The organism is Gottfriedia sp. NPDC056225 (assembly GCF_042267765.1).
Classification (GTDB): Bacteria; Bacillota; Bacilli; order Bacillales; family Bacillaceae_G; genus Gottfriedia.
Genome location: NZ_JBHJTJ010000002.1, coordinates 57,672 through 173,014, shown reverse-complemented (window position 1 = coordinate 173,014; position 115,343 = coordinate 57,672). Strand labels below are relative to the sequence as shown.

Annotated in this window: 87 protein-coding genes and 1 pseudogene (2 of these 88 cut by a window edge); 66 read left to right on the top strand and 22 right to left on the bottom strand. The window is 34.2% G+C overall.

All coding sequences use genetic code 11. The annotated features are described in order from the left end of the window. Positions 1-711: the end of a DNA internalization-related competence protein ComEC/Rec2 gene (locus ACFCYN_RS02955; RefSeq protein WP_375947423.1), read on the top strand. The gene continues 1,617 nt to the left of window position 1, outside the view; the window shows 711 of its 2,328 coding nt (coding positions 1,618-2,328); its start codon lies off the left edge, out of view; its stop codon occupies positions 709-711. Between the two features lie 50 nt (positions 712-761). Here the strand turns inward: ACFCYN_RS02955 and ACFCYN_RS02950 are convergent, their stop codons facing one another. Further along, positions 762-896 carry a YqzM family protein gene (locus ACFCYN_RS02950; RefSeq protein ID WP_172447447.1) on the bottom strand — a complete coding sequence of 45 codons (135 nt, stop codon included), beginning with the start codon at positions 894-896 and terminating at the stop codon, positions 762-764. A gap of 211 nt (positions 897-1,107) precedes the next feature. Between ACFCYN_RS02950 and holA the strand changes: the two genes are divergently transcribed. Further along, on the top strand, positions 1,108-2,112 hold the full coding sequence (gene holA / locus ACFCYN_RS02945; protein ID WP_172447448.1) for a DNA polymerase III subunit delta: 1,005 nt from the start codon (positions 1,108-1,110) through the stop codon (positions 2,110-2,112). A gap of 323 nt (positions 2,113-2,435) precedes the next feature. Further along, a complete protein-coding gene (locus tag ACFCYN_RS02940; protein WP_375947420.1) occupies positions 2,436-3,056 on the top strand; it encodes an aminoglycoside adenylyltransferase domain-containing protein in 621 nt (206 codons plus the stop codon). Between the two features lie 52 nt (positions 3,057-3,108). Here ACFCYN_RS02940 and rpsT read toward each other — a convergent pair whose 3' ends face one another. Further along, positions 3,109-3,375 (bottom strand): 30S ribosomal protein S20, encoded by a 267-nt coding sequence (gene rpsT / locus ACFCYN_RS02935; RefSeq protein ID WP_375947418.1) that lies wholly within the window; start codon positions 3,373-3,375, stop codon positions 3,109-3,111. Positions 3,376-3,596: 221 nt separating this feature from the next. On the opposite strand from rpsT, the gene gpr reads away from it, so the two are divergent. From gpr to ACFCYN_RS02875, 12 genes are all read left to right on the top strand, one after another. Further along, on the top strand, positions 3,597-4,697 hold the full coding sequence (gene gpr, locus ACFCYN_RS02930; RefSeq protein WP_098120455.1) for a GPR endopeptidase: 1,101 nt from the start codon (positions 3,597-3,599) through the stop codon (positions 4,695-4,697). A 24-nt stretch (positions 4,698-4,721) separates the two neighbouring features. Continuing rightward, positions 4,722-5,072 (top strand): DUF3679 domain-containing protein, encoded by a 351-nt coding sequence (locus ACFCYN_RS02925; RefSeq protein ID WP_172447449.1) that lies wholly within the window; start codon positions 4,722-4,724, stop codon positions 5,070-5,072. Between the two features lie 109 nt (positions 5,073-5,181). Next, complete coding sequence (gene lepA, locus ACFCYN_RS02920) at positions 5,182-7,002, top strand: translation elongation factor 4 (protein WP_375947416.1); 1,821 nt, start codon at positions 5,182-5,184, stop codon at positions 7,000-7,002. Between the two features lie 398 nt (positions 7,003-7,400). Then, positions 7,401-8,537 (top strand): radical SAM family heme chaperone HemW, encoded by a 1,137-nt coding sequence (gene hemW, locus ACFCYN_RS02915; protein ID WP_375947414.1) that lies wholly within the window; start codon positions 7,401-7,403, stop codon positions 8,535-8,537. Between the two features lie 145 nt (positions 8,538-8,682). After that, entirely contained in the window at positions 8,683-9,711 is a 1,029-nt protein-coding gene (gene hrcA, locus ACFCYN_RS02910; RefSeq protein WP_172447452.1) for a heat-inducible transcriptional repressor HrcA, read from the top strand. Positions 9,712-9,768: 57 nt separating this feature from the next. Further along, a complete protein-coding gene (grpE, locus tag ACFCYN_RS02905) occupies positions 9,769-10,356 on the top strand; it encodes a nucleotide exchange factor GrpE (protein WP_375947411.1) in 588 nt (195 codons plus the stop codon). A gap of 87 nt (positions 10,357-10,443) precedes the next feature. Next, on the top strand, positions 10,444-12,267 hold the full coding sequence (dnaK, locus tag ACFCYN_RS02900) for a molecular chaperone DnaK (RefSeq protein ID WP_172447454.1): 1,824 nt from the start codon (positions 10,444-10,446) through the stop codon (positions 12,265-12,267). 264 nt (positions 12,268-12,531) lie between these two features. After that, the gene (gene dnaJ / locus ACFCYN_RS02895) at positions 12,532-13,668 is read left to right on the top strand and encodes a molecular chaperone DnaJ (RefSeq protein WP_375947409.1); all 1,137 of its coding nucleotides are present in this window, start codon (positions 12,532-12,534) and stop codon (positions 13,666-13,668) included. 145 nt (positions 13,669-13,813) lie between these two features. Continuing rightward, positions 13,814-14,764: a 50S ribosomal protein L11 methyltransferase gene (gene prmA, locus ACFCYN_RS02890; protein WP_172447456.1), complete on the top strand. Its 951-nt coding sequence runs from the start codon at positions 13,814-13,816 to the stop codon at positions 14,762-14,764. Position 14,765: 1 nt separating this feature from the next. Beyond that, entirely contained in the window at positions 14,766-15,518 is a 753-nt protein-coding gene (locus tag ACFCYN_RS02885) for a 16S rRNA (uracil(1498)-N(3))-methyltransferase (protein WP_172447457.1), read from the top strand. A 4-nt stretch (positions 15,519-15,522) separates the two neighbouring features. Beyond that, the gene (mtaB, locus tag ACFCYN_RS02880; protein ID WP_375947406.1) at positions 15,523-16,857 is read left to right on the top strand and encodes a tRNA (N(6)-L-threonylcarbamoyladenosine(37)-C(2))-methylthiotransferase MtaB; all 1,335 of its coding nucleotides are present in this window, start codon (positions 15,523-15,525) and stop codon (positions 16,855-16,857) included. Positions 16,858-16,998: 141 nt separating this feature from the next. Further along, the gene (locus ACFCYN_RS02875) at positions 16,999-17,193 is read left to right on the top strand and encodes a hypothetical protein (protein ID WP_172447459.1); all 195 of its coding nucleotides are present in this window, start codon (positions 16,999-17,001) and stop codon (positions 17,191-17,193) included. A gap of 90 nt (positions 17,194-17,283) precedes the next feature. Here ACFCYN_RS02875 and ACFCYN_RS02870 read toward each other — a convergent pair whose 3' ends face one another. Continuing rightward, the gene (locus ACFCYN_RS02870; protein WP_375947403.1) at positions 17,284-17,952 is read right to left on the bottom strand and encodes a Rossmann-fold NAD(P)-binding domain-containing protein; all 669 of its coding nucleotides are present in this window, start codon (positions 17,950-17,952) and stop codon (positions 17,284-17,286) included. A 62-nt stretch (positions 17,953-18,014) separates the two neighbouring features. Continuing rightward, positions 18,015-18,587 (bottom strand): TetR/AcrR family transcriptional regulator, encoded by a 573-nt coding sequence (locus ACFCYN_RS02865; RefSeq protein WP_375947401.1) that lies wholly within the window; start codon positions 18,585-18,587, stop codon positions 18,015-18,017. Between the two features lie 198 nt (positions 18,588-18,785). On the opposite strand from ACFCYN_RS02865, the gene ACFCYN_RS02860 reads away from it, so the two are divergent. After that, the gene (locus ACFCYN_RS02860) at positions 18,786-19,652 is read left to right on the top strand and encodes a peptidoglycan-binding protein (protein ID WP_375947399.1); all 867 of its coding nucleotides are present in this window, start codon (positions 18,786-18,788) and stop codon (positions 19,650-19,652) included. Positions 19,653-19,942: 290 nt separating this feature from the next. On the opposite strand, the gene ACFCYN_RS02855 is transcribed toward ACFCYN_RS02860, so the two are convergent. From ACFCYN_RS02855 to ACFCYN_RS02825, 7 genes are all read right to left on the bottom strand, one after another. Further along, positions 19,943-21,268: a transporter gene (locus ACFCYN_RS02855; protein ID WP_375947397.1), complete on the bottom strand. Its 1,326-nt coding sequence runs from the start codon at positions 21,266-21,268 to the stop codon at positions 19,943-19,945. Positions 21,269-21,271: 3 nt separating this feature from the next. Continuing rightward, complete coding sequence (locus tag ACFCYN_RS02850; RefSeq protein WP_172447463.1) at positions 21,272-21,970, bottom strand: response regulator transcription factor; 699 nt, start codon at positions 21,968-21,970, stop codon at positions 21,272-21,274. Continuing rightward, a complete protein-coding gene (locus tag ACFCYN_RS02845) occupies positions 21,967-22,734 on the bottom strand; it encodes a sensor histidine kinase (protein ID WP_172447464.1) in 768 nt (255 codons plus the stop codon). The genes ACFCYN_RS02850 and ACFCYN_RS02845 overlap by 4 nt, the downstream gene beginning before the upstream one ends. A gap of 98 nt (positions 22,735-22,832) precedes the next feature. Continuing rightward, positions 22,833-23,819 (bottom strand): ABC transporter ATP-binding protein, encoded by a 987-nt coding sequence (locus tag ACFCYN_RS02840; RefSeq protein ID WP_375947394.1) that lies wholly within the window; start codon positions 23,817-23,819, stop codon positions 22,833-22,835. Continuing rightward, entirely contained in the window at positions 23,819-24,844 is a 1,026-nt protein-coding gene (locus ACFCYN_RS02835) for an ABC transporter ATP-binding protein (protein ID WP_172447466.1), read from the bottom strand. The genes ACFCYN_RS02840 and ACFCYN_RS02835 overlap by 1 nt, the downstream gene beginning before the upstream one ends. Before the next feature lie 12 nt (positions 24,845-24,856). Continuing rightward, entirely contained in the window at positions 24,857-25,777 is a 921-nt protein-coding gene (locus ACFCYN_RS02830) for an ABC transporter permease (RefSeq protein ID WP_098120476.1), read from the bottom strand. 12 nt (positions 25,778-25,789) lie between these two features. Next, positions 25,790-26,692 carry an ABC transporter permease gene (locus ACFCYN_RS02825; protein WP_375947391.1) on the bottom strand — a complete coding sequence of 301 codons (903 nt, stop codon included), beginning with the start codon at positions 26,690-26,692 and terminating at the stop codon, positions 25,790-25,792. A 211-nt stretch (positions 26,693-26,903) separates the two neighbouring features. Between ACFCYN_RS02825 and ACFCYN_RS02820 the strand changes: the two genes are divergently transcribed. The 9 genes from ACFCYN_RS02820 (at position 26,904) to ACFCYN_RS02780 (ending at position 40,209) form a co-directional block, all read left to right on the top strand. Next, positions 26,904-28,460: a glutathione ABC transporter substrate-binding protein gene (locus tag ACFCYN_RS02820; RefSeq protein ID WP_172447467.1), complete on the top strand. Its 1,557-nt coding sequence runs from the start codon at positions 26,904-26,906 to the stop codon at positions 28,458-28,460. A 77-nt stretch (positions 28,461-28,537) separates the two neighbouring features. Then, complete coding sequence (locus ACFCYN_RS02815; RefSeq protein WP_172447468.1) at positions 28,538-30,016, top strand: amidohydrolase family protein; 1,479 nt, start codon at positions 28,538-28,540, stop codon at positions 30,014-30,016. A gap of 28 nt (positions 30,017-30,044) precedes the next feature. Then, positions 30,045-31,517, top strand: a complete 1,473-nt coding sequence (locus ACFCYN_RS02810; protein WP_172447469.1) for an amidohydrolase family protein — start codon at positions 30,045-30,047, stop codon at positions 31,515-31,517. A gap of 134 nt (positions 31,518-31,651) precedes the next feature. Next, positions 31,652-33,217, top strand: a complete 1,566-nt coding sequence (locus ACFCYN_RS02805; protein ID WP_375947388.1) for a glutathione ABC transporter substrate-binding protein — start codon at positions 31,652-31,654, stop codon at positions 33,215-33,217. A 638-nt stretch (positions 33,218-33,855) separates the two neighbouring features. Beyond that, on the top strand, positions 33,856-35,103 hold the full coding sequence (locus ACFCYN_RS02800) for an amidohydrolase family protein (protein ID WP_098120482.1): 1,248 nt from the start codon (positions 33,856-33,858) through the stop codon (positions 35,101-35,103). Between the two features lie 23 nt (positions 35,104-35,126). After that, the gene (locus ACFCYN_RS02795) at positions 35,127-36,368 is read left to right on the top strand and encodes an amidohydrolase (RefSeq protein ID WP_375947385.1); all 1,242 of its coding nucleotides are present in this window, start codon (positions 35,127-35,129) and stop codon (positions 36,366-36,368) included. A 30-nt stretch (positions 36,369-36,398) separates the two neighbouring features. Continuing rightward, positions 36,399-37,643 carry an amidohydrolase gene (locus tag ACFCYN_RS02790; RefSeq protein WP_375947383.1) on the top strand — a complete coding sequence of 415 codons (1,245 nt, stop codon included), beginning with the start codon at positions 36,399-36,401 and terminating at the stop codon, positions 37,641-37,643. Positions 37,644-37,987: 344 nt separating this feature from the next. Then, a complete protein-coding gene (locus ACFCYN_RS02785) occupies positions 37,988-38,893 on the top strand; it encodes a DMT family transporter (protein ID WP_172447473.1) in 906 nt (301 codons plus the stop codon). A gap of 20 nt (positions 38,894-38,913) precedes the next feature. Beyond that, the gene (locus ACFCYN_RS02780) at positions 38,914-40,209 is read left to right on the top strand and encodes a uracil/xanthine transporter (RefSeq protein ID WP_375947381.1); all 1,296 of its coding nucleotides are present in this window, start codon (positions 38,914-38,916) and stop codon (positions 40,207-40,209) included. 36 nt (positions 40,210-40,245) lie between these two features. Here the strand turns inward: ACFCYN_RS02780 and ACFCYN_RS02775 are convergent, their stop codons facing one another. Further along, positions 40,246-41,298, bottom strand: coding sequence for a GIY-YIG nuclease family protein (locus ACFCYN_RS02775; protein WP_375947519.1), 1,053 nt, complete (start codon positions 41,296-41,298; stop codon positions 40,246-40,248). Positions 41,299-41,519: 221 nt separating this feature from the next. On the opposite strand from ACFCYN_RS02775, the gene ACFCYN_RS02770 reads away from it, so the two are divergent. Together ACFCYN_RS02770 and ACFCYN_RS02765 are read left to right on the top strand one after the other, a co-directional pair. Next, positions 41,520-41,858, top strand: a complete 339-nt coding sequence (locus ACFCYN_RS02770; protein ID WP_172447475.1) for a hypothetical protein — start codon at positions 41,520-41,522, stop codon at positions 41,856-41,858. Between the two features lie 320 nt (positions 41,859-42,178). Then, entirely contained in the window at positions 42,179-42,922 is a 744-nt protein-coding gene (locus tag ACFCYN_RS02765) for an AAA family ATPase (RefSeq protein ID WP_375947378.1), read from the top strand. A gap of 55 nt (positions 42,923-42,977) precedes the next feature. Here ACFCYN_RS02765 and ACFCYN_RS02760 read toward each other — a convergent pair whose 3' ends face one another. Further along, entirely contained in the window at positions 42,978-43,325 is a 348-nt protein-coding gene (locus ACFCYN_RS02760; RefSeq protein WP_375947376.1) for a DUF952 domain-containing protein, read from the bottom strand. A 4-nt stretch (positions 43,326-43,329) separates the two neighbouring features. Further along, positions 43,330-44,076 (bottom strand): hypothetical protein, encoded by a 747-nt coding sequence (locus ACFCYN_RS02755; protein WP_172447479.1) that lies wholly within the window; start codon positions 44,074-44,076, stop codon positions 43,330-43,332. Positions 44,077-44,237: 161 nt separating this feature from the next. On the opposite strand from ACFCYN_RS02755, the gene ACFCYN_RS02750 reads away from it, so the two are divergent. Genes ACFCYN_RS02750 through ACFCYN_RS02740 form a run of 3 tightly spaced genes read left to right on the top strand, consistent with a single transcriptional unit; the run spans position 44,238 to position 47,934 of the window. Beyond that, the gene (locus tag ACFCYN_RS02750; RefSeq protein ID WP_172447480.1) at positions 44,238-45,698 is read left to right on the top strand and encodes a spore germination protein; all 1,461 of its coding nucleotides are present in this window, start codon (positions 44,238-44,240) and stop codon (positions 45,696-45,698) included. A gap of 20 nt (positions 45,699-45,718) precedes the next feature. Beyond that, positions 45,719-46,816, top strand: a complete 1,098-nt coding sequence (locus tag ACFCYN_RS02745) for a GerAB/ArcD/ProY family transporter (RefSeq protein WP_172447481.1) — start codon at positions 45,719-45,721, stop codon at positions 46,814-46,816. Next, entirely contained in the window at positions 46,813-47,934 is a 1,122-nt protein-coding gene (locus ACFCYN_RS02740) for a Ger(x)C family spore germination protein (protein WP_375947373.1), read from the top strand. Before ACFCYN_RS02745 ends, ACFCYN_RS02740 begins: the two co-directional genes overlap by 4 nt. A gap of 44 nt (positions 47,935-47,978) precedes the next feature. Here ACFCYN_RS02740 and ACFCYN_RS02735 read toward each other — a convergent pair whose 3' ends face one another. Both ACFCYN_RS02735 and ACFCYN_RS02730 read right to left on the bottom strand, forming a co-directional pair. After that, entirely contained in the window at positions 47,979-49,163 is a 1,185-nt protein-coding gene (locus ACFCYN_RS02735; protein WP_172447483.1) for an MFS transporter, read from the bottom strand. A gap of 2 nt (positions 49,164-49,165) precedes the next feature. Next, the gene (locus tag ACFCYN_RS02730; protein ID WP_172447484.1) at positions 49,166-49,609 is read right to left on the bottom strand and encodes a MarR family winged helix-turn-helix transcriptional regulator; all 444 of its coding nucleotides are present in this window, start codon (positions 49,607-49,609) and stop codon (positions 49,166-49,168) included. A 172-nt stretch (positions 49,610-49,781) separates the two neighbouring features. Between ACFCYN_RS02730 and ACFCYN_RS02725 the strand changes: the two genes are divergently transcribed. From ACFCYN_RS02725 to ACFCYN_RS02695, 7 genes are all read left to right on the top strand, one after another. Beyond that, on the top strand, positions 49,782-50,660 hold the full coding sequence (locus ACFCYN_RS02725) for a YitT family protein (protein ID WP_172447485.1): 879 nt from the start codon (positions 49,782-49,784) through the stop codon (positions 50,658-50,660). Positions 50,661-50,832: 172 nt separating this feature from the next. After that, positions 50,833-52,488: an FAD-binding dehydrogenase gene (locus ACFCYN_RS02720; protein ID WP_375947370.1), complete on the top strand. Its 1,656-nt coding sequence runs from the start codon at positions 50,833-50,835 to the stop codon at positions 52,486-52,488. Between the two features lie 246 nt (positions 52,489-52,734). Next, complete coding sequence (locus tag ACFCYN_RS02715; RefSeq protein ID WP_098120499.1) at positions 52,735-53,430, top strand: response regulator transcription factor; 696 nt, start codon at positions 52,735-52,737, stop codon at positions 53,428-53,430. Beyond that, positions 53,423-54,517 carry a HAMP domain-containing sensor histidine kinase gene (locus ACFCYN_RS02710; protein ID WP_375947368.1) on the top strand — a complete coding sequence of 365 codons (1,095 nt, stop codon included), beginning with the start codon at positions 53,423-53,425 and terminating at the stop codon, positions 54,515-54,517. The genes ACFCYN_RS02715 and ACFCYN_RS02710 overlap by 8 nt, the downstream gene beginning before the upstream one ends. An 84-nt stretch (positions 54,518-54,601) precedes the next feature. Further along, entirely contained in the window at positions 54,602-55,444 is an 843-nt protein-coding gene (locus ACFCYN_RS02705) for a M15 family metallopeptidase (protein ID WP_172447488.1), read from the top strand. A 152-nt stretch (positions 55,445-55,596) separates the two neighbouring features. Further along, complete coding sequence (locus ACFCYN_RS02700; protein WP_375947365.1) at positions 55,597-56,601, top strand: alpha/beta hydrolase; 1,005 nt, start codon at positions 55,597-55,599, stop codon at positions 56,599-56,601. Positions 56,602-56,821: 220 nt separating this feature from the next. Beyond that, entirely contained in the window at positions 56,822-60,916 is a 4,095-nt protein-coding gene (locus ACFCYN_RS02695) for a S8 family serine peptidase (protein WP_375947363.1), read from the top strand. Between the two features lie 442 nt (positions 60,917-61,358). Here the strand turns inward: ACFCYN_RS02695 and ACFCYN_RS02690 are convergent, their stop codons facing one another. The 4 genes from ACFCYN_RS02690 to ACFCYN_RS02675 all read right to left on the bottom strand — a co-directional run bounded on the left by ACFCYN_RS02690 (position 61,359) and on the right by ACFCYN_RS02675 (position 67,173). Beyond that, positions 61,359-63,035: a M4 family metallopeptidase gene (locus ACFCYN_RS02690; protein ID WP_375947361.1), complete on the bottom strand. Its 1,677-nt coding sequence runs from the start codon at positions 63,033-63,035 to the stop codon at positions 61,359-61,361. A 502-nt stretch (positions 63,036-63,537) separates the two neighbouring features. Beyond that, complete coding sequence (locus tag ACFCYN_RS02685; RefSeq protein ID WP_375947359.1) at positions 63,538-64,662, bottom strand: Ger(x)C family spore germination protein; 1,125 nt, start codon at positions 64,660-64,662, stop codon at positions 63,538-63,540. After that, positions 64,659-65,741, bottom strand: a complete 1,083-nt coding sequence (locus ACFCYN_RS02680) for a GerAB/ArcD/ProY family transporter (RefSeq protein ID WP_172447493.1) — start codon at positions 65,739-65,741, stop codon at positions 64,659-64,661. The genes ACFCYN_RS02685 and ACFCYN_RS02680 overlap by 4 nt, the downstream gene beginning before the upstream one ends. Position 65,742: 1 nt before the next feature. Beyond that, a complete protein-coding gene (locus tag ACFCYN_RS02675) occupies positions 65,743-67,173 on the bottom strand; it encodes a spore germination protein (protein WP_375947357.1) in 1,431 nt (476 codons plus the stop codon). Positions 67,174-67,586: 413 nt separating this feature from the next. On the opposite strand from ACFCYN_RS02675, the gene ACFCYN_RS02670 reads away from it, so the two are divergent. The 24 genes from ACFCYN_RS02670 (at position 67,587) to ACFCYN_RS02555 (ending at position 102,023) form a co-directional block, all read left to right on the top strand. Continuing rightward, a complete protein-coding gene (locus tag ACFCYN_RS02670; protein WP_172447495.1) occupies positions 67,587-67,799 on the top strand; it encodes a hypothetical protein in 213 nt (70 codons plus the stop codon). Between the two features lie 561 nt (positions 67,800-68,360). Then, entirely contained in the window at positions 68,361-68,543 is a 183-nt protein-coding gene (locus tag ACFCYN_RS02665; protein ID WP_375947355.1) for a hypothetical protein, read from the top strand. A 407-nt stretch (positions 68,544-68,950) separates the two neighbouring features. After that, complete coding sequence (locus tag ACFCYN_RS02660; RefSeq protein WP_375947353.1) at positions 68,951-73,072, top strand: S8 family serine peptidase; 4,122 nt, start codon at positions 68,951-68,953, stop codon at positions 73,070-73,072. Between the two features lie 203 nt (positions 73,073-73,275). Beyond that, a complete protein-coding gene (locus ACFCYN_RS02655; RefSeq protein ID WP_098120371.1) occupies positions 73,276-73,503 on the top strand; it encodes a hypothetical protein in 228 nt (75 codons plus the stop codon). Positions 73,504-73,608: 105 nt separating this feature from the next. Further along, positions 73,609-74,115, top strand: coding sequence for a protease inhibitor I9 family protein (locus ACFCYN_RS02650; protein WP_375947351.1), 507 nt, complete (start codon positions 73,609-73,611; stop codon positions 74,113-74,115). 17 nt (positions 74,116-74,132) lie between these two features. Next, positions 74,133-75,128 carry an aldo/keto reductase gene (locus tag ACFCYN_RS02645; RefSeq protein ID WP_375947517.1) on the top strand — a complete coding sequence of 332 codons (996 nt, stop codon included), beginning with the start codon at positions 74,133-74,135 and terminating at the stop codon, positions 75,126-75,128. Between the two features lie 255 nt (positions 75,129-75,383). Beyond that, positions 75,384-76,853 (top strand): response regulator transcription factor, encoded by a 1,470-nt coding sequence (locus ACFCYN_RS02640; protein WP_375947349.1) that lies wholly within the window; start codon positions 75,384-75,386, stop codon positions 76,851-76,853. Between the two features lie 120 nt (positions 76,854-76,973). After that, entirely contained in the window at positions 76,974-77,390 is a 417-nt protein-coding gene (locus ACFCYN_RS02635; protein ID WP_375947347.1) for a tetratricopeptide repeat protein, read from the top strand. Positions 77,391-77,476: 86 nt separating this feature from the next. Beyond that, a complete protein-coding gene (locus ACFCYN_RS02630; protein WP_216854025.1) occupies positions 77,477-78,004 on the top strand; it encodes a DinB family protein in 528 nt (175 codons plus the stop codon). Between the two features lie 198 nt (positions 78,005-78,202). Then, positions 78,203-78,697 carry a GNAT family N-acetyltransferase gene (locus ACFCYN_RS02625; protein ID WP_172447501.1) on the top strand — a complete coding sequence of 165 codons (495 nt, stop codon included), beginning with the start codon at positions 78,203-78,205 and terminating at the stop codon, positions 78,695-78,697. 275 nt (positions 78,698-78,972) lie between these two features. Further along, positions 78,973-80,649 (top strand): urocanate hydratase, encoded by a 1,677-nt coding sequence (gene hutU / locus ACFCYN_RS02620; protein ID WP_172447818.1) that lies wholly within the window; start codon positions 78,973-78,975, stop codon positions 80,647-80,649. Beyond that, complete coding sequence (gene hutI, locus ACFCYN_RS02615; protein WP_375947344.1) at positions 80,649-81,905, top strand: imidazolonepropionase; 1,257 nt, start codon at positions 80,649-80,651, stop codon at positions 81,903-81,905. Before hutU ends, hutI begins: the two co-directional genes overlap by 1 nt. 202 nt (positions 81,906-82,107) lie before the next feature. Then, positions 82,108-82,368 (top strand): YiaA/YiaB family inner membrane protein, encoded by a 261-nt coding sequence (locus tag ACFCYN_RS02610; protein WP_172447503.1) that lies wholly within the window; start codon positions 82,108-82,110, stop codon positions 82,366-82,368. Positions 82,369-82,844: 476 nt separating this feature from the next. Beyond that, complete coding sequence (locus ACFCYN_RS02605) at positions 82,845-87,020, top strand: S8 family serine peptidase (RefSeq protein ID WP_375947342.1); 4,176 nt, start codon at positions 82,845-82,847, stop codon at positions 87,018-87,020. 227 nt (positions 87,021-87,247) lie between these two features. Continuing rightward, positions 87,248-87,574 carry an ArsR/SmtB family transcription factor gene (locus ACFCYN_RS02600; RefSeq protein ID WP_375947340.1) on the top strand — a complete coding sequence of 109 codons (327 nt, stop codon included), beginning with the start codon at positions 87,248-87,250 and terminating at the stop codon, positions 87,572-87,574. Beyond that, a complete protein-coding gene (locus ACFCYN_RS02595; protein ID WP_375947338.1) occupies positions 87,571-88,026 on the top strand; it encodes an SRPBCC family protein in 456 nt (151 codons plus the stop codon). Before ACFCYN_RS02600 ends, ACFCYN_RS02595 begins: the two co-directional genes overlap by 4 nt. Positions 88,027-88,503: 477 nt before the next feature. Continuing rightward, positions 88,504-88,929 carry a MarR family winged helix-turn-helix transcriptional regulator gene (locus ACFCYN_RS02590; protein ID WP_172447506.1) on the top strand — a complete coding sequence of 142 codons (426 nt, stop codon included), beginning with the start codon at positions 88,504-88,506 and terminating at the stop codon, positions 88,927-88,929. Next, a complete protein-coding gene (locus ACFCYN_RS02585; RefSeq protein WP_375947336.1) occupies positions 88,913-89,251 on the top strand; it encodes a DUF3147 family protein in 339 nt (112 codons plus the stop codon). Before ACFCYN_RS02590 ends, ACFCYN_RS02585 begins: the two co-directional genes overlap by 17 nt. Positions 89,252-89,507: 256 nt before the next feature. Continuing rightward, a complete protein-coding gene (locus tag ACFCYN_RS02580; RefSeq protein ID WP_375947334.1) occupies positions 89,508-90,749 on the top strand; it encodes a hypothetical protein in 1,242 nt (413 codons plus the stop codon). A 156-nt stretch (positions 90,750-90,905) separates the two neighbouring features. Continuing rightward, entirely contained in the window at positions 90,906-95,006 is a 4,101-nt protein-coding gene (locus ACFCYN_RS02575) for a S8 family serine peptidase (RefSeq protein ID WP_375947332.1), read from the top strand. 69 nt (positions 95,007-95,075) lie between these two features. Next, complete coding sequence (locus ACFCYN_RS02570; RefSeq protein ID WP_375947330.1) at positions 95,076-99,200, top strand: S8 family serine peptidase; 4,125 nt, start codon at positions 95,076-95,078, stop codon at positions 99,198-99,200. Positions 99,201-99,620: 420 nt separating this feature from the next. Continuing rightward, on the top strand, positions 99,621-100,088 hold the full coding sequence (locus ACFCYN_RS02565) for a DUF3291 domain-containing protein (protein WP_375947328.1): 468 nt from the start codon (positions 99,621-99,623) through the stop codon (positions 100,086-100,088). Positions 100,089-100,229: 141 nt separating this feature from the next. Beyond that, positions 100,230-101,612, top strand: a complete 1,383-nt coding sequence (locus ACFCYN_RS02560; RefSeq protein ID WP_172447512.1) for an L-cystine transporter — start codon at positions 100,230-100,232, stop codon at positions 101,610-101,612. Positions 101,613-101,795: 183 nt separating this feature from the next. Then, positions 101,796-102,023, top strand: a complete 228-nt coding sequence (locus ACFCYN_RS02555) for a hypothetical protein (RefSeq protein ID WP_172447513.1) — start codon at positions 101,796-101,798, stop codon at positions 102,021-102,023. A 227-nt stretch (positions 102,024-102,250) separates the two neighbouring features. On the opposite strand, the gene ACFCYN_RS02550 is transcribed toward ACFCYN_RS02555, so the two are convergent. After that, positions 102,251-104,323, bottom strand: coding sequence for a helix-turn-helix domain-containing protein (locus ACFCYN_RS02550; RefSeq protein WP_375947326.1), 2,073 nt, complete (start codon positions 104,321-104,323; stop codon positions 102,251-102,253). 179 nt (positions 104,324-104,502) lie between these two features. Between ACFCYN_RS02550 and ACFCYN_RS02545 the strand changes: the two genes are divergently transcribed. The 4 genes from ACFCYN_RS02545 (at position 104,503) to pbp4b (ending at position 113,476) form a co-directional block, all read left to right on the top strand. Further along, a complete protein-coding gene (locus ACFCYN_RS02545) occupies positions 104,503-105,729 on the top strand; it encodes an MFS transporter (protein ID WP_375947324.1) in 1,227 nt (408 codons plus the stop codon). Positions 105,730-105,772: 43 nt separating this feature from the next. Continuing rightward, positions 105,773-107,212, top strand: a complete 1,440-nt coding sequence (locus ACFCYN_RS02540) for an amidohydrolase (RefSeq protein WP_375947322.1) — start codon at positions 105,773-105,775, stop codon at positions 107,210-107,212. Positions 107,213-107,596: 384 nt separating this feature from the next. Further along, complete coding sequence (locus ACFCYN_RS02535) at positions 107,597-111,652, top strand: S8 family serine peptidase (protein ID WP_375947320.1); 4,056 nt, start codon at positions 107,597-107,599, stop codon at positions 111,650-111,652. 555 nt (positions 111,653-112,207) lie between these two features. Next, on the top strand, positions 112,208-113,476 hold the full coding sequence (pbp4b, locus tag ACFCYN_RS02530) for a penicillin binding protein PBP4B (RefSeq protein ID WP_375947515.1): 1,269 nt from the start codon (positions 112,208-112,210) through the stop codon (positions 113,474-113,476). A 76-nt stretch (positions 113,477-113,552) separates the two neighbouring features. Here the strand turns inward: pbp4b and ACFCYN_RS02525 are convergent. Then, a pseudogene (locus ACFCYN_RS02525) lies at positions 113,553-114,289 on the bottom strand (MerR family transcriptional regulator). A gap of 634 nt (positions 114,290-114,923) precedes the next feature. Between ACFCYN_RS02525 and ACFCYN_RS02520 the strand changes: the two are divergent. Next, positions 114,924-115,343, top strand: the 5' portion of a protein-coding gene (locus ACFCYN_RS02520) for a cation diffusion facilitator family transporter (RefSeq protein ID WP_172447519.1). The gene runs 564 nt beyond the window's last position; only the first 420 of its 984 coding nucleotides appear in the window; its start codon is at positions 114,924-114,926; its stop codon lies off the right edge, out of view.

The window sequence follows — 115,343 nt, the reverse complement described above, 5'->3', positions numbered from 1 at the left end:
ATGAAGCGTAAAAAGCCTTTTTCTACTGGTAGTGATATTTTAATACCAATATTAAAAGGAGAGGGAATAAGTAAAATAGATAGATTAATCTTCACACATGGTGATATTGATCATGTTGGTGGAGGGCTAGAGGTATTACAATCTTTCCATGTAAATCAATTAATCGTCGGTGACAAACATACATTTACAGAAGCAGAAAAAGAAAGAATTACTTTAGCAATGAATAAAGGGATTGAGGTGAAGAAAATAAGTGAAGGAAATAAGTGGAAAGTAGGTAGTAATTATTTTGAGATTATTTCTCCAATTAAAAACTATAAAGGAGAGGAAAACCATGGATCAATTGTTATTAAATCAAACATAGGTGGGAAGAGTTGGTTGTTTACGGGTGATTTAGATGAAAGTGGTGAAATTGAGCTTATCTCTAAATACAAAAATGTAAAGGCAGATGTTTTAAAAATAGGGCATCATGGCAGTAATACATCGACTTCTAACGAGCTTTTAAAGGCAGTTTCGCCTAAAGTTGGTATTATCTCAGTTGGTACAAAAAATCGTTATGGTCATCCAAAGCAAGAAGTACTGAGTCGATTACAGAAATATAATGTTAAAATCCTTCGAACTGATGAAAATGGTGCAATAACTTATGAATTTAAAAGTGGTCAAGGTACCTTTTATGTGTTTAAAGCATACCGTAAAGCAAAGAACAGAAATTAACAAAAAAATAAAAAGACTGCCAAGGCAGTCTCATCATTTGATTCTATGTATTATCGTGCAACATACTCCACAATTGTTGCAATGATAAAGAGAATAGCGAAGAAACCAAATGAAACAGCAAAGCCAACGCCTGAATCTGTAGAATCATTACGCTTACTTTGAACGTTTTTTTCAAATGTATTCACAAATAACCCCTCCTAATTCACAATTTTAGTATAAATCAATATAACTAAAAAATCCATAGTATGTTTGTTTTAGTTATACCGTTTTAAATAAAGAAACCGGATCTTTATTTAAAACGTTAATATAAATTAGAGATTAGTATTTACTAATCTCTTCCTTCTCATGTAGGACATGTTATACTGTATAAAGAAAATTAGTGTAGGGGAGCAAAACATGATTAATGATTTACATAAAAAATTGAAAAAAGATGTGTCCCCAATGTATTTGTTGGTTGGTACTGAAGATTTTTTACTTCAAGAAGCAGAAAACTTAATCGTGAAAGCGGCTTTACAAGGTGAGATTGATGACTTTAACTATCAAACATATGATTTAAAAGAGGCTTATTTAAATGAGGCTCTAGAGGACGCTCAAACACCGTCATTTTTTGGTGGGAATAAAGTCATTGTTATAAAATCATGTGTTTTTTTAACAGCTCAAAAAGAAAAAATTGTACAAGATATCGAGCCGTTATTTAATTATATTGATAATCCATCTCCCTTTACAACTGTTGTTTTTATTGCTCCTTATGAAAAGTTGGACGAGCGAAAAAAGGTCACAAAAGCATTTAAAAAACAAGTTGAGTTAGTTGAATGCCACCCGGTTGAAGTAAACAATTTAGATGGTTGGATTAAAGAACAATTCATTGGAAATGTAACAATTACTAAAGAGGCTATTGAAAAATTAAAGCTACTAGTTGGAAATAATTTATCAATTTTAAAACTTGAATGTGAGAAGCTTCAATTATTTATAGGAAACGAAGGCGAAGTTACCGAAGACCTTGTAGAAATGATGGTTGCAAAAACGATTGAGCAAAATGTTTTTTCACTTATAGAAAAAACAGCAGTTAGACAGACGACTGATGCACTAAAAATCCTTCATGAATTATTGTATATAGGTGAAGAGCCAATAAAAATTGTAGCATTATTAGCTAGTCAATTTAGATTGTTGTACGGAATAAAACAATTATCAAGTAGCGGATATTCTAATAATCAAATTGCTTCATCAGTTGGCGTATCACCTGGAAGAGTATTTTATGGACAAAAGCAAGCAAATAACTTTCAAGTTAGTGAGTTGAAAGAAGCAATTAGATTAATTGCTGAAGTTGATTATAAAATGAAGACTGGTCAAGGTGATAAAATTATGATCCTTGAAATGTTGATTCTTCAGTTAAATAAATAAATTCGGAATAAAAATTGTTAATCATTTATAAAAATATATAGCAAAATCTGGCAGACCATTTTTAAATAAATTTGGACTGCCTTTTTATATAGTGAACAAATACTTAAAAATAATTAAGATCTATGGAGGGTAGTGTGAATGAAGGGAATTCCTAATGATATAAATAAAGTATTAAATACATACTTAGATACCGTTGGATTGAAATTACCTAATTTTCTTCATTCTTATTATCTTCATGGTCGTCTGCATTAGGTGCATTTAAGAATGGGATTAGCGATATCGATTTTATTGCTGTTGTAAATCGTTAAGTAACTGAAAATGATTTGAAAATCCTAAAAAAAATTCATCGGGATATGCAAAGAAAGTACTCTAAAACCATTCTGGGTGGATGGTATATAAGTACAAAAGATTTTCTTTCCTTAAATGAAGATAGAGTTTTATGTATTCGATTCAATGATGGGAAGTGTCATGGGTTTAAAAAGTTTGAAAAGAACTCCATAGATGTTTTTCAATTAAAAAAATACGGCATTACAGTAAAAGGAATAAATGTTGAAGATTTAGATCTTTCGATAAACTGGGAAATCTTACAATCTGATATGAGAGATAATCTTAATTCTTATTGGCTTAACTGGGTAAAAAACAGTAAGAAGTTCTTTAATTTAAACTATTTAAGTTTGTTTGTTAGCGTTAGAAGTATTGAATGGGGCGTTTTAGGAGTGTCTCGTCTTTATTATACATTTAAAGAAAAAGATATCACCTCGAAAGTCGGAGCGGGTGAATATGCTTTGAAGACTGTGCCACATAGATGGCATAAGATTATTAAAGAGGCAATGAGATTACGAAATGACAATAAAAAATCTTTTTACAAATCGATTTTAAAAAGAAGAAAAGATGCAATAGGTTATATGGAGTTTATGATTGAAGAATGTAACAAGCTATTTTAAATTAAAAATTGTACGAAAAAATGGTGTCTCAAATGAGACACCATTTAATTCATTACGCGTTCATAGCGTTAACTTTTTTAGCTAAACGAGACTTTTGACGTGAAGCAGCGTTTTTATGGATTAGATTGCTGTTAGCAGCTTTGTCTAATTTTTTAGAAGCAGTTAATAAAGCTTCTTGCGCTTTTTCAGTTTCGTTATTAGTAACTAAAGCTTCAACAGATTTCACAGCAGTACGCATTTCTGATTTAAGAGATGCGTTGTGAGCACGATGAGCCTCAGCTGTTTTTACACGTTTAATAGCTGATTTAATATTTGGCATACCTTTCACCTCCCGAATGCAGTCGAGAAATTTGCCCTCGAATACAAATAGAACAAAACTTATTTTATCAAAACAAGTCCCATTTGGCAATAGAAATTCATAAAGCTATTTTCGCCTTTTTAAAAGAAAATTAAACTACTCGTTTAGAAATGGTAACATCTAGCTAAACTAGTTAAGAAAAGACTTGTTAAATTTCGATGAGTATTGTGGAGGCTGGATAGATGAGCGAGTTAGATTTAAGTCAATATAGTGTTCGAACAGATTTAGCAGTAGAAGCAAAAGAGATGCTAGAGGAGCGTGAACAGACAAAGGAAGAAATTACCGGCTTAATCGTTAAAGAACGAGAAGTTGATGGTGTGAGTATTTCTCATGTTCATATTAAAGAATCTGCATCTGAAAGAATCGGTAAGAAGCCAGGGAATTATTTAACATTACAAGTTCAAGGTATTCGTGAGCAAGATACTGATCTTCAAGACAAGGTTGAAAAAGTTTTTGCAAACGAGTTTTCGGCTTTTATTAAAAATTTAGGTATTACAGAAGATCAAACATGTTTAGTTGTTGGGTTAGGAAACTGGAATGTAACACCTGATGCACTCGGGCCAATGGTTGTAGAAAATTTAGTTGTTACAAAACATCTTTTTGAGTTGCAGCCAGAAAGTGTTCAAGATGGATATCGTCCAGTTTGTGCCTTATCTCCGGGTGTAATGGGGATCACAGGTATTGAAACGAGCGATATCATATCAGGAGTCATTGATAAAGTTAAGCCAGATTTTGTAATCGCAATTGATGCACTTGCAGCAAGATCTATTGAACGAGTTAATACAACGATTCAAATAACAGATAATGGTATTCATCCAGGATCTGGAATAGGGAATAAACGCAAGGAATTGAGTAAGGAAACATTAGGTATTCCCGTAATTGCTATAGGTGTTCCGACGGTTGTTGATGCTGTTGCGATTACAAGTGACACAATTGACTTCATTTTAAAACATTTTGGACGAGAGATAAAAGAAGGAGACAAGCCAGCGAAAGCGCTAATCCCTTCAGGAATGGCATTTGGTGAAAAGAAAAAGTATACCGAGGAAGATATGCCTAATGAAAAAGAACGAATGGCATTTATGGGGATTGTTGGAACACTTGAAGAAAATGAAAAACGTAAATTAATTCATGAAGTACTATCACCACTTGGTCATAACTTAATGGTTACACCAAAAGAAGTGGATACATTTATAGAGGATATGGCAAATATAATTGCTGGCGGTATGAATGCAGCACTACATTCTAAAATTAATCAAGACAATATTGGCTCATATACTCATTAATATTTCATAAGTGAGGAGAAGCAAATGAGATATGCGGTTAGGTATTTTTCATTAATCATTATTTTTTCAATTTTGATTATAACTTGTATGCAAATTGCAAAAGACGGAATTAGTAAAGTAACTTCGACTGATTACTATCATGTCAATGATGTGGTAAAAATTTCAAAAGAAGATGGGAAGGCTGGTCCAGTACTGTTTGGAAAAGATTATACAAAAGATGGACTAGCAGTTAGAGAAGATCATTTAGAAAGATTAGGAGCATTTAATTACTTTACAGTTGTTGGTAAAGGACTTTCCCGTTTTGTTACGTATGTAACTGAAAAAGGTGTAATGATTGTTGAAAAAATTCCTTCAATTATTGATAGCTTTAATTAGACCTTCTAAACTTCATTCGACATATACTGCTAATAGAGATTGAATATTGCCCTGTTTTTTTGATATAATCAAAACTATCTATGCTGTCGAGAAATTTAGGAGTGATGAAATGAATAAAGAGTCAAGGTCAGAAAGACAAAAGAGAATTAGAAACTTTTCAATCATCGCACACATTGACCATGGAAAATCTACATTAGCAGATAGAATTCTTGAGAAAACAAATGCATTAACTCAGCGTGAGATGAAGTCTCAGCTATTAGACTCAATGGATTTAGAGCGTGAACGTGGAATTACCATAAAATTAAATGCTGTGCAGTTACAATATAAAGCGAAAAATGGTGAAGAGTATATTCTTCATTTAATCGATACACCAGGACATGTAGACTTTACTTATGAGGTTTCTCGTAGTTTAGCAGCATGTGAAGGGGCAGTCTTAGTAGTAGATGCTGCACAAGGTATAGAAGCTCAAACATTAGCAAACGTATATTTAGCATTAGATAATGATTTAGAAATCTTACCAGTTATTAATAAAATTGACTTACCAAGTGCTGATCCAGAACGAGTACGCCAAGAAGTTGAAGAAGTAATTGGTTTAGATGCTTCTGAAGCGGTATTAGCTTCTGCAAAAGCTGGAATCGGTATTGAAGAAATTTTAGAGCAAGTAGTTGCAAAAGTACCAGCTCCTACTGGTGATCCAGATGCACCGTTAAAAGCACTAATTTTTGATTCATTATTCGATCCATACCGTGGAGTTGTAGCGTATATTCGTATCATCGATGGAACGGTTAAGGTTGGTCAAAAAATTAAGATGATGGCTACTGGAAAAGAGTTTGAAGTTGTTGAAGCTGGTGTGTTCACTCCACGTACAACTCAAAGAGAAGAACTAACAGTTGGGGATGTAGGTTTCCTTACTGCTTCAATTAAAAATGTTGGAGATACACGTGTAGGTGATACGATTACATTAGCAGATAATCCTGCAACAGAACCACTTGCTGGTTACCGTAAAATGAACCCGATGGTATTCTGTGGTTTATATCCAATTGATACTTCTAAATACAATGACTTACGTGATGCTTTAGAAAAACTTCAATTAAATGATGCAGCACTTCAATTTGAAGCAGAAACTTCTCAAGCTTTAGGTTTTGGTTTCCGTTGTGGATTCTTAGGATTATTACACATGGAAATCATTCAAGAGCGTATTGAACGTGAATTTAAAATTGACCTAATTACAACAGCACCAAGTGTTATCTATAGTGTGTACACGACAAAAGGCGATATGATTACGGTTGATAACCCTGCGCATATGCCAGATCCTCAATCGATTGAACGTGTTGAAGAGCCTTATGTTAAAGCAAAAATCATGGTGCCAAATGATTATGTTGGGGCAATCATGGAGCTTTGCCAAAAGAAACGTGGTAACTTTATCGATATGCAGTATTTAGATGCAAATCGTGTTTCAATCACTTATGAAATTCCATTATCTGAAATTGTTTATGATTTCTTTGACCAATTAAAATCAAGTACAAAAGGCTATGCGTCATTTGACTATGAATTAATTGGCTACAAAGCGTCTAAACTTGTGAAAATGGATATTTTATTAAATGGTGAGCAAGTAGATGCTTTATCATTTATCGTTCACAGAGATTCTGCTTACGATCGTGGTAAAATTATCGTTGAAAAACTAAAAGAGCTTATCCCAAGACAACAGTTCGAAGTACCAGTTCAAGCGGCAATCGGACAAAAAATTGTTGCTCGTTCAACAATTAAATCAATGGGTAAAAACGTATTAGCTAAATGTTACGGTGGGGATATTTCTCGTAAACGTAAGCTATTAGATAAGCAAAAAGAAGGTAAAAAGCGAATGAAAGCTGTTGGATCTGTTGAAGTTCCACAAGAAGCGTTTATGGCTGTTTTACGTATGGATGACTAAGGAAACAATTTGTCATTGATTTCTTGAAAAAAGCCCAATAACCAAATTTGGTTATTGGGCTTTTTATAGAGTTATTTTGAGAGGATTTAACATATTATCTTCTACAAAACAATAGGTAACATCTTTTAGTCGATTGAAGAATTGAAAATATGGTTGATTAATTGACAAATTCTTTTTTTAACAGCTTGTAATAAAATTTAATTTTTTAACAGAACGTAAGAAGTGAATAAAAACAAAAAAACAATTAATACTGTTTAATGATACTAAAGCTATTAATTAGACAAATATTTTAAGAAGATATACAATCAAAAAAGTTGAAAGTAGAAAAAGTCCCTGAATCTGCACCTAAGTTGGTATCGGATCAGGGGCTTTTCGTTACATAGAAAAGAGGAGAAGGTATGGCATCTTCCGTTTATATTCATATACCCTTTTGTCAGCAGATTTGTTATTACTGCGACTTTAATAAATTTATGATGGACCGCCAGCCGGTTGATCAATATTTAGAATATCTAGAGAAAGAAATTATTGAAAGTTTAAATAGAAATCCGATAACTGATTTGAAAACAGTTTTCGTAGGCGGAGGTACGCCAACTGCATTAACTTTAGATCAAACTCAAGTGTTAGTTGATATGATTAACAACCATATTATAAAAGGAAAAAAGGGAATAGAGATGACTTTTGAAAGTAATCCTAATGAAATTTCAAAAGAGAAGCTACAAATTTTAAAAGATGGTGGAGTGAATCGAATTAGCTTTGGGGCACAAACATTCGATGAAGGTCTACTTAAAAAAATTGGACGAACTCATTCACCTAATGAAATAGAAGAAGCAATTCAAACAGCGAAAGCGGTTGGAATTGATAATATTAATCTTGATTTAATGTATGCCCTGCCAGGTCAAACGATGGAACAATTCGTTGATTCATTGGATAAAGCGATGGCGTTACCGATTCAGCATATTTCAGCGTATTCATTAATTATTGAACCGAAAACAGTTTTTTACATAGAAATGAATAGGGGCAAGCTTAAGCCTGCTCCTGAAGAAGATGAAGCAGCTATGTATGACTTTTTAATGAAGTATCTAGAAGAAAAAGGTTTTCATCAATATGAAATCAGCAATTTTGAAAAGAATGGCCTAGAAAGTAAGCATAATCTTGTTTACTGGAATAATGATGAGTATTTTGGATTTGGTGCTGGCGCACACGGATATATAAATGGAATTCGATATTCGAATGCTGGTCCGTTAAAGAAATATTTTCAATTGATTGATGAGACTGGTGTGCCGATTGTTCATGAACATACAGTAACTCAGCAAGAAAAAATGGAAGAAGAAATGTTTTTAGGTTTGCGAAAAATGCAAGGAGTATCGGAAAGAAAATTCCAAGAAAAATTTGGTTCAAACTTTAATGAAGTATTTCCGAATGTAATAGAAAAACTAAACAAAGATGGATTAGTTGAAATGAATGGGGAATTCCTTAGACTAACTCATAAAGGAAAACTTCTAGGAAATGAAGTATTTCAAGCATTTTTAATTTAGGTGGATGGTGGGAAAGGCAGGAAATTAACTTTCCCTCAGTTCCTTTTTAATCCTTTACACTTCTCTTGACATAGTAAAAAGGATTTGTTAAGTTAATAATATATTTAGCACTCACTAGACAAGAGTGCTAATAGAGGTGATAAACATGTTGACTGAAAGACAGTTATTGATACTACAAATTATTATCGATGACTTTATTCGCATGGCACAACCTGTAGGTTCAAGGAGTTTATCTAAAAAAGAAGGTATTTCATTTAGTTCAGCAACGATACGAAATGAGATGGCTGATTTGGAGGAACTTGGATATATTGAAAAGCCTCATAGCTCTGCGGGTCGAATCCCTTCTGAAAAAGGGTATCGTTTTTATGTAGACCATTTGTTATCACCACAGCTTGTTAATGACGATGATGTTCGTTCGATAAAAGGTATTTTTGCCGAGCGTATTTTTGAAATAGAAAAGCTAGTTAAAAATTCGGCTGATATATTATCTGATTTAACAAATTACACAACAATTGCACTCGGTCCAAAGGTTACTGAAAATAGGGTTAAAAATATTCAGTTAATTCCAATAGGACCTAATACAGCCGTATCAATTATTGTAACTGACACAGGGATTGTTAAAAATCGAACAGTTACAATACCACCTGGTGTATCGATGAGTGATATTGAAAAAATGGTAAATATTTTAAATGAGCGACTAGTAAATGTTCCAATTCATCAAATAAATGACAAGCTTTATAAGGAAATTGCGATGATCTTGCGTTCGCATATTTCAAATTATGAAAGTGTTATTAAGATGTTTGGTGGCACTATTGACGTACCGATTGAACAAAAACTGTTTTTAAGTGGAAAAACAAATATTTTAGCACAGCCTGAATTTCATAATGTTGAGACGATGAAAATATTGTTAAACATGATCGAAAAGCAAGATGAACTAAAAAGTATTATTCCGTTTGAACAGATGGGTTTAAGTGTCAAGATTGGTAAAGAAAATGAAAAGTCTGGATTAGAAAATGTAAGTATCATTAGCGCAACCTACTCTTTAGGTGAAGATCAAATTGGTACAATTGCAGTATTAGGCCCAACTCGAATGGAGTATTCTCGAGTAATTTCATTAATGCATTTAATCACAGGACAATTGAATTTATTATTTTCATCTAAGGATGTTGAATAAATCCATTGTGAAAAGAAACAATGGATTACATATAAAAAATTAGGAGGTGAAGGTGACATGACAGAACGTCAGGAAGAACTTTTAAATGATGAAGCTGTAAATGATGAAGTAGTGAATGAAGAAACTACTGTTGAAGAGCCTTCAATCTTTACAGAAGAAAAAACAGAAGACCAATCTGAAGTAGTTGATTCGACTGAGGATGAACTTCAAAAGCTTCGTGCTGAAGTAGATGAGAAGGAAAATAAATACTTACGTCTACATGCTGACTTCGAAAATTATAAGCGTCGTGCACTTTTAGACCAACAAGCTTTAATGACTTATCGTGCTCAAAGCTTAGTATCTGATTTATTACCAGTACTAGATAATTTCGAACGCGCATTACAAGTTGAAGCAACAGAAGAGCAAACTGCTTCTTTAAAACAAGGTATGGAAATGGTGTACCGTTTGTTAGTAGAAGCTGTGAAAAAAGAAGGAGTAGAAGAAATCCCAGCACTTGGTGAACAATTCGATCCGAATTTCCATCAAGCTGTTATGCAAGAAAGTGATGCTTCTAAACCATCTAATGAAGTTCTACAAGAATTTCAAAAAGGCTATAAACTAAAGGATCGAGTAATCCGTGCATCAATGGTTAAAGTAAACGAGTAATCATACTTGCGTCTATTTAGACGCTAATATAAATATAAAATTAAAATACTAAAAGATAACTTTTGTAGATTTTAGGAGGAACATGCAATGAGTAAAATTATTGGTATTGACTTAGGTACAACGAACTCTTGTGTAGCAGTATTAGAAGGTGGAGAGCCAAAAGTAATTCCGAACCCAGAGGGTGGACGTACAACTCCGTCAGTTGTTGCGTTTAAAAATGGTGAGCGCCAAGTTGGGGAAGTAGCAAAACGTCAAGCTATTACAAACCCTAACACAATCATGTCAATCAAACGTCATATGGGTACTACTCATAAAGAAAACATTGAAGGTAAAGATTTCTCTCCACAAGAAATCTCTGCAATCATTCTTCAAAACTTAAAAGCATCTGCTGAAGCTTATTTAGGTGAAGCAGTAACGAAAGCAGTTATTACAGTACCTGCATATTTCAATGATGCTGAGCGTCAAGCAACTAAAGATGCTGGTAAAATCGCAGGTTTAGAAGTAGAGCGTATCATCAACGAACCAACTGCTGCTGCATTAGCATACGGTTTAGATAAAATGGATGAAGACCAAACAATCTTAGTTTATGACTTAGGTGGCGGTACATTCGACGTTTCAATCCTTGAATTAGGAGATGGAATTTTTGAAGTTAAAGCTACAGCTGGTGACAACCGTTTAGGTGGAGATGATTTTGACCAAGTAATCATCGACCATTTAGTAGCTGAGTTCAAAAAAGAAAATGGTGTAGACTTAAGCCAAGACAAAATGGCTCTACAACGTTTAAAAGATGCTGCTGAAAAAGCGAAAAAAGACTTATCAGGTATTACTGCAACTCAAATTTCATTACCATTCATCAGCATGGGTGCAGCTGGTCCATTACACTTAGAGTTAAACTTAACTCGTGCAAAATTCGAAGAGCTTTCTCACAACCTAGTAGAAAGAACTTTAGGCCCAACTCGTCAAGCAATGAAGGATTCAGGCTTATCTGCTAGCCAAATTGATAAAGTAATCTTAGTTGGTGGATCAACTCGTATTCCAGCTGTTCAAGAAGCAATTAAGAAAGAAACTGGAAAAGAACCACATAAAGGTGTTAACCCTGATGAAGTAGTAGCATTAGGTGCTGCAATTCAAGGTGGAGTTTTAACTGGTGATGTGAAAGACGTAGTATTATTAGACGTAACTCCATTATCATTAGGTATTGAAACAATGGGTGGTGTGTTCACGAAATTAATCGATCGTAACACGACAATCCCAACTAGTAAATCTCAAGTATTCTCAACTGCTGCTGACAATCAACCTGCTGTAGACATTCATGTTCTACAAGGTGAGCGTCCAATGGCTAATGACAATAAAACATTAGGTCGTTTCCAATTATCGGATATCCCACCAGCACCACGTGGAATTCCACAAATTGAAGTATCGTTTGATATCGACAAAAATGGTATCGTAACTGTACGTGCAAAAGACTTAGGTACTCAAAAAGAACAAAATATCGTAATTCAATCTTCTTCAGGTTTAAGTGACGAAGAAGTAGAACGCATGGTAAAAGAAGCAGAATTAAATGCTGATGCTGATGCAAAACGTAAAGAAGAAGTAGATCTTAAAAACGAAGCGGATCAACTAGTATTCCAAGTAGAGAAAACTTTAAAAGATCTTGAAGGTAAAGTTGAAGAAGCAGAAGTTACAAAAGCTAACGAAGCTAAAGACGCATTAAAAGCTGCTTTAGAAGCTGGTAACTTAGATGATATCCGTACGAAGAAAGATGCTCTTTCTGAAATCGTTCAAGCTTTAACAGTGAAGCTTTATGAGCAAGCTGCTGCTGCACAGCAAGCTGCAGGTGGCGCTGAAGGCCAAGCGAAACAAGACGATGTAGTAGACGCTGAGTTTACTGAAGTTAAAGAAGATAAGTAAATTAGAATATAAATATCTAAAAAATGAGGAAGTCAAAGTCAGGGTAGCCTTGGCTTTGACTTTTTCTCATGTTAAGAAAGTATAAAATGGTAGCGAAATGAGCTCTCGATCTAGTTGCCAATTTTAGGAATAAAGGATAAGTGAAGCTAAGCCTCTGACTTCTCCTAAAAGATAAGTTAGTCGACAAGTTTTCTTTATTTTCTTTAAGAAAAGCATAGGATATGTTAAAATATTCTTTATGTGAAAGGAGCGGATTGAAACACTATGAGTAAACGTGATTACTATGATGTGCTTGGCGTGAGTAAAAGTGCATCACAAGATGAAATAAAAAAATCGTTTCGTAAATTAGCAAAAACATATCATCCGGATGTTAATAAGGATCCTGATGCCCCTGAAAAGTTTAAAGAGGTACAAGAAGCATACGAAAACTTATCAGACGATCAAAAACGCGCTCATTATGATCAGTTTGGTCATACAGATCCTAACCAAGGATTCGGTGGTGGCGGATTTGGCGGCGGCGGATTCGGTGGCTTTGAAGATATTTTCAGTCAGTTTTTTGGTGGTGGTGGCGGTGGACGACGTCGTGATCCGAACGCACCAAGAGCTGGAGCTGATTTACAATATACAATGACAATTCAGTTTGAAGAAGCGGCATTTGGAATGGAAAGAGAAATTGAAATTCCAACTGAAGAAACTTGTCATACATGTAGCGGTTCAGGTGCGAAGCCTGGTACGTCAAAAGAAACATGTAATCATTGTCATGGTTCAGGTCAAATGAGTGTTGAACAAAATACGCCATTTGGACGTATTGTAAACCGTACGACATGTTCACACTGTCAAGGTACTGGACAGATGATTAAAGATAAATGTAATACTTGTCATGGCGCTGGTCGAGTGAAAACTCGTAAGAAAATCATGGTAAAAGTACCAGCTGGTATTGATGACGGACAACAAATTCGTCTTTCAGGTCAAGGAGAACCAGGTAAAAATGGTGGTCCTGCTGGAGACTTGTATATTGCATTCCACGTTCGTGAGCATGAATTCTTTGAAAGAGATGGAAATGATGTTTACTGTGAACTTCCATTAACTTTTGCACAAGCTGCATTAGGTGATGAAGTTGAGGTTCCAACATTACATGGTAAAGTTAAAACAAAAATTCCTGCTGGAACGCAAACTGGTACAAGAATGCGTTTAAAAGGTAAAGGAATTAAAGATGTACGTGGATATGGTCAAGGGGATCAACACGTTATCATAAAAGTTATCACACCAACAAAACTAACAAGCCGTCAAAAAGAATTGCTTGAAGAGTTTTATAATATTGGAAAAGGTCAAAAAGACGATAAACATGATTCTTTCTTTACAAAGTTAAAACGTGCAGTAAAGAATTTTGGCGAACAGTAAAATAAGTTATTAATTCAGTACGTTAGTATAGGTAAAAAGTGGAAACACTAAATAGAAGAAGTTATAAAATGGCACCCTCTAAATCTGATTATGATTAGAGGGTATTGCCAAGTATAGAAGAGAGTATGAATGGAGTTGGTAGTTAATGAAATGGTCAGAGTTAAGTATTCACACTACACAGGATGCGGTTGAACCGATTTCTAATATTTTACACGAAGCTGGTGCAAGTGGTGTTGTCATTGAGGATGTGTTTGATTTGACGAAGGAGCGAGCACAGGTTTACGGTGAAATCTACCAGCTTAACCCAAAAGATTATCCAGAGGAAGGTGTAATTGTTAAAGCATACCTTCCTGTGAATAGTTTTTTAAACGATACGATCGATGGAATTAAAGAAGCTATTAATAATTTAATAGCGTTTGATATTGATTTAGGTAAAAATACATTTGCTGTTCACGAAGTAAACGAAGAAGATTGGGCCACTGCTTGGAAAAAGTATTATCATCCAATCGCAATTTCAGATCGTTTTACAATTGTACCATCTTGGGAAGAGTATGAACCAAAATCATCTGACGAGTTAATTATCGAGTTAGACCCTGGTATGGCATTTGGTACTGGTACACATCCGACAACAGTTATGTGTATACGTGCCCTTGAGAAAGTCGTAAAATCAACAGACAGAGTAATCGATGTTGGGACAGGTTCAGGAGTACTAAGTATTGCAGCGGCTAAACTTGGTTCTTCAAATATTGAAGCTTATGACTTAGACGATGTGGCAGTTCGAAGTGCTAGGGAAAATGTTGAATTAAACAAAGTAGATGATGTAGTAAAAGTTGGACAAGGTAACTTACTACAAGGTATTGAAGGACCGTTCCAAGTTGTAGTTGCTAATTTACTTGCTGAGATTATCCTTCGTTTTGTTGACGATGTATATAATGTTTTAGAACCAGGTGGAACATTTATTTCTTCAGGCATAATTGGGGCTAAGCAACAAGATATTGAAGATGAATTGAAACGTGTTGGTTTTGTAGTGTTGGAAGTATTACATTTAGATGACTGGGTTGCAATTATTGCAAAAAAACCAGCTCAAGGAATGTAATATGCAAAGATATTTTATAGAAGAAACGCAACTTCAGAATGATACTGTTACAATAACTGGTGATGATGCACATCATATCGCAAATGTTATGCGAATGAAACCAGAACAAGAAATTATTTGTATAGTACAAGGATCTTCAACTGTTCGTTGTTCACTTACAAATATTTCTAGTGAACAAATAACTGCTGCTGTTGTAGAATATGTTGAGAATACTAATGAACTACCAATATCAATTACGATTGCTAGTGGTCTACCAAAAGGTGATAAACTAGAATTGATCATACAAAAAAGTACAGAACTTGGAGCAAGTAGTTTTTTACCATTTGCTGCAGCTAGATCAATTGTTAAACTAGACGATAAAAAAGCTGGTAAAAAAGTTGAAAGATGGCAAAAGATTGCAAAGGAAGCGGCTGAACAATCTTACCGATTTATAGTGCCAACTGTTGAACAACCAGTTTCTTTTCAACAATTACTTAACTCAATACAGCATTATGATGCGTGTATTGTTGCATATGAAGAAAGTGCAAAAATAGGAGAATCAGCAGGGCTTGTTCAAACATTCCAGTCATTAAAAGAAGGCTCGCGATTATTAGTCGTGTTTGGCCCAGAGGGTGGTCTGTCTGATAAAGAAGTTGATCAGCTAGAAGCAAAAGGTGCTATGTTATGTGGGCTTGGGCCTCGAATTTTACGTACTGAAACTGCACCATTTTATGTTTTAGCTGCTGCCTCCTTTCATTTTGAATTAATGAGGTGAAGAAATGCCAGAAGTAGCTTTTCATACATTAGGCTGTAAAGTTAACCATTACGAAACAGAAGCAATTTGGCAGCTGTTTAAAGCAGCGGGCTATGATCGTACTGAATATGAAAGTAAAGCTGATGTTTATGTAATTAATACGTGTACAGTTACAAATACAGGTGACAAAAAAAGTAGACAAGTAATCCGACGTGCTGTGCGTAAAAACCCAGATGCAGTAATTTGTGTAACTGGATGTTATGCACAAACATCTCCAGCGGAAATCATGGCGATTCCTGGGGTGGATATTGTTGTTGGTACACAGGATCGTACTAAAATGCTTGATTATATTGAACAATTTCGCGTAGAACGTCAACCAATTAATGGCGTAGGAAATATTATGAAAGCTCGAGTTTATGAAGAGTTAGACGTACCTGCTTTTACAGATCGTACGCGTGCTTCTTTAAAAATTCAAGAGGGCTGTAATAACTTCTGTACGTTCTGTATTATTCCTTGGGCTCGTGGTTTAATGCGCTCACGTGATCCAAAGGAAGTTGTTAAACAAGCAACTCAATTAGTTGAATCAGGCTATAAAGAAATCGTTTTAACTGGTATTCATACAGGTGGATACGGTCAAGACATGAAGGATTACAACTTATCAATGCTATTAAAAGATTTACAAACAGTTGAAGGCTTAAAGCGTGTTCGTATTTCTTCAATCGAAGCTAGTCAAATTACAGATGAAGTAATCGAAGTACTTCGTCATTCAAATATTGTAGTACGTCATTTACACGTACCTTTACAATCAGGATCTGATACTGTCTTAAAACGTATGCGTCGTAAATATACTATGGCAGAATTTGCTGAAAGAATTGAAAAATTACGTGAAGTATTACCAAACTGTTCAATTACATCTGATGTAATCGTAGGATTCCCAGGTGAAACTGAAGAAGAGTTTATGGAAACATACAACTTCATTCTAGACAATAAATTCTCAGAATTACACGTATTCCCATATTCAAAACGTACTGGTACACCAGCTGCACGTATGGAAGATCAAGTTGACGAAGAAATTAAAAATCAACGCGTACACCGTTTAATTGAATTATCAAATCAACTTGCAAAAGAATACGCATCAATGTTTGATGGAGATGTATTAGAAGTTATTCCGGAAGAAAAATATACGGAAAATGGCGCAGTTGGACAATTAATTGGTTACACAGACAATTATCTAAAAGTCGTGTTCGAAGGAACAGAAGACATGATCGGTAAAATTGTAAAAGTCAAAATCGCTGAAGCTGGTTATCCAGTAAATAAAGGTGAATTTGTCCGAGTTTTAGAAGACGTTACTGTTAACTAAGAACTATAAATAAAAGGATAGATATTCTAGAAAAAATCTAGGGCATCTATCCTTTTTTATTTTGGCTTGATAAAAAATGGCCGAACTATTTAGTATGTATTCCAAACATCCATACAAAATATAAATACGGAGGTGATTCATATGACAAAGCACAATCGATCAAGAGATACTGACGATAACCATATCCACGTTGCTACCAACTCATACTTAGATACGAGTGAGAATGATTCTAATAAAATTAATTATGACGAAGGTGGTAGCCCGTACTTAGATACAAGTGATGATGCATCATCCGCAGCAAACACAAGACGCGGAGCTCCATATTTGAATACATGATAATAGCAGATTGAGCAATGGGTAGAGGAACTAAAAAAACCAAACATCCCCATCACGGTAAGGTTTGGTTTTTTTCCCTTTCCCTGCTCCCTAATCTAATGCTGCTTTATTAATATCTTCAACCTCAATAAATGGTTTAGGGTACCCATTCTTTGCAATATTGATCATTGCTCGACCAATTTGTTTCGAAGTTGTTATCGAGTTCGGGAAGAGTTTTTTCAGGACAGGATAAATCGGTTTTGTTATGTCATAAATGCTTTGATATAATTTAGTTTTTGATTTTATATCCTTATGTGGAATAATTGCACCAGGACGGAACATATATGCACCCTTAAACGGTAATTTTAATAAGTCATTTTCTGTTTTTCCTTTTACTCTTGCCCACATAGTGCGACCTTTTTCCGTGGTATCAGTACCAGAACCTGTAACGTAAATAAAAGTCATTTGTAGATTCAATTTCGATAATGTGCGTGCGATTGAGATTGTAAGATCATAAGTAATTTTGCGATATTCTTCCTCTGACATCCTAAAGGATGATACGCCAAGACAAAAGAAACAAGCATCAAATCCTGTTAACTGATTTTCAATTTGAGATAAATCAAACAGATTATTGTGTTTAATTTCATGAAATTTATCGTGTTGGATTCCAGTCACACTGCGACCAACTGAGTAAATCGAATTGACAGTTGGATCTTGCAAGCATTCTTTTAAAACACTCTGACCAACCATTCCGGTTGCTCCAAAAAGTATAACTTTCATAACGTAACCTCCTAAATTTTATTAATAAATAAACATTCATTTAAAAATGAAGAAGATGAGGTTTATGCCTTAATAGCATCCCAGCTCATCTGTATAGCTTTATTAAGTGTACTTTCATCAAGGGCGAATTGACCTTTGATATGATTCTTTGCTAATTGTGAGATCGGTAACATCGAATACATAACTAATAAGTTAACGTCCTCTTGTTTAATTAATAATTGTTTTTTTCCGTTTTCAAACATGTCAAAGACTTGTGCAAACAGATTAGAGCTTTCATCAAGGCACCAATTTTGTAGTAAAGGTGAGTTAGATACTTGCTCTATAAAGAGGAAGTAATCACTATTCTTCATTATAAATTCAACGAAGTTTCTTGTATAATTTTCAAATTGTAGTCTAGTAGATTCAGTATTGTCAACGCCTTTAATAACGGAGTCACTCATTAATCGTTTGGATTTTAGATAACTCTCTTTTAACATGTCCTCCTTATTTTCGAAATAAATATAAATGGTTGCAGCAGATACATTTGCTTTTTTAGCGATTTTTGAAATAGATATTTCTGAAAAACCAATTTCATTTACAAGTTGAATCGTAGCGTTAAAAATTGCTTCTGTTTTATTTTCATCTCTAAGTCTCATGAGCAAATAATAAATGATTATTCATTTATAGTCAATGTTAAACCCGAAAAATGAGTATTTAGATTATGTAAAAAAACATTAAAAAATACTAATAAAACAAGTAGTTAGTATCTAATTGAGATGAATTATCGAATGTAATTAGGGAATAGTAAAATTTGTAGTTTCAAAAGTCTTATTATTTAGAAGGATGGTGTCATTATGAATGAATTCGAGTGGGACAAGTCTTATTCTGCTAAGAATAAGGAATTTAAAATTATCAAATACGGTAAAAAAAGTTTAGGGACGATTGTGCTTTCATCAATGCTTGCGTTAGGTATGTCATCTACTAGTTATGCATTTGGTAAAGGTTCAGAAGGTCCAGATGTATATGTTGTACAAGGTATGTTGAAATCGATAGGTAGTTACTCAGGTAAGATTACTGGACATTATAATTATTTAACGATTAAAGGTGTAAAATATTATCAAAAGACACATGGATTACCAGTTACTGGTGCAGTAGATCCGAATACTTTTTCATCAATCATGCACTCATATGAATCAGTAAAAGCTGGCGGAGGAACTGGCGGCGCAGGTGAAGGCGGCGGTGCTGGCGGAGGAGCTGGTGGCGGCGCAGGTGAAGGCGGAGGAGCTGGCGGAGGAGCTGGTGGTGGCGCAGGTGAAGGTGGCGGTGCTGGCGGAGGAGCTGGTGGTGGCGCAGGTGCTGGCGGAGGAGCTGGTGGTGGCGCAGGTGAAGGCGGCGGTGCTGGCGGAGGAGCTGGTGGTGGCGCAGGTGAAGGCGGCGGTGCTGGCGGAGGAGCTGGTGGCGGCGCAGGTGAAGGCGGTGGCCAAGGTGGAGGAACTGGTGGTGGCACAGGTGAAGGCGGTGGCCAAGGTGGAGGAACAGAGCAACCTCAACCAGGTAAAGGCGGAACAGAACAACCTCAACCAGGTAAAGGCGGAACAGAACAACCTCAACCAGGTAAAGGTGGAACAGAACAGCCTCAACCAGGTAAAGGCGGAAATGAACAACCTGAGCCAGAAAAAGGTGGCAATGAAAATCCTCCACCAAGTAAAGGTGGAAATTAAGAAGCTTATAGTTGATACAATGATCGTATAATCGATTAGAAGAGGGTGAACCAAAAGTCTAACTTTTAGGTGCATCCTCATTTTTAATTTGATAGGAAATAATTAATATAAGAGTAGTCGAAATAACGGGTGGAATGCAATTAAGAAGCCAAAAACTTAAAATAAAAGCCCGCGCACAAATAAAATTCAGAATCAGCTAATATTAGTAAAAATGCAATTATAATTAACAAGAATCTAAATGGAAAAAGGGACCTCCTATTCGCCAGTTATGCTGACTTTTAGGACTGCCCCTATTTTTCCGAGATCGTAAAGTTTTTTTTATGAGTAAATAAGCTGATTGAAAAACAAATCATTATAATAATTATAGAAAATAATGAACTTAACCAAATACTTTGAAATTCGCCTACATACGGTTGAACAACATAAGATAGTATAATACTTATTATGATACTTAAAGGTACGTAGTTAGCTGTCTTTCCTTTACTAAAGACAATAACCAAAATTGGAAACAACAATGCTGAATAGACATTTCCTGAGTAAAATAATAGTTCGATAATATTTTTTGATTGAATAACTGTTGAGAAAAATATAATAACTCCGATAACGACCGACAAAAGATAGGCCATTCTTATTTTTTGTTGATCACTTTTTGTTTTTTTTAATGGCTCAATTATATTAAGAACGATTAAGCTAGTAAGTGAGTGAAGTACTGCACCGAATGTCGAGGTAATCGCATTAAATGCACATAAAACAAAAAGAATGAAGAAGAATGGTGTTGTAATTTTATTTGCTAAACCAACTAATATTGATTGAATATCTGTAAATCCACCTGTAAAAATGACAATGATAAAAAGACACGAAAATGAAAGAGGGAAAATTCCCCATATTAGCCCAGATAACGAGAATGTTAGCGGAATTTTCTTAGCTTCAATCATAAATAATCGATGCCATGAAGTAATGTCGAAGAAAAACTGACCAAATCCTACTAACAGACCTGAAAATAGAAATCCCCATAAATCGTAATGATCAATGACTAACATGTATGGATGATATAATTTAATTCCATCATATACAGGTTGAACGCCTTCTTTTACGAAAAAATATAAAGGGATTAAGATTGCAGCTGCAAACATTGTAATCACTTGAAATCCTGCTAATCCATGTATCATCTTTAATCCACCAAAGCCAGCAAAAAGGACACAAAAACAAATAAAAATGAAAATTTCAGTATACAATGGTAAATTAAATAAAAAATGAAATAAAGTAGATGCTGACATAGATTGAATATATAATATGTGCAGGCTAGTTAAGATTAATATACCAATCATAATCCAATAACCAAATGGATGGAGCTTTTTCTTCAAATAATCTCCTATTGTTAAACAATCAGGAAATTCTCCACGAACTTTTTTCCCAATAAAACTAAATACAAACAAAGCAATAGCTCCTAAAAATGCATAACCAATTCCACCAAATACGCCATATTTAATCATAGATTCTGGCGAAGATAAAATTGTAGTACCTGTTACCCAACGTGCCAAGAGAGAAATAATTCCCATTCCCATTCCAATTTGAATAGAGCCTTGCACGTATTCTCTAAATGAACGTGAATTCACTGTTTATTTTCCTTTCTCACGATACTCTTTTGGAGTAATGCCCTCAATTTTACGGAACAAAGTGCTAAAATAATGTTGACTATTAAAGCCTGAGTTTTCTGCAACATCAGATATATTCCAGTTTGAGTTATTTTTTAAGAATCGCTTAGCTGCTTGGATTCTAAAATCTATTAAATATTCTGAAAATGAAACGCCAACTTCTTCATGAAATTTCCTACTTAAATAAGTATGATTTGTGTGTACTTCGCGAGCAACGTCTGAAAGTGATAGTTTTTCAGCGAAATGATCATGAATATATAAAAGCGTTTGATGGATTAAACTAGAATACTGATTTGATGTGTCGGTTTCACTATATTTTGAGAGAACTTTATACAATTCACTTTCAATAACAGGTTTTGTTAAATAATCTAAAACTCCGATTCGGATTGACTGTTGGGCATAATCAAAACTTTGATATGCTGTGACCATAATAATATCGACATCTTTATTTTGTGCTCTTAGCTCTTCTCCAAACTCAAGACCAGAACGTCCTGGAAGATTAATGTCTAGAAATGCGATGTTAATTTTATGATTTTGATTAATTGTAATTGCTTGGCAAGCATCAGCAGCTTTATAGAATTTCCAAAGTGGAAATATATTTTTAATCAAATATTCCATTTGTTCAAGCTCTAGGGGTTCATCATCTACTAATAAGACATTCATTTTATAGCTCCCTCCTTTACATTTGAGTCATATATTAGTGGCCAAACGACCTTAACGTTTGTACCTAATTCATTTGAGGCAATTAATACATGTCCATTGCTACCAAAATATAGTTTTAGCCTCTTTTTTATATTGTCTAGCCCGTGACCTTCATTATTTGAAAATGAGTTTGTCATACCCATTAAGCCATTATCGATTACTTCTAAGCAAACTAGTTCAGAATCTTGATAAAAACGAATATGAAGTAAAGCCTCACCAATTTTTTTTTCTAAACCATGTTTAAAAGAATTTTCTACTAAGGTTTGCAAAATAAATGGAGGAACTAAAGCATCATATAATTCATTTGGACAATCTAACTGAGTTTTAAGTCGCTCGCCAAACCGTAGAGTTTGTATATCTAAATAATATTGAGTATATTGTATTTCTTGCGCTAGCGGAATTAAGGGCTCTGAAGACTTATATTTAAATTTTAAAAATTGAGAGAATGTTTCAAGTGCCCTGATTAATTCCGATGTTCGATTTAAACGAGCTAAGCTAAGTATGACATTTAGTGTATTAAACAAAAAGTGTGGTTGAATTTGCTGATTCAACTTGTTATATTGAGCTTCTTGGAGTGCGTGCTCTAAACGAATTTCTCTATTCTTATTTTCAAGTAAGTCGATCCTTTTTTCAAAAATAAATAAAAATAATAAAGCAATAGCTCCCATAATAGGAGCTAAAATAAATAGCATAATTAGTAAAGTAAATCCCTCGTAGCTAAGCATGAAAACCTCCAATAGGGCAGGTATAAGGGAATGAGGCTTCCCGTTTTTTTCTTAAAATCAAAGAACCCCGATGGGGATTCTTTGATTTCATTCCTCAATTATACTACAATGTGGCAAGCAACCTGATGATTTTGCTCGGATAATTTTAATTCAGGTACTCTTGTTTTACAAATATCGATCGCAAAAGGGCATCTTGTGTGGAAACGGCAGCCACTTGGGGGATCAATCGGAGAAGGTACGTCTCCTGTTAATATAATTCTTTCTCTCTGATGCACTGGATTTGGAACTGGAATTGCTGATAATAGTGCACGTGTATATGGGTGTTGCGGATTGTCAAATATTGATTTTTTATCGGCTATCTCGACTACTTTTCCTAAATACATTACCATCACACGATCTGAGATATGTCTTACTACACCTAAATCATGCGAGATGAAAAGAAAGGTAAGAGAGAATTTTTTCTGTAATGATTTAAGTAAGTTTAGTACTTGAGCTTGGATTGAAACGTCTAACGCAGAAACAGCTTCATCACAAATAATTAGTTTTGGATCGACTGCAAGTGCACGAGCAATTCCGACACGTTGGCGCTGTCCTCCACTAAATTCATGAGGATAACGCTCCATCGCTTCAGGTCTTAAACCAACATGTTCAAGTAATTCTTCAATTCTAGCTCTACGTTCTTCTTTTGGAACAACATTTTGAATAGCTAATGCCTCTCCTAAAATTTGTCCAATCGTTTGTCTAGGATTAAGAGAAGCAAATGGATCTTGAAAGATTACTTGTAAATCCTTTCTTATTTTGCGCATTTCTTTTTTTCCTAAGCTTAATAAATCTTTTTCTTTAAAATGAATGCTTCCACTTGTAGGCTCGTCTAATCTTAAGATCGCTCTACCGGTAGTAGATTTACCGCAACCGGATTCTCCTACAATGCTTAATGTTTCGCCCTCATAAATATGGAAACTAATATCGTCTACAGCCTTTACATGATTAATTGTTCTTCCTAAAATGCCACCCTTAATAGGAAAGTATTGTTTTAAATGATCTACATTAAGTAGTATTTTTTTATCCACTAGTTGTAATGCCATTATTCAATCCCTACTTTCTCTTGAAGCGTATCTGTTTCCCATTTTGATGTGTACATCCAACAACTAACTTCCGAATTTTTGTCAATTGTGTTTAAGTCTGGTACTGACGCATGGCAAATTTCTTTAGCATGTGCACAGCGGGGAGCAAAACTACAGCCTTTTGGCATATTGAATGGGCTCGGTACAGTACCAGGTATCGTAGTTAATTCATCTTGATCCATATCCAGACGTGGAAGAGAGTTTAATAAACCGATTGTGTATGGATGTTTAGGGCTATTAAATAGTTCTTTTGCTGAAGTATATTCAACAATTCTTCCGGCGTACATTACAGCCACTCGATCACAAGTCTCATAAACAACACCTAAATCATGCGTGATTAAGATAACGGCTGTACCGAAATCTTTTTGGAGTGATTTAATTAATTCCAGAATCTGAGCTTGAATTGTAACATCAAGAGCTGTAGTCGGTTCATCTGCGATTAGCACTTCTGGGTGACAAGCAAGTGCCATTGCAATCATAACCCTTTGTCGCATTCCACCACTAAGCTCATGTGGTTCTTGTTTTGCACGTTTTTCAGGAGAGGGGATCCCTACAAGTCGCAGCATTTCAACTGCTTTATCCCAAGCTTCCTTTTTGTTTAATTTTTGGTGAAGACGAATCGCTTCTGCAATTTGTTCGCCAGCTGAATAAACAGGGTTTAAAGATGTCATTGGCTCTTGAAAGATCATTGAAATTTCATTACCTCGTATTGAACGCATCTGTTTTTCAGTTTTTGCAAGTAAGTCTTCACCTTTAAAAAGAATACTACCACCAGCAATCTTTCCTGGAGGAGAGGGGATTAATCGTAATAGGGACAAGGAAGTAATACTCTTACCGCTACCAGACTCTCCTACAATTCCAAGTGTCTCACCTTTTTTTAAGTTAAAGCTTATTCCATTAACTGCCTTACTAACACCGTCATCTGTATAAAAGTGGGTTTGTAGATTTTTAACCTCAAGAATTGTTTCATCAAATTGTTTTTTCATAGTAGGACCTCCTTAATTCAAGTCAACTCGTTTATTAAAGTAACGGTAGAGAATATCAACAGCTAGATTCATAAATACGAAGATAATTGAAGCGATTAATACGCCACCTTGAACCATAGGTAAATCTCTTGTTCTAATTGCATCAACAATTAATCTACCAAGTCCATTAATTGCAAAAACTGACTCGGTTAAAACGGTACCACCAAGTAATGCACCAAATTGTAGACCAACAACAGTAATAACTGGAATTAATGCATTTTTTAGACCATGTTTGTAAATAATGACATGTTCCTTTAAACCTTTTGCTCTTGCTGTACGCATATAGTCTTGACGAACAACTTCTAACATACTTGATCTAGTCATTCTAGCTACAATTGCAGCACCACCTGCACCTAAAGTTAAGGCTGGTAGTACCATATGTTTAAACGTTCCCCAGCCAGCAACTGGAAATATATGAAGATTAACTGAAAAGAAGTAAATCAGCATTAAACCAAACCAGAAACTAGGTAAAGAGATTCCTAGTAAAGCAATAATCATAATTGTAATATCAGCTGCAGAATACTGTTTAGTCGCTGATATAATGCCTGCTAGCATACCAAGTACGACTGTAATGAAAATACTAGCCAGTGCAAGTTCAATTGTAATTGGCAAACGAATCATAATCTCATCTAATACTGGACGATTATTTCGAATAGATTCACCAAAATCACCTTGTAGTACATGAGCAATATAATCGAAATACTGAATAATGACCGGTCGATCAAAGCCAAGTTGATGACGAATCATTTCGATTGTTTGTTTCGTAGCACCTTCCCCAGCAAGTAGAGTTGCTGGATCACCAGGGACCATCTGCATAATTAAAAAAACGACTAAACTTACACCAATTAAAACTGGAATAGTTTGTATAATTCTTCTGACAATAAATAGAAACATATACTTTCCTCCTTATTTTTTCATCCTTGGATCAAGTGCATCTCTTAGTCCATCCCCGAAAATATTAAATCCTAATACAAGTGTTGAAATCGCGATACCTGGAAATAAGGCAATATGTGGTGCAGTAAATAAATAATCACGTCCACTACTTAACATCGCTCCCCATTCTGGAGATGGTGGCTGTGCGCCTAGTCCGAGATATGACAAGCCTGCTGCTGATAGAATAGCTGTAGCAAGTTTTAACGTAGCTTGGACAATTATTGGTGAAAGAATATTCGGTAAAATATGTTTGAAAATAATTGTTGCATCAGTTGCACCTAAAGCGCGAATTGCATCGATATATTCAAGTTTTCTGACGGATAACGTAGATCCTCTAACGATTCGTGCAAACATTGGAACTGAAAAGATACCGACAGCAACCATAACATTAATTAGACTAGGACCTAGTGCACTAATAATTGCAAGTGCCAGTAAAATACCTGGGAATGCAAGTAAAACATCAACAACCCTCATAATGATCGTATCCATCCATTTTCCGTAATAACCTGCGATCAACCCAAGAGTGATTCCGAAAACGGCTCCAAATAAGACAGATACAAAACCTACTGAAATTGAAAGACGGCTTCCATATATTATCCTACTTAAAATATCTCTTCCTTTATCATCAGTTCCCATCCAATTTTCCATCGATGGCGTCTGAAGTTTGTGCATTAAATCAATTGCAAAAGGATCCTTTGGTGAAATTAATGGTGCAAAAATGGCTACTAAAATATAAAAAAGTACTATATATCCTCCAACTAGTGCCAATTTATTTTTTTTAAACTTCCTATAGAATACTTTCCATCTTTTAAGTTTTTGAGATTTTCTTTTTTCTAGTTTAATTTCAGTATTACTTAATACTGTCTCTGCTTTCATATTTCTTCCCCCTTTTCTTTGTTTAAATTTATTCAAAATTGGAATTGAAGTAAATATAATGCGGAAAAGCAGTAAAGATAATTAAAAAACGAGTAAAGATTCTGAAAATATAAAATTTTATTTTTTTTTATAATTTGATTAAGCCTAACGTACTCGAATAAATGGTGAACTAGAGAATCATAGGGCAATTAAAAAGAGGGGGAAGAAAACAATGAAGAAAAAAACAGCTGGAGTACTATTTGCATCATTATTTACAATTTCAACTGTTCTAGCAGGATGTACATCTGACACAACAAGCAGTAGTGCAACAGGAACAAAAGCGAAAGCAGGGGGAACTTTAGTTGTCGCTAGATTATCCGATGCAACTACATTAGATCCACAATTTATTACTGATATACCATCAGCAAATGTAGTGTACGAAAAGGTTTATGAAACATTAGTTGAACCAGATAAAAATATGGAGCCCAAGCCTCTTTTAGCAACAGAATGGAAACAAGTAAATAACGTGACTTGGGAATTTAAACTTCGAGAAGGCGTTAAATTCCATGATGGTACACCATTTAATGCAGATGCAGTAAAAACTACTTTTGATCGAGTGCTTGATCCAAAAACTGCATCACCACAAGCGGGTAAGTTTGCAATGATTAAAGAAGTTAAAGTAGTTAACGACACGACTGTACAATTTATTTTGAAATACCCATACGCACCACTTTTATCAATTTTAATGAGTAGTGAAGGAAGTATTATTAGTCCAAAATCAATAAAAGATAATAGTGATAAAATTGGACAAAATCCAGTAGGAACTGGTCCATATGTATTTAAATCTTGGAAATCAGGTGAAGAAATAAAAATTGCAAAAAATAATGACTACTGGGGAAATAAACCTAAGATTGATGGTGTAGTCTTTAAAGTAGTTCCTGAAGATGCTACAAGATTAGCTATGATAGAAACTGGTGAAGCGCAAGTAACTGACCAAGTACCAGTAACAGAAATTGATCGAATTGAAGCATCAGACACAATGGACTTATATCGTACAGATGGACTAGCTGTTGAATACTTAAGCTTCAATGTTAAGAAAAAGCCGTTTAATGATGTGCGTGTTAGAAAAGCAATTGCACATGCAATTGAAGTAGATTCAATCATTAAAGGTGTATATAACGACGTTGGAACAAAAGCGAACTCAACGATGAGTCCGAAAGTATTTGGTTATGATCCTGACATTAAAGGTTATGATTACGATATTAATGAATCTAAAAAGCTATTAAAAGAAGCCGGAGTTAAAGATGGACTAACATTTACGCTAACAACTAGTGATCGTAAAGAAAGAATAAATATGGCTGAAGTAATCCAATCACAATTAAAAGGTATTGGTATCAATGTTAAAATCCAAGTTCTTGAGTACGGAGCTTATATTGATACAATCGCAAAAGGTGAACATCAAGTTGCAATTGGCGGATGGGGTAATGCTACTGGTGATGGGGACTATAATCAATTTAATTTATTTGATAGTCAATCCCAAGGTGCAGCAGGAAATAGTTCTTTCTATAGTAACCCAGAAGTAGATAAATTAATTGAATCAGCAAGACAGGAGCCAGATAGCGAAAAACGTAAACAACTATATGCTGATGCACAAAAAATTGAAAGTGAAGATGTACCATATGTTCCTATTCGTAACTACGAGCATTTAGCAGTTACTAGCTCTTCGGTTAAAGGACTATGGTTAAACCCAGCAAGTTATTTAATGCTTGACGATGTAACAGTGAAATAAGTAATTCCATGAAACAGCATAATTAAATTATGCTGTTTCAGTTTTTAAAGAGAAGTTTGTAGGTAGGAGGAGAAAATATGATTGATTTGTTATTAATAAATGGCACTATAATCACAATGGATACAGAAAGAAGAATTATCCAAAATGGCTCTGTTGCGATTCATAATGGAAGAATTGTGGACATTGATTTGACTGAGAACATGAAAACTAAGTATGAAGCGCATAAAGTAATTGATTGTAGTCATCAATGTATTTTACCAGGGCTAATAGATGTTCATGGTCATGGCGGTCATTCAATGTTTAAAACAATTGCAATGGAAAATATCGATTTTTGGATGCCAATTATGACGAATACGTATAAACATTTCGTGACAGATGATTTTTGGTATTACGAAGGAAAGCTATCAGCTCTTGAACGATTAAAAGCAGGTATTACAACAGGTGTTAGTGTGTTAGGTTCAGTACCAAGATCTGATGATCCAATATTTGCGATCAACCATGCGAAAGCATACAACGAAGTAGGAGTCCGCGAAGTAGTTTGTACAGGTCCATGTAACCCACCTTGGCCACATTCATTTAGTAGATGGGTTGACGGGAAAAGAATTGAAAAAGAAGTAACTTACGAAGAAGTTTTAAAAGGAGCAGAAGCGGTTATTGAAGCTTTGAATCATGCAAATGGAGACAAAACGAGAGCCTTTATAACGCCATTTGTCATTGTAACGTCTGTTGACCCTTCAAATCCAACATCTCCAGATCGACTTTACGGTTTAACTCAACATGATCTTTACCAAGCGAAAAAAATTAGAGAGATAGCTAGAAAATATAATACAAGAATTCATTCAGATGCATTTGGAGGAATGATTCATTTAGCAATTCAAGATAAAGAAAATGCATTATTAGGCCCAGATGTCCATCTTCAGCACTGTCGAGGAATTTCATTCGATGAAGCGAAAATTTTAGCTGAAACTGGAACGAATATTAGTGCTTCTCCAGGTTTTGGCCAAGTAAATGCACGTACTCCAATTACAGAATTAATTGAAATGGGAGCAACAGTTGCAATTTCAACTGATGGTACTTCCCCTTCAACAAGCTTTGATTTATTCCAAGCAATGAGGAAAACTCAGTTTGTCCATCAGGCTGCACTTAGAGACTATTATTATTTACCGCCTGGAAAGCTTTTAGAAATGATTACAATTGATGCAGCAAAATGTATCGGTTGGGACGATGAAATTGGCTCACTTGAAATTGGTAAAAAAGCAGATGTCATCACAGTTAATCTCCACCAACCACATTTGACACCTGAGTTTATGCACGTTCATCGATTGGTTTTTCAAGCAGTCGCAAATGATGTTGATCATGTGATTGTTGATGGAAAGCTAATTATGGAAGGTAGAAATGTACATACAGTTCATGAAAGTACAGTTTTAAATGAAGCAAATGAAGAAGCATTTGAAACAATTAAACGTGCTGGACTAGAAAAGTATATGCAGCCTACAAAGTATTTCTGGGGGCATGCTCGTGCCTATGTTGACGAGATGAGATATGTTGAAAACTAAAATAATCTTTTTTTGAAGGGAGAAAAGAATGAAAACGAAGCTAAAAGGAAGATACGTAATTGGTTTTAATGGAAGTGAACATGTCATATTGGAAGATGCAGAAGTTGTTTATGAAAAGGACACGATTTTATTTGTTGGAAAAAACTATTTAGATGAAGTAGATCAAGTAATTGACGTAGGAAATGCGATCCTTAGTCCTGGTTTTATTGATTTAAACGCTCTAGGTGACATTGATCATGATATTTTGCACTTAGAGGCGAAATCAAATAGACAAAAAAATCTCCTTTGGTCTGAACAATACGTAAAAGAGGGACATCATGAACTAATGAGTGAAGAGGAGGAAGCATTTAAATCTTTATATGCTTATTCTCAACTAATCTTAAATGGAATTACTACGGCCATGCCGATTACATCCGTTTTTTATAAAAATTGGGCTGAAACTTTTGAAGAGTTAGAAGCCGCAGCGAACCATGCGGGAAAACTAGGGTTGAGAATTTATCTTGGACCAAGCTATCAAGCAGGAATTCGAGTAGTCGAGCCAGATGGAAAGATTAAAATGCATTGGGATGAAAAAGCGGGCGAGGAAGGATTAGACAGAGCGATAAGGTTTTTTGAAACCTTCGATGGCGCATTTGACGGGTTAATCCGAGGGATGTTAGCCCCAGAAAGAATTGAAACACAGACTGAAGAAATTTTAATAAAAACAAAATATTACAGTGAAAAATTAAATGTTCCTATCAAGCTTCATGCTGCGCAAGGAAGTTTTGAGTTTAATACAATTCTAAAAGAACACGGAGTTACACCAATTAAATATTTATATAATCTTGGATTTTTAGGTCCAAATACAGGCATTCCACACGCTCATTTTGTATCAGGCTATAGTGGAGCCAATTACAATATTGATAATGATATTTCGCTTCTGAAAGAAACAAATACTACTGTCATCCATTGTCCCCTTATTATAGGAAGACATGGAGAAGGGCTTGAATCATTTGCAAAATATAGAAAAGAAGGAATCAATATTGCATTAGGTACCGACACTTTCCCACCAGACATATTTCAAAATGTACGTACTGGTAGTATGCTTTCAAGATTTGTTGAAAAAGAAGTTGAAGGATCTACATACGCTGATTTCTTTAATTCTATTACCTTAGGAGCAGCGGCTTTTCTTAATCGGGAAGATTTAGGAAGAATTGCTGTTGGTGCAAAAGCGGATATTATTGCGATTGATTTAGATGGATTTCACATGGGCGTTATGGATGATCCAATTCGAACAATGTTTGTAAGTGGTTCAGGCAGAGATGTAAAACTATCAATTATAAATGGAAAAATCGTGATGGAAGATCAAGTGATTCCTAATCTTGATATGGAAGATTTAAAGCAAAAAGCACAATTCTATTTTAATAAGATGAGAAAAGGTTATATGGAAAGAGATTACGAGCAACTTCCTGAAAATGAACTATTTCCATCATCATTTAAATTAGTCAATTCACTAGAGTAGGCAGAAGCAAAAAAATGAAAAACTAGTAAAGATACTGAAAAAACAGGTAAAGATATTCAAAAATAATTATCAGAATATTTTATATAATTAGATAAATATTTGTAAGACAAACTAATACTTGGGAGGCAATGCCATTGAAATTAAAATCGGGATTCGGTAAATTTTGTCTAGTATTATTTTCTGCAGTGACAATTACAGGATGTTCATCTAATCAAGATGTTGGGACAAAAACAAATGGACAAGCACATGATTCAAATGGAGGAAATACGCTAGTAATTGCTCGGCAGTCTGATGCAGAAAATTTAGATCAGCAATTTATGTCTACTATAAATGCTGCGAGTATTACTCATCATAAAATTTATGAAGGTCTTGTACAACGTGATAGTAACAATGAAATTCAACCATTGTTAGCAGAATCTTGGAATCAAATCGACGATACAACATGGGAATTTAAACTAAGGCATGGTGTAAAATTCCACGATGGCACTCCATTTAATGCAGAAGCAGTAAAAAAGACGTTTGATCGCTTATTAGATCCAAAAGTAGCATCGCCAAGAGCGGTTGTATTCAAAATGGTAAAAGAAGTGAAAGTAGTTGATGAATATACAGTTCAATTTATTTTAAGTGAGCCTTTTTCACCACTTCTTTCGATTTTAGCAAACCATGAAGGTGGCATTATAAGTCCTAAAACGATTGATAAATATGGAAAAAATATTATCCAAGAGCCAAACGGAACCGGTCCTTTTAAATTTGAATCATGGTCTCCTGGTCAAGAAATTACATTAGTTAAAAATGAAGATTACTGGGGCACTAAACCGAAAATCGATAAAGTTGAATTCAAAGTAGTTCCAGAAGACTCAACAAGAATTTCCATGATTGAAACAGGAGAAGCTCAAATTGCTGAACCACTCCCAGTAGCAGTAATGGACCAAGTTGAATCATCTTCTGCAATGGAAGTCTATCGAAGTGAAGGATTCGGTACAGAATACATCGGTTTCAATGTAACGAAAAAACCATTTAATGATGTACGTGTTCGTAAAGCAATTGCTCATGCTGTTGAAATGGATTCAATTATTAAAGGGGTATTTAATAACGTCGGTAAACAAGCGAACTCCGCAATGGGATCAAAAGTATTCGGATACGATGATCAATTAAAAGCCTATGATTACAATTTAAAAGAAGCTAAAAAACTATTAACAGAAGCAGGCTACCCAAATGGATTTGAAGCCACAATTCTTACAATGGATAGCAAAGAACGAGTAAATTTAGCAGAAGTACTTCAATCACAATTAAAAGGAATCGGCATTAATTTAAAAGTACAAGTGATGGAATACGGTTCATTCGTTGAAAAAGTAAATAAAGGTCAATCACAAATGTTTATCATTAGCTGGAGAAACGCAACAGGAGATGCTGATTACAATCAGTACAATCTATTCCACTCAGACTCACGCGGAGCGGCTGGAAACACATTCTTCTATAGCAATCCAAAAGTAGATGACCTAATTAATGAAGGTCGAAAAGAAAAAAACGAAACAAAACGCAAAGAAATCTATGCAAAAGCGCAAGAAATCGAAATGGATGACGCTCCATATATTCCAGTAAGAGTAATCGAAAATGTCGCAGCAATCTCAAAAAATGTAAAAGGATTCTCAATTAGTCCTTCAGGTTATTTAGAGATTAATGACGTGACGATTAAGTAATAATTTTTGTTTATATGAAAAGAGGGGATCCCAATAAATTATGGGATTCCCTCTTTTTTTATGGAAACAGTAGTTTTAGGAATATCTGAGAATTCAAATAAGGAAGGAAGAGCTGCAAATAAAAAAGGTGAATCGCAAATAAACAACAGACTGCAAATAAAATTCCAATAATCGCAAATAAGATTGAGTATTACCTATACAAGGTAGGGGATAATGCAATGAAACTTCCATAAATTTATTGATTCTTAAATGAAAAAATAGCAAATCTGTTTCAATCTGTGCCAAAACGAATAAAAAATAGATAGAACAATGTAATTATCTATGGAAAAAGATCAATAAAATCAACTGCAAATAAAAAGACCATCAGATATACCCCACTCCTAATATATTTGAGGAGGAGGCAAGCTCGCTCCCCTGAAAGAGAGTATCCTGTAGTGGAAATCAATCTGAGTTTACTTATTTAATGGAAAATTCTTAGTTCAACTGAGTAATAAGTTCCTACTCTACATTTTAATAAATATAAACCAACTAGTAAAAATAGTTTAAAAATATGTAAACATACTAAAATCAAAATATTCTAAACAGATTTATAATGGAAATAGAATCAAAATTTAAAGTGGGATGGAAGGGTGAGTAGATTGTCAAAAGTATATTGGTTAACGAATGTGAGTCTAGAAAATGGTTTTACTTATAATGACAATGAAGTAATTAACGGAACGGCAACTGGAAAGTACAATGTGAAAATTGAAAATGAAAAAATCGCTGCTATTCAATTAGCTAGTGAAGTAATAACTGATCAATTACCGCAATATGATGTGCAAGGCCTTCTAATGGTTCCTTCATTTAAAGAGATGCATATTCATATTGATAAAACTTACTATGGTGGACCTTGGAAAGCGTGTATGCCTGCAACTAATGGTGTGAGAACACGTATTGAAGAAGAACAAATTTTATTACCTAAACTATTACCAACTGCTAAAGATAGAGCAGAAAAGATGCTTGATTTATTACTAAGTCACGGTGCGACGCATATTCGTACGCATTGTAATATTGACCCGGTTATCGGATTAAAAAACTTAGAAGCTACTTTACAGGCTTTAGAAGGATATAAAGATAAATTAACACACGAAATTGTTGCATTTCCACAGCATGGACTTTTAAGAAGTAACTCTGTTGAACTAGTTAGAGAAGCGATGAAATATGGAGCAAATCTAGTAGGTGGAGTTGACCCCGCTTCAATCGATGAAAATATTGAGCGCTCTCTTGAGACGATTATGGACATAGCAGTTGAATCAAATTCTGATATCGATGTTCATTTACATGACCCAGATCATCTTGGATTATTTACAATGCAAAGATTAGCAACATTAACTGAAAAAGCAGGATGGCAAGGAAGAGTTACAGTGAGTCATGCGAGTGGTTTAGCAGACCTTTCTGTTCCAGATGCTACTGCGATTGCTGAGAGATTTGCTGATTTAGGAATTTCGATTACTTCGACTGTACCAATTTTTAGAACAATTCCAATTCCTTTACTAAGTGAAAAAGGCGTAAAAGTAGAATTAGGAAATGACAGCATTACAGATCATTGGTCTCCATTTGGAATAGGCGATAATCTTGAAAAAGTTGGACGACTTGCTGAACGTTTTAGATTTATTGAAGAAAAATCACTTCATAATAGTCTTGGATTTATTACAGGAGGCGTGACTCCTTTAAATAATGAAGGGGAAAGAGCATGGCCGAATGTTGGTGATGAAGCAAGCATCGTACTTGTAGAAGCTACTTGCAGTGCAGAAGCTGTAGCGAGACGTGCCAAACGTGCTGCTGTTATTTTTAAAGGTAATGTTGTAAGTGGTTCAATTTCTAATCTTGAATCAACAACAGTTTAAGCTTGACTAAAGAGAGTGATGAGATGAATCAATCATATTGGCTTACGAATGTAAAACTTGATAGCGGTTTTGTTATTGAAAATGGAAGAGTCGAAAGTACTGAGACTACACTTTATAATTTACTGATTACTGATGGGAAAATTGAAAGATTACAATTGGCTGATTTTCCATTGCAAACGGATCTTCCTGTGCAGGATGCAAAGAATTTACTTGCTCTACCTGCCTTTAAAGAAATGCATAATCATTTAGATAAAACTTATCTTGGATTACCTTGGAAGGCTTGTATTCCTGCTGCAAATTTAGTTGAGAGATTAAATTTGGAAGCTGCGGAATTAGTTGAATTAGCGGAGACGGGGCAGCATCGTTCTGAACATATGCTTCATCTACTATTAAAAGGTGGAGCAACTCATGTTCGAACACATGTAAACGTTGATCCGTATATCGGCTTGAAAAATTTAGAAGAAATTCAAAAAGCACTTTTTACGTATAAGGATAAAATGACACACGAGATTGTTGCATTTCCTCAACATGGATTACTTCGAACAAATAGTATGTCATTCATGAAAACAGCGATGAGAGAGGGAGCGACCATTGTCGGTGGGCTAGATCCTGGTGGCATTGATCAAAATATTGAGCTTTCATTATTTGAAATGGTTGATCTTGCGGTACAGTTTGATGCTGATATAGATATTCATATACATGACCCAGGTCATCTTGGTTTTTATACAATACAAAAACTAACTTCATTTATCGAACAAGCTGGTTGGCATAATCGCGTAGCCGTAAGTCATGCATTTGCACTTGGTGATGTACCGATAAATGAATCTACTGAAATGGCTAGTAAGCTAGCAAGCTTAGGTGTGTCGATAATGTCGACTGTGCCGATTAACAGAGTAATGCCTCCAGTTGATCTACTTCATTCAAAAGGTGTACATGTAGCTTTAGGTTGTGATGGTTTCTATGATTCTTGGTCACCACATGGAACTGGAGATATGTTAGAAAAAGCTGGCCGTCTAGCTGAGAGATACAATTGGAAAGATGAGTACGGGCTATCTCAAACATTGCAATTTATTACTGGTGGCTTAAAGACTCTTGATGAAAAAGGAAATCAATTGTGGCCAAAGGTTGGAGATGAAGCAAATTTAGTTTTAGTAGATGCATCATGTTCTGCTGAAGCTGTAGCAAGACGAGCAAAACGTGCTGCTGTAATTGCGAATGGAAATATTGTTTACGGTGGACTGAATTATGAATCTGCTTTGAAGTAAATAGAAGAATTACAAGAAGGAGTGAACTTCATGATATCTAGCTATTGGTTAAAGAATGCTCGATTAGAAATTGGCTACGAAAAAGAAAACGATAGAGTAGTAGGTACTGCTACTGAATTATTTCATCTATTAATTGAAAATGGAAAAATTACTAAAATAACAAAAGATGAAGCGTCGATTACAAATGAATTTACAGTTCGTGATGCAGGTGGATTACTTGTTTTACCATCTTTTATTGAAAAGCATGTACATCTTGATAAGACATTAATGGGAGATGTGTGGAGAGCTTGCACTCCAACTTCTAGTGTAATTGAACGATTTGAATATGAAAAAATGGCTTTACCGACGATTGCGTCAAGTACGAAGGAGCGCGCAGAGGCTTTACTTGAAATCCTTTTAGCTTCTGGTTCTACACATGTGAGAACACATGTTGATATTTATCCAGAAGTTGGGATCAGAAATTTAGAACAAGTTGAACAAGCATTAACTAATTATTCTAACCGTCTTAGCTCCGAAGTTGTTGCATTTGCTCAGCATGGTTTATTAAGATCCAATGCTTTCAATTATGTGAGAGAAGCATTAAGAAATGGAGCAGGAATTGTTGGTTCAGTTGACCCTGCAGTTGTAGACCAAAATATTGAAGAGTCGCTATATCAACTTTATAATTTAGCGGTTGAAGCTGATGCGGACATCGATATTCATTTACATGATCCAGGTCATCTAGGTGCATTTACGATGAAACGTATTGTAGAATTTACGAAGCAAGCAGGTTGGGAAGGCAGAGTAGCAATCAGCCATGCATTTGGAATAGGTGATGTTCCAAGACAGGAAGCATACGAACTTGCAAATAGCTTTAGAGACGCAGGAATTTCGATTGTCACAAGTGTACCAATTAATAGACAAATGCCTCCAGTTGATTTATTAAATGAACGAGGTGTGGAAGTAGCAGTTGGTAATGATAATATTTTTGATGTTTGGTCACCACTAGGAACAGGTGATATTCTTGAAAGAGCGGGAAGACTTGCTGAACGATTTAGATGGATTGATGAAGTTTCATTAGGTCAAACATTAAAATATATTACGGGTGGAAAAACTCCGCTAGATACAAACGGAAATCAAGTGTGGCCAAAAATAGGTGATTCTGCAAATCTAGTTTTAGTAGAAGCAAGCTGTTCTGCAGAGGCTGTTGCAAGACGAGCAGAACGTAAAGCAGTAATTTATAGTGGAAATATTGTGAGCGGTTCTTTAAGCGAAGAGAAATTAATTCATAAATAAAAAAGACTGCGTATTGTAAGAGTAATTTGGAGAAGTAAAATAGGTTAGTTTTATCAACGCGAAAAAGGATGCCAAAAGCCTCCCCAAGGAAATAAACATCCAAACATTACACTTAAAGATTATAACCTGTCCGGTAAAAATTGGAACAAATTTAGAAAAATGCCTATCGGGAAAAGGATCTCTAGAATCTTCTAGATTTCCTTTTCCATTTTTACATTAAGAAAGTATACATTTGTAATGGTGAAGAAAAATCGACGTATTTTCCAATTTTACATATAAGTGCAACTACGTCTCTTTTTTCCACCAATCGGATCGTTAATATTATCGAGGAAGCAGGCTGTAAAATGGTTCGTTCTTATCTATTATTACTATTTTGTGTAATTTGTTGGGGGAGTAATTTTATTTTTGGCGCATTGCTAGTAAAAGAATTCTCACCCATTTTATTGTCAGCGTTAAGATTATGCTTTATATTATTTTTTATCGCTTTCTATGCACTAGTGAAGAAAAAGTGGAAAATGGTTCAGAAAAAAGATTTGTTTATGATTATTTTACTAGGGTTAATTGGTACTTGTATTAATCAATGGTCATTTTATTCCGCTTTAGAAACAACCCATCCAACAACTTCTGCATTAATACTTGCTCTTGCTCCTCTTACTACATCTTTTTTAGCTTCAATTTTTTTAAAGGAAAGACTAACTAAAGGTTTTGTAATTGGTTCAATTATAGCTTTTATAGGTGTATTCTTTGTCATTACAAACGGACAAAAGCTTGAAATTACAATTGGTTTGATTTGGATTTTTTTAACTATGCTTACGTTTTCTATTTCAATTATTATGATTAAAAAGCTAACTGAAACCTATGATTCAACAACGATTACACTATATTCAAATTTAATCGGTTTTGGTGGTCTACTACCGATTGCTCTCTTTTCAGGAACAACTCACACTATGAGTAATCAAGCTCTACCTTGGATACTATTAATTGTAACAGCAATTATAATGCATGGAGTTTGTACATTAATTTGGAACCATCAAATACAAATTGTTGGGGCATCAAAAGCAGCTATGTTTCTTAATTTAGAACCATTTATTGCTATGCTAGTTGGGTTGATTGTTTTAAAAAATAATATAACAGGACCTCAATTTTTAGGTGGGGCGCTCATTATTATTGGAGTTTTTCTTTCAACTTCTTTAAAATGGAAAAGGGCGATTAAAGAACCATTTTATATAAAAGAAACAAAGAATTTTTAAAGCAAGAGGAGGAGGAAACTATGAAAAACCTGAGGGTTTCTACTACTCTTTTTTCATCGGTTCAATGGTTATTTTTTATTTTTGCGAATACAATTGTAGTCCCTATTTCGATAGGAGCTGCATTTCATTTGCCTTCAGATGTTATTGAAAGCACAATCAGAAGTTCACTAATCTTCACTGGTATTGCATCTGTCTTACAAGGATGGATTGGTCATAAGTATCCAGTTATGGAAGGGCATTCGGGATTATTATGGGGTGTAATGCTGAATTTAGGATTATCTGCCTCGGCGTTTGGACTAAGTTATACCGAAATTGGGGGAGGCATGGCAACAGGATTTATTGCAGCGGGAATTGTAACATTACTTTTATCTGCATTTAATATGATTTCATTTCTTCAAAAAATCTTTACTCCAATGGTTATGACAGTTTATTTATTCCTACTTTCATTTCAGCTTATATTCGTTTTCTTTAAAGGCATGCTTGGAATCACGAATAAAGGTCAAATCACTTTGTCAGTCAGTTTACTTTCTATATGTATCGTGTTATTTGTTAGTATTCTAAAATTAAAAGGATCACGAATAATCAGCAATTTTTCAATATTAATTGGCATAATAGTAGGATGGTTTTTCTACGCGATTTTATTTGGATCAGATGTAAAAGAAGTAGGTTCAGCAAGTGCTCATTTTTCTTTATTCCCAATAGGAGCACCTAATTTACAAATTGGAATAATCGCTATCTCGTTTTTTGCGGGAATTATGAATTTAAGCAATACATTTGCATCAATAAAAGCTGCATCAGATTTGTTAAAGGAAGAAGCGGGAACAAAACATTATCGCTTTTCATTATTAATAACTGGTAGTTTTACGATTATTGCTGCATTATTTGGAATCGTTCCATATACTCCATTTACATCATCACTTGGATTCTTACAAAGTACGCAAATTTATGAAAGAAAACCATTTATTTATGGAGGAGCATTATTAGCAATAATTGGAGTTGTTCCACCTTTAATTTCATTCTTAGCTACAATGCCTGTAACTGTTGGAAATGCAGTACTATTTGTCGCATATCTTCAATTATTTGGAACAGCCTTTAGTAGTACGAAGGGAAAAGTTTTTACATCAGATACAATCTTTAGGCTTGCAGCACCAGTTTTAGTTGGAGTAAGTTTGATGAATATTGCTCCTGGAACGTTTGGCAATCTTCCAATGATTATTCAACCATTTTTAACAAATGGACTAATTATGGGCGTTATACTTTCAATTTTGTTAGAGAAATCAATCAACTGGAATCAGTTTGAGAAGGTAAAAGCATAAAAAATGGCTCGGGTATAATATGCCCGAGCCTATTTTTTATTTAAAGGAATAAATTAATTTTTGAAGTTCTTTTTGTAATTTAGTACTTTTAGAGCTTAGCCATCTTTTAGGTACAATTAGATATTTGCAATTATTGCTTTTTAAATAACTGTATATAATTTGGGCCTCATCAATTTCGTCACGGCTCACATCTAATGACGAAGGGTCATTAACGCTTTTGAAGTTAGTTAAAGCATTGGAATGTATTTGATCAACGAGCTGATCAAATGAATTGTCGTGAATTTGAACTAATTCACTTTGCAATATTTGAGTACGGTTAATCAGAAAGTATTTGAATTGGTTGTTTTTTAGCTTTTCAATTGTAATAATATGATTATTTTCTTCAGTAAATTCAATCACTTTTTCTTTATTAAGAAGTGATTTAACCGTGTCAATCCAATCTCTATATTTAGCAGCAGCTTCAAAATCAAATTGTTCAGATGCCGCTAACATCATTGCCTCCATCTCTTCAAGGAGATTAATGTCAGTTCGACTAAGGAATCGAATAACCCGATCAATAACCAAATTGTATTCATCAATAGCCGAACCACCTAAACAAACACCATTACATGTTCCCAGTGAATAGTTTAAGCAAGCGCTATTTTTAATGCTCGAATGCCCACAGTTAATTTTAAAACATTCTTTAATGCCAGTAATTGCTCTTTCTACAGTGCCTCTACTTGTAAAAGGACCAAATATTAACTCGTTTTCTTTTTCAATAGGTTCATAGCTAATTTCAAATGAAGGAACTTTTTTATTTAAGTTGATGACTAAGTAAATAAATGATTGAGGACTTTTCATCATTCGATTATACATCGGTTTAATTTCTTTTATTAAATGACATTCAAGCATAAAAGCATCAAATTCTGTATCAGTCAAAATATAGTCAAAATCCTTTAAATGAGTGACAAGCTTTTTCACTTTTGGAGAATGTCCTTTTGAATTTTGAAAATAAGACTGCACGCGCTTTTTTAAACTTTTTGCTTTTCCAACATAAAGTATTTGCCCTTTTGAATCTTTCATTAAATATACGCCAGGAGATAACGGCAGGTTTTTTACCTTTTCTTGTAGATTTATAGTGGTTCATCCTTTTTCTAGTCAGTATATTTTCATTTTAACATGAGTATGGAATTAACAGTCAGTACAATTATGTGAAAAAAACGTAAACAAAACTTTATATAAAAAAAATAATTTAAAGTAATTAATACACGCATAAAACAACGACTACCCGCGTAAAAATTGACTACAGATGATACGAAGGAGAAGTGATCTTGATGAAAACGATCTATACAACATCCTCTTTCTCCAATTGGATTTTTGCCTTTATTGTGAATGGATTAATTATTTGGTTATGTAGCGTATTTGCTAATCTAGTTAACTGGAAGTATTCTGACATGGGATTCTTTCTCTACTTTGTCATTCTAGTTTTCTATATTATTTGCTTAAAATTAAATGAAGGATTCCCAGCACTTTTTCGGAAATTTGTACTGCGTAAGAAATTCGAATTAGTTAATGTATCAGCCTATGAAGTAACTATTATTCTAGTAGCAATTTTTCACGTAGTAAGAGCGATTGTGATTTATAGAGATGCACTTAGTGCGGTATTTTAATAATAATGAAGAAAAATCACAAGGAATCTGCTTTTCCTTGTGACTTTTTCAATTTTAAGAAAGAGTTGGGTGAACACTTAGGTGCAGGGAACTCATTTAATCAGTTTTAGTGATGGAGCATCGGAAAATAGCGTTAAAACAACGAAGTTCAACGCTATTTCAAATAGATTTAGCGATAGATCAAAGAGATTCAGCGATAGATTAACGAAATTTCGGGATTATCAACGAAGTTCGCAGCTTAATAATATTCACTCAGTGTTCGCGTTTTTTACATTTAAATATCATATATTTTCGATGTATAATCTTCTTAGGTGATGAGAATGTTTTTAAAAAAAATTACACTTTTACGCGATGAAATAACGAGCTTTAGTCAATATCCGTTTTCCATTCCTTCCATTAAATCATTTGATGAAATTAATTTGAGAAGCAATGTTACCTTTTTTGTAGGTGAAAATGGTTCTGGAAAGTCTACTTTATTGGAAGCAATTGCTGATAAATGTGATTTTAATACAGCGGGTGGGGGACGTAATAATAATTATGAGGTTTTTGCATCTGAGTCGCAGCTCGGTAATTACATAAGACTTTCGTGGTTGCCAAAAATTTCGAATGGATTTTTCTTGCGAGCGGAGTCATTCTACAATTTTGCTACATATTTGGACCAGATAGATGATCCACTTAAGTATCGCGGATATGGAGGTGAGTCTCTCCATAAGCAATCACACGGGGAATCGTTTTTATCCTTATTTCTAAATCGATTTAATGAAACGGCAATTTACTTACTAGATGAACCAGAGGTAGCGCTCTCGCCAGCTAGACAATTAACATTCTTAAAAATAATTCATGATTTGGTAGAAATAGAAAACTCTCAATTTATCATTGCCACGCATTCTCCAATTCTACTTGGATACCCAGATGCCGATATATTAAGCTTTGATCATGGGGAGATTTCAAGAATTGATTATGAAAGTACAGATCATTATCAAATCACAAAATACTTTTTACAAAACAGGGAGAAGTTTTTAAGTGATTTGTTGAGTGATGATGATGAGGAAGACTATAAATAAAGCTCAGTGCACCTAAGGGGCACTGAGCTTATGTCTACTACGTAATATCTATCAATTATCCCAACTCCACTAATTCACCAGGTAAAACAAATTCCCCATTTTCGTTTGAATTAAAATCAACTACTTTAAAAACAGCATCTAAGTTTAGCACTCCGTATAGGTGAGGAAATAATTGACCGAAGTTTTCAGTATCTTCATAGACAATTTTAGCTTTCGTTTTTTTTTCATCGATGCAAAGTATTTTTAAATCAGTTGCACCTTTAAAGAATAAGTTTGCGATTTCAACGGTTTGTTTTAAAGTCGAACAATGGATAAATCCATCAGTATTTAAACTAGCAGGGGAATATTCTCCCTCTTTAATTGCATTTTGCCACTCTTTGTTTTCAATAATATGTAAGATCATAGTATTACTCCTCAAAATATAATTTGATTTTTCTTTTCATTTCTTCTTTGTTTTCCGCAAACTGCTTATGTCGATGCCCATTTCCGCCAGAAGTGTGAGGAAAGCCGGATAAAATTGAGGCCGAATTTAAATAATCATTTGCTGTCAGATAGGTCAGGACTTTTGAAACATTGACTCCCAACGGAATAATAAGGGGATGATTTAGTCTTACGATTTCCGGTGCAAAGTTTTCAATTATGTACTTTTTAAGTATTTCTGTTTTTAATATATCAGGTGTTGAACCATTATAATTTTTCCCTTTATAGAAAACAGGGTATTTAATAACGGAGGTTGTTTGAACTAAGTGACTAGCTGTACTAAAGAGTTCACTAGTTGAATTCAATCCAAGGTATTTATGTAATTCTAATTCATCTAACATAGTAATTAAATTTTTCCTCATCGGACCTTGAAAGCTTGAATTCTTTTTAACTTCATGTAAAATTTCTTCATCATCAATTTGTTCATCTTTTAAACGAATCACTGTGGAATATGATTGTTTCATTTGATGTAAGCCGGGAGTAATTCCTACAATTATGACTCTTGCATGATCGTTTATATACTCAAAAGGAGCATAATAAATTTCTAAATTTTTCTTCTCATCTTTATCAACTAGAAATTTTTCATTTATTAATGTACTAGTTTCAAGTGAAGGAGGTAACGAAGATATTAACTTTTTATATTGATTAAATTTTGAAGTAGTCAAGATCGCCATCTATTTTCCTCCATTACAACAATTAATAGTTATTTTAACGAATCTTATCTGTTAAATCCACCTATCCTACTTACCAGCTTCTCAAGTATAAAATAGGTTCTTTATGATAAAACTGAATAGCTGATAGTAAGAAGGAAGTTTATGAAAGGCTGGAAGATTAAGTGGATTATTCAAGTGAACAAAAACAGCGTTTAAGAAAATACAATTTACGTTCTTCCGTTATTCATACTGAAGGAAATTTAATAGAAAACATTAATATTATTCAAAAAGTTTTTCCTACCTCTGATCTCGTAAAGAAAAAATTAATAATAAATGATAAATCAGCTATGTTATTTCATTTGTCAGGCTTAGTTGATGAGAAAAAAATAGCTCATTTTATCAATACTATTAGTACGAATTCAAATGTAAATGAAACTGATTTATTTATTACAAATAATACTGAACGGACAAATCAAATATTAGAAATTGAAAAATTCATTCTAGAAGGCAAGAGCATTCTTTTAATTGAAGGCGATCCAATTTCATTTGTGTATTCGACTGAAAATTGGCCACAAAGGTCATATATGCCTCCTAGTATTGATAATTCATTAAAAGGCTCTAAAATATCTTTTGTTGAAACATATCAATCAAATATAGCATTACTTCGTAGACTTATCCAAAATCGCGATTTTCAGATTAAACAAACTGAACTTGGTAAAGAAAATAAAACTCTCGTTGCAATTTCATATATCGATGGTTTAGTTGATGAAGATTTACTTTCAGGTATTAATCAAAAAATATCTTCATTAAATCTTGATAACTTACTAAGTGCTAATCATTTAGCACAATTGATGGAAGGGAATCCATATTCACCATTTCCTCAATTTTTAACTACTGAACGACCGGATGTTGCTGCATTATCATTGCTTGAAGGAAAAGTTGTTATAGTAGTCGATTGTTCATCTGAAGTTATCATTTTACCAATTAATTTTGCAATATTTTTTAAAACGATTGATGATTATACTTCAAGAGCGATTGTTGCTTCATTTAATCGAATGCTTAGAATTGCTGCATTTTTTATTACGATTTTCTTGCCAGGAATATATATTGCAATCATCTCGTTTAATTATGAAATTGTTCCTTTGAAACTACTTTTATCAATTGGTGAATCTAGAGCAAAAGTTCCATTTGATCCTTTATTTGAGGCGATAGTGATGGAGCTTACATTAGAAATGTTAAGAGAAGCGGCTATTAGGTTACCATCCCCAATCAGTACTACAGTTGGCGTTGTAGGAGGAATTGTAATTGGCCAAGCAGCAGTTCAAGCGGGTATTGTTAGTAACATCATGGTAATAGTTGTGGCCATAACAGCAATTTCGTCATTTATTATTCCGAATTATGAAATGGCATCTAGTTTAAGAGTCATTCGATTTCCTGTTATGATTATGGCTTCACTTTTTGGTTTAATTGGTTTGATCGTAAGTACAATGGTTCTTATAATTCATGGGTTAAGCTTATCTAGTTTTAACAAACCGTATACTTTGCCTTTCTCTCCTGTTAATCGTGGGGCATTTATGGACACATTCATAAGAGTACCATTAAGAATTCTTTGGAAAAAACAAAGCAAACGTAATGAAGAATAGGATGTTAGAAGGGATTCTACATGATAATTACGAAATCAAAAATTACACAATTTCAATTTATTTTAATGATTTTTGGTATTCAAGTTGGAATTGGTATGTTGTCTCTTCCAAGAGAACTAGCAGACAAATCAGGGACAAGTAGTTGGATTGCAATTCTTTTTGGGGGCTTAATTTCAACTTTGATTAGCATTTTATTTATTAAATTAAGAATGAAAGCTCCTACTTTAAATTACGTAAGTTTTTTTACTTTTTACTTAGGGAAAGTAATTGGCTCAATTGTAGTTTTTTTACAGGCAATCTATTTCTTATATGCAGGTTATCTCGTATTAATTAGATCGATTTTGTATATACAATCCTATATACTTCAAGAAGAAAAAGTTGATGTTTTATTAGTTTTATTTCTATTTCCAACCTATCAATTGATCAAGGGTGGAATTCACTTAATTGCAAAGTATATCGAAGCGATTTTTCCAATTGCTATTTTTACTTTGTTCATGCTCCTATTCACGCTTAAAGATGCCGATATTAATTTTATTTTACCAATTGTTAAGAATGGCTGGATGCCAATTTTTAAAACAATCCCTTTAACAACGACTTCATTTCTTGGTATAGAATTAATTTTAGTTCTTTATCCATATTTACAGTCGAAGGAGAAAGCGATAAAAGGAGTTATTATTGGAAATGCTTTGACGACTTTTACTTATATTTTTGTAACACTCATTTGCTTCGTTATATACAGCCCTTATGAAATCAAACTGACATTTGAACCGGTAATTGACATTTTAAGTGTTATAGAATTCCAATATGTCGAGAGACTAGATTTCATATTATTCTCTTTATTTTTAATGATTATTTCGAAAACATGGGTAACGTATATTTGGGCAGGAATGAATGGAATATCAGAGTTATTTAAATTTAAACTATTTCCAATTGTAATTCTGATTCTTTTTATCTTAATTATCATACTTACATTTATACAAGTTCCAACATTTACAAATACGACTAATCATTTACATAATATTATGATTTACGGTTTATACATCACAATTGGAATTCCTATACTCTTATTAATCGGCGGTCTAATAAAAAATAGATTAAGCAAGGTGAAAAACAATTGAAATATTTTCAAGTATGTTTACTTAGCATCTTTTTAGTAATTGGCGTTTCTGGTTGTAGAGGAAAAGTTAATATAGAAGACGTCACTTTATCGATGATTTTAGGAATTGATGTAAATGATCAAAATAAAGTCGAAGTATATATGGCGAGCCCAGTCTTTAGTGGACAAACGAAAGTGAAAACAGAACATTTTAATGTGCAAACACTATCCATTAAAGAATCTAGAAATTATTTTGATTCTAAAGCTAGTGGAGTAACTGCAGGTGGAAAAATTCAAGCAATTTTAATAGGATCAAAAGTACTAGAACATAAAAATTGGTTTTCGATTTTAGATATGTTTTTTCGAGATCCCAAATTTAGATTGAATGCAGATATTATTTTTGTAGATGGCCCTCTTTCTAGCGTTTATAATTTAAAAGCACAGGATAAACCAGAGTTACCAATCTATATTCCACAATTACTACAAACAGCTGATTTTCGAAATGTTGCCTTTCGGACGACTGCACGAAAAATTCACCAGATGTATTATGAAAAGGGAATAACTCCTTTTGCACCCGAGTTAGCAGTAGAAGATAATCATTTAGTAGTTCACGGAACGACATTGTTAACGAATAATAATTTGTATAATCGAACTTTATCATTAAAAGAAACTCAGATGTTAAAAATATTAAAAGATCATATAGAAGGGCAATTAGTTGTTGCATTAGATTTAAAGAAATTTAAAAGCGACGATGATGATGTTTTTACTGATGAAGAAGTTAGTTTTTATATTAAAGATGTTAAGCGAAAAATTGAAAAAAAATATTCGAATGGTCGTTATAGCTTTATTGTAAACTTGACTTTACCGATCATGATTACTGAATCGCCAATTGGATTAACGAACCATTCGGAAACAGTATTAAAAAATGAAATAGAAAAGAAGTTACAAAAACAATTGAATAATCTAGTCCACTCTTTTCAAAAAGATAAAGTTGATCCAGTTGGTTTTGGCATACTTGCTCATTCATTTCAATATTCTGATTGGAAAAAAAATGAAAATCATTGGTTTGACACATATCAAAAATCGAATTTAAAAGTAAAAGTTAAAATTATTGTTGTAGATAAAGGAATATCGATGTAAAAGTATTAAACCCACCATGTTTTAATTTGGTGGGTCTAATACTTTTATGCAGCTGCTTTTTCAATATTTATAGTTTTTCTTTGTTTACGATCGTGTAGTAAATAGTAAATTATAATAGTCGATATTACAGCAATTGCGGTTACTACATACATAAGATGGAATGAAGTTTTTGCAGATATAATTCCAAGTACGTAAGAGCCAATACCCATACCTACATCAAAAAACATAAAAAATGTTGCAGTCGCCATTCCTTTTTTTGCAGGGGCAGCTGTGTTAATCGCTAATGTTTGAAAACTAGGTACAATTGAACCGTAGCCTAGACCGATTAAAGCAGCGGAAAATAAAAAGATTGTTGGTACAGTCGAGAAACTCAATACGACTAGACCAATCGTAAATAAAACGATACCAGGATATACGATAATATTTGCACCTTTTTGATCGAATAGTTTCCCTGTAAAAGGTCTAGAACCTAAAATGAATATTGCATAAACAATAAAAAAGAAACTAGCAACATCTACAAAACCTAATTTCTTTGCGTATAATGTGATAAATGAAATGATACCACTGTAACCGAAAGAGATTATTGCTGCGGTAATTGAGATTGGTAATGCTGAGCGCTCAATTAATTGTGATGGTTTAATTCGAGTTTTTGCTTTTAATGTTTGTTTAGGAATTGCAATTAGTAGGCCTAAAATCAACGATATAATTGCAAAAAAGCCACAAACAAAAAACAAAATATGGAAGGTGAATTGATTCATTAAGTTAATACCAAGATAAGGACCAAAAACCATTGCAAGTATCATTGAAGAACTATAATAACTCATCCCTTCGCCCCTGCGGGTAACTGGTACTATTTCAGCAACAATTGTCCCTGTTGCAGTAGTTCCGAGACCAAATGCAATCCCTTGGGCAAATCGTAATAATAGTAATAGTGCAAAATTATTAATAAATGGATAGATAAATGTTGTTAAAGTAAAGAAAACTAATGAAATTATTAATATTTTTCTGCGGCCGATCGTATCAAGCCATATCCCAGCAAAAGGGCGAATTGCGACTGAGGCTATAAGGAAAAATGTGACGACCAGTCCGACTTTACTATCTTCTTGACCTAGATTATCAATAACAAATATCGGCAATGTTGCCATTAACGTATAAAATACTAAAAATACAAAAAAACCGCTTAAGCTAACACTAATAAAATCCTTTGTCCATAAACGTTCGTTTTCCAAACTTATTCCCCCTGTTTAGTTACCTCCGAAGCTTTCATATTGTTCATCATTTTTTGAAAAACTTGAAGTGCAATATCAAGCTCTTCATCAGGTATATCTTTAATTACTTCATCCTCAAAAGAGATGATTTTTTCTTTCCAATCATCAAATTGACTTATAGCTTTTTCAGTTAAATGAATCATTTTTTCTCTTTTGTCAGTTCCTTCTTTTCGTACGATTAAGTTTAATGTTTCCATCCTACGAAGTGTACGTGTAAGTGTTGGTGGCTCAATATTTAAACTGGAACATATAGTTCGTTGCGTACATGGCCCATGCAAATGAATATAATGAATAACTGACCACTGTGCTAAATACAATCCAGTAGGAACAAGATGCTCATTAAATGATTTCGAAAACTGACGAGTAGTTTGATTTAATAAAAAAAAGAAAGGCTGTTTTTTGCGCATAAAAAAGTCTCCCCTAAAAATTAGTTAGCTAGCTAATTAAAATAGTTGTCTAGCTAATTATATTTGAACAAATTGTGAATGTCTAGTAATAAACTTATAAGTATAAATTGGGCTAAAGAGCAAATATTAAAATGTAGAAAAATTTTACATTAAAGTTAGGACGGTATTCGAGATGGCAGAAGCGGTACATACAACAAATGGAAAATCGCATAAAATGAAAATTTTACAAAGAGTAATCGCTATGCTTATAGGATCGTTGCTTGTTGCGACTGGTCTTGAAATTTTTTTAGTTCCGAATGATGTTATAGATGGTGGAATAACGGGTATTTCAATTATGGTTTCCCATCTTACTGGTCTTCCACTTGGAGTATTTCTCTTTGTGCTAAACTTACCATTTTTCTATTTAGGGTATAAACAGATAGGGAAAACTTTTGCAATTTCAACGATTCTAGGTATTACGGTACTTTCATACCTTACAAGTATGTTTCATCATATCCCTGCTTTTACTGAAGATATTCTACTTGCAACAATCTTCGGTGGAATGGTTCTAGGTGTAGGAGTAGGATTAGCGATTCGATTTGGTGGGGCACTAGACGGAATTGAAATTCTTGCGATCATTATTAATAGTAAAATCCCTTTTTCCGTTGGTGAAATCATAATGGTCTTCAACTTATTTATTTTAGGAGCAGCTGGCTTTATCTTCTCCTGGGATCGGGCAATGTACTCAATAATTGCCTATTTAGTCGCATTTAAAACGATTGATATTGTTGTAGAAGGTTTGGAACAATCAAAATCAGCGTGGATTATTAGTGATAAAAGTGATGATATTGGCGAAGCAATTCTTTTTAGAATGGGCCGTGGTGTTACATACATTAATGGTTCTGGTGCTTATTCCGGAGAAACAACAAAAGTAATTTATTGTGTTATTACTCGACTAGAAGAAGCAGAACTTAAAACGATTGTCGATGACATCGACCCAAAAGCATTTTTAGCTATTTCAGATATAGCTGAAGTACGTGGTGGAAGATTTAAAAAGAAAAATGTACATTAGTTCAGGGGATATACAGTAATAGAGTAAGGGGATGGAAGTTCTGTGGAACCGGGCTTTCTGTCCTTTTATTCTTTTTATTTTTGCTGTATTATTTAATTTATAACTGAAAATTTAGAAAATTATTTGTCTTTCATTTGATAGATTAGAAGGTTAAGAAGGAGGGGAATTTATAATGGAGAAATTTGATGTAATCGTTGTTGGCGCAGGATTGGCCGGTTTAGTTGCAACTGCTGAGATTGCTGATGCAGGAAAGAGTGTGTTGTTGTTAGATCAGGAACCAAAAGCATCATTAGGTGGACAGGCTTGGTGGTCATTTGGTGGATTGTTTTTGGTAGATTCTCCTGAGCAACGTCGATTAGGAATTAAAGATTCGAAGGAATTAGCTTGGCAGGATTGGCTCGGAACAGCTGGTTTTGATCGAGAAGATGATGAAGATTATTGGGGAAAGAAATGGGCAGAGGCTTATGTTGAATTTGCAGCAGGTGAGAAAAGGCAGTGGCTATATGATATGGGAGTGCGTTTCTTTCCGATTGTCGGTTGGGCTGAGCGTGGTGGATATCTAGCAGAAGGACATGGAAACTCGGTACCAAGATTCCATGTTGTTTGGGGTACTGGGCCAGGGATTGTTGCACCTTTTGAACGAAGAGTACGTGAGCATATGAAAAAGGGTTTAGTTGAGTTTCGGTCTCGTCATCGTGTTGATGAACTATTAACAAAAGACGGAGAAGTCGTGGGGGTAAGTGGTTCATTATTAGAGCCAAGTAATGTTGAACGCGGAGAAGATAGCTCTCGCGAAATGATTGGTGAATTTAAATATGGAGCAAAGGCAGTATTAGTATCAAGTGGTGGTATTGGAGCGAACTTTGATTTGATACGCCAAAATTGGCCAAGTCGACTTGGAACCCCACCGAAAAAGATGATATCTGGTGTACCAGCTCATGTAGATGGTCGAATGCTTTCTATCACTGAAAATGCTGGTGGGCGAATCGTTAACCGCGATCGAATGTGGCACTATACTGAAGGCATCAAGAACTGGAATCCAGTGTGGAGTAATCATGGTATCCGTATCCTTCCAGGTCCATCATCAATTTGGTTTGATGCACGTGGACAACGATTTCCTGCGCCAAATTTCCCAGGTTTTGATACATTAGGAACACTTCAAGCGATTCAAAAAACTGGTTTTGACTATTCTTGGTTTATTTTAACGAAAAAAATTATTCAAAAAGAGTTTGCATTATCTGGTTCAGAGCAAAATCCAGATTTAACCGGAAAAAGTGTTAAACAAGTTTTAAAACGGGCTACATCAGGAGTTCCAGCACCTGTTAAAGCTTTTATGGAGAAGGGTGAAGATTTTATTGTAGCTGACACTCTTGAAGAGCTTGTTGAAGGGATGAATAATTTAACAGGCGAAAATTTACTAAAATTTGATGAAATTAAACGTCAATTAGTTGCTAGAGACCGTGAAATGGATAATAAATTTACGAAAGACTTACAAATTACTGCTTTAAGAGGAGCTAGAAATTACATTGGCGATAAATTAATTCGAGTTGCAGCTCCTCATAAAATTTTAGATCCGAAAAATGGTCCATTAATTGCAGTTCGTTTAAACATTGTAAGTCGTAAAACACTTGGTGGATTACAAACAAATTTAGATGGTAACGTATTAAATCCTTTAGGTGAAGCAATTCCTGGATTATATGCAGCAGGTGAAGTTGCAGGTTTTGGTGGCGGTGGTGTACACGGTTATCGCGCCATGGAAGGAACATTTTTAGGTGGATGTTTATTTTCAGGAAGGCAAGCTGGTAGAGCGATTGGTAGGAATTTATAAAAAGTTATCTCGAGAAATAATACACTGCGAATGGTAAGGTAAAACTAGAAGTTCAATCAGGCTTCTAGTTTTTTTGGCACCTGTCACAGATTAGTTGAGATAGAGATGATATAATAATTCGCAAAATATCTTTTTAATTTGAGAAATTACTTTGTAAAAGGTTATTTCTAATATTTTAGCGTAACTTGAGTATTAAAATAATTGATACTATAATGAGAGTGCAAAATTTTTACAGGAGAAATAATGATGAAACCTATTAGAATATTAATTGCTGATGACGAACGGGAGATTGCAGATCTCATTGAATTACATATAAAAAAAGAGGGCTACCAAGCAATCAAAGTATTTGATGGACATGAAGCTATTCAAGTCATCAATTCACAATCCATTGATTTAGCCATATTAGATATAATGATGCCAAAGTTAGATGGCTATGAGGTATTAAAACAATTGCGTGAAAACTTTAATTTTCCAATCATCTTTTTGAGCGCAAAAACAAGTGATTTAGATAAAATTACAGGTCTTGTTATGGGGGCAGATGATTATTTAACAAAACCATTCAATCCTATGGAATTAGTTGCTAGAGTAAAAGCTCAACTCCGAAGATCGATGCAGTTAAATCAGGCTGATAAAGGTAAAAAATCTGTTATTGAATCAGGTGGGTTACAAATCGATCATGATCATAGAGAAGTAACTTTATATGGACAAATTGTTGAATTGACTCCTAAAGAGTTTGATATTCTATTTCTTTTAGCGAGTCATCCTCAAAAAGTATTCAGTGTAGAAAATATTTTTCAACAAGTTTGGGGAGAACAGTATTACGAAAGCGGAAATACAGTAATGGTACACATTCGTACGTTGAGAAAAAAGTTAGGAGAAGAAAAAAGTAAAAATAGTTGGATTAAAACAGTATGGGGCGTAGGGTATAAATTCCATGGTTAATATTAAATTCAGAACGAAAATGATATTTTTAGTCTGTATAAGTATGCTTATATCCGGTTTGATTTCGTCTATACTTTATAGGTTCTTACAACTCTATTACATAAATACTGCTACATTCGGTTCGACTTTAGCACAAATACGTCAATTAATAAGAAATATTGGCGACATTTATTTCATATTAATCATTTTTTTCATAATCGCAATTATCATTTTCTATTTTCTAATTAAGCCATATGACTCCTATTTTAAAGAGATTTCCAGAGGGATTCATTTACTTGCAACTGGAGACTTTACAGGTCGTGTACATATTTCATCGAATGATGAATTTAAGCTGATTGCAAAGGATATGAACATGGCGAGTGAGAAGCTTAAACAAGCAATCGAACGTGGAGAATTTGCAGAAAGTAGCAAGGATCAGTTAGTTTTGAATTTAGCTCATGATTTACGAACGCCTTTAACTTCAGTTTTAGGTTATTTAGATTTTATACTTCAAGATGATCAACTGACGGAGGAGCAAGTCAAACATTTTACGTCGATTGCTTTTAAGAAATCGCAACGTTTAGAGCATTTGATTAATGAACTATTTGAAGTAACTAGAATGAATTATGGAATGCTGCCACTTGACTATAAAACAATTGATTTAAGTAAACTGCTTATCCAGTTGATTGAAGAGTTATATCCAGTTTTTGCAAATAACGAGTTAATTGCAAGAACAAATATCAATACAAAATTAGAAATGGTAGCTGATGGTGCACTATTAGCACGTGTATTTGAAAATCTACTAATGAATGCAGCACGTTATGGAAATGATGGGCAATATATAGATATTAATTGCTTAATTGAGAATGAAATCGCTGTTGTACAAGTCATTAATTATGGCGATCATATTCCTCCCGAGGATTTACCGAATATTTTTGAAATGTTTTATACCGGCGATAAATCGAGAACGGGACAAGAGGATAGTACAGGACTGGGCTTGTTCATTTCTAAAAATATTGTTGAGCAACATAAAGGAACAATTTCAGTAGAAAGCAGTGTAATACGAACGATTTTTGAAGTAAGATTGCCAATCTCCAACGAAACTTAAGAAAAATTTAAGATTTTCCACCACTTCTTCTTAAACAGTTTTTCCTATTCTAATGTTACATTACGAATCAGGAGGAATTATGGTATGAAGAAGTTTTTTTTATTTTTGATCTCACTTTTAATTTGTTATCTACTATTCCAAGAAAAAATCAATCAAGATGTTAACTATAAAACTTTAAATAAGCCAACACAAAAGTATAGTCACGTATTAAAAGTTTCAAAAGAAGAAATTTATCAAGGGAATTTAATATTAATTAATAAAAATCTTAAAATTCGAGAACAAGGTGTAAAATCAGATATCATCAATTTATTTCAAAATAAAATACCCGATAATATGGTATTATCAGATAATTCTATGAGCCTTTCAAAAGATGTAGCGCTAAATCTCTCTAAAATGATCGACGCAGCTGAATTAAAAGGTATTAATCACTTTATGATTTCGAGCGGATATCGTAATAATAGTAAACAAGAGAAACTTTATGAGGAAAAAGGATCAGATATAGCATTACCAGCTGGTTATAGTGAACACAACTCAGGATTATCTTTAGATATAGGCTCAACTTTAACAAAAATGGACTATGCACCTGAGGGCAAGTGGTTAAAACAAAATTCATGGAAATATGGATTTATTTTACGTTATCCGAAAGGAAAAGAAGACATTACGGGAATACAATTTGAACCATGGCATTTTCGTTATGTTGGCTTACCTCATAGTGCCATAATGAAAGAAAATAATTTTACATTAGAAGAGTATTTAGATTTCTTGAAAAAAAAGAAGAGTTTATTAGTAAACATCGGTTCAAAAAAATATGAAATTTATTATTACCCTATTAAAAATAAAACAACAGATATTTATTTACCCGAAAAAGCTTCGTACGAACTATCGGGAAATAATAAAGATGGGGTTATTGTTACGATTACAAAATAATACGGGGCAATCTGATATAAAAGGGGCTTTTTCTTTTTGGAAGAAGTTCTTTTTTTATTTTGAAGGTAAAAGTGCACCTTTTGCAACATGTATGATATTTTCTGGAAAATCGAATAATAAGCTTCAGTAAGCTCTTTATCAGGAGGAAAAAAATGAAGCGTACATTCAAAATAATTGGTATATGTTTACTTTTAATCATAGTAATTGGAGTTGGCTCAGTTTTTCTATCTCCAAGACCTGTTACTTGGTTATTGAAAAAATCATTTGCAGGTGGAATGGAAGTTGAAGCTGCTGATTATGGGATTGCAAAGCAGAAAACAACAATGAAAACAGATATCAATTATACTTCAAAATTTGAAAACAGTACGTTTGATTTAATTAAATATAAAGATGATTTGAAATATGTACCTACTATTTTTTGGATTCATGGGGGTGCTTTTGTAGCGGGAGATAAAAATGATGTTCGTAAATATGCTACATATATAGCTAGTCATGGATATAATGTAGTAAATATTAATTACGGCTTGGCACCTAGTGTAAATTATCCGATGCCTTTCCAACAAATTGATCAAGCTTATCGCTTTGTCAAAATGAATGCACAAAAATATGGACTGGATCTGAACAATATTTATTTAGCAGGAGACTCTGCTGGAGCGCAACTTGCAGCACAATTCATTAGCATACAAATGAATAAAAACTATTCTAACACAGCAAAAATAGGTCAAAGTGTTGATCCGAAAACAATACGGGGTGCAATCCTACTTTGCGGGCCATATGATATGAAAGAAGTTCAGACACACGCTTCCTCAAGGCTGATGAAATTTGTATTTAAACGCGTTGGTTGGGCATACTTTGGAAAATATAATTGGGAAAATGAAAAGATGACAAAGGAATCATCACTTTTAAGAAATGTACCAGATCATTTCGTTTCAACATTTATTACAGATGGAAATACTGATTCATTTGAATCACAGGGGAAACGTTTTGCCACTTTACTAGAAAAAAGAACAGGCGTAAAGCAAGTCTTTTATCGTAAATCAGAAGCTGAGATAGGTCATGAATACCAGTTTCAAATGAATACGAAAGCAGCCCAAAATACATTTAATGAATTAGTCAACTTTTTGAATGGTACGAAGGTTTCTGAAATACAAAAATAGATAAGTTAGAAGAGATTTCAATTTTTTTGAGGTCTCTTTTTTGTATTTTTCTCGTGCTAAAAGGTAAGAAGTTAATTAACTTTTTATAAATTTTTTGATGGTTTACGTCGAATTGTATGTGAAAGTTGATTTTATAGGAAATGAATAACCCAATTGACCGAAAATTCAGAATAATAAATAATAAAAGTGAATTTTATTTTTGAATAATTGGAGGTAGAAGATGGGGAAAAACATTTTAGGAAAAAAGTTTGTCAAAGGCTTTTCTGTGTTAGCATTGTCGTCGAGCTTTATTCTTGGGTCATTGAGTCATGTAACAATTTCATCAAAAGCTGCAACATACTCGAAAATAAATAATAAGCTTGCTAATCTATCACCAGCCGAGCGGGCGGCACTACATCAGCTTTCAACGAGTAATGAGACTGGGCTTCAAGTTAATCCTGATATTGATTTAGATGCCGCAACCGAAACGAGCGTAATTGTTGAGTTTAATAATAAACCGGCAAAAGTCGCTCAGCTCGAATCAACTTTAAATGGCAAACAGTTAACAAAGACTGAAGCGACTAGCTTAGTTGATCAAGATCATACAACTTTTTCAAAGGATTTAGGAAGGGTATTAACAGAAGACAATAATAATAAAGTTAAATATAAAGTAAATCGATCTTATAAGCATGCGTTTAATGGTGTTTCGATGAGTTTACCAGCAAATCAAATTAAAAACTTACTAAAATCGAAAGCTGTTAAAGCAGTTTGGAGTAATGAAGAAGTTCATGCTGAGGTTGATACAACACAAGAAGAAATGCAATCTGGAGGATCGAGCAATCAATCAACCCTTTCTTTTCTAGGAGTAGACAAACTTCATCAAGAAGGAATTACTGGAAAAGGAGTGGTAGGGGTCATTGATACAGGAATAGACTATAATCATCCAGATTTAAAAGATGTTTATAAAGGTGGCTACGATTTTATCGATAATGATAATGATCCGATGGAAACTACATATGAAGATTGGAAAAAGTCTGGTTTTGCCGAATTTTTCTGGGCAACAGGAGCGTCTTATTATACTGAACATGGAACTCATGTTGCTGGAATTATCGCTGGACAAGGAAAAAATGACGGTGATATTAAAATGGAAGGGATTGCCCCTGATGTCGAGCTACATGCTTATCGAGTATTAGGACAATACGGTTCTGGTACAGATTCTACTGTTTTGGCTGGGATTGATCAAGCAGTGGCAGATGGAATGGATGTCATTAATTTATCCTTAGGTGCAGGAATTAATAATCCTCTTTATACAACAAGTATAGCAATCAATCAAGCTGTACTAAGCGGAGTTACAGCTGTAATCGCAGCTGGAAACAGCGGAAATGATTTATATACTTTAGGTTCTCCGGGTACAGCTGCACTTGCTTTAACTGTAGGTGCAAGTAATGAACCAAATATTGTACATACATATAAGAGTGTACTTCAATCAGGTACTGATTCAATATCAACTGACTTACAAGAAATGGCAAAAGGATATTCAGATCATGTAGATCAATTGAAGGGTCAATCTTATTCAATCATTGGTGTAGGTTATGGCGCACAGTCGGATTATAAGAATAAAGATCTAAAGGGGAAAATTGCATTAATTAGTCGTGGGAACAATATTACATTAGGTGATAAAGTAAAATTTGCAAAACAAAATGGTGCAGCAGCAGCTTTACTTTTTAATGATAATCCTGATGAGGGATTAATACCTGCCTACTTAGGCGAAGGTTTAGACTATATTCCAACATTCACCTTAACGAATACCCAAGGATTAGCATTGAAATCAAAGGTTAATTCAACAAGCACAATTACATTTAATGAACTTGGAGAAATTCAAACTAAAGCAGACGAGTTAGCGGATTTTAGCTCCCGTGGACCAGCACGTATTACATACGATATAAAACCAGAAGTTACAGCTCCAGGAGTAGGCGTATTCTCTACAGTTCCAGCTTATATAATCAATAAAAATACGCCAAATGATTATCAATTCGCATACGAACGTCTTTCAGGTACATCGATGGCAACACCAAATGTTACGGGCATGGCTGCACTTTTACTCCAAGCTAAACCAAACTTACAACCAAGTGATGTTAAGGCGATACTAATGAATACAGCGAGTCCTTTAAGTAAGGATTATAGTGTATTTGAAACAGGGGCAGGCCGAGTTAATATTTTTAAAGCAGTTCATTCATCGATTGAAATGAAAGTTCAAAATGAAACACCTATTTTAAAAAATGGCAAAGAAAAAAACATTAAAGATGAAACAGGTGCGCTGAGTTTTGGTTCAGTCAATCTAAGTGAGGACGTGAATGAAGAGCGTAAAGTTATCGTTAAAAATACTGGTATTGAAACAAAAACCTTTGATGTAGCAGTTCACTATCAAACAGGCTTACGTGGATCTAAAGATGCTGAGAAAAACGGAGTAAAAGTTTTAATTGAACCAACTATTAAACTACCTGCAAATTCACAAAAAAATACGAAAGCTTCCATTTTCATACCGAAAACAGCAGAAAAAGGTAATTATGAGGGGTATATTGTTTATACGAATCAGAATGATCCTAACGAAACATATAAAATTCCTTTTGCAGTGCATACTGTTGAAGAAGGAATAGGGGTTTTTGAAACATCATCACTAGGTTTATCAGAGGACCGTTATAGAGATGCATATTCAAGTCCGAACACGATTAAGACGATATCCGCACAAGTTCAAATGAAATCAAATGTTAGAAATATTGATTTCATTTTAGAAGATGGAAAGACGAATCAAGAAATAGGTTATCTTGGAACAGTGAATGGTTTCAGCTTAAATGAAGGTGAATTAGTCAATCTGAATCTCTTTAATGGTACGTATTATCCATTTGATAGTACAATACCGAGCGGAATAAGTTCTACAAGTGTCGTATTGGATGAAGGCTTTTATAAAATTAAAATGCTTGCAACATCTGATACTGGTAAACAATTCATAGAATATCGTAATTTAGTAGTTGATAACAGGAAGCCTAAATATACATTTGATGTGCCAGTAGGGGATATCATTGAATATGAGGAAGGGCAAAAATCAGTTACAATAACTGGCTCCGTATTTGATCAAGATATTGAAAATTATAAAGCGGCAGGTATGAAAATTGATCAATCAGCTAATAAGGTCTACGATACAGCACAAGGGGAAATTCCTGTTGAAATTCCAGTTAATACTGACGGTACATTTAAATATGAAGTACCGATTGGTTCGGGGGCAAAGCTTGTTAACCTAGTTGTAACCGATTCTGCAGGAAACGGAAGTATCATACCTAAAACAATTAAAATCGTAAAAAAAGGTACACCATATTTGACTACAATCGTTGATAAAAATACTGCGAAACCTGATGATATTGTGAAAGCAAAAATCGTCATAAAAAACGCTACTGATTTTAAAAAGGGTACAGTCAACTTAAGCGTTGCTTCAGACTTTTTATCGATTGAAAACATTGCCCTTCACCCAGATTCTAGTAAACTTGGAGAAGTTAAATTTACTAAAACAGCAAATAGTATAACCGTAGAAACTACTGATAATAATACGCAAACTTTAAATGGAGAGATCCCTTTAGCAGAAGTTACGTATAAAGTAAAAGATTATAATTTTGAAATTAGACCTGACAGTAGTCTCGTATATGCGTCAAGCACCTATGTAAATAGATCAGGAAAAACGACGTCACTTATTACAAATTCACCTTATGTTGATTTAATCCCAACGTATTCTAAAATGAAATCTGTCTTATATGCGGAAGGCTTATTAACTAGTAGTGGAGCATTTGATAGTAAAAGAGATTATAGCTTAGTGGGGGCTGATGTTTCAATCCAAGATGCTATTGGAAATAAGTATGATCAAATCTTTACTAAGTTTGGAAAAATTGAAGCGCTACACTTGTCTCTAACTAACAAACCGCTCCAATTATCAGTAAAAGTGCCAGGACATTTTAGAAGTCTATATAACTTCAAAATTGGAATGCAAAATGATCAAGGGGAATTGAGCGGTCAATTTTTAAAAATTAATCTTCCTAAATTGATTGGTGGAGACGTAAATAGTGACGATGTAATTGATATAATGGATGCGCTATACATCCAAACATATTGGGGAACAAACAAACGAAGTGCGGATATAAATGTAGATGGTAAAGTAGATGCTAAAGATCTTGCATTCGTTGAAAAGAACTATTTAATGCAAAATCCATCAGTACAAACTGCACAAAAACCAAAAAGTAAATATAAAACAAAAACATTAGAGATTGTAAAAAGTGAGCTAGGTTTATAATCAGTTTTAACTCAAAAGACTACAAGGAATTATTTTTCCTTGTGGTTTCTTTGTTTTTAATTGAATCAATCTATAAATAGAGAGGTAATGGAGGGGATTTCTGTTCCATTTAACAATATATCAACGAATTCAGGTGGTTTATCAACGAAATGTAGCAATATATCAACGAGAATGAATGATATATCAACCGAGTTCACAGCTTTATCAATATTGTTCACATTGAGTTCGTGTTTTAAGTATTATGTAGGTTATATTTCAGTACAATGAAGCCCTCATTAGCCGTTTATGCACGAAAACCACTAATTTATGAAGAAAGTTAACATCTTTATGCACAAAGTTCACTTGATGTTCGTATTTCTTGCTTCTCACCATCACTCGCAAATTTATCATAAAAAAAAGAGCCTCAAATATATTGAGGCACTCTTTTTATTTAACAGAGAAATTATTTTACGCCAACCGCATCAAATGCTTTATTTACTGTTGTTACTTCAGCAGAGCTTGCACCGTAAAGGTCAGCTGCAGATTGTACAGCTGCTGCACGAGCTTGGCTAAACGTTGCAGAAGAAGTTAAGTAAACTGTATTTGCACGATAGAAAATTTTAGCTAGTTTATCAATACCGATGCCTGAAACAGATACACCATAATGAGTTCCACCTGCTGAAATTAAGTAAGCTGCTTTATTGATGATACCGCTATTTGTATGAACGCCACCGTTATCAGCAGTTCCTACATAACGTTTTGAATAGTTATCTGGATCACCATATTTAGTTGGGTCACTCATAGAACGAAGTGAATCGCCTGCAATTTTTGGAGTATAAATATCTTCACCAATCTCGTAATCTGGATTGTTATTATTATAGAACTCAATTACAGTTCCAAAAATATCTGAAATAGCTTCATTTAATGCACCAGATTCATTTTGATAGATTAGGTTTGAACTTCTTTCCGTAACTGCGTGAGTTAATTCATGCGCTACTACATCAAGTCCGCCTGAAAGATAAGTGAATGTTGTTCCATCACCATCACCATACACCATTTGGGAACCGTTCCAGAACGCATTGTTATAACTACGGCTATAATGGACACTTGATTTTAAAGCAGCACCATTACCATCATAAGAATTACGTCCAAAAACAGTTTTATAATAGTCGTATGTTTTTCCAGCATAATAATGAGCATCAACTGCTGCAGCTTCAGTTGTACTATTTAGTAGTGTGTCAGTGCTTGTCCAAAGCGTACCAGGTAGAGTTGTACGAGAATTTGCATTATATGTGAAAATACCATTGCCTCTTGTATTATCTTGTAAATAATAAGTTGAACCAGATTGAGTCATATTTAGTGTTTTTGTATCACCAAGAACACCTTTTCCTGTTGCAGTGACATTTGTACCAGTAATTGATGGTTTAGCAACTGATGCTCCAACAGTTTTACTAGCAGCATGGATGCTATCCATTGTATCAATACTATTATAGCTATTTAAGATTTTGCCTGTTGATGCATCAATGAAATAATTATAGTTACCAGGTTTAGGAGATAGGAAGTTTAAGTTTACATGATATGCATACGTAGCATCATTACCATTTGTATAAACTACTAGATCAGCTGTAGGGTCTTTTTCATATATAGGAGTGTATCCGAGGTCTGCGACTGCGATTTTGATTGATTTAAATGCGTTAACTTTTTTAGCTAATTTTAGTCCTTTTTTAGTATCTAGGTTTGGAATAACTGTACCAGAGAAAACGTTTAGAGATCCATTGTCTCCAACTACTGCAGTTTGAGTAGAACCCCATACAGGAACACCATTGTAAACTTGTTGTAGTCGAAGATTAGTACCATACGAATCTTTTTTAGTTGATTGAACGATAAATGATTTTTCAGATGACTTAGATCCAAGCTTGAATTTATCTTTGTTAGCATTGACATAGTTGTGGACAACGCTTAAAGGGCTCTTAACTGATGGCTTAGTCAACTGACCTGAAACAAACTCAGGTGATCCTACTGATTTGTTGTACTTGTATTTCGATAATACATTTTTTGGTGCAGCGTATGTATTAGTCACCGATAAACTACTTGCTGCCAAACCTACAGATAATCCAACCGCTAAAACTTTCTTGTTCACTAAAATTCCTCCCTTGGTTAACATATGTGGTATTGAGGAATTCATCGTAACATCTACTAAACTAGTTTTACAAACGACAAAAATCTACAACTCTTGCATTTTGTGAGAAAAAAATAAGCTGATTTATCGAGGGGAAAATATCCAATTAGATTTTAAAATAGTAAAAATGTACCATTTTTAGTTAAAAAACGGTAAAAAATAATCGAATTTTATTAAGAATATTTATATTTTTAGTTAATATTAACCCAGCTTACCATCGCATACGTACAGAAAAGGTAACGAATTTATTTTATTGATATAGTTATTTTTGAACGTTTTAATTTGGAGTACGAAAAAAGCATTAGCAGATCTTAACTTTTATAAGTCTTCGATGCAAAATTTATGATCTACATAGTGAAGAACTATTGGCTTAAAACAGCTTGTTAAAGTGAAAAAAGGCAGGAGAACTTGAACCTGCCTTTTAAATCTTTTCCTTCAGCCTTCAATTGAGCTCATAACCCTGCTACATAGTTAATCCTTTATCGACAATTATTATTTTTGCTTTCACATGTATTTTTGAGTTTTTAAAATCTTTGGGCCAGTTGGATTTTACTTTTTTCCAATGTTCATGTTGGTAAGAACTCGCTAAAATTCCTAAGCCTAAAGGATCGACTTCATTTGCTTGAAATTTATGGACTAAGCCATTTAAATCTTTCTCTAAAGTTGATTCGATTTCTTTTCTTAATCGGCCGACTGTTTTGTTATTTAATTTAATTGGCGATTGTGAAACCGTTACGGGTATTTTGTAAGAAATCTCAAAATCGAATTGGTTATGATTGAAATTACAGTCTACTTTTCTTTTAATTTTTCGTATAGAATAGCTAGCTCTCTGAATGTTAAACAATTGATTTTTATCCCTTACTTCCTTAATAGAAGCCATAATGCCTAATTGACCTTTTAATTTTCCTTGAAGCAAGCTAAATAACTGTGTTTCTTCAATGGATAGTGTTTGTTTAACGAAAAAATTTTTGTCTAATAAGACAATTCCGCTAACTTCAAGTTCTTCATCTTTAATCGACATTTTAGGTAAATAGGGTGTTATTCCTTTTTCATATGACATCTGATGAAACATTCTAAGCGAAGTACGAAGTGTTACATTTCGAAAATCAGCTGTTTCAATTAGTTGCGGAATAAAAATTGATAATCTTGGTTTATCTTCTTCTTTTAATTTGAGTAGCTCAGAAACATTGCCATCAAAAAAAACAAGGTCTGCATTTTGTCTTAGTTTCGGTTCTCGATATAAAAAATCTAAGATAGACGTCCAATTCTTTTGTTCGGTTAATTTAGTTCCGACTAATAAAGCTTGCAACTTGCCTGCAGTTGTAACACCATTTACTTTCGAATCAAATAAAGTGCGGGCTTCTCGAATGCTTGAAGCATCAACCATAATTTGTTCATTTTTTTCTTTTGCTTCTTCACTAAAAACGGGACTAGACATAAAAATTTGGAGTTTTTTTTGTTGTGGATTATTTGTGTCAATTCCAAATATTAATCCCATTGTAATATCTTCAATATTTATTGTTTCTTTACAGCCTGTTAAAAGAATTAAAATAAAAACACTAATCGTAGCGATTTTTAAACTTTTCATCTAATCACCTTATTCCAAAATGAGCGAATCCAAATGAAAACTAGCATAACTAATATGAGAATTACGCCATATATAGATAAAAATTGTATATCTTGATCATTTTGCTTAAATGTTGGAATGAAAAAATTAGTTAAACATAGAAATACACAGGATAATCCGATAAACAAATAATCGACTCGTTTATGTTGAGACATTTCTGCTAAATTTGTTACACCAATCCATAAGTACATAATCCATGTTTTAGAAATGACTATTAGAAACAATGAAAAAAGAATGAAATCTAATCTTTCAACATATTGGAATTCGATCACACTTAAAATATCTAAAACTGGTTCAAAAATTACGCTGATTTCATCTGGGCTATAAATTACAAAACAAATAATTGAAACGTACACGTAAACAAATGTAGTAAGACTATTCGCGACTAAAACACCTTTTAAAGCCTTTTCTTTTTGATCTAAATATGGATAAATAATAAAGATTATTTCAATCCCTAAAAAGGAACTAATCGTTGCAGGAATGGCTTTAAAAATCGGTAACCATCCATCCTTTATTAAAGGTAAAATAAAATGAATATTACTTTGTTTTAATGTGAAGAGAAGCATAATTAAAAAAAAGATAATGATTGGAAAAATAATTTCAATATACTTTCCAAGTATTTGGATACCACCTGTCACGAACTGATATGTCGGAATTAAAAACAATACTAACAAAATAAAGAGTGAAGCATCAGGGAGAATGTATGATTGAATAAATAAAATGGAACGTAATAAAATGACGAACCCAATTCCAAGACAGTAAACAGTAAAGAAAAGAGAAAATAATGTCCCAATTACCTTGCCAAAGCAATGTGTAAAATACATATTAAATGAACAAGAAGGGTCTTTTTCTCTTAGTTTCACCATTGCAACACTAATAAGAAAAGAGATTAATCCCCCAAACAAAAGGGAAATCCAACCACTCGTTCCAGCTTTATTTTCTAATATTCTTGGCAAAGAAATGACACCAATCCCAACTTGTACACCGAATATTAATAATACAAATTGAACATATGTAATTTTAGGTGAAATATGTCTCATATCATTTCCTCTTTTTTTGATTCGTTAGTTGATGATTCCAAAGAACGGATAGAGCACTATTTTGATATTTTTGTTTTAATTTTTTTAAGCTAAAAGGAGAAAATGGCTGACTATAAGATTCATTATAGCTAGATAATTTCAAACCATGGGCAATTATAATCATAGTACTTGCAATGATTCCTATAATCCCGAATATAGAAGCCATAATCATAATAGGAAAACGTAATATGCGTAAACTTGAAGCCATGTCATAATTTGGAATAATAAAAGAAGAAATGGCAGTTAGAGCTACGACAATTACCATGATGTTGCTTACGATACCAGCTGACACAGCAGCTTGACCAATAACAATTCCACCTACAACTCCTACAGTTGTACTGATTGGGGTTGGAAGTCGTATTGCTGCTTCCCTCAACATTTCAAGTGTTAGTTCCATAATAATTGCTTCAACAAGTGGATCGAAGGGAACTTTTGCACGTGATTCTCCGATTGATAAAATTAATTTTAATGGGACAACATCATAATTAAACGAGACAACTGAAATATATATCCCTGGTAAATACAGAGTAATAAATAGAGCGATTGTACGCAAAGATATATTAAAATATGCAATGACAGGTCTTGTTGATGAGTCATCAATACTTTTAAAAAAAGAAATAAAAGATCCTGGTAAGATAATGACTTCTGATGAACGATCTAATAAAATAACAACTTTTCCTTTTTCAATAGACTGTGATGCAATATCAGCCCGTTCAGTTGTGATAATTTGTGGAAAGAGAGAAAAAGGATATTTTTCTAAAATTAAAGCTAATTGATTGGCGTTGAGTAAAGAGTCAACCGTTATAGCATTAAGCTTTGATTCGATCTCTTCAACTGTTTCAGGTTTAGCGACACCATCTAAGTAAGCTACCGTTACATTTGTTTTAATTTCTTTTCCAATTTTAACTTCTTTAAAAAGTAAATCTTTCGTTTCAAGATAACGACGAAGTAACGACAAATTAGCTTGTGTTGACTCGACAAATGCAATTTTTGAACCTTTGATAGAATTATCAATACTAGGTGGAGAATAAGAACGTTTAGGAAATTCTTCAACAGAATATAGAAATGCATTAGGTTCTCCATCAATAAGACACACACATTTCCCATCTAGTATCGACTTTTCTATATCCTCGACTTTTTTAGCTATAATTGTATGACTATACAGAAATTGAAATAATCCATCTTTATATTCGAGAATGTTCGTTGTAAACTGCTCTATTTTATCTTCATTTACTAAGCTATTAAAATAAACAATGACACCTTTTTTCTCTCCAAATAAAACATTTTTATTCACTAAATCCGAGCTGGGGAACAAAGTTTGAAATAATTCGATATTTGAATCTAGGTCACCTTCAGGATGAATAGTGAACGAATGTTTCATTGTTTTTTTCAATGTTCCTCACCTCTTTTTTTGTTGAATCTGTTTCTAGATATAATGTGCTCTATACATAGGATAACTATTCTAATTGTGTAAATTAATGGTAACGAATAATATTTAAAAAAGGTTTTAAAACATCAATCGAGTACACTTCCTCTTAATAATGCTGTACCACTACTTAGTTTCATGAAGTGTTTATAAACATCAGGGTAGAATTTAGTCGAAGGCCCTTTAAATTGTTTGTAAATATTGAAATAGAGCGTTGATTTTAACCTAATTCAAATAATTCTAAATAGTAGTCTTAATAATTAATGTTGTAAAGATAGCTAAATGAATTACTTTCATAACAAATATTTAATGTTTATGTTCGTATTTCAAATAGATCTTTTCGAGCAATTTACTGTGACTATGAGGAAGGAATGGTTTTAATGGGGAAGCGTATGAAAATCGGAAAAGGGTTGGCCAAATTTGATTTATCATCAAGTTTTGTAATTGGTTCTCTTGGACAAGGAGTAACTGTTTCAAAAGCTGTAAGTGTTTCGAAAACGGAAGATTTGCTTGCTAAATTGTCACCTGAACATGACAGGCACTTACCCAAATTAAAATTAGTGATTCAACAGGACCTCAAATATCAGACGTGAGCCAGCCATAGCGAAGAATATGAATGTTTTTACACATATCAACGAGATATGATGATATATCAACGAGATATGATGATATATCAACGAGTATCACCAATATATAAATGAAGTTTACTACTCTATCAAGATAGTTCATGTAGTGTTCGTATTTTCCAATAACGAATCAGCTATTTTTAATTACATAAAAGCTAACCCGGTTTGTTTATGAACGAAGCTCTATCATTTATGAACAAAAATCAATGTTTTATGAACGAAACTCTATCATTTATGAACAAAAATCAATGTTTTATGAACGAAACTCTATCCTTTATGAACAAAAATCAATGTTTTATGAACGAAACTCTATCCTTTATGAACAAAAATCAATGTTTTATGAGCAAAACTCTATCCTTTATGCACGAAAATCAGTAGTTTATGAACAAAGTTCACAGTTTTATGAATATAGTACATATTTTGTTCGCATTTCATATTAAATACCTCTTCTATAATGTGATTCATAAGTATAAAATCGCCCAACAATTACCAAAATAAATAGAAAAAACAAATCAAAGGGTGATTAATTTGAGTATCGAATTCCAAGTTGGAAAAGATTATGAAAATGGTTCAATAAAAGATGTATTACACGATCTAGGTTTCCAAGAGGAAGGTAGAGAATTTAGTAAGGACGGAAAAAGATATAGATATGAAGGCTGCGATAAGTATCAAAGCTATGTGTTTTCTGTGACAATGAATCAATTGAATTAAGCTATCTAGTAAAAGCCCCTTCCATTTTTGGAGGGGGTTCTCTTACCTTATTAAGCCAAAGTCCCGTACTTTGTTAATTAAGAGGAAAACATCAATCATTAAGCCATCTACACTGTTATTCAATCGAAGTTCTAAATTTGAACGCAAATTTAATAATTTCAATTAATTTACATTTCAACAAATTGAAAAGCCCCTTCTAAATTCTGAAGGGATTTTAATCTTGTGTTTCCAAAGTTGCGCAAATTCCTCCTAATCTTTCTGTCAAAATCAGTCGAAAAAAGTCTATTGTCCTCAAATACTTAGATTTAGTCATGATAAAATAACCCGGTTGACCGTAATGTGAATTTTCTGAATAATTAACCAGGTAGGTTGTTTTTGTCTGCGAATAAAAAGTATGGGGGAAGAAGATGAAAATAAGTTTAAACAAAAAAAGTTTTCTAAAGAGGATAACAGTCGTTGCATTATCATCGAGTGTTATTTTGACATCATTTGGCAATGTAGGTCACGCCACAAAAGCTGTCAGTTACTCGAAAGTAGAAGACATGCTTGCAAAATTAACACCGGAACAAAGATTAGCATTAAATGAGTTAAAAACAAATGAGTCAATAGGTCTGCAAATTTCATCAAATGTAGATTTAAATTCGAATGAACAAACAAATGTAATAGTCGAGTTTGCTAATGAACCTGCGAAGATTGCACAAATTGAAGCAAGTATTGAAGGAAAACAGCTTTCTGAAACTGAAGCTTCTAAACTAGTAGATGAGAATCATGAGGATTTCCAGGCAGATGTAAGTAAGGTTCTAGTTGGTGAAAAAAGATCAAAAGTAAACTTTAAAATTAATCGTTCATATAAATATGTGTTTAATGGCGTGGCGATGAGTTTACCAGCGAATCAAATTAAGAACCTATTAAAATCAAAAGCTGTTAAAACGATTTGGAACAACGAAAAGTTTTCGATTGATCCACCTAAACAAACAGAAAATAATGACCAATTAAAAGCTGATGAGTTTAATATTGCTAATTATTCACCGTATGACGACTTAGACCGTTTACACGCTGAAGGCTATACTGGAAAAGGAATCAAAGTAGGTATTCTTGATACAGGGATTGATTATAACCATCCAGATTTAAAGGATGCGTATAAAGGTGGATATGATTTTGTAGACAATGATAATGATCCGATGGAGACAACATATGCAGATTGGAAAAAATCGGGGAACCAAGAAATTGTTAACTCAAGTACATATTATACAGAACACGGGACGCATGTTGCGGGAATCATCGGCGGTCGAGGAGTGGCTGATAGTGAATATAAAACGGTAGGTGCAGCTCCGGAAGCAGATATCTATTCTTATAGAGTACTAGGACCGTATGGTAGTGGGACGACTGCTAATATTATTGCTGCATTAGACAAAGCTGTAGCGGATGGTATGGATGTCATTAATATGTCTTTAGGTGCATCTTTGAATGATCCTCTTTATGCTACATCAGTGGCAGTTAACAATGCAGTATTAAGTGGCGTAACGACTGTAGTAGCTGCAGGGAATAGTGGAGATCAAATGTATACTTTAGGTTCTCCAGGTGCTGCTGCTTTAGCATTAACTGTTGGTGCTTCATCAACGGCCCTTAATATGTATCAATTTACTGGATTACAAAATGGCAAAAATTATGATGTAAGAGAAATGGCAAGAAATTATACGGATAACTTACCATCATTAAAAGGCAAGACATATAAATTAGTTGATGTTGGGCTTGGTAAAGCAGCAGATTATAACGGAAAAGATGTAAATGGCAAAATTGCGTTTATTTCTCGTGGAGACACTGTATTCGTAGATAAAATTAAGTTGGCAAAAAGTAAAGGCGCACGTGGAGTTATTATTTATAACAATGAAGTAAATAAATCAGAAGGACTTATTCAAGGATATTTGGGTGAGTCGATTAACTCAATTCCTAGTTTCTCAGTTTCATATGAGGACGGTTTGGCAATCTTAGCAGCAATGAAAGCGGGAGATACTGATTTTACATTTGGTGATTTTACAAAAATAAAGACGCCAGATGATGAATTAGCAGTATTTAGTTCAAGAGGTCCTTCAAGAGTAAATTATGATATTAAACCAGAGATTACTGGGCCAGGAGTTGCAGTCCTTTCAACCGTTCCATTTTATATCAATAATAAAACAGGAGATGGAACAAAACCGGAGGACTACAAAATAGCATATGAACGTTTATCTGGTACATCTATGGCGACTCCATATGTTGCAGGAGTTTCTGCGTTATTACTGCAATCTAATAAAGATTTACAACCAGCAGATATAAAATCAATCTTAATGAATACGGCAGATCCATTATCAAAAGATTACAGTGTTTATGAGATTGGTAGCGGAAGAGTAGATGCTTATGAAGCAATTCACTCAAATATTGAACTTAGTGTTGTAGATAAAACGCCAACATTAATTAACGGAAAAGAAAAATCAATTAGTGAGTTAACGGGTGCAATGAGTTTCGGTTCAATTAGCTTTAATGAGAAGGATCAAACTTCTGCGCGTAATATTATATTGAAAAATAGAAGTGAAAAATCGAAAACATTTAGCATTGAGGCCAAATTTAACACTGGACTTAGAGATTCAAAAGATGCATCAAAAAATAATGTGACGATCTCAGGGCCAACTTCAGTCAAAATAAATGGCATTAGCTCAAAATCAATAAAATTGAATTTAAGCATCCCAAAAACTGCAGAAAAAGGAATTTACGAAGGCTATATCGTTTTTACAAATAAAGCTGATCCAACTGAACAATACCAAATTCCATTTGGCGTTCATTATGTAGAAGAAGGCTTTAATTCAATGGCGACTTACAACAAGATGATGACTTCTGACTATAATATTTATTATCCTTTATTAAATTCAGCAACTGGTGTTGTTTTTAATGCAAGATCAAGTATGGAAACAATTGATTTTGTTTTACTCGACGGTGAAACAGATAAAGAGATTGGCTATTTAGGAGCATTAAATACAGCTCAGTACAATGAAAACACAGATTATTATATTGATGGAGCATTTACTGGATATTATTTACCGTTCACCGGAAACCCAAAGCAACCTATTTCATCTACAAAAGTAAAAATACCGTATGGCCCAGGACATTATAAAGTAAAAATAATTGGTGCAAATCGAGAAGGTAAAACATTTACGATGGAAGACCATTCTATGATTGATATTACAGGTCCTAAATTTACAACAGATCTAGAAGAAGGTGTTATTGAGTACAAGCCTGGTACGACATCTTATCAAATGAATGGTAGAGTATTTGATAAAACACAGGATGACTATAGAAAGCAAGGCATTTCGATTGATCAATCTGGTAATTTTGTATTGGAAAAAAATAATAGTTCAATTTTTACAAATGCGTTTTATGTTGATGCGGACGGTAACTTCTCTTACAATATTCCAATTACTGCAAAAAGTTTCAATGTTGAACTTGGTGGATATAATTCAGCGGCGAACGGTGACCGATATAAATACTATACATTTATTCAAGAAGGTACTCCAATTGTATATGGAAGTGTTGATCAAAAAATGGTCAATCAAGGTGAAAATGTTAAATTAACTTTAACAGCTAGTAATCTAACAGATGCGAAAAAACTAGCGACTAGCTTTGGGTTTACTAGTAGTCAACTACAGATTGTAGATGTAAAACTGAATCCGGCAATCGAAAAATTTGGATCTGCTAAGCTTACAACCACTACAGTGCCATCAGGTTCTTATACTAATTTGAATGTAAATGTAGATATGATTGACGGAAAAGTTACAGGTAATGTACCGTTTGCAGAAGTAACATTAAATGTAAAAAATGATTCATATAATATATTATCAACTTTCAGAACACCTACAGCATCATACGTAAATGATATGAGCCAAACGATTTCGATGTTTTCAGCGGTTACGCCAATTTGGAGCAAACCGACCACTTCGAAAATTACTGGAGGTATTGGAATTCCGGAATCATTGAAAAGAGAAGGTAGGGCAACTTGGAGAGTAGATCCTTCAAAAATTGGTGCAGTTCTTTCTGTAAAAGACCAAGGTGGCAATACTTATCCAGGGGTAATTTCTTCATCTGGCTCACCAACGGTTGAAAAACTACCCGTTAACATTGAAGAGATGAAAGCTTCACTTGATCTACCTGGTCATTTTACAATGTATGTACCATTCCATGTGGGCTTTATAAATGATGAAGGTACGAAATCAGCACACTGGAATCCAGAGATAAATTTTAATACTCCAATCGCAGGAGACGTAAACAAAGATAATGTAATCGATATAATGGATGCAATATACATCGAAACATATTGGGGTACGAATAAACGAAGCGCAGACATTAATTTTGATAATATCGTTGATGCAAAAGATTTTGCTTTCTTTGAAAAAAATTACTTAATGCAAAATCCAACGGTTGAGGATGCGCCAAAACCAGTTAAAAAATATAAAGGTAAAACAATTGACGATATTAAGGTAGAGTTAGGGATTAATTAAATTATTATATGAGCCAAACCCTTCTAGCAGGTAGTAACAGTAGTCTGCTAGAGGGTTTTTTATATTTATAAAACATTAAAGCGAATAAAAAGTAGACATGCTAAATAGAATGAATTAAAGAACTAGTCCTAAGAAGGTTTTTAATAGTAGGACTAGTTCTTTTTACTAAAAATCGTTGTTCTATACAAGTAGGAGGAGCAATTATGAACTTTACAGATTATTTGATAAATGTAAAAAAACTAAATGAAGTAAAAGCGAGTCAATATAATCATAGACTTTCAACTTTAAAAAAATATAGAATTTATAACAATGAAAAAGTTTTAAGTATTCACATGTTAAAAAGAATTAAGAGTCTTTCAAAGGATACGACTAAACATTATTTAAGAACAATTAATTATCATATTGAATTTTTAAACGACTCATACAGATGATTTATTCTAACTATAGAAAAATGTTTGAAAAGACACTCTAAAGGATAAAATCCTGATAGATTGTCTTTTTTTATTAAACTGTTTTAGAAGGGGATGAGAGTAATTATGAAGAAGTTTTATAGAGGAAGTGTTTTATTTATTACGATGCTTTTTATTATGAGCGGATGTAACGGAAATACAATAAATACTACAAAAAATAAAGATGAGACAAAGGTGGAGAATGAAACAATGAACCCTTCTTTTTATGTTGATCCATCAATTGATTTTTCAACGAACCAAATGACTTCAATTATTATTGAATTTAAAACAAAACCTGCTGTGGTAGCTGTTAAAGAAGCAGAGGCAGCTGGAAAGCAACTTACTTTAGAAGAAGCGACTAAGCAAGTTGAAGATAGTCATGCAAAATTTCAAGAAGAATTAAAAACGCTTCTAGAGGATCAACATGTACCGTATACGGTTAGGCATGTTTATAAGACTGCTCTGAATGGAGTGTCTATGGAATTACCGGGAAAAGATATTAAGCGATTATCTCAATCAACTGTAATTGCAAGAATTTATCCAAATAAAAAAGTGCATATTATGCCTCCAGTTACACCTTTTAATCAGAAGTAAATCAAAAAAGGGAGAGGATTTTTATAAAAGAGAGGATAGTTGGACAAAATGGTCCTTTAGTTTCTGAGATTGGTCTCGGCTGTATGGGAATGTCATGGCTTTACGGGAAAACTGATCGTAATGAGAGTATAGCGACAATTCAAGAAGCACTAGATAGTGGAATAACACTTCTTGATACAGGAGATTTTTACGGTAATGGTCATAATGAAGTATTAATTAGTGAAGCTCTTCGAGGGTTTCGTAGAGTAAATATGTTTATATCGGTAAAGTTTGATAGTAAACATCGCTCACCTGGTGACAAATTTGGAGTAGAAGATAACAGACCTGAAGCAATTAAAGATTTTCTTAAATATACTTTGCAAAGGCTCGGTACAGACTATATAGATTTATATCAACCAGCAAGGATCGATCCATCTATCCCAATTGAAGAAACGATTGGAGCAATTAGTGATTTAGTAAAAGAAGGCTATGTACGCCATATAGGGCTATCTGAAGTAGGAGCTAAAACAATACGCCGTGCACACGCGATTCATCCACTAAGCTGGGTACAGTCCGAATACTCGTTATTTAATCGGGAAATCGAGTTAGAAATTTTACCTACTCTACGAGAATTGGGAATAACCCTATCAGCTTATGGAGTACTCTCAAGAGGATTATTAAGTGGAGCATGGACAAAAGATCGTATATTCAGTTCAAATGATAAGAGAATGAAAGCTCCTAGATTCACAAACGAAAATCTAGAAAAGAACTTAATGCTTGTTGAAGCCTTACGAGAAATCGCACTTGAGAAACACATACCAGTTTCCCATCTTGCAATAGGGTGGGTCCTTTCCAAACATGAAAACGTTATTCCATTAGTTGGTGCTAGAAAAAGAACGCAGCTCCGAGAAATGTTAGGCGTGACTAATCTAGACTTAAGTCCAGAAGATTTAGTACGCATTGAAAAAGCTGTACCACAGCAGAGTGTTGCTGGGGAGTATTATGCTGTCCCTCGTAAAAAATGGTTTTTATAAATTCTTTTAGACTATACCTTGTGTGTAGTCTTTTTTTATAGGCTCGATTTTTTATTCAACTAATGCAGGGTTCATGACTAAGTAAACGAGCACAAAATCAGAAAAAAGTTCTCCATACGGCTTTCATGTTTCAAATTTTTTAACTTCTTAGACTAAAAAGTTAAAAAATTTGGATGATGAATTGTTTTTATTCTACAAAAACAAAATAAATTTGCTATTATTGTAGAAAAAGTAAGAAGTGAAGGTGAAACTCAGATGGAGATTCATTTAGTTGCAAAAGATGAGTTAGAAGCTTCGGGGATTCGGTGGGTCGTGGAATCGCACTTTACTGGTATTAACCTTGTTTTATGGAAAACAATGGTGGAATTTGAAAATGCAATTCAAAAGCAACAGCCAGACCTTGTTATATTTGATATGGACAATTGGAAAAATGAGAGTGAAAGATTTGGTGATTTAATTCAAAAGTTTTCAATTCGTTGGTTAGGTATTTCATCTGAGAGAATCTTCCAAACGGCGTATCTTGCATTACAATATCGAGCGGAGGATGTATTATTTCGACCATTTTCTCCTACCGATTTAATTAAGCATATTCAGCAGCTACGTTATCAAATTCGTAATAAAGAGCGATATTTTAATATAAAAAATAGTGAAGAAATCAATTCATTTAACATAGATTATCCTGATCTTTTTTTGAATGAACGTAAGTATGATGGTCCGATTACGATGGTTGCTTTTTTGACACCAAATTCAGGGACACTTCCGCTTGTGTATAAAGCATTAGAACGAAATCCTTTTACTGGGAAAAATCGTTTATTCGTATTATCTGATTTCATATTATGTGTTCACGAAGTAGATGAAGAAGTGTTATTGCAGGATGAATATAATGCATTTCTTACACAATGGAAAGAAATGATGGACGAGCCACTTTCAATCGTCATAAAAGTCGGTGCGCCAGAAGAAACATTAAAAGATATTTATGAACAAACACTTCAGCTTACACGGAGAATCTTCTTTGAAGGTTATGATATTATTTTGGCGGAAAACGAACCAATGCCATATCAAGAAAAGGATCCATTCTTAACACCTTTAGAGCAACGTCATTGGATTGAAATGCTCGAAAAAAGAGATGCAAAAGCAATTCGGGATTGGATGGAACGGGAATTTTTAACTTTTGAACAGCCTTATCCAGATCCAGAAATTGTTCGAATAAGATTAACAAGCGTACTTGCACAAATTAGAAGATATATGAAATCGAATAATCTTCAAAATGCATCATGGGAAGGGATCTATTATGATATTTTTCAAAAAATTGTGCATGGACCAATTATTTATCGAATTGTTCAAGAATTACTAGATTTTACTACAAATCTATTAGTGCATGGAAATGATTTTACCCAAGAGGGTCATCGTACATTAGTGGAGAAAACAAGGGAGCTAATTGAATCGAATTATTGGAATGCAAGTTGGAGTCTAACTGACTGCGCAGAAGCACTTCGAATCAATAAAAGTACTCTTAGCCGCCGATTCGCAGCTGAATCAAATCATTCATTCAGGGATACGCTTCACGAAGTACGAATTAGGGAAGCTAAACGATTATTAGATGAAACAGACCTGCCATTAGATGAAATTTCAAGATTAATTGGTTATTCTCATCAATCATATTTTAATGCGAAATTTAAACAGCTTGAAGGATGTACGCCTTTAGTTTATCGATCTGGTTTGTAGGATTAAAGCAAGTCTTTTATTAGATGAAGTAGGGAGAATACGCTTGATTGTTATGGTGTTTCTTTTAGAAAAACTGTAATCAATTACCATCAAACGATATTAAAAAATAAAGGAGAGCTTATGGAACTTAAAGAAGTAACTTATGAATATATAGTAGAACTTTCTGAGGAAGCCGATGCTTTATTTGAAGCAAAAGATATTGATGGTACCATTAAAAAATTGAAAGAGGCGTTAGAATTAATACCTGAGCCTAAATTTACATGGGAAGCTAGTACTAGGGTTCTAACATCAATCGGAGATGTTTATTTTTATTTAAACGATTATTCCCAAGCAAAGAATTATTTTTATGATGCATTTAATTGTCCTGGAGGCATGAACAATCCATATATACTATTGAGATTAGGACAGGTCTTATTTGAAACAAATGATGTAGAAAAAGCAAAAGAATGTTTATTGAGAGCATATTTGCTAAAGGCTGGGGAGATTTTTAAAGAGGAAGATCCAAAATACTTAAAACTAATACTTTCGTTGATTTAAGAAAAGAACAGCTATTGACTGTGAAATCAGATCTATGAGTAAATAGAAATAAATTGACTTGTCAAAAAACGAAAGGGGATGCAACAATGATCGAAATGAAAAATTTATTACTAGTCGGAGAACAAGATGGAGTAAAAGGAGATTTTAATACATTAATTTCAATGATGAATTATGTAAGGTATACGACTCTAGAAGCAATTAAATATATTACAGTTGAAGAACTAGATTATTTGCACTCTCCAACAGGTAATACAATTGGAATGCTATTAACTCATATGGCAGGGGTTGAGTATTGGTATCAACTTAATACATTTGAAAATCGTGATTTGAATTCAGAAGAAGAAGCAAAATGGTTACCTGGTTTAGATTTAGATGAAGGGGCTAGGGAAAGTATTAAAGGTAATGATGCTAACTATTATATAACTCTTTTAGATGAGATTCGAGAAGATACATATGCAAAATTTAATACACTTTCAGATGAATGGTTATATGAAAAATCAGAATTTGGAAGATCACAAGCTACTAACTACTTTAAATGGTTTCATGTATTTGAGGACGAAATCAATCATCGTGGCCAAATAAGAATGATTCGTAAATTATATAAGAATACTTAACAATAGCCTGTATCGACGGTTTGAAATGAATCGCTGATACAGGTTTTTAAATTAAGAAAGTACAAAATATTGAGGCGTAGATGACAAGTATAGTTAGAAACTTTACAAATTAAACAGTATAGTTAAATAAGAAAAAGGACATCTCGGTCTCTATATTGAAAACAGTAAGTGTAAAAATTTTAAAGGCGGTGTAAAGTGATGAATAGTAATCCTATTGTGAAAGAATACTCTAATGATTATCAAGCTCAAGTAGTAGATTTAATTCTTGCTATTCAACAACAAGAATACAATATTAAAATCACCAAAGATGACCAGCCTGATTTGTTTATAATCGAAGAGTTTTATCAGAATGGAAGCGGGAACTTTTGGATGGCTCTATATGGCGATAAAGTAATTGGTACTATTAGTCTTTTAGACATAGGGAATCAAGAGGTTGCGTTAAGAAAGATGTTTGTAGATAAAGAATTTAGAGGTGCAAAATATAAAACTGCCAGTCTCTTATTAAATAATGCTATTAAATGGGCCGAAGAAAAATCAATAAAAGCAATTTATCTTGGGACAACCCCTCAATTTTTAGCTGCTCATCGATTTTATGAAAAAAATGGATTTACCAGTATAGAACTCACAGATTTACCCGAGAATTTTCCAATTATGAAGGTTGATAAAAAATTCTACAAGTATTTGGTTAAATAGATATAAATGGAAACTGAAAATTTTAGACCGAATCGCTCATATTAACAATTAATTTTGTAATTGCTTTGTTCCTAAAGGTTGTCTAATGAGGCAGCCTCTTTTTTAGTTTAAAAATCAAATAGAGCCAATTAATTAATCAATTTTGAGATATTTTATAAAAATAAAATTGAAAGATAAGTAAAATGGAATAAATTATAAAATTATCATTATTTTATAATTAGATTTCGGAAAATTCGTGTTAGACTGAAAACATCACATCTAGGGGGTAATTAATGATGAATACGGTTACACAAGATAAAGTTGTTCGATATAGAGGTACAGAATTAAATACAAAAGGTTGGCAACAAGAAGCAGTTCTTCGTATGTTAATGAATAATTTAGATCCAGATGTAGCAGAGCGTCCAGAAGACCTTGTTGTATATGGTGGAATTGGTAAAGCAGCTCGTAACTGGGAATGCTTTGATGCAATTGTTGAGTCATTAAAGAATTTAGAACATGATGAAACATTATTAGTTCAATCTGGTAAACCAGTAGCAATTTTCAAATCGCATACTGATGCACCACGTGTATTAATTGCAAATTCAAATCTTGTTCCTGCTTTTGCAAACTGGGATACTTTCCACGAATTAGATAAAAAAGGTTTAATGATGTACGGTCAAATGACAGCAGGTAGCTGGATTTATATCGGTTCTCAAGGTATTGTTCAAGGGACTTATGAAACATTTGCTGAATTAGCAAAACAACATTTCAATGGCACACTTACAGGTACTATTACAGTTACTGCAGGTCTTGGTGGAATGGGTGGAGCTCAACCACTTGCTGTTACGATGAATGGCGGAGTTTGTATCGGTATCGATGTAGATGAGACAAGAATTGACCGCCGAATCGAAACTAGATATACAGATGTAAAAACAGATTCATTAGATGAGGCGATTCGTCTTGCTGAAGAGGCTAAAAAAGAAGGCAAAGCATTATCAATTGGACTAATCGGAAATGCATCTGATATTTTACCAGAAATGATCGCTAGAAACTTTATTCCAGATGTATTAACTGACCAAACATCAGCGCACGATCCATTAAACGGTTATACTCCATCAGGAATGTCTTTAGAAGACGCTGCAGAATTAAGAGCTTCAAACCCAGAATTATATGTTGAACTTTCAAAAGCTTCAATGGCAACTCACGTAAAAGCTATGCTTGAAATGATGGAAAAAGGATCTGTTACATTTGATTATGGTAATAATATCCGTCAAGTTGCAAAGGATGAAGGCGTAGAAAATGCATTTGATTTCCCAGGATTCGTTCCAGCATATATCCGTCCACAATTCTGTGAAGGTAAAGGACCTTTCCGTTGGGTAGCATTATCAGGTGATCCAGAAGATATTTACAAAACTGACCAAGCAATTTTACGTGAATTTGCTGATAATGAGCATTTATGCAACTGGATTCGTATGGCACAGGAAAAAATTGAATTCCAAGGTTTACCTTCACGTATTTGCTGGCTAGGTTATGGTGAACGCGCTCGTTTCGGTAAAATTTTAAATGACATGGTTGCAAGCGGTGAATTAAAAGCACCGATCGTTATTGGACGTGACCACTTAGATTCAGGTTCTGTAGCATCTCCTAACCGTGAAACTGAAAGCATGATGGATGGTTCAGATGCAGTAGCTGACTGGCCAATCTTAAACGCAATGATTAACGCTGTTGGTGGAGCTACTTGGGTATCGGTTCACCACGGTGGTGGAGTAGGAATGGGTTACTCATTACACGCTGGTGTAGTAATCGTTGCAGATGGTACAAAAGAAGCAGAAGCACGTATTGAGCGCGTATTAACAACTGATCCTGGTATGGGTGTAGTTCGTCATGCTGATGCAGGTTACGAGTTAGCTAAACAAACTGCTCGCGAAAGAGGAGTAAACATTCCAATGCTTGATAAAGGAACTGATAAGTAATGGCAAAACCAATTTGGATTAAAAATGCAGCTCAATTAGCAACACTTGCTTCAGAAGTGAAAGGTCCTCGCGCGAAGGAAGCAATGTCAGTGCTTGGCTTAATAGAAGATGGCAGCTTGTGGATTGAAAATGGAGTAATCCAAGCTGTTGGTACAACAAATGAAATTCAAGAGCGTTATGCAGAAAGAATTCAAGAAGCAGAAGTAATAGATGCATCAAACCATCTTGTTACTCCAGGTCTAGTGGATCCCCATACACATGTTGTGTATGGTGGGAGCCGAGAGCGTGAATTTGAAATGCGTCTTGAAGGTGCAACATACATGGATATTATGAATGAGGGTGGTGGAATTCACGCGACTGCCCGCATGACTCGTGAAGCGACTGAAGAAGAATTAATGGAACAAACGATGCGACGTCTAGATTCATTCATCACACATGGTGTAACAACTGTTGAAAGTAAGAGCGGTTATGGCATGGATTTAGAAACAGAACTAAAACAATTACGAGTGATGAAAAAATTAAAAGATAAGCATGCAGTTGAATTAGTTCCTACTTTTATGGGAGCGCATGCAGTGCCGAAAGAGTTTAAAGGAAGAGAAGATGAATTCGTTGATCATTTAATCAATGATATGCTACCAATTATTGCAGAAGAAAAACTTGCGGAATTTAATGATGTTTTCTGTGAAAAAGGTGTATTTACGCCAGAACAATCAGAGCAAATTCTAGAAGCAGGTAAACAATATGATCTAATTCCCAAAATCCATGCTGATGAAATTGAACCGTATGGCGGAGCGGAATTAGCAGCAAAAGTTGGCGCAATTTCAGCAGAACATTTATTAAAAGCTTCAGACGAAGGTATTGCAGCTATGGCTAAATCAGGAACAATTGCGTGTCTTCTTCCAGCAACAGCACTTTATTTACGTGAAGATGCTGCAAAAGGTAGAAAAATGGTTGATGAAGGTGTCGCTGTAGCAATTTCAACAGATTGCAATCCAGGTTCTTCACCGACAACATCAATGCCACTTGTAATGAACTTAGCATGTATTTCGATGAGACTTACTCCAGCTGAAAGCTTAACAGCAGCAACATACAACGCTGCGTGCGCAATTAATCGTCAAGATCAAATTGGCTCACTTGAAGTTGGAAAACAGGCAGATATCGTTTTATGGAATGTTAAAAACTATCAAGAGTTACAATACTTATTTGGCGTTAACCATGTAAAATCTGTTTGGAAAAAAGGCGTAAAAGTTATTTAAACTATTCATTAAAAAGAGAAATTGTTTCGGCAATTTCTCTTTTTTTTATTTAGAACAACAATTAAAAATCAGAAATCGAAAAGACTTTTAAGGAATTCCCAAAAATTGGATGGAGAAATACAATTTCTATAAAGAACATTATGTTCTAACAATTCTTAAAAATTATTAAAATAGTAATACCTTAAAATAGGGGGGATTATTTTTGAAAAAAAGAAGGCGTAATACTCCGTACTTTACGTTTTTGGCTTGGTCATCTTTCTCTATTTTTAGTGTTTTAACTTTTATTGGACTTTATCATTTAGAAGAACCATTGTATGTAAAGGGCTATTATTTAATGGGGGCAATTGGAATTATTGTTTCGTCCTTTATGGTTGCGAAAGTAATTCGTGACAATCAAGAAGATATGGAAGATGATCAAAATGAAGAAGTTAAAAAAGGAAAGAATGAAAAATTAGATAGTTAATGGATCATAATTCAGTCGTTTATACGGCTGTTTTTTTGTTTAGGATTTTTTTCACTAAAGCGCCCCCTTCAGAAGGGGTTTTTAGCGTGTAGACAAATTACTATAAATCTGAGTTTCAGAATCCTGTTTTAACAAAATTTATTTAATAAAAACTAAAACTTGACGCAATTTTCAAAATATTAAAATTACATAAACTGAAAATATACTTAAACTTGTAGTATTGAAAAATGACAGGTTGTGATAAATGAGTAAACAATTTTTCTAATGATGAGTTTTATAAAGTCGTACAAACAAAAAAAGCTAGAAAAGAGTATTTCTGAGAATGGAACACCACACTTCAATCAAAAACGCTGATTGACATCTTAAGAAGAGAATCAACTGCTAATCCTAGCAGTTGCGCCACTAAAAAAGCGTTTCTTTTGAAAACGGGGTATTATCAACTTTGCTATTTTTAACACAGGAAAGGGAGAGGAACATTGAAGAAAAATATTGTAAAGAAAGTCTCTACAATTACACTTGGAGCGGGGTTACTGACTAGCAGTTTGTATTTTCCAAATTGTACAATTCCAGCGAAAGCGGATGAACCTACTTCCGCAGAGTCCATTTTAGCCAAGATGACTCCTGAACAAAAACAAGCTATCAGCAAACTACAAACAATGGAAGAAACTGGGCTCATGTTGTCACCTGACACAAATTTAGACAGCGATTCGGATTTATCCGTCATTGTCCAATTCAAGTCTGAGCCTGCTAAAACCGCGGTTGTTATGGAAGAACTCAAAGGGAAAACCCTCTCTTCTTCTGAAGCGCAAACGCATGTGGAGAATGAGCATAAGCAATTTCAAGCAGATTTAAAAAATGTGTTTAAAAAAGAACTGGATCAAAAGAAATCCCCGTTCAAAATCACGAAATCGTACAAACGAGTATTTAATGGTGTTGCAATGACACTTCCCGCCAATAAAGTTAAAGGATTACTTCAATCCGGCTCGGTAAAAGCAGTTTGGAGCAATGCGCAAATGCAAGCAGAACCGCCGATCCAAGACCAAGAAACTGACGGGACATTCACAACGAACGTATCCGAAAGTAGCTCAGTTATGGGCGTGGACAAGCTTCATCAAGAAGGATATAACGGTAAAGGAATAAAAGTAGGTGTGATAGATACTGGAATCGACTATAATCACCCTGATTTAAAGGGTGCTTATAAAGGCGGATATGATTTTGTTGATAATGATAATGATCCAATGGAAACTACATATGATGACTGGAAGAAATCGGGGCAACCAGAAGTTTCTAACGGCAGTACATATTACACAGTGCATGGTACTCATGTAGCGGGTATCATCGCTGGACAAGGGAAAAATAAATCTGACTATGCTGTAACCGGAATTGCGCCGGAGGCAGATCTCTATTCATACCGGGTGCTAGGTGCCTATGGAAGAGGGAGGACAGATAACATCATCGCCGCAATTGACAAGGCAGTAACTGACGGAATGGATGTCATTAATTTATCTCTAGGTAGTTCAATTAACGATTCATTAGATCCCGCTAGTATCGCTATTAACAACTCTGTAATGGCTGGGGTCGTGGCCGTAATTGCAGCTGGCAATAGCGGAAACGCTATGTATTCTCTCGGAACTCCTGGTTCGGCAGCACTAGCATTAACCGTAGGGGCAAGTAGCGCGCCTATTACATTCCCTACGTTTAAAGGTTCGTTGCAAGTAGGAAATGAGTCTACGACAGCTGATTTACGTTTTATGGGAAAAGGATTCGCAGATCATATCGAAAGTTTGAAAGGTAAATCCCTTCCACTTATAGACGTAAACAATGGATTTGAACAAGAATATAATAATCAAGATGTAACGGGAAAAATCGTTCTGATGCGTCGTAACGATGGGACTCTTACCCAAAACATTAAAATTGCGATTGCAAAAGGAGCTGCCGCTGTTTTCATTTGGAACAATAATCCAGCAGAAGGACAAATTCCTATCCTTTTACCAGATAGTTACGATCTTGTTCCTGTCTTTTCAGTGAACAATGAACAAGGACTGCAACTTAAAGCAAAAGCAGCAAGCAACAATGCGGTCTTTTCTTTTAATGAAATGGGAAGCGTTCAGTCTATAGGTGATCTTCTTGCTGATTTCAGCTCTCGTGGGCCAGCCCGTCCATCATTCGATATTAAACCGGAAGTCACTGCTCCAGGTGTAGCAATCATGTCAACAGTCCCATCATATAACAATGGTCCGTCCCATATTGGTGATTACCAATATTCCTATGCAAGACTCTCTGGAACATCAATGGCAACGCCAAATGTTACCGGGGTTGCCGCACTCATGTTGCAAGCGAATCCTAACTTACAGCCAGAAGATGTAAAAACGACACTTATGAATACTGCGGACCCATTAGCAGATTCATATAGTGTGTATGAGGTGGGTGCAGGCCGAGTAGATGCTTACGAAGCGGTTCACGCTGATACACAAATTCAGGTGGAAGATAAAACGACAACTTTGATCGATGGAAAATATAAGAAAATTAAAGAAGAAACAGGCGAGATCAGCTTTGGACTGCATACATACAATGGTGAGGATATACAAGATTCTCGCTCCGTAATCTTGCAAAACAATGGAAAACAGCAAAAAACATTTAAAGTAGATGTTCATTTCCAAACTAATGAAAGAGGTTCAAAGGATGCTGTAAAGAATGGTGTGAAAATCCTAACAGATGCCTCTGTTAAATTAAAAGGAAACAGCCAAAAGAAAGCACCAGTATCCCTCTTCATTCCTAAAACAGCTGAAAAAGGACCGTATGAAGGATATATTGTGTATACGAACCAAGATAATCCATCTGAAACATATCAAGTACCGTTTGCAGTTCGGTATGTGGAAGAAGGACTCGAAATAGATAATAAAGAACCAGTTAATCCGATGTTTAGAACCCTTGATGGCCTTACAGAATCTTATGCACCAGTTACCTTTAACGGAACTGGAGCACTTTTTATGCTTAAATCACCTATGAAATCCCTTGATGTTGTACTTGTAGATGCCAAAACAAAGAAAGAGCTTGGATATGTAGGTTCCTTGGATGCCACAAAATTTGAGGAGAATATCTTCTATGGAACGAATTTCATGGGTGCTGTTCCAGGTCAGTATGGCAAAGGGTACTATTATCCATTTACCAATAATCCAGATGAACCAATCTTATCGGAACCAACATTAGTAGATGAAGGACAGTATAATTTGAAATTCATCGCAACTAGTGAAAGTGGTAAAACGTACACTGCTTACAGAGATTTTTCAGTCGATAATAAATCACTTCAATACAGTCTGAATCAAAAACCAGGCATTATCGAAGTCGATCCGGAACAAACGGGTTATACATTCTCTGGTAAGGTATATGACAAAGAGACGGAAGAAATGTTCGCAGCTGGCTTACTAGGAGAGCAAAGGAAGTATTTGTATAATATACAAGAAAATACGATAGCTCCAAACGACGTTTTTCCTTGGATACCAGGAGCATATATTTATGCAGATGATAATGGATATTTTCAGTACGAAACACCGATTGATGGAAAAACTATTAAACGGGTTACCTTATATTTAGGTGATTATGTAGGAACTGGGGACTATTGGTTCAATTCATTCACCTTTATTCCAAAGGGGACTTCTTATATCAAAGCATCTGCTGACAAGCAGGCAGTTAATACAAATGATTCAACGATCGTCACACTCACTTCAAAACATATGAAAAACTTTACTGGTAGCGAGTTTACAGTTCGTGTTCCAAAACAATTGAACGTGGAAGACATAAAAGTAAATCCTGCCTTTGCCGATAAAGGACAAGTTAGCGTAACATCACAGACAAGTGACAGTAGCTATAACTATATAACAATTACTGCGAAGCGTGATGGAAGTCAATTGATGTCTGATGATGAGCTTCCTTTAGTAGACTTAAAGGTGAAGGTTCCTACTGATATACCTATGAGTAATCTTTCTAGACCATTCGTAGTCAATGTAACAGCGGCTTATGGATTGGATAGCGATGGGAAAAAAGTTCCAGTAACAAGAGACTTAGGCGCTGCGGGTGCTGCGCAATTTCTTGTACACCTAGGCTATTCAAAGCAGACTTTTTATAACCCAGTTCCTGAGGGGCTAGTGACAGGTGTAGCAAACTACAATAACATTGGAGCTAACGTCAAATTAATAGATCCTAATGGTAAAGTATATCAAGGTACATTCGATGCCAATGGTGCACAAAGAAACGTTACATTTAATTATCTACCATTAACAGACAAACCATTCACATTTGTGGAGGACATTCCAGGGCACTTTACCGTTACTAAACAAATCCAAACAGGAAGGTATGTCGGTAAAAAGTATGTAGGAACTAACCGTCCAGGTTATGTTCGAACTGTGGTGGCAGGGGATGTAAATAAAGACAACGTGATTGATATCATGGATGCAATTTATATTCAGACTTATTGGGGCACAAATAAACGTAGTGCAGATATTAATTTTGACGGAACTGTAGATGCGAAAGATCTAGCATTTGTACAAAAAAACTATTTACGCCAAAATGTAAGTGTGAATAATCCACCGACACCTAAGAAAAAGTACAAAGGCATTACGTTAGAAATGGTTTTAAAAGAGCTGCAATCTTAAAATCTGAAGTTAGAAAACTAGGACAAATAGCCTATTTTTAATTTCAGTAAAAGTATGAAGAGTCTTAACAAAAAAGGGTAAATTCAAAATAAATGAATTTACCCTTTTTACTATTTTATTAGGATTTTTATAAATGCTAAAACCTTTTCTTGAAAGAAATCGAGTTATTATCCTAGAATACTTGACGTGCAACTAAAAAGTTGCATAATATATAAATAATAGGGAGGTTGAATGAAATCGATCAGGTTTTTAAAGCACTAGCCGATTCAAGTCGTAGAAAACTCCTTGACGAGCTTTTTATGAATAACGGCCAATCATTAAGTGAACTCTGTCAACTTCTAGAAATGAGTAGACAAGCAGTCACAAAACATCTAGTAATACTAGAAGAAGCAAATCTTGTTGTAGTAGAATGGCACGGGAGAAATAAGTTACATTATCTTAATCCTGTACCAATTAACGAAATTTCTAAACGATGGATTCATAAGTATGAACAAAAGCGATTAGAAGCACTAAGTGAATTAAAAAATGAACTTGAGGAGTGCAATAAGGAATGAATAAACCACAATTTGTATATGTTACATACATCGCAACAACACCTGAAAAACTATGGGAAGCTTTAACATGTACTCAATTTACTGAAAAATACTTTTTCGGAACTGCAATTGAATCCGACTGGCAAGTAGGGTCAACTGTTTCATATTTACGAAATGGAGATATTACAGATTACGGAACAATATTAAAATGTGAACTAAATCGTTTACTTTCTTTCACATGGAATCACACAAATGATCCGACGAATCGGAAGGAACCATCAGTTGTCACTTTTGAGTTGAAAGAATTGGAGTCCACAGTTAAATTAACGCTGAAACATGAAAATATTGAGCCTACTGATTTAGTAGATCGTGATAATACGTTTGAAGGTTTAAATAATGGCTGGCCAGCAATTTTAAGTAACTTAAAAAGCTTGCTTGAAACAGGAAGTACTTTGCCGCCGATTTCTATTTAATTAGATATAATAAATGATTTTAAGGGGATGTCTCATAAGTCAGTTTACTGACAAAGGGACTCCCTTTTTTATTGAAAATAAAAAGTGGAAGCGCTTTTTTTTTTCGAAATTGGAAGGCATCTCAACAGCTCCTTTCAATTGTAGTTAATCTGTTAGGTCATTTTTAAAGATTAATAGTAGATTTTTATCAAACAATCAACATGAAAAGGATTAGAGCATATTTGTTAGTTTTCCAATTAAAAGTAGAGATTAGTGTACGATTTTTAGTTCATAATACCCTAACTGGTATGGGGGACTTTTTATTTAATTTGCTATACTATAAGACTTATTTGTAGCTCTGACTATATCGATTAGTGTTCTCCTTTTAATAGTTTCTCAAAATTTTATTTCCGGTCTTTTCTTAATCCTCAGATTTAATATTTTATTTATATCGTATAATAAGATATAATCGTATTATACGATATAAGGAGAATGAACATGAGTAAAGAAGTTAAACAATTGAATCAACTTTGGACTGATATTTACTATGTACTACGATATAAGCATAAAGAAAATATTACTCACCAAGGAGTTAGGATTTTACAAATGATTGATAAAGAAGTCGAGGTTGGCATAAAGGAGATTGCTGAAGGTATTCAAGTGTCACATAATACAGCTTCAGAGCATGTAAAGCGATTATTAGAAAAAGAGTATATATACAAAACTCGTGGTGAAAATGATCAACGAAAGGTCATATTGAAACTTTCTGATTTAGGAAAAGAAGTCTTACTTCAAAATTCAAGTTTAAATGAAGAGAAACTTCAACAACTTTTATTTGAACAGATGACTGAACAGGAAAGAGAAAGTATACTAAATGCTTTTAATCTATTGAAAGAGAGAGCTCAAAATGTACGCGATAATTAAAATACTTACTTCAGCCATTGTCATTGGAGTTATTACCGAAGTAGCACGTCGATTCCCTACACAAGGTGGATTGATTGCGGCCTTACCGATCGTTAGTCTATTAAGCCTTATTTGGCTAAATGTTCAAGGTGAACAAGTGCAAACGTTAAGCAAATTCGCTTATGGAGTTGTATTAGGGATTCCAGGTACAGTCATTATGCTGTTAATAATTGGAGTTGCACTTCAACATTCAATGCATTTAATTAGTTCAATCGGACTTGGTATTGTTGGATGGGCTTTTTATATTTTTGCTCAAGATTTAGTAGTAAAGCATTTGTTTTAATAGTGTTATTTTAAAGTAATTAGTAAGCAAATTAAGAATAATAAGATGATAAAACGACTGTTGTAGAACAGTCGTTTTAGTTTTTATTAAGGTATGTTTCAAAAATATTAATTGACTTTGAGCTTCTGTGATTAATGTCCCTTGTGTAAATCACATTAGTCCTTAAGCCACCTTGACACTTTTTCATTAGAGCTTTCTAATTAATAGAGAAGAAATTTAACTATATTAAAATTACAATAGAAGGAGGTTAAGTAAGTTGAACTTAAAATTGTTTCACAGAATTATGGATCATACGCATGAAAAAAACTGGAATATAACTCAACTCGCTAAAAATTCTACTATTCATTTGACTGAAATAAGCCGAATTCTAAATCACAAACAATCTCTTTCATTACGTAATTTGGATGCAATTACTGCGGGCCTCAATTTGGAGGAAGGTACTTTTTATTCAGATTATATTGAAGAATGTTTTAATGAAAACAAGATTATGGACAAACGGAGAAGTATGGAATTTTTATATAAATGCGCATCACTTGGATACAAAGATTTGCTTCAAAATATGTTTAATAAAATTTTAGATGAAAGGTCGAAACAAGTACTTAAGAAGAATTTAAATTATATTTTTTTAGTTGCAGAAAAGCTATTTGAAGAGAAAAAAGTTTGGCTGGCATTACCACTATATGAGTGTATTATTGAGAGTACACCAGATTATCATTCATCTCAATTAGCTAAAAGTTACTATAGGAAATATTACATAGTTCGGTTGACGGAACAAGGACCTGATGCTGAAGTACTTGTTTTAAGACATTTTCATAATTTGCCACAGGAATTGCAATTAGCTACTTATTTGTGGATTATGGCAACTTATTATATCCGCCAGAATTGGAAAAAGGTAATGAGCTACGCTAAGGCCTTGGAGAAAATAACAAAAGAGGAAGAATATTATGGAAGGGCTCTCCTTTATCAAGGATTCGCATCGCTTCGAATAGGAAGCTCATTAGAAGAAGTGTTGAGTATAATAGATCGATATTCAAAAGTAAATGAATATTATGCGGATCTAGCGATAGGTAATCGATTTGTCGTTTATTTAGAATTTGGGCGATATGAATATGTTGATGGCTACCTTAATTGGTTGGAAGGTAGAGATGACATGTATGCTGGATTACCTAGAATTTTAGAAGTCTATTTAAAACTTGGGCGTATCGATGATGTTGAAATCTTGCTAAAGCAATATTTTCATATTTTTGAGGAGACCGCTCTTAGTAAAGAACCTTTCATGCAGCAAATGCATTTGCAACTCCGCTATTCACATGCTTTATATCAGTGCGCAAAAAATAAAATTACAGAAGGAGTGCATGAAATTTTAGATGTTGTTATTTCAGCAATTGAACTAGGGGTTGCTAAAGCGTATAGTAAGGCTTTCGTGATGTTTTGGAAATATAGACATAAAATTAATTCAGAGCATGAACGTAAATATTTACAAATACTTGGAAGGTAACTAATTTCAATCATAAAAATGAGAACGATGATAATTTTGGTCATCGTTCTTTTTTTATTAAAATTTAAATTTGACAGAATTTTCAAAATAGTAAAATTCCATAAAGTCTTTTTATAATTAAATGCGTAAGACTATCTAATTGAAGGGAAGAGAAGGATGAGAAAAAGGATAAAAAAACGTATCACTCCATTGACGTTAAGTATGGGGCTAATTTGTAGTACATTTGCACCAATATCTGCTGTATCAAATGTACATGCTCAAACAACTTCATCATTTGAGCAAGTACTATCAAAGCTTACTGCAGCTCAGAGACAAGCATTAAAGCAACTTCAAACAAGTGATCAAACTGGATTACAAATTTCATCAGATGTCAATCTAGAATCCGATAAACCAATCTCTGTCATCGTTGAATTTAAGACAAAACCATCCAAGATTGCGACGCTTGAATCACAGCTGCAAGGAGAAAGTCTTACTTCTTCAAGTGCCAATCAACTTGTTGAGGAGTCACATGAAAACTTTCAAAAAGATGCAAGTAAGATATTAAAACAAAAGCAATATAAAATTAAGCGTACATACAAAACAGCCTTTAATGGTGTTTCGATGACTCTTCCAGCGAATCAAGTTAAATCATTGTTAAAATCAAATACTGTAAAAGCAGTTTGGAGCGACAGTGAAGTACACATTGATCCGCCTGTAGAAATGAAAGCTAATGCTACCAATGTTTCAAATGATTCCTTAAATATGCCAAGTAGTATGCCATTTTTAGGAATTGATAAGCTTCATCAAGAAGGCTTTACAGGTAAAGGAGTTAAAGTAGGAATAATTGATACAGGTATCGATTATAATCATCCTGACTTAAAAGATGCTTATAAAGGCGGCTATGATTTTGTAGACAACGATTCAGATCCAATGGAAACTACTTACGATGATTGGCTGAAGGCAGGGAAACCGGCAGCAAATGGTGGCAATGCTTATTATACGGAACATGGTACCCACGTATCTGGGACAATTGCGGCTAGAGGTGAAAACAATTCACCGAATGCTCTTGTGGGAGTAGCTCCTGATGCAGATTTATATATGTATCGTGCTTTAGGTCCATATGGTTCAGGAACATTAGATGACATTTTGGCAGGGATCGATAAGGCAGTTCAAGACGGAATGGATGTAATTAATCTTTCGTTAGGAACAAATTATAATGACCCCCTTTTTGTAACAAGCGTTGCAATTAACAATGCAGTGCTTCAAGGTGTAACAGCAGTTGTTGCTGCAGGAAATGCAGGTCCAAATTCATATACAGTCGGTTCTCCAGGAGCAGCGGCCCTTGCTTTAACAGTTGGAGCAAGTGATGTTCGTACAACAGTATTGCAGCCTAAAGGAACACTTCATACTAGTACAGGAGATTTGCCTGCATCTCAGATGGAGATAAACGCAGAGAATTTTGACAATCCTATTGCTGATTTTAAAGGCCAAACTTTACAAATTGTTGATGTAGATAAAGGGCTAGAAGCAAATTATGCTGGCAAAAATGTAGCCGGAAAGATTGTTATGACAGACATTTATTATGCAAATGTGAGTACGAAAATAGCGACTGCAAAAAAATACGGTGCAAAAGCGGTTATTCTTTATGATCCTGATCAAACCTCTACTTCTTTAGGTTCATTAGGTAAAAATCCTAATTATCTGCCTACCTTTTTCATACCTAAACAGGAAGGGAATGCAATTAATAATCAATTAAAACAAAATGGAGAAGCATCATTTACTTTTGATGATGTTAAGGAAGTGGTTACATCAGATGGAGATCATTTAGCATCTTTCAGCTCAAAAGGTCCGACAAAAGTAACGTATGATATTAAACCGGAAATTACAGCACCGGGTGTACAAATCCTTTCTACAGTACCATCGTATGTTAATGGCCCAAATTATATTGGAAACTATAATTACGCATACCAACAGCTATCAGGAACATCAATGGCAACACCACATGTTTCAGGTATTGCTGCTTTATTACTTCAAAAAAATTCGAATTACACACCGGCTGATATTAAAACAATTTTAATGAATACAGCAGATCCATTAAAAGATCCATACAGTGTTTATGAAGTTGGGTCTGGTCGAGTAGATCCTTATGAAGCAATTCATTCTGATGTTGAAGTTCAAGTTTCTGATGAAACCCCAATGATTCGAAACGGTAAGGAAAAGCAAATTAAAGAAAAGACAGGTGCAATTAGCTTTGGAACAATGGCACCTAGTGGACAAAATGTAGGAGATAAGAGGACTCTTACAATCTATAACAATAGCAAACAGGCTAAAACATTTAACGTAAAAGTAGAGTTTCAAAAGGATCGATTAGGCTCTAAGGACGCAGATGCAAATGGAGTTGGAATTGTAACGGATAAAACGATTAAAGTAAATGCAGCTTCCAAAAAGCAATCTGTCGTTTCTATTTTTATTCCGAAAAGCGCTTCACTAGGTACTTATGAAGGGTATATTACTTACACGAATCAATCTAATCCAGATGAGGTCTATCAAGTACCATTCGCAGTTCGAACAGTTGAAAAAGGAATTTACGGGATGGTTGTTTCACCGAATGTCTTTACAACGGAAACTGATAGTTTTCACTTAGCACAAGTTAATAATGCAAGCCTTATGTTTGAATTTAAATCCCATATGAGATATGTCGATTTAGTTTTAGAGGATGTAAAAACAAATAAAGAAATAGGGTATGTTGGTCAAATTGACGGTATCCCTTTAATGGATAATGTGACTTATTACTTACAAAGAGCATTTGATGGATCGTACTACCCGCTTTCTGGTGACGAGAAAAATCCAATTGCCGATGAAAAAGTAATGGCACCTCAAGGAGCATATAAAATCAAGTTAATCGCAACGGAAGATGACGGAACAACTTACGTAACTGAAAGTCCAGTCTATATCGATAATGAGAAGCCAACTGTCAAATTGGATAAGCCAGATGGAGTTTACGAATATGAGCCTGGCCAGCAGACAGTCCAGTTAAAAGGGTCAGTAATTGATGGGGAGTATGCTGACATGTTTGCGAATGGGATCAATCTTACTCAATCATCTAACAAGTTGATGTACGGCTACAATGGGGGTGTATATAAGCCTATGCCAGTATCCGAAGATGGGTCTTTCTCGTTCGATGTTCCAATGATTGAATCCAACCCTCTTTTAATGGTTCAAATGTATGGACTAGATGCAGCAACAAATAAGGATTTCCGTAGCGTTAAACAATTCTTCTTTACGAAAAAAGGAACTCCATATGAAATATCGAAACCGGAAAAACAAGATGTCAAAATGGGTGAGACGTTTAAATATACATTATCTTTAAATAATGTAAAGGATCTCCATAAAGCCGAGTTTACGTTTAAATATTTAATGACATATTTTGATCTAATTGATGTAAAGCCAAATCCAGAAGCAAGTAAGTATGGGGAGGTTAATATTAATCAAGAATTTACAGTAACAGGTTCACAAAGAAACATGAAAATCACTGCAACCTTACCTGAACAGGCTAAGGTGTCGGGGAATATTCCATTAGTGGATATTACGTTAAAAGTTCGAGATGACAAATTCATCAAAGAACCTACTGCACTTGTTAGTACAAATACAAACTATACTGATACAGCAAATAATGTAGTACAAGTAAAGTCTGCAGATTTTTATGTATCGATGATTCCAACTTACTCTGAAACGTTTGGTGATGTATTAGCAGAAGGTTTAATGAGAAATGGCGCTACGTACTTTGGAATTGATCATACTACAGTTGGTGGAACAATTAAAGCAGTTGACGTGAATGGAATCGCTTATAATGGCGTCATTTCAAAACAGCCATCTTTTACTTTATCAAAACTACCAATTATGAATAAGCCATTAACATTTGTAATGGATATTCCTGGACATTTTACAGTAAGAAAACCTTTTAGGATTAGTGATAACGATAATGGTAGTTTAATAGGGCAACGCATGAAGCTTAACTATAATCCTGCTATTGCTGGAGATGTAAATAAAGATGATGCGATCGATGTTCTTGATGCGCTTTACATCCAAACTTATTGGGGTACAAATAAGCGTGAAGCAGATATTAACTTTGATGGGAAAGTGGATGCCACAGATATGGGATTTGTAAAGAAAAATTATTTAATGCAAAATCCGACAGCTACAAATGCTCCTAAACCTAAAAAGACATATAAAGGTCAAACATTAGAGAGTGTACTAGAATCACTTAAAATTCAGTAATAAAATAGCAATCTATAGAAGATGATTCGTAACAAAATTACTAACTTAAAAGGAAAAAGGAGAAAGAGAATGAAAAAAAACATTACAAAATCAGTTACAGCAATTGCTTTAGGAGCAAGTTTACTTGCTGGAGGTTTTGTATCATCATCTGGAATTAAGCCAGTTAATGTACAAGCTGCCATGAATACAGAATCGATTTTAGCAAAGCTTACACCAGAACAAAGAAAAGCTTTAACCCAATTAAAAATGAGCGATCAATCTGGTCTGCAGATTAGTCCTGATGTAAATTTGAACAGTGATGAAAAAATCACAGTAATCGTCCAGTTTAAAACATTACCATCTAAAACAGCTGTCCTGTCTGCAAAGGCTGAAGGTAAGTCTATAAGTGCGGCGCAGGCTGATCAACAAGTTGAAGATTCTCATACAAATTTTCAAAAGGATTTAACATCAATTTTTAAAAATGATAAAGATAAAACGCCATTCACAATTAAGCGAAAGTACAGGTATGCTTTTAACGGGGTTTCTATGCAAATTCCAGCTAATAAAGTTGAAGCTTTAATGCAATCAAAAGCTGTTAAAGCGGTGTGGGAAAGTAAAGAAATAACCGTCGATCCTCCGGTTGAACAAGAAAGTACTGAAACTGGAATTGGAACTGATTTACCTGAAGGAGATGTGAATTCCTTTTTAGGAGTGGACAAGCTTCATAAAGAAGGTTACACAGGTAAGGGTATTAAAGTAGGAGTTATTGATACAGGAGTTGACTACAATCATCCTGATATTAAAGCAGCGTATAAAGGTGGCTATGATTTTGTCGATAATGATAATGATCCAATGGAAACAACTTACGACGACTGGAAAAAATCTAAACAGTTAGAGGTTGTTTCAGGAGCAACATATTATACTATACACGGAACTCATGTTTCTGGGACTATTGTTGGACAAGGCACAGCTGACTCTGACTACTCGGTTACAGGTATAGCTCCGGATGCTGATTTATATGTGTATCGCGTACTTGGTCCATACGGTAGGGGTTCATCAGATGCAATCATCGCTGGAATTGACAAGGCTGTAAGTGACGGAATGGACGTTATAAATCTATCACTTGGATCGGATTACAATGACCCGATGAATCCACTTGCTTTTGCAATTAATAACGCTGTTTTGTCAGGTGTTACAGCGGTATTAGCAGCAGGAAATGCTGGAAGTGGTATGTATACGGTTGGAACTCCGGGAAATGCACCATTAGGACTAGCAGTTGGCGCGAGCAGTGTACCGGCTACAATTGAAGAAATAAAAGGTTCGGTTCAAACTAGCACAGGAAAAACTGCGGCGGATATTCGCTTAATGGCAAAGAGTTTTACAGACGATATTCAAAACTTTGTTGGTAAAAATTTACCAGTGGTAGAAGCGGGTTATGGTGCCCTTGCAGACTATAATGGTAAGGATGTTAAAGGGAAAATTGCTTTAGTTCAACGTGGTAGTATAGCGTTAACCGATAAAATTAAATTTGCAAAACTAAAAGGAGCAGCGGCTTTATTTATCTATAATAATGATTCAGCAGAAGGATATGTTCCGAACAATTTAGGTGAAGGTGTTGTAAATATCCCTACTTTCTCTTTAACAAATGCTCAAGGACTAGATTTATTACAAAAACTAAATGCAGGAGATACTTCCTACACTTTTGAAAAAATAGGTGAAGTAAAAACAGAAGGTGACAAGCTTGCTTCGTTTAGTTCACGTGGTCCTGCGCGAGTAACGTATGACATTAAACCTGAAGTTACGGCACCCGGCGTAGATATTCTTTCGACTGTACCAACAGATTTTGCTGGTAGTTCATCTCTTGGTGATTATAAGCACGCTTATGCACGATTATCTGGTACATCGATGGCAAGTCCACATGTAGCTGGTATTGCAGCGTTATTACTACAGGCTCATCCGGATTACACGCCATTAGATGTAAAAGCTACTTTAATGAATACAGCAGATCCGCTTAATGATAAATATAGTGTATTCGAAGTAGGAGCAGGGCGTGTTGATGCTTATGAAGCAGTGCATGCGGGAGTGAATTTAGAGGTATTAGATACTACAGACACAATGATCGGCAATAAAATGAAAACAATTAAAGAAAGAACAGGTTCGATTAGCTTTGGCACATTTACTTCTACTGGAGTAAATAGAGAAGACTACCGCAACGTACTTTTAAGAAACGATAGTAAAGAAACGAAAAATTTTGATGTAAAAGTAGTTTACCAAACTTCTAGAATTTCAAAAGATGCTGTTGCGAATAATGTAAAGATAACAGTAGATTCAGAGTTAAAGGTAAAAGCAGGTCAACAAAAGAAACATGCAGTATTTATTGATATTCCAGCTAATGCTGAAAAAGGGACATATGAGGGGTATATTGTTTACACAAATAAACAAAATCCAGATGAAACGTATCAAATTCCGTTTGCAGCACGTTTCGTTGAAGAAGGTATTGAAGAAGTAGGAGCATTTCCATATGCTCTGACAAGTAACACATACGACACTCATCCATTTACGAGACCACGAACAGATCTATTCTTCCAGTTGAAGTCTCATATGCGTTATATTGACGTAATACTGACAGATGCAAAAACGAATGAAGACCTTGGTATTATTGGAACATTGGATGGAATTCAGGCCGACGAGAATGTATTATATCGAGTGGCAAATGGATTTGGTGGAATTTATATACCATTTTCTGCCGATCCAAATAGTCCTCTAGTTTACAAATATGTGCAGGCAAAATCAGGGTTATATAAAATTAAATTTATTGGTCGAAATGATCAAGGAAAAACCTTCACTTCTGAAACCAAAGTATATATAGAAGACAATAATCCGACTGTTCAACATAGTTTACCATTCGGAGTTTACGAGTACGCAGATGGACAACAATCAATTCCGTTTTCAGGAAAAGTTTTCGATAAAGATATTGAGGATATGAAAACAATGGGATTTGATATCGACCAGTCATTTAACTCGGTTGTTGGGTATTATGATACATTCATGGGTCCTTACGGATGGGTCGATTCACCTTCAGAAGAATTAACTGTTGACGAAAATGGTAACTACAAAGGTGAGGTTAAATTAAATCCAAACGCTAATTTTACAAGATATTACTCATTTGCGATGGACTCTGCATCAAATGGTGATTTTGGCAGAATGAATGAGACACTTTTTGTTAAAAAAGGTAGTCCATATGTGACAGGTACCTTAAATAAAGAAGCGATAAAAGCTGGAGAAACCGTTACAGCCACTTTATCTGCTAATAACTTAAATAAAACAAATAAAGTTTCATTTGAATTTGACTATGCGTCATACGACTTTGATATCGTTGGAGTATTGAAAAATTCACAAACGAAAAGTCAAATTAGTTCAGTGACAACTGAGGAATCAGCTTCGACAAGTGGAAAGCATATGAAAATAACAGTAGAGTTAACAAAGCCTGTAACCGGTGAAGTACCACTTCTTGATATTCAAATAAAGGCTAAAAGTGATAACTATAATAAAGGTTGGTATGAACTTCAGGATTTAAAAGCTAACGTTACAAACAAAGACGGTACTACAGAAAGTGCACCTGGATTTATGAAGTCATTCAATGTAATACCGACTTTTTCACAAATGGCTGCCAAAATTATTCCAGAAGCATACTTTACAACTCAAGGAGTACAAATTGCAAAAATCGATTACACGAAAATTGGTGCTAATGTAAAGATAACTGATGCTCAAAATAATGTTTATACAAACGTAACATATCATCCTGACGGTTTCTTTGAAGTTTTCAATCTTCCTTTATCTGATAAACCTTTTACAGTTGAAGTCACTGTACCAGGTCATTTTACAACGAAAGGTATATTTACAATTGGAAAGGCAACCGAAAATGGTGTACTTGGAGAAGCAAAATTAATTGGTGGAATTAGTCTAATCGCAGGAGACGTCAATAATGATGACGTTATTGATGTAAAGGATGCAATTGCGATGAAAGCAAACTGGGGTACAACTAATCGTGCAACTGATATAAATTTCGACGGTACGACGGATGCAAAAGATTTTGCCCTCATTGAGCAAAATTATCTAATGAAAAATCCAACCGTAACTGATGCGCCAAAACCAGTTAAGAAGTATCAAGGTACAACAATTGATCTTGTTAAGTCTCAATTAGGCATTAACTAGAATCAAATTTTTAGAGACAATCAAGAGGGAGAAATCCTGATTGATTGTCTTTTTTTTTCGTTGTTTTTGGGATGTGCCGCCATTTTCAATAAATCGTGGGTAATTAATACGATTCAAGTTTTGATTTCAGCGGGAAAAAGCTATATATCAACGAACATTTGCATTATATCAACAAAAACTAGCGATATATCAACAAACATTTGCGATATATCAACGAACATTGCATTATATCAACGAACATTTGCATTATATCAACAAAAACTAGCGATATATCAACAAAAACCAGCAGTATATCAACAAATTTCACAGCTTTATCAATAAAATCCACAAAGTGTTCGTATTTTCTAGTAATCACTACCCTGAATAGATGAAAGCTTACTTGAATATAAATTAAATAAAAACTGTATATGGGGGACTATTATGGCTTTTGTTGCAATCTATACAGTTGGTAGGCTAAAACACCCATATGATCACTCTGCCTCACCTGATTTTTTTAGTGTGGGAAATGATGTATTTCGTCAGGCCACGAAGTCAGGTCATATGGTTGATGCGTTTTCATCCGATGGAATCTCACTCCCTAAAGAAAATACTAAGGGGGATGGTGATCCCGTTCTTACACTAACAGTATGGAAGAACTTAGAATCCTTATATCGTTTTACGTACTCAGGTCACCATAAGCAAGCATTGAGAGATAGAAGTAAATGGATGGAGTCATACAAAGATAAACACCTTTCATATGTTGTGTGGTGGACGGAGAAGTTGAGTCATGTTTCGTGGGAAGAAGCTTTTAAAAGATATGACTATTACATTCAAAATGGAGCAAGTTCTACTGCTTTTGATTTCAAGCATGCATTTGACGAATATGGAGAAGCGATATTAATTAAGTAGTAATAAATTTCTAGATAAATTGCATCTTAATGATAGAAAAATAAGAATTTTACAAAAAAATAACAATTCCTACTTGATTTATAGGAATACTTGTATTAATATTTTCGTAAATTATATTATTAAAAGAAAAGGGGGAGAAAGATGAATAACTTTCTGATCTGTGTAAATGTCGCTATATTATTATTACTTATGTATGGCTTGTATTTTATGCAAAAGAAGCATGTATCTTTTTCAAAACGTGTATTCACAGGTTTAGGTTTAGGTCTTATTTTTGGTTATATTATTCATTTAATTTATGGAACTGAGCATGATGTTACAGTTGGAACAATTGACTGGTTTGGTATTGTTGGTAGTGGGTATGTAAAACTATTACAAATGATTGTCATGCCACTAGTATTCGTTTCAATTGTAGGAGCGTTTACTAAATTAAAGTTAACTAAAAATATCGGGAAAATTAGTTTCTTAGTTATTGGAATTCTGCTTGGTACGACTGCTATCTCAGCAGCAGTTGGAATTGGTTCTGCGTTAGGTTTCGGACTTGATGGTGTAAAGTTATCTGCTGGTGCCGCAGAGACTGCTAGAATTACAGAGTTACAGGGACGTGTTCCTTCTGTTGAAGCTATGACAATTCCAAAACAAATTCTTGAGTTAATTCCAAGTAATCCATTTTTAGATTTAACTGGTGCGCGTGCAACATCTACAATTGCAGTTGTAATTTTTGCAGCAATTGTCGGAATTGCCTACCTTGGAGTAAAACGTAAAGAACCCGAGACTGCAGAGTTTTTTGGAAAAATAATTGATACGCTATACACAGTTACGATGAGGGTCGTATCGTTAATTCTTCGTTTAACACCATATGGAATCTTAGCAATTATTACAAAAGTAGCAGCAACAAGTGATTATGATGCAATCGTAAAATTAGGTAAGTTTGTAATAGCATCTTATGTGGCTTTAATTGTAATGTTTATAGTGCATTTATTATTATTATCATTTGCAAAACTAAGCCCAGTAAGATATGTGAAAAAAGCATTGCCAACTCTATCATTTGCATTTACGTCACGTACGAGTGCTGGAACATTGCCGATGACAATCAAAACACAAACAAAAGATTTTGGAGTTTCAGAAGGAATAGCAAACTTCGCTGGCTCTTTTGGACTATCAATTGGTCAAAATGGATGTGCAGGTATTTATCCAGCAATGTTAGCGGTTATGGTAGCGCCAACAGCTGGTGTTGATCCTACAAGTGCATCATTTATTATTTCTCTAATATTAGTAGTAGCAATCAGTTCATTCGGTGTAGCTGGTGTCGGCGGAGGAGCAACTTTTGCGGCTCTGATCGTCCTATCAGTTATGAATCTTCCAATTGCAATTGTTGGACTATTAATCTCAGTCGAACCTTTAATCGACATGGGTCGTACAGCTCTAAACGTTAGTGGAGCAATGACATCAGGTATTTTAACGAGTAAAGCAACAGGAGAATTTGAATCTGAAGTCTACCAACAAACGGATGTTGTAGAAGCATAATTTAATAAGTTGAAAAATAAAGAGTCCCAGGTAAATACATTTGGGACTCTTTTTTAGTTTCTTTATAGGATTCAGCACATTAATAAAAAAAAATTTAGATTGATGAAGTTTTACAAAATATAGAAAGGATCAATCCTCGTTAAAATGAAATAGTAGATTTTTTTTCATTAGGAGGATGAAAATATGTTTAAAAAATTATCAATTATCACTTTACTAATTTTAGTAGTAATGACTATTTATGGATATTTTACGACTCTGTTTTTGGAATTATTGCCATATTTAAGTTTAATAGTAGGAATTGTAATCTTGGTGAATGGATTAAAAGTAAAGGACAAGCCATTAAAGAAAAATCTTTACATTATTTCAGCTAGTTTATTTTTTATATCCTTTATAAGAACAAAGTTCCATTAAGGAAAAGGATCAATAGTATAGTTTGCAAAATTACTTCATTTTTTCAGTTTTTTTGAATGGTTAGATGCTTAAATGAATGTATTAAAAGCAAACAATCATATTAATGATCCTCATTGTCAATTGTATTTTTATGGAATTGATAGGCTAATAAGAAATATGTTAATTCTAGTAAATGAAGCTACTTTTGGCTTCATTTTTGCTTTCCAATACGGAATGACTAAGTATATCTAATACGTTTCACTTAAATGACAAGCTAGTAACAATTTTAGCCAAACATTAGAATCGTTTAGATCAACGACAAGTGTTTCCTCGATTTTTCTTATTCGATAGTAAAGCGTATTTTGGTGGATATGTAGTCGTTTGGCCGTATCAGAAATGGAGCGATTAGTTGCAATAAATGTTCTTAGGGTTAACTCAAGTTCACTGGCTTTTGATTTAGGAGTTTGTAGCGGCGCAAACACATCTTGAATGAATTGTTGGATATCCTCGTTCTGCTGATTTAGAAATAAGCGGTTTATACCTATACTTTCATAACTAATGATGCCTATAGTTCCGCGGTTTGAAAGATAGGTTAACGATTTAATCGCTTCTTCATTACTTTTTGCAACATGTTCAAGCCCTTGATAAAGTCTTCCTATTCCTCCAGAAAGGTTTGGGGAGTGCTGTTTAGTCCAAAGTTGTATCATATTTTTTAACTTTTTTATCAGTAACTCCTGTTTAGAAGAGTTAGAAGCATTCATGATGATTGTCACCTTATCCTGAAAACCAAACATTAGACACTCGTTAGTCTCAAATTCTTTGTGTAAAGCGGCGATGAGCATTCTCAAATATGTCTCTCTCTTCTTTATGGATAAAGCATTTCCATTTACCTTTATGATTGATACAAAAATTGGTTTTTCTGGGTTAAGCCCAAAATCTCTTGATTTAGAATCAAGCAATTTTGTTTCCTTATATTGAAGAAGGTCATTGAAGAATTCATAACATTGTTTATAGTACAAATCCGTCATGGAATATTTATTAACCATTTTTAGTGCTACCAAAGCACTTCCTTGCTCTAACACTACAGTGTCAAGAGGACCGAGAGAGCCACGAAGCTCTACCACAAAGTAACCTATTAGAACTCCATCATTCACAATAGGATAAAAGTAAACAGAAATTTCATTAATTGTAGCTGTCCAAGAGTTTACATGATTTTCTCCGCCCTTTATTAGATCTGTATTCTTTAGCATTTTTGAAAGAGGGGTATAATGTGGATACCAATCATTTTTAGTCATATCAAAAAGGGAAACAGGAAGGTTAATCATTTGTTCAACTGTTTTAGCAACCATAATTAAATCGGAATCTTTTAATAATAGTTTTGTGAAAACTTCGTGAATTTGATTGCGTTTTAACAAATACTCGTTGCTTTCCCTTAATTCAGAAAAAAGTCTTGCGTTGGTAATAGCAATAGCTGCTTGATCGGCAAAACCTTGCAACCTTCGTAAATCATCTTTCGTTAACTTCCGTTTTTTATTAATTTGGTGAACTATCATGACACCAAGCTTGTCATTGTTCATACTAACAGGAACTGCCATTGAGGTTATTTTAGTTTCACCTTCGGATTCCATTGAATCCTTTAAGCTTTTCATGTTATTTGGTTGTATATTCGATATAGCTTCTAATCCTTGTTCAGGACTGAAGATCCGACCTATCCCATCTTGAAAAACTTTCCCTCCAATACCTTCCCCTACATTTGTCTTGAAATCATAGATTGATTGGCTCAATCCAATACTTGCTTTAGGAATAAGTTTTTGTAAATTAGTATCGTAAAGCATTAAAAATCCACGATCAATTGCTGGAATCGCAATTAAAGTGTTGTTCATAATATTGTGTAAAAGTTCCTCCAATTTAAGCATAGAAGTCAATGAATGCAAACCTTCGAGCCAAGTTTCATGCTCATGCCAATGTCTTTCTAATGATTGTTGAAGTAGTAAAAAACGGATTTTTAACACGAAATGATCACACTCTAATTCTGTCAATGTCCTGCTTGAATAAATACTTGCACGAATTAAGGTTGATTCTGGAACTTCAGTTTCAAACAAGAAAAGCTGGCTGTTTGTAAGTGAATTGTAGACTGTTACATAGTCATTTTCAATGCTAGTTAATTTTGGCCAAGTATGTTCCTTTGAAAATAGTTTTCGGTCATTTTCAGTGAGTGGTTCCCCATAATAATGGACCCAGTCATCAGTCGAATCTAAGATCCAAATATGGTAAGACAGATATTCGTGAGATTTAAAAATTTTCTTCTCCTTTTGTTCCATCTCGTTCTCTCCTCAAAAAGAAGTTTACTAATAATTGTACATTTATTCATAAATTATCTAATACGTTGTGGAAAAATACAATAATATTCTGAATATATTGTATATTTTGACAATGACGTTCAATTGCTTATTTAATTAATATTAATCTTGTAAACATTAAAACCAAAAGGAGGTTTGTGATGGGGGACATGGTCAATTCTTCAAAAGGTAAGGTGATTTTATCCGTACTTTATTTCGGATGGATGGTATCGTATATTGACAGAACGGTCGTGAGTCTTTCCATAGTACAAATGGGAAAGGATTTATCACTTGATGCATCCAAATTAGGGATTGTACTAAGTGCCTTTTTTATGGGGTATGCGCTGATGCAAATTCCAGGTGGATGGCTTGCAGATCGTTATGGATCAAGAAGGGTTATCGTGACAGCTGTTTTATTTTGGTCAATTTTTACAGCTTTGACCGGACTTGCATGGTCACTATCTTCATTGATATTTATTCGTCTCCTTTTTGGAATAGGAGAAGGTGGATATCCAGCAGCAAGTACAAAGGCGATATCTGATTATTTTCCAGCGGATAAAAGGACGAAAGCTCAATCAACGATGATGTCCTCAAATTCACTTGGCGCAGCTGTTGCACCTATAATTTGTGCGCCACTTCTAGCGGTATTAGGATGGAGGCATGTGTTTTGGGTAATCTCCCTTTTAGGCATAATTGTTGTGATTAGTTTACTAATTACTACTAGGAAATCAAGTAACTATTCTAATAATGATACTGTACATAAACCTAATCGTGAGGAATATTTTCAATTATTTCGTAATTCTTATTTATGGAAAGTTCTATTAATATTCTTTTTTATTAACATAACAGGCTGGGGACTTTCTTCATGGATGCCTTCATATTTGATGCAGGAACTTGACATAAATCTTAAAGCAGTTGGAATCATTAGTGCTATACCTACTTTGTTCACTGCAGTAGGAATGATTATAAGTGGAAGAATCATTAATAAAGTTGGTACAAACGCGAAATATGGTGTCATAACTGCAATTCTTATAGTAGGTGGTTCACTTTATTTGATGACGTATTCATCAAATATTGTTCAAGTTATTATTTATCAAAGCATTGCAAGTGCTTTTATGTCTTTTATTATGTGTTTTATATTTACACTACCACATCGAATTATGGAACAGAAGGTCGTAGGTTCGGCATTCGGTATTTTAAATTTTGGTGGCCAAGCTGCTGGAATTTTTTCACCAATCATCATGGGTGCATTAATCGCTTCTTCAAATGGTTCATACAAAAGTGCATTTTTGTTCTTATCTGCTAGTTGTTTAGTCGCTGCAATTATTGCATGTTTATTACCATCAACTAAGAGAAAGGAAGTATTAGATCAGCCAATCGTAGGCTAAACGACTACTGCAGTGAAAAATATACTAAGAAGGGTGATAATGAATGGGAAAATCTAATATTGCTAAATGGATTGAAGAAAATCAGGAAAAGTTTACAAAAATGGCTAAAGATATTTGGGACCACCCTGAAGTCGGCTACACTGAAATTTACGCATCTACATTGCAAATGAAAGAATTAGAAGAAGCTGGTTTTCGAGTTACTTCTGGAATCGGTGATGTGCAGACCTCATTTGTTGCTGAATATGGAAAAGGAAAGCCGGTAATCGGTATTCTTGGTGAATTTGATGCTCTTCCCGGTTTATCTCAAAAAGTCAATCCAAAACAAACACCAGTTATTCAAAATGGTCCAGGTCATGGTTGTGGTCATAATCTGCTTGGAACAGCTGGAGTAGAAGCTGTTATTGCGTTAAAGGAAAGAATGGATGCAGAAATGCTACCTGGAACGATTCGTTACTATGGATGCCCAGCTGAAGAAATGCTTTCAGGTAAGACTTTTATGGCTAGGGAAGGTGTATTTGATGATTTGAGTTGCGCTCTTACATGGCATCCAGGGAATAATAATATGACTTCTAATTTTCGTTCTCAAGCATTAACTGCCATTGAATTTTTCTTTTCCGGCAGAACTTCCCATGCTGGAGGGGCTCCACACCTTGGAAGGAGTGCACTTGACGCAGTCGAGTTAATGAATGTCGGGGCTAATTATTTACGTGAGCATGTACCTGATGGAAGCCGGATTCACTATCAAATCACTAATGGGGGTATGGCACCAAATATCGTGCCAGACAATGCAAGTGTCTACTATTTCTTGCGCGGAGCAGGCCGAGATCAAGTTGCGGAATTGGAAGAAAGATTAAATAAAGTGGCTCAAGGTGCAGCGATGATGACAGAGACTTCGGTAAGATGGGAGATTAAAGCGGGATGCTATGATACATTGCCAAATGAAACGCTTAATGAGCTAATGTATACACAAGCCGAAGTAGCAGGAAGAATGGAGTTTTCTTCAGAAGAAAAAAAATTTGCAGAAGAATTACGTGAAACAGTCGATCCATCTGTCTTAGCAGCAGCAAATGAAATCATATTTAGTATTAGTGATGATACAAATAAAATACTGGAAACAGACTTTTATCACAACCGAAAGCATTTCGGGCAAACTATGGGAGGATCCACTGATGTAGGAGATGTATCTTGGATTGTTCCGATGGGACAAATCATGACTACTTGTGCACCTTTAGGAATTCAATTCCATACATGGCAGGCTACAGCCTCTTTTGGTTCAACAATCGGCATGAAAGGAATGCACTATGCAGCAAAAATTATGGCTTTATCTGCTTACGAATTGCTGAAGGATCAGTCTGGCATTCTTGAAAGAGCGAAAGTTGAATTTGATGCAAGTACAAAAGGACTGACTTACAAATGTGGTATACCTACAAGAGTGAAACCACCTGTTTTAAATAGTGAAGCAGTTCCAGTAATGTCAAACTAAGGTATATATGGACTGGAGTATCTAGAAGATTATTTTTATTTGTGCTATTTAGCGTCACCTTTATATGGTGGCGTTTTTTTATGTAAAAATAGAATGACAGTTGTTCTTTATTAGAAATATTTGGTGAAATCTATCGATTAATATTTAGATGGTTGAGAGAATTGATCAATTTAAAATTTGTATCAACTGTCAGTATAATATAATTGTAATTTTGTGGAAATCCAATGCTTGATGAAAGGAGCTGATCGAGCAGATAATGGTATGCAATCAAAATCTATATTCGAGTGCTGAAATTAACAAAAATTTCATATCCAATAGCCCCCGTGCCCCTACAATGTAATAGCAAAATTACATAAAAAGCTAAAAAATACGGAGGGAATAAATATGAAAAGTGTATGGAAGGTATTAAGTTTAACAGTACTAGCTACATCTTTAATTGCAGCCCCGACAGCAAATGCCGCAAATACAGGGCTTGTTACTAAGTCTGATGGAAATACAATACATCACGTAAAAACTTCAGTAAAGATTAATCAGTTTTTAAATGACTTATCTCCTGAGCAAAGAAAAGCACTCCAAGATTTGACCTCAGCTAATGAACAGGTACTAAACATTTCACCAGAAAAGGACTTGAACACTTCCAAAGAAATTTCAGTTATTGTCGAATTCAAACAACCAACAGCAAACACTTCAATTTTGTTAGAGAAACTTAAAGGTAAGTCTTTATCAGAAGAAGAGGCGAATAAAAAATTAGACGGATCACATGATCAATTTAAGAGAGATTTATCTAAATTAAAGGTTAACTACAAAGTGAAAGATACTTTTAAAGAAGCATTTAACGGTGTTTCAATAACATTGCCCGCCAATCAAGTTAAAAGCTTACTTCAATCTGATGTAGTAAAAAGTGTATATGAAAATAAAAAAGTTCAGTTAATTGAGCCTATTTCTCCTCTTAAAGAAAACGGGGTAGCAAGCTATAGTGGAAAATCTCCCCAAGAAATAATGGGAGTAGACAAGCTTCATAAAAAAGGTATCACAGGAAAAAACGTTAAGATTGGTGTCCTTGATACTGGTATTGATTATAATCATCCAGATTTAAAATATGCATACAAAGGCGGATACGACTTTGTCGACAACGATAGCGATCCAATGGAGACAACATATAAAGACTGGGAAAAGGCTGGGAAACCAGGAGGGACTGCTTCGGGCTATGTTACATATCACGGAACACATGTTTCAGGAATAATTGCCGGTCAAAATAAGTCTACATCGAAATATGCAATGGAAGGTGTTGCACCAGACGCACAGCTTTACGTATATCGGGTGCTTGGTCCATACAGCACTGGTTCAACAGAAGATATATTAGCTGGTATTGAAAAATCAGTGGAAGACCAAATGGATGTCATAAATCTATCTTTAGGTGCAAGTTATAATGATCCGTATTCACCTTTAGCAATTGGGATCAATAATGCAGTATTGTCAGGTGTTACATGTGTTCTAGCTGCAGGTAATGATGGTGGTGCAATGTATACGCTTGGCACTCCAGCCGCGTCGGCACTTGGGATTACCGTTGGTTCAAGTAATCCTGAAGTTGCTGAGTACAATTATTTAGGATCATTTAAAAGTAATAATACAGTACTAGATTCTGAGATTCATTATGCTACAAATGGTTTTGAAGAAGATCCTAGAAAATTAGAAGGAAAAAGTTTCGCTATCGTTGATGTTGGTCAAGGACAAGAAACCGATTTTAATAGTAAAAACGTAAATGGAAAAATTGCGCTTGTGTCAACTGGTGTAAATTCTCTTCAGGATAAGGTCAGATTAGCAAAAAAATACGGAGCAGCGGCTGTATTTATGTATAGTACTTCTAATGGCTATGTATCTGACAAGCTACCAGTAGCGATTGAAAATACATATGCTTATATTTTAAGTGGGGAACAAGGAAAAGCTTTTAAAGAAGTCTTAAAGAATGAAAAAGCAAAATATACATTTACGACACTTCAAAAAAATGTGCTATACACTGAAGATTCACTTTCCTATTTTAGTTCACGTGGTCCTGCATTAATGACATATGATATAAAACCAGAGGTGACTGCGCCAGGCCTAAATATCATGTCAACTGTTCCGCCATATGTATATGGTGAAAAATATGATGGAGTGTATTCATATGGTTACGCCCCTCTTTCTGGAACTTCTATGGCGACACCGGAAGTAACAGGGGTGGCAGCCTTACTAATTGAGGAAAATCCAAAAGCAACACCAGCTGACATAAAAACAATTTTAATGAACACTGCTGATACAATGAATGGAAATTATAGCGTTTTTGAAAGTGGTGCCGGGCGTGTCGATGCTCTAAAGGCGATTAATTCCGATGCATCTTTCCAAGTTCAAGATAAAACAACAAATATTAATAATAATGAAGAAGAGCAAGTCGATGATTTAACAGGAGCATTAAGCTTTGGTAGTTTATATTCAAATGGAGAAGCAGTACAGGATAAGAGAACCATCAAGATCCAAAACAATAGTAATAAGGAAAAAATCTTTGAAGTTAATGTAAGTTATCAAACAGTAAGAGATTCACTAGATTCGACAGCAAACGGAGTAAAATTAAGAACGAGCAGGACCTTTGTACTCCTAAAAGGAAAAAGTCAACAAAATATAGAAGCATCAATAGAGTTCCCAGCATCTGCCAAATATGGTATGTATGAAGGAATTATCACATTTACAAATGTTTTATATCCAGATGAAACATACAAGATGCCATTTGGTGCTCGTAAAGTAAAAGAAGGAATTGAATATCTAAATACGAGCTCAGGAATATCAACAATTAACAACGGTAATTTAAATTACAACAGTATGGCATCTGCAACTTTTAAATTAAATTCTCACATTCGATCTCTTGATATTTTCTTAGCGGATACAAACTCAAAAGATATCGGATACCTTGGATACTATGATGGAGTAGGAATACCAGAAAATCAAGATGTTAAATTAAACAATTTCTTCGATGGAGATTATTATCCTATTGGAATAACAACTGAACAGTTGGTAGGTATTGAACCTACTCAAGTAAAACCTGGTACGTATAATGTGAAATTTGTATTTACAGAAGAAAATGGAAAACAAATTATTATGGTAAAGCCGATTTCTGTTGATAATTCGAAACCTGAAATGACAACTAACTTAGCTGATGGTGTTATTGAAGTAGATCCTAATAATCCAATCGAAATAAAAGGGAATGTAATGGATCAAGGAGTAAAAGAATTAATAGCGGCTGGTTCTGAAATAACGCAAGGAAATAACAAACTTTATTATAAATACAACACTAATTATCCGACTACCCAAACTCTTGATGCAAATGGGAATTTTACTTTTGCCAGAAATAATATACCTATCACCTTAAGTGTATTACCAATTGAAATGTATGCAATGGATTATATAGGAAATAAAACAAATTCATTGCAATACTATTTTGTTAAAAAAGGATCTCCTTACGTGACAAGTATTGCTAATCATAAAGAAGTATCTCAAGGTGACACAATTACATTCGATGTAAATGCTGTAAATCAAGGGGTATTTAAAACTGCAGAATTAGAATTCAAGTACGATCCAAATGTTCTTTCATTTAATGATATGACTTTAGTTGATAAAATAAAAGATCGATTTGATTCAACTATATCAAATGAAAACGGAACAATTAAAGTCAACTTACAGGCGAAAGACACATCCTGGAGTCCAGAAAATGTATTATCGATGATGAAACTGACAGCAACAGTTAAAAATGATAAGTATTTTAATGATTATACAAAAGTCACCATATCAAAAGCTAATTTTACAAACCTATCTGATGTGAAAACAGCTAGTGGACGTGTCGATCCATCAATTAAAATTAATGCTACGAATTCTCAAATATTAGGCACTATGAATGGAGAAGCAGTCTATAAAGTAGTAGCAACTGGACCTGTAAAGCTGTTTGATTACTCTAAAATGGGTGCTACTGTAAAGGTAATTGATAATAACGGCAAGGAGTATGTTGGAAAAGTATTAGATACTCCTAATTTTGAAGTAGACTCATTACCGTCTAGTGACTCATTCAAGTTAGTATTAGATATCCCTGGCCATTTTACAGTACAAAAATCCTTCTATATAGGGCTAGATGATAAAATTGGTGAAAAGAAATTTATTGATAAGAAACTAACAAGTGCTGGAGATGTAAACAAAGACAATGTTATCGATATACTAGATGCAATTTATCTACAAGATCATTGGGGTACAAATGACCGCAAAGGAGATATTAACTTCGATGGTAAGATTGATATGACTGACATGAATTATATTAAGCAAAACTTCCTTATGGAAAATCCAACAGTTCCTCATCAAAATAAACCGAAGTCAACTGAAAATGGGAAAACATTACAAAGTATTATTGAGAGGCTAAATTAATTAAATTGTAAGAAGAACTAGTCCTAAGATGTAGATTATAATTAGGACTAGTTTTTTTAGTAGGATAAATGCAAACAGATCATTAATAGCAAAAAGAGAAAAAATAGTTGTAATGTATTAAAAAGAGTTAATGCAAAATAGGTTCATATATACATTATTTATTGAATTATTAGAAGTTGTATCGTACTTTGGAAATTGTTTTGTGGAGAAGTTATTTTAGTTATGTAGTACTTTAGAATCCTATATAAAGTTCGTAGTTTACCAAGACTTTACAAACTATAAATTTCAAATTTATACTGAAATAGTTGGAATTTTATTTCATTTGAATATTCGTTAAAATTGAAATTTATTTTCAATAATAAGATCTATTTTTCCAAAAATTAGACTAGTGTAAGTTTTGGTAAATATATTAATGGGAGGAGAATTTATTTGACTCGAATAACTCGAAGTATTGTAACATCAACCTTAACTCTTGCTTTAGTAACTGCAACAGGCTCTGCTAGCTATGCACAAACAATTTCAGACAAAACCTCAATTCAAGCGGAGGTGAATGGAATGAAACAAACCAAAAATAGTGAGAACTTTCCTGTATTAAAGAAAGTTAAACGGCCTGAAGAAGTCGGATTCTCATCTGAAAAACTAAAACAAGTAGATGAATTGATCCAACAAGACGTAGACAATGGTTTTCCTGGTGCAGTTCTAATGATTATCAAAGATGGGAAAATCGTAAAAAACACTGCATATGGTTATGCGAAAAAATATGATGGACTAACACCACTGAAACATCCTGAAAAAATGAAGACTACTACAATGTTTGATTTAGCGTCAAACACAAAAATGTATGCGGTTAACTTCGCTTTACAACATCTTGTTAGTTTAGGGAAAATAGACCTAAATTCAACTGTACAATCATATTTTCCAAATTTTAAAGACAAACCAACTGATGTGATTAAAGGGAAGGATACTTTACGCTTAATCGATATTTTACATCACACTGCAGGCTTCCCTGCTGACCCACAATATCATAATCTATCTGTAGCCGGATCTTTATATACACAAGATCGTAATGAAACATTAGAGAAGATCGCTGAAACACCACTTGAATATGTACCTGGTACGAAAAATATTTATAGTGATGTAGATTATATGATCCTTGGTTTTATTATTGAAAAAGTAACTGGTCAACGACTTGACGATTATGTTGAAAATACGATATATATGCCACTAGGTCTAAAGCACACTATGTTTAATCCGTTGCAAAAAGGATTTAAACCAAAAGATTTTGCGGCAACAGAGCTAGAAGGGAATACTCGTGACGGTGTCATCTCCTTCCCAAATATTCGTACATATACTTTACAAGGTGAAGTTCACGATGAAAAAGCTTATTACTCTATGGGCGGTGTCTCTGGTCACGCGGGACTTTTCTCCACGACAAACGATTTAGCTGTTCTATTACAAGTAATGCTAAACGGAGGTGGATATGGCAAAGTAAAACTATTTGATCAAAAGACTGTTGATCAGTTTACAGCACCTTCCGATTTAAATCCAACTTACGGTTTAGGATGGAGAAGAAATGGTTCTTCTAGTATGGCATCTACATTTGGATTGTACGCAAGTCCAAATGCGATTGGCCATACTGGATGGGTTGGTACTCTGACAATTATCGATCCAGATAATGACTTAGGTATTGTTTTATTGACGAACAAAAAACATTCACCAGTCATTGATCCAGCAACAAATCCGAACAAGTTTGAAGGGGATGACTTTGCTACAGGACAATACAAAGCTGTAGCGACTGCCGTATATGAAGCGTTGTTAAAATAATGTGATTTTAACTAAAATAGGAAGCTTTGAAAACAATAAGACAGCAAGAGTAATATTCTTGCTGTCTAAAGTATCTTTATAAATTTTCTGCAACGGCTACTAAATAATAAGATAATCCAACCTGTTGATTTTCCAATAAATCTCTATGAAAATCTTCATGCAGGAAAAACTTTGTTTGATTAACAAAATCCTCTTTACTAATTACATGTCCATTTTTATTTAAAAATTGTATATGTGTAGAAGTTACTTTCTGTACAATCGGATCGTTAAACTTTACTCCTGCTTTTAGAAAATCTGCCATTTTGACTTGGAAATTTTGTGCTTCGATTGCCATTAAATTCATTCTTTCAACATCAATCGCACTTACATCCAGTGAAACATTATATGTTTCCTCTAAATAACTATTCTGTTCTTCGAGCGCATTTTTCCAATCTTCTTCTCTTTCAAATCCTTTAAACATTAAATTTTTCTCCATTTTTTCTCCCTTATTTACATAATTTAATGACGTTTTTACCGTTTGAATTAATTGTTCGTATCGGTTAATTTTTTTCTCAAAAAGAGCTAATTGTTTTTCAAGAGTAGTTGACCTATTTGATTCTTCATCTAACAAATTTTTAATTTCTAACAATGGAATGTCTAATTCTTTATAAAAAAGAATTTCCTGTAAGCGATCTAGATCATATTTAAAGAATAGTAACGGTAGCCTGTTTCTCCGATTTCAAAAGGAACTAGTAATCCAATTTTATGATAATGGTATAGTGTCTTAATGGAAACACCAGCGATACTTGATAAATCTTTAACTGTTAGTCTCATAATTTCCCCCTTTCCGACCTTTACTATGGGATATGACCTAAGGTTGGGGTCAATATTTTATTTGAATTTAATTGATATATCTTTGTATAGAATGCATTCACATCATTGGAAGAAATAGATGATTAAAATTTTTGGTAAAATAGTTCTTACATCAGTTGAAACGATTAGTAATCTTTATATAATAATACTCATATAAATTAAGGGTTTTCTAAACAAACAGAAACAATTCGATTAAAATGTGAAATCTCAATTAGGGACGTGAATGTAGATGTTGATTCTGTTACTAACAGTTCCAATCATGTTATTAGGGTTAATTTGTTTGTGGGTTTCCATTTTAAATAAAAAAAAGCGTTTATTAAGTAGGATATTTTATTTGTTTTTAGGAATAACATTGGGAATTATCTCGATTTATCTATTAGATTTCTATTTATTTTTCCGACTATAATAACTCAATTCAGTTTAAATTTTTGTTGCATATACACGAAGAATGAGAAGAACTTGTGGTACTATTAAATTACATAACTTTCCAATTTAGTTTGAAAACATCTTTGAATTGATTAGAGCTTGCAGCTGTTAGCTAATAAAAAGTTATAAAAATACATAATATAGAAATACGAAATAAGAGGAGAAGATAATGAAAGAATTTTTACTGCTTTTAAAGAAAGGGAATAAATCTGCATTATTAGCAGCCATAGTTAATGCTGTAATCGCCATAATTAAAGGAATTGGTTTTGGTATGACAGGAAGTGTAGCGCTTTTCGCAGAAACAATGCATAGTGCTGCTGATACAGCAAACCAACTTTTTGTATTTAGTGGCTCTGCACTAAGTAAAAAGGCACCAACGGATCGGTTTCCAAATGGATTTGGCCGACTAGTTAATCTAGTTTTACTTGGAGCCGTATTAATAGTAGGAATTATGGCATATGAAACGATTGTCGAAGGAATTCATCATATCATCCATCCGACACACTCTTCAGGATTAATCATAACTCTTGTTATTTTAGCAGCTTCAACAGTTCTTGAATCATTTGTATTATTTAAAGCGATGAAGGAA

Coding starts and splice junctions, on each gene's coding strand:
- holA (WP_172447448.1), top strand. CDS start 1,108: ATGATTAATGATTTACATAAAAAATTGAAAAAAGATGTGTCCCCAATG.
- rpsT (WP_375947418.1), bottom strand. CDS start 3,375: ATGCCAAATATTAAATCAGCTATTAAACGTGTAAAAACAGCTGAGGCT.
- gpr (WP_098120455.1), top strand. CDS start 3,597: ATGAGCGAGTTAGATTTAAGTCAATATAGTGTTCGAACAGATTTAGCA.
- ACFCYN_RS02925 (WP_172447449.1), top strand. CDS start 4,722: ATGAGATATGCGGTTAGGTATTTTTCATTAATCATTATTTTTTCAATT.
- lepA (WP_375947416.1), top strand. CDS start 5,182: ATGAATAAAGAGTCAAGGTCAGAAAGACAAAAGAGAATTAGAAACTTT.
- hemW (WP_375947414.1), top strand. CDS start 7,401: ATGGCATCTTCCGTTTATATTCATATACCCTTTTGTCAGCAGATTTGT.
- hrcA (WP_172447452.1), top strand. CDS start 8,683: ATGTTGACTGAAAGACAGTTATTGATACTACAAATTATTATCGATGAC.
- grpE (WP_375947411.1), top strand. CDS start 9,769: ATGACAGAACGTCAGGAAGAACTTTTAAATGATGAAGCTGTAAATGAT.
- dnaK (WP_172447454.1), top strand. CDS start 10,444: ATGAGTAAAATTATTGGTATTGACTTAGGTACAACGAACTCTTGTGTA.
- dnaJ (WP_375947409.1), top strand. CDS start 12,532: ATGAGTAAACGTGATTACTATGATGTGCTTGGCGTGAGTAAAAGTGCA.
- prmA (WP_172447456.1), top strand. CDS start 13,814: ATGAAATGGTCAGAGTTAAGTATTCACACTACACAGGATGCGGTTGAA.
- ACFCYN_RS02885 (WP_172447457.1), top strand. CDS start 14,766: ATGCAAAGATATTTTATAGAAGAAACGCAACTTCAGAATGATACTGTT.
- mtaB (WP_375947406.1), top strand. CDS start 15,523: ATGCCAGAAGTAGCTTTTCATACATTAGGCTGTAAAGTTAACCATTAC.
- ACFCYN_RS02875 (WP_172447459.1), top strand. CDS start 16,999: ATGACAAAGCACAATCGATCAAGAGATACTGACGATAACCATATCCAC.
- ACFCYN_RS02870 (WP_375947403.1), bottom strand. CDS start 17,952: ATGAAAGTTATACTTTTTGGAGCAACCGGAATGGTTGGTCAGAGTGTT.
- ACFCYN_RS02865 (WP_375947401.1), bottom strand. CDS start 18,587: ATGAGACTTAGAGATGAAAATAAAACAGAAGCAATTTTTAACGCTACG.
- ACFCYN_RS02860 (WP_375947399.1), top strand. CDS start 18,786: ATGAATGAATTCGAGTGGGACAAGTCTTATTCTGCTAAGAATAAGGAA.
- ACFCYN_RS02850 (WP_172447463.1), bottom strand. CDS start 21,970: ATGAATGTCTTATTAGTAGATGATGAACCCCTAGAGCTTGAACAAATG.
- ACFCYN_RS02845 (WP_172447464.1), bottom strand. CDS start 22,734: ATGCTTAGCTACGAGGGATTTACTTTACTAATTATGCTATTTATTTTA.
- ACFCYN_RS02840 (WP_375947394.1), bottom strand. CDS start 23,819: ATGGCATTACAACTAGTGGATAAAAAAATACTACTTAATGTAGATCAT.
- ACFCYN_RS02835 (WP_172447466.1), bottom strand. CDS start 24,844: ATGAAAAAACAATTTGATGAAACAATTCTTGAGGTTAAAAATCTACAA.
- ACFCYN_RS02830 (WP_098120476.1), bottom strand. CDS start 25,777: ATGTTTCTATTTATTGTCAGAAGAATTATACAAACTATTCCAGTTTTA.
- ACFCYN_RS02825 (WP_375947391.1), bottom strand. CDS start 26,692: ATGAAAGCAGAGACAGTATTAAGTAATACTGAAATTAAACTAGAAAAA.
- ACFCYN_RS02820 (WP_172447467.1), top strand. CDS start 26,904: ATGAAGAAAAAAACAGCTGGAGTACTATTTGCATCATTATTTACAATT.
- ACFCYN_RS02815 (WP_172447468.1), top strand. CDS start 28,538: ATGATTGATTTGTTATTAATAAATGGCACTATAATCACAATGGATACA.
- ACFCYN_RS02810 (WP_172447469.1), top strand. CDS start 30,045: ATGAAAACGAAGCTAAAAGGAAGATACGTAATTGGTTTTAATGGAAGT.
- ACFCYN_RS02795 (WP_375947385.1), top strand. CDS start 35,127: ATGAATCAATCATATTGGCTTACGAATGTAAAACTTGATAGCGGTTTT.
- ACFCYN_RS02790 (WP_375947383.1), top strand. CDS start 36,399: ATGATATCTAGCTATTGGTTAAAGAATGCTCGATTAGAAATTGGCTAC.
- ACFCYN_RS02785 (WP_172447473.1), top strand. CDS start 37,988: ATGGTTCGTTCTTATCTATTATTACTATTTTGTGTAATTTGTTGGGGG.
- ACFCYN_RS02780 (WP_375947381.1), top strand. CDS start 38,914: ATGAAAAACCTGAGGGTTTCTACTACTCTTTTTTCATCGGTTCAATGG.
- ACFCYN_RS02765 (WP_375947378.1), top strand. CDS start 42,179: ATGTTTTTAAAAAAAATTACACTTTTACGCGATGAAATAACGAGCTTT.
- ACFCYN_RS02760 (WP_375947376.1), bottom strand. CDS start 43,325: ATGATCTTACATATTATTGAAAACAAAGAGTGGCAAAATGCAATTAAA.
- ACFCYN_RS02755 (WP_172447479.1), bottom strand. CDS start 44,076: ATGGCGATCTTGACTACTTCAAAATTTAATCAATATAAAAAGTTAATA.
- ACFCYN_RS02745 (WP_172447481.1), top strand. CDS start 45,719: ATGATAATTACGAAATCAAAAATTACACAATTTCAATTTATTTTAATG.
- ACFCYN_RS02730 (WP_172447484.1), bottom strand. CDS start 49,609: ATGCGCAAAAAACAGCCTTTCTTTTTTTTATTAAATCAAACTACTCGT.
- ACFCYN_RS02725 (WP_172447485.1), top strand. CDS start 49,782: ATGGCAGAAGCGGTACATACAACAAATGGAAAATCGCATAAAATGAAA.
- ACFCYN_RS02720 (WP_375947370.1), top strand. CDS start 50,833: ATGGAGAAATTTGATGTAATCGTTGTTGGCGCAGGATTGGCCGGTTTA.
- ACFCYN_RS02715 (WP_098120499.1), top strand. CDS start 52,735: ATGAAACCTATTAGAATATTAATTGCTGATGACGAACGGGAGATTGCA.
- ACFCYN_RS02710 (WP_375947368.1), top strand. CDS start 53,423: ATGGTTAATATTAAATTCAGAACGAAAATGATATTTTTAGTCTGTATA.
- ACFCYN_RS02705 (WP_172447488.1), top strand. CDS start 54,602: ATGAAGAAGTTTTTTTTATTTTTGATCTCACTTTTAATTTGTTATCTA.
- ACFCYN_RS02700 (WP_375947365.1), top strand. CDS start 55,597: ATGAAGCGTACATTCAAAATAATTGGTATATGTTTACTTTTAATCATA.
- ACFCYN_RS02695 (WP_375947363.1), top strand. CDS start 56,822: ATGGGGAAAAACATTTTAGGAAAAAAGTTTGTCAAAGGCTTTTCTGTG.
- ACFCYN_RS02685 (WP_375947359.1), bottom strand. CDS start 64,662: ATGAAAAGTTTAAAAATCGCTACGATTAGTGTTTTTATTTTAATTCTT.
- ACFCYN_RS02680 (WP_172447493.1), bottom strand. CDS start 65,741: ATGAGACATATTTCACCTAAAATTACATATGTTCAATTTGTATTATTA.
- ACFCYN_RS02670 (WP_172447495.1), top strand. CDS start 67,587: ATGGGGAAGCGTATGAAAATCGGAAAAGGGTTGGCCAAATTTGATTTA.
- ACFCYN_RS02660 (WP_375947353.1), top strand. CDS start 68,951: ATGAAAATAAGTTTAAACAAAAAAAGTTTTCTAAAGAGGATAACAGTC.
- ACFCYN_RS02655 (WP_098120371.1), top strand. CDS start 73,276: ATGAACTTTACAGATTATTTGATAAATGTAAAAAAACTAAATGAAGTA.
- ACFCYN_RS02650 (WP_375947351.1), top strand. CDS start 73,609: ATGAAGAAGTTTTATAGAGGAAGTGTTTTATTTATTACGATGCTTTTT.
- ACFCYN_RS02640 (WP_375947349.1), top strand. CDS start 75,384: ATGGAGATTCATTTAGTTGCAAAAGATGAGTTAGAAGCTTCGGGGATT.
- ACFCYN_RS02635 (WP_375947347.1), top strand. CDS start 76,974: ATGGAACTTAAAGAAGTAACTTATGAATATATAGTAGAACTTTCTGAG.
- ACFCYN_RS02630 (WP_216854025.1), top strand. CDS start 77,477: ATGATCGAAATGAAAAATTTATTACTAGTCGGAGAACAAGATGGAGTA.
- ACFCYN_RS02625 (WP_172447501.1), top strand. CDS start 78,203: ATGAATAGTAATCCTATTGTGAAAGAATACTCTAATGATTATCAAGCT.
- hutU (WP_172447818.1), top strand. CDS start 78,973: ATGAATACGGTTACACAAGATAAAGTTGTTCGATATAGAGGTACAGAA.
- hutI (WP_375947344.1), top strand. CDS start 80,649: ATGGCAAAACCAATTTGGATTAAAAATGCAGCTCAATTAGCAACACTT.
- ACFCYN_RS02595 (WP_375947338.1), top strand. CDS start 87,571: ATGAATAAACCACAATTTGTATATGTTACATACATCGCAACAACACCT.
- ACFCYN_RS02590 (WP_172447506.1), top strand. CDS start 88,504: ATGAGTAAAGAAGTTAAACAATTGAATCAACTTTGGACTGATATTTAC.
- ACFCYN_RS02585 (WP_375947336.1), top strand. CDS start 88,913: ATGTACGCGATAATTAAAATACTTACTTCAGCCATTGTCATTGGAGTT.
- ACFCYN_RS02575 (WP_375947332.1), top strand. CDS start 90,906: ATGAGAAAAAGGATAAAAAAACGTATCACTCCATTGACGTTAAGTATG.
- ACFCYN_RS02570 (WP_375947330.1), top strand. CDS start 95,076: ATGAAAAAAAACATTACAAAATCAGTTACAGCAATTGCTTTAGGAGCA.
- ACFCYN_RS02565 (WP_375947328.1), top strand. CDS start 99,621: ATGGCTTTTGTTGCAATCTATACAGTTGGTAGGCTAAAACACCCATAT.
- ACFCYN_RS02560 (WP_172447512.1), top strand. CDS start 100,230: ATGAATAACTTTCTGATCTGTGTAAATGTCGCTATATTATTATTACTT.
- ACFCYN_RS02555 (WP_172447513.1), top strand. CDS start 101,796: ATGTTTAAAAAATTATCAATTATCACTTTACTAATTTTAGTAGTAATG.
- ACFCYN_RS02550 (WP_375947326.1), bottom strand. CDS start 104,323: ATGGAACAAAAGGAGAAGAAAATTTTTAAATCTCACGAATATCTGTCT.
- ACFCYN_RS02545 (WP_375947324.1), top strand. CDS start 104,503: ATGGGGGACATGGTCAATTCTTCAAAAGGTAAGGTGATTTTATCCGTA.
- ACFCYN_RS02540 (WP_375947322.1), top strand. CDS start 105,773: ATGGGAAAATCTAATATTGCTAAATGGATTGAAGAAAATCAGGAAAAG.
- ACFCYN_RS02535 (WP_375947320.1), top strand. CDS start 107,597: ATGAAAAGTGTATGGAAGGTATTAAGTTTAACAGTACTAGCTACATCT.
- pbp4b (WP_375947515.1), top strand. CDS start 112,208: ATGAAACAAACCAAAAATAGTGAGAACTTTCCTGTATTAAAGAAAGTT.